General features: G+C 72.1%; 102 protein-coding genes, 7 tRNA genes and 2 pseudogenes (1 of these 111 only partly in view). 87 read left to right on the forward strand and 24 right to left on the reverse strand.

All coding sequences use genetic code 11. The features are described from left to right. The 4 genes and pseudogenes from ACZ6EG_RS21095 to ACZ6EG_RS21110 all read right to left on the reverse strand — a co-directional run. Positions 1-332, reverse strand: a pseudogene (locus ACZ6EG_RS21095) (FMN-binding protein); the annotation flags it as partial. Between the two features lie 27 nt (positions 333-359). Beyond that, positions 360-1,742: a ferredoxin reductase family protein gene (locus tag ACZ6EG_RS21100; protein WP_469606516.1), complete on the reverse strand. Its 1,383-nt coding sequence runs from the start codon at positions 1,740-1,742 to the stop codon at positions 360-362. Between the two features lie 91 nt (positions 1,743-1,833). Continuing rightward, entirely contained in the window at positions 1,834-2,550 is a 717-nt protein-coding gene (locus tag ACZ6EG_RS21105) for a L,D-transpeptidase family protein (RefSeq protein ID WP_469606519.1), read from the reverse strand. A 3-nt stretch (positions 2,551-2,553) separates the two neighbouring features. Continuing rightward, on the reverse strand, positions 2,554-3,141 hold the full coding sequence (locus ACZ6EG_RS21110) for a pyridoxamine 5'-phosphate oxidase family protein (protein ID WP_469606522.1): 588 nt from the start codon (positions 3,139-3,141) through the stop codon (positions 2,554-2,556). A 119-nt stretch (positions 3,142-3,260) separates the two neighbouring features. Between ACZ6EG_RS21110 and argH the strand changes: the two genes are divergently transcribed. The 4 genes from argH to ACZ6EG_RS21130 all read left to right on the forward strand — a co-directional run bounded on the left by argH (position 3,261) and on the right by ACZ6EG_RS21130 (position 7,898). Further along, a complete protein-coding gene (argH, locus tag ACZ6EG_RS21115) occupies positions 3,261-4,688 on the forward strand; it encodes an argininosuccinate lyase (protein ID WP_391970280.1) in 1,428 nt (475 codons plus the stop codon). Between the two features lie 74 nt (positions 4,689-4,762). After that, the gene (locus ACZ6EG_RS21120) at positions 4,763-5,734 is read left to right on the forward strand and encodes an aldo/keto reductase (RefSeq protein ID WP_391970281.1); all 972 of its coding nucleotides are present in this window, start codon (positions 4,763-4,765) and stop codon (positions 5,732-5,734) included. Between the two features lie 83 nt (positions 5,735-5,817). Continuing rightward, the gene (locus ACZ6EG_RS21125) at positions 5,818-6,363 is read left to right on the forward strand and encodes a TetR/AcrR family transcriptional regulator (RefSeq protein WP_356605815.1); all 546 of its coding nucleotides are present in this window, start codon (positions 5,818-5,820) and stop codon (positions 6,361-6,363) included. A gap of 2 nt (positions 6,364-6,365) precedes the next feature. Beyond that, on the forward strand, positions 6,366-7,898 hold the full coding sequence (locus ACZ6EG_RS21130; RefSeq protein ID WP_469606527.1) for an MFS transporter: 1,533 nt from the start codon (positions 6,366-6,368) through the stop codon (positions 7,896-7,898). 396 nt (positions 7,899-8,294) lie between these two features. Here ACZ6EG_RS21130 and ACZ6EG_RS21135 read toward each other — a convergent pair whose 3' ends face one another. Next, complete coding sequence (locus ACZ6EG_RS21135) at positions 8,295-8,966, reverse strand: lysophospholipid acyltransferase family protein (protein WP_356605811.1); 672 nt, start codon at positions 8,964-8,966, stop codon at positions 8,295-8,297. 582 nt (positions 8,967-9,548) lie between these two features. Between ACZ6EG_RS21135 and ACZ6EG_RS21140 the strand changes: the two genes are divergently transcribed. The 3 genes from ACZ6EG_RS21140 (at position 9,549) to ACZ6EG_RS21150 (ending at position 11,842) form a co-directional block, all read left to right on the forward strand. Further along, positions 9,549-10,727: a glycerophosphodiester phosphodiesterase gene (locus ACZ6EG_RS21140; RefSeq protein ID WP_391970283.1), complete on the forward strand. Its 1,179-nt coding sequence runs from the start codon at positions 9,549-9,551 to the stop codon at positions 10,725-10,727. A 68-nt stretch (positions 10,728-10,795) separates the two neighbouring features. Beyond that, complete coding sequence (locus ACZ6EG_RS21145) at positions 10,796-11,290, forward strand: sigma-70 family RNA polymerase sigma factor (protein WP_391970284.1); 495 nt, start codon at positions 10,796-10,798, stop codon at positions 11,288-11,290. A 57-nt stretch (positions 11,291-11,347) separates the two neighbouring features. Continuing rightward, a complete protein-coding gene (locus ACZ6EG_RS21150) occupies positions 11,348-11,842 on the forward strand; it encodes a GNAT family N-acetyltransferase (protein WP_391970285.1) in 495 nt (164 codons plus the stop codon). 27 nt (positions 11,843-11,869) lie between these two features. Here the strand turns inward: ACZ6EG_RS21150 and ACZ6EG_RS21155 are convergent, their stop codons facing one another. After that, positions 11,870-12,283 carry a hypothetical protein gene (locus tag ACZ6EG_RS21155; RefSeq protein ID WP_391970286.1) on the reverse strand — a complete coding sequence of 138 codons (414 nt, stop codon included), beginning with the start codon at positions 12,281-12,283 and terminating at the stop codon, positions 11,870-11,872. 1 nt (position 12,284) lies between these two features. Further along, positions 12,285-12,644 (reverse strand): hypothetical protein, encoded by a 360-nt coding sequence (locus ACZ6EG_RS21160; RefSeq protein WP_053128149.1) that lies wholly within the window; start codon positions 12,642-12,644, stop codon positions 12,285-12,287. A gap of 113 nt (positions 12,645-12,757) precedes the next feature. Here ACZ6EG_RS21160 and ACZ6EG_RS21165 point away from each other — a divergent pair, with 113 nt between their 5' ends. The 9 genes from ACZ6EG_RS21165 to ACZ6EG_RS21205 all read left to right on the forward strand — a co-directional run bounded on the left by ACZ6EG_RS21165 (position 12,758) and on the right by ACZ6EG_RS21205 (position 25,258). Beyond that, on the forward strand, positions 12,758-13,408 hold the full coding sequence (locus ACZ6EG_RS21165; RefSeq protein ID WP_391970287.1) for an HAD family hydrolase: 651 nt from the start codon (positions 12,758-12,760) through the stop codon (positions 13,406-13,408). Between the two features lie 419 nt (positions 13,409-13,827). Beyond that, entirely contained in the window at positions 13,828-14,895 is a 1,068-nt protein-coding gene (locus ACZ6EG_RS21170; RefSeq protein ID WP_391970288.1) for a methionine ABC transporter ATP-binding protein, read from the forward strand. Further along, on the forward strand, positions 14,892-15,629 hold the full coding sequence (locus ACZ6EG_RS21175) for a methionine ABC transporter permease (protein ID WP_391970289.1): 738 nt from the start codon (positions 14,892-14,894) through the stop codon (positions 15,627-15,629). The genes ACZ6EG_RS21170 and ACZ6EG_RS21175 overlap by 4 nt, the downstream gene beginning before the upstream one ends. Positions 15,630-15,707: 78 nt before the next feature. After that, a complete protein-coding gene (locus tag ACZ6EG_RS21180; protein WP_391970290.1) occupies positions 15,708-16,535 on the forward strand; it encodes a MetQ/NlpA family ABC transporter substrate-binding protein in 828 nt (275 codons plus the stop codon). Positions 16,536-16,662: 127 nt separating this feature from the next. Next, positions 16,663-17,301 (forward strand): GNAT family N-acetyltransferase, encoded by a 639-nt coding sequence (locus tag ACZ6EG_RS21185; RefSeq protein ID WP_356605791.1) that lies wholly within the window; start codon positions 16,663-16,665, stop codon positions 17,299-17,301. A gap of 118 nt (positions 17,302-17,419) precedes the next feature. Further along, entirely contained in the window at positions 17,420-18,646 is a 1,227-nt protein-coding gene (gene cbiE / locus ACZ6EG_RS21190; protein WP_391970291.1) for a precorrin-6y C5,15-methyltransferase (decarboxylating) subunit CbiE, read from the forward strand. 385 nt (positions 18,647-19,031) lie between these two features. Further along, a complete protein-coding gene (gene cobT, locus ACZ6EG_RS21195) occupies positions 19,032-23,012 on the forward strand; it encodes a nicotinate-nucleotide--dimethylbenzimidazole phosphoribosyltransferase (protein WP_469606539.1) in 3,981 nt (1,326 codons plus the stop codon). A gap of 175 nt (positions 23,013-23,187) precedes the next feature. After that, positions 23,188-24,438 carry a uroporphyrinogen-III C-methyltransferase gene (gene cobA / locus ACZ6EG_RS21200; RefSeq protein ID WP_469606542.1) on the forward strand — a complete coding sequence of 417 codons (1,251 nt, stop codon included), beginning with the start codon at positions 23,188-23,190 and terminating at the stop codon, positions 24,436-24,438. A 1-nt stretch (position 24,439) separates the two neighbouring features. Then, positions 24,440-25,258: a TrmH family RNA methyltransferase gene (locus ACZ6EG_RS21205; RefSeq protein WP_469606545.1), complete on the forward strand. Its 819-nt coding sequence runs from the start codon at positions 24,440-24,442 to the stop codon at positions 25,256-25,258. Between the two features lie 81 nt (positions 25,259-25,339). Here ACZ6EG_RS21205 and ACZ6EG_RS21210 read toward each other — a convergent pair whose 3' ends face one another. Then, complete coding sequence (locus ACZ6EG_RS21210) at positions 25,340-26,779, reverse strand: serine/threonine-protein kinase (RefSeq protein ID WP_391970295.1); 1,440 nt, start codon at positions 26,777-26,779, stop codon at positions 25,340-25,342. 603 nt (positions 26,780-27,382) lie between these two features. Here ACZ6EG_RS21210 and ACZ6EG_RS21215 point away from each other — a divergent pair. The 3 genes from ACZ6EG_RS21215 (at position 27,383) to ACZ6EG_RS21225 (ending at position 29,306) form a co-directional block, all read left to right on the forward strand. Next, positions 27,383-27,565 carry a hypothetical protein gene (locus ACZ6EG_RS21215; protein WP_391970296.1) on the forward strand — a complete coding sequence of 61 codons (183 nt, stop codon included), beginning with the start codon at positions 27,383-27,385 and terminating at the stop codon, positions 27,563-27,565. A 311-nt stretch (positions 27,566-27,876) separates the two neighbouring features. Further along, complete coding sequence (locus tag ACZ6EG_RS21220) at positions 27,877-28,917, forward strand: phosphotransferase family protein (RefSeq protein ID WP_469606549.1); 1,041 nt, start codon at positions 27,877-27,879, stop codon at positions 28,915-28,917. A 101-nt stretch (positions 28,918-29,018) separates the two neighbouring features. Beyond that, the gene (locus tag ACZ6EG_RS21225; RefSeq protein WP_391970298.1) at positions 29,019-29,306 is read left to right on the forward strand and encodes a TFIIB-type zinc ribbon-containing protein; all 288 of its coding nucleotides are present in this window, start codon (positions 29,019-29,021) and stop codon (positions 29,304-29,306) included. Positions 29,307-29,370: 64 nt separating this feature from the next. Here ACZ6EG_RS21225 and ACZ6EG_RS21230 read toward each other — a convergent pair. The 5 genes from ACZ6EG_RS21230 to ACZ6EG_RS21250 all read right to left on the reverse strand — a co-directional run bounded on the left by ACZ6EG_RS21230 (position 29,371) and on the right by ACZ6EG_RS21250 (position 29,835). Next, positions 29,371-29,442, reverse strand: a tRNA-Val gene (locus ACZ6EG_RS21230). A gap of 13 nt (positions 29,443-29,455) precedes the next feature. Beyond that, positions 29,456-29,527: transfer RNA gene (locus ACZ6EG_RS21235), tRNA-Val, on the reverse strand. A gap of 50 nt (positions 29,528-29,577) precedes the next feature. Beyond that, positions 29,578-29,649, reverse strand: a tRNA-Val gene (locus ACZ6EG_RS21240). A 1-nt stretch (position 29,650) separates the two neighbouring features. Further along, positions 29,651-29,724 (reverse strand) — tRNA-Cys (locus ACZ6EG_RS21245). Positions 29,725-29,762: 38 nt separating this feature from the next. Beyond that, positions 29,763-29,835: transfer RNA gene (locus ACZ6EG_RS21250), tRNA-Gly, on the reverse strand. 177 nt (positions 29,836-30,012) lie between these two features. On the opposite strand from ACZ6EG_RS21250, the gene ACZ6EG_RS21255 reads away from it, so the two are divergent. From ACZ6EG_RS21255 to ACZ6EG_RS21265, 3 genes are read left to right on the forward strand one after another with little or no spacing between them, the layout of a single operon-like run. Then, complete coding sequence (locus ACZ6EG_RS21255; RefSeq protein ID WP_469606552.1) at positions 30,013-31,065, forward strand: chorismate-binding protein; 1,053 nt, start codon at positions 30,013-30,015, stop codon at positions 31,063-31,065. Beyond that, positions 31,062-31,883, forward strand: coding sequence for an aminotransferase class IV (locus ACZ6EG_RS21260; protein WP_391970300.1), 822 nt, complete (start codon positions 31,062-31,064; stop codon positions 31,881-31,883). Before ACZ6EG_RS21255 ends, ACZ6EG_RS21260 begins: the two co-directional genes overlap by 4 nt. A gap of 51 nt (positions 31,884-31,934) precedes the next feature. Further along, the gene (locus tag ACZ6EG_RS21265; RefSeq protein WP_391970301.1) at positions 31,935-32,759 is read left to right on the forward strand and encodes a GNAT family N-acetyltransferase; all 825 of its coding nucleotides are present in this window, start codon (positions 31,935-31,937) and stop codon (positions 32,757-32,759) included. A 37-nt stretch (positions 32,760-32,796) separates the two neighbouring features. On the opposite strand, the gene ACZ6EG_RS21270 is transcribed toward ACZ6EG_RS21265, so the two are convergent. Next, complete coding sequence (locus ACZ6EG_RS21270) at positions 32,797-33,318, reverse strand: DsbA family protein (protein WP_469606557.1); 522 nt, start codon at positions 33,316-33,318, stop codon at positions 32,797-32,799. A gap of 189 nt (positions 33,319-33,507) precedes the next feature. On the opposite strand from ACZ6EG_RS21270, the gene ACZ6EG_RS21275 reads away from it, so the two are divergent. Both ACZ6EG_RS21275 and ACZ6EG_RS21280 read left to right on the forward strand, forming a co-directional pair. After that, entirely contained in the window at positions 33,508-33,960 is a 453-nt protein-coding gene (locus ACZ6EG_RS21275) for a hypothetical protein (protein WP_469606560.1), read from the forward strand. Positions 33,961-34,123: 163 nt separating this feature from the next. Further along, positions 34,124-34,303, forward strand: a complete 180-nt coding sequence (locus tag ACZ6EG_RS21280; protein ID WP_356605766.1) for a hypothetical protein — start codon at positions 34,124-34,126, stop codon at positions 34,301-34,303. A 93-nt stretch (positions 34,304-34,396) separates the two neighbouring features. On the opposite strand, the gene ACZ6EG_RS21285 is transcribed toward ACZ6EG_RS21280, so the two are convergent. Both ACZ6EG_RS21285 and ACZ6EG_RS21290 read right to left on the reverse strand, forming a co-directional pair. Beyond that, entirely contained in the window at positions 34,397-34,957 is a 561-nt protein-coding gene (locus ACZ6EG_RS21285) for a CGNR zinc finger domain-containing protein (protein ID WP_391970303.1), read from the reverse strand. Between the two features lie 432 nt (positions 34,958-35,389). Further along, complete coding sequence (locus tag ACZ6EG_RS21290; RefSeq protein WP_004002642.1) at positions 35,390-35,803, reverse strand: SsgA family sporulation/cell division regulator; 414 nt, start codon at positions 35,801-35,803, stop codon at positions 35,390-35,392. 191 nt (positions 35,804-35,994) lie between these two features. Between ACZ6EG_RS21290 and ACZ6EG_RS21295 the strand changes: the two genes are divergently transcribed. From ACZ6EG_RS21295 to ACZ6EG_RS21335, 9 genes are all read left to right on the forward strand, one after another. Then, positions 35,995-36,450, forward strand: a complete 456-nt coding sequence (locus tag ACZ6EG_RS21295) for a TIGR02611 family protein (RefSeq protein ID WP_384703030.1) — start codon at positions 35,995-35,997, stop codon at positions 36,448-36,450. A gap of 79 nt (positions 36,451-36,529) precedes the next feature. Further along, positions 36,530-36,601 (forward strand) — tRNA-Val (locus tag ACZ6EG_RS21300). A 354-nt stretch (positions 36,602-36,955) separates the two neighbouring features. Next, positions 36,956-38,245 carry an ABC transporter substrate-binding protein gene (locus ACZ6EG_RS21305; RefSeq protein WP_469606565.1) on the forward strand — a complete coding sequence of 430 codons (1,290 nt, stop codon included), beginning with the start codon at positions 36,956-36,958 and terminating at the stop codon, positions 38,243-38,245. Further along, positions 38,245-39,246: a carbohydrate ABC transporter permease gene (locus tag ACZ6EG_RS21310; RefSeq protein ID WP_469606568.1), complete on the forward strand. Its 1,002-nt coding sequence runs from the start codon at positions 38,245-38,247 to the stop codon at positions 39,244-39,246. Before ACZ6EG_RS21305 ends, ACZ6EG_RS21310 begins: the two co-directional genes overlap by 1 nt. Beyond that, positions 39,243-40,133 carry a carbohydrate ABC transporter permease gene (locus tag ACZ6EG_RS21315; protein WP_469606571.1) on the forward strand — a complete coding sequence of 297 codons (891 nt, stop codon included), beginning with the start codon at positions 39,243-39,245 and terminating at the stop codon, positions 40,131-40,133. Before ACZ6EG_RS21310 ends, ACZ6EG_RS21315 begins: the two co-directional genes overlap by 4 nt. A 12-nt stretch (positions 40,134-40,145) precedes the next feature. Next, complete coding sequence (locus ACZ6EG_RS21320) at positions 40,146-40,745, forward strand: hypothetical protein (protein WP_391970307.1); 600 nt, start codon at positions 40,146-40,148, stop codon at positions 40,743-40,745. A 113-nt stretch (positions 40,746-40,858) separates the two neighbouring features. Continuing rightward, complete coding sequence (locus ACZ6EG_RS21325; RefSeq protein WP_469606577.1) at positions 40,859-43,594, forward strand: exo-rhamnogalacturonan lyase family protein; 2,736 nt, start codon at positions 40,859-40,861, stop codon at positions 43,592-43,594. 40 nt (positions 43,595-43,634) lie between these two features. Further along, positions 43,635-44,081: an SRPBCC family protein gene (locus tag ACZ6EG_RS21330; protein WP_391970309.1), complete on the forward strand. Its 447-nt coding sequence runs from the start codon at positions 43,635-43,637 to the stop codon at positions 44,079-44,081. A gap of 39 nt (positions 44,082-44,120) precedes the next feature. Beyond that, positions 44,121-44,192: transfer RNA gene (locus tag ACZ6EG_RS21335), tRNA-Val, on the forward strand. Positions 44,193-44,250: 58 nt separating this feature from the next. Here the strand turns inward: ACZ6EG_RS21335 and ACZ6EG_RS21340 are convergent. After that, positions 44,251-44,976, reverse strand: coding sequence for a 3'-5' exonuclease (locus ACZ6EG_RS21340; protein WP_391970310.1), 726 nt, complete (start codon positions 44,974-44,976; stop codon positions 44,251-44,253). Positions 44,977-45,148: 172 nt separating this feature from the next. On the opposite strand from ACZ6EG_RS21340, the gene ACZ6EG_RS21345 reads away from it, so the two are divergent. The 4 genes from ACZ6EG_RS21345 (at position 45,149) to ACZ6EG_RS21360 (ending at position 49,701) form a co-directional block, all read left to right on the forward strand. Further along, positions 45,149-45,715: a DUF4365 domain-containing protein gene (locus ACZ6EG_RS21345; protein ID WP_391970311.1), complete on the forward strand. Its 567-nt coding sequence runs from the start codon at positions 45,149-45,151 to the stop codon at positions 45,713-45,715. Beyond that, positions 45,712-46,962 carry a hypothetical protein gene (locus ACZ6EG_RS21350; protein ID WP_469606581.1) on the forward strand — a complete coding sequence of 417 codons (1,251 nt, stop codon included), beginning with the start codon at positions 45,712-45,714 and terminating at the stop codon, positions 46,960-46,962. Before ACZ6EG_RS21345 ends, ACZ6EG_RS21350 begins: the two co-directional genes overlap by 4 nt. A gap of 117 nt (positions 46,963-47,079) precedes the next feature. Then, on the forward strand, positions 47,080-49,056 hold the full coding sequence (gene thrS / locus ACZ6EG_RS21355; protein ID WP_391970313.1) for a threonine--tRNA ligase: 1,977 nt from the start codon (positions 47,080-47,082) through the stop codon (positions 49,054-49,056). A 93-nt stretch (positions 49,057-49,149) separates the two neighbouring features. Beyond that, positions 49,150-49,701, forward strand: coding sequence for an HIT family protein (locus tag ACZ6EG_RS21360; RefSeq protein ID WP_391970314.1), 552 nt, complete (start codon positions 49,150-49,152; stop codon positions 49,699-49,701). Between the two features lie 24 nt (positions 49,702-49,725). Here the strand turns inward: ACZ6EG_RS21360 and ACZ6EG_RS21365 are convergent, their stop codons facing one another. Together ACZ6EG_RS21365 and ACZ6EG_RS21370 are read right to left on the reverse strand one after the other, a co-directional pair. Next, a complete protein-coding gene (locus ACZ6EG_RS21365; RefSeq protein ID WP_356605740.1) occupies positions 49,726-51,387 on the reverse strand; it encodes a hypothetical protein in 1,662 nt (553 codons plus the stop codon). 218 nt (positions 51,388-51,605) lie between these two features. Beyond that, positions 51,606-53,804, reverse strand: coding sequence for an elongation factor G-like protein EF-G2 (locus tag ACZ6EG_RS21370; RefSeq protein WP_469606586.1), 2,199 nt, complete (start codon positions 53,802-53,804; stop codon positions 51,606-51,608). A gap of 204 nt (positions 53,805-54,008) precedes the next feature. Between ACZ6EG_RS21370 and pgsA the strand changes: the two are divergent. From pgsA to relA, 15 genes and pseudogenes are all read left to right on the forward strand, one after another. Then, positions 54,009-54,732, forward strand: a pseudogene (gene pgsA / locus ACZ6EG_RS21375) (phosphatidylinositol phosphate synthase). Continuing rightward, entirely contained in the window at positions 54,729-55,661 is a 933-nt protein-coding gene (locus ACZ6EG_RS21380) for a phosphatidylinositol mannoside acyltransferase (RefSeq protein WP_391970316.1), read from the forward strand. Before pgsA ends, ACZ6EG_RS21380 begins: the two are co-directional and overlap by 4 nt. Then, positions 55,658-56,821: a glycosyltransferase family 4 protein gene (locus ACZ6EG_RS21385; RefSeq protein WP_391970317.1), complete on the forward strand. Its 1,164-nt coding sequence runs from the start codon at positions 55,658-55,660 to the stop codon at positions 56,819-56,821. Before ACZ6EG_RS21380 ends, ACZ6EG_RS21385 begins: the two co-directional genes overlap by 4 nt. Before the next feature lie 262 nt (positions 56,822-57,083). Continuing rightward, a complete protein-coding gene (locus ACZ6EG_RS21390) occupies positions 57,084-57,626 on the forward strand; it encodes a hypothetical protein (RefSeq protein WP_391970318.1) in 543 nt (180 codons plus the stop codon). Positions 57,627-57,748: 122 nt separating this feature from the next. Next, entirely contained in the window at positions 57,749-58,660 is a 912-nt protein-coding gene (gene pdxS, locus ACZ6EG_RS21395) for a pyridoxal 5'-phosphate synthase lyase subunit PdxS (protein ID WP_469606591.1), read from the forward strand. A gap of 13 nt (positions 58,661-58,673) precedes the next feature. Next, the gene (pdxT, locus tag ACZ6EG_RS21400) at positions 58,674-59,282 is read left to right on the forward strand and encodes a pyridoxal 5'-phosphate synthase glutaminase subunit PdxT (protein WP_469606594.1); all 609 of its coding nucleotides are present in this window, start codon (positions 58,674-58,676) and stop codon (positions 59,280-59,282) included. A gap of 48 nt (positions 59,283-59,330) precedes the next feature. Then, positions 59,331-60,083, forward strand: coding sequence for a YebC/PmpR family DNA-binding transcriptional regulator (locus ACZ6EG_RS21405; RefSeq protein WP_383645957.1), 753 nt, complete (start codon positions 59,331-59,333; stop codon positions 60,081-60,083). A gap of 113 nt (positions 60,084-60,196) precedes the next feature. After that, on the forward strand, positions 60,197-60,853 hold the full coding sequence (gene ruvC / locus ACZ6EG_RS21410; RefSeq protein ID WP_469606598.1) for a crossover junction endodeoxyribonuclease RuvC: 657 nt from the start codon (positions 60,197-60,199) through the stop codon (positions 60,851-60,853). Next, complete coding sequence (gene ruvA / locus ACZ6EG_RS21415; protein WP_469606601.1) at positions 60,850-61,455, forward strand: Holliday junction branch migration protein RuvA; 606 nt, start codon at positions 60,850-60,852, stop codon at positions 61,453-61,455. The genes ruvC and ruvA overlap by 4 nt, the downstream gene beginning before the upstream one ends. A gap of 73 nt (positions 61,456-61,528) precedes the next feature. Beyond that, positions 61,529-62,602 (forward strand): Holliday junction branch migration DNA helicase RuvB, encoded by a 1,074-nt coding sequence (gene ruvB, locus ACZ6EG_RS21420; RefSeq protein WP_391970322.1) that lies wholly within the window; start codon positions 61,529-61,531, stop codon positions 62,600-62,602. Between the two features lie 175 nt (positions 62,603-62,777). Next, complete coding sequence (yajC, locus tag ACZ6EG_RS21425; protein ID WP_391970323.1) at positions 62,778-63,278, forward strand: preprotein translocase subunit YajC; 501 nt, start codon at positions 62,778-62,780, stop codon at positions 63,276-63,278. A 130-nt stretch (positions 63,279-63,408) separates the two neighbouring features. Then, positions 63,409-65,205 carry a protein translocase subunit SecD gene (secD, locus tag ACZ6EG_RS21430; protein WP_469606606.1) on the forward strand — a complete coding sequence of 599 codons (1,797 nt, stop codon included), beginning with the start codon at positions 63,409-63,411 and terminating at the stop codon, positions 65,203-65,205. 1 nt (position 65,206) lies between these two features. Further along, positions 65,207-66,340, forward strand: coding sequence for a protein translocase subunit SecF (gene secF / locus ACZ6EG_RS21435; RefSeq protein ID WP_391970325.1), 1,134 nt, complete (start codon positions 65,207-65,209; stop codon positions 66,338-66,340). Continuing rightward, positions 66,337-66,885 carry an adenine phosphoribosyltransferase gene (locus tag ACZ6EG_RS21440; protein ID WP_391970326.1) on the forward strand — a complete coding sequence of 183 codons (549 nt, stop codon included), beginning with the start codon at positions 66,337-66,339 and terminating at the stop codon, positions 66,883-66,885. The genes secF and ACZ6EG_RS21440 overlap by 4 nt, the downstream gene beginning before the upstream one ends. Positions 66,886-67,058: 173 nt before the next feature. Next, complete coding sequence (gene relA / locus ACZ6EG_RS21445; RefSeq protein ID WP_391970327.1) at positions 67,059-69,602, forward strand: GTP pyrophosphokinase; 2,544 nt, start codon at positions 67,059-67,061, stop codon at positions 69,600-69,602. 67 nt (positions 69,603-69,669) lie between these two features. On the opposite strand, the gene ACZ6EG_RS21450 is transcribed toward relA, so the two are convergent. Then, a complete protein-coding gene (locus tag ACZ6EG_RS21450) occupies positions 69,670-70,899 on the reverse strand; it encodes a DUF349 domain-containing protein (RefSeq protein WP_383650835.1) in 1,230 nt (409 codons plus the stop codon). Positions 70,900-71,034: 135 nt separating this feature from the next. Continuing rightward, a complete protein-coding gene (locus ACZ6EG_RS21455) occupies positions 71,035-71,859 on the reverse strand; it encodes a peptidylprolyl isomerase (protein WP_469606611.1) in 825 nt (274 codons plus the stop codon). A gap of 183 nt (positions 71,860-72,042) precedes the next feature. On the opposite strand from ACZ6EG_RS21455, the gene ACZ6EG_RS21460 reads away from it, so the two are divergent. The 5 genes from ACZ6EG_RS21460 to rpsD all read left to right on the forward strand — a co-directional run bounded on the left by ACZ6EG_RS21460 (position 72,043) and on the right by rpsD (position 77,218). After that, complete coding sequence (locus tag ACZ6EG_RS21460) at positions 72,043-72,759, forward strand: MBL fold metallo-hydrolase (RefSeq protein WP_356605707.1); 717 nt, start codon at positions 72,043-72,045, stop codon at positions 72,757-72,759. Between the two features lie 11 nt (positions 72,760-72,770). After that, complete coding sequence (hisS, locus tag ACZ6EG_RS21465; protein ID WP_469606615.1) at positions 72,771-74,033, forward strand: histidine--tRNA ligase; 1,263 nt, start codon at positions 72,771-72,773, stop codon at positions 74,031-74,033. A 198-nt stretch (positions 74,034-74,231) separates the two neighbouring features. Then, the gene (locus ACZ6EG_RS21470; RefSeq protein ID WP_391970330.1) at positions 74,232-74,894 is read left to right on the forward strand and encodes a vitamin K epoxide reductase family protein; all 663 of its coding nucleotides are present in this window, start codon (positions 74,232-74,234) and stop codon (positions 74,892-74,894) included. Between the two features lie 58 nt (positions 74,895-74,952). Beyond that, entirely contained in the window at positions 74,953-76,308 is a 1,356-nt protein-coding gene (locus ACZ6EG_RS21475) for a replication-associated recombination protein A (RefSeq protein WP_391970331.1), read from the forward strand. Between the two features lie 295 nt (positions 76,309-76,603). Further along, a complete protein-coding gene (rpsD, locus tag ACZ6EG_RS21480) occupies positions 76,604-77,218 on the forward strand; it encodes a 30S ribosomal protein S4 (RefSeq protein WP_133888111.1) in 615 nt (204 codons plus the stop codon). 29 nt (positions 77,219-77,247) lie between these two features. Here rpsD and ACZ6EG_RS21485 read toward each other — a convergent pair whose 3' ends face one another. Next, positions 77,248-79,428 (reverse strand): ATP-binding protein, encoded by a 2,181-nt coding sequence (locus ACZ6EG_RS21485; protein ID WP_469606621.1) that lies wholly within the window; start codon positions 79,426-79,428, stop codon positions 77,248-77,250. Between the two features lie 173 nt (positions 79,429-79,601). Here ACZ6EG_RS21485 and ACZ6EG_RS21490 point away from each other — a divergent pair, with 173 nt between their 5' ends. The 13 genes from ACZ6EG_RS21490 (at position 79,602) to nusB (ending at position 92,689) form a co-directional block, all read left to right on the forward strand. After that, a complete protein-coding gene (locus ACZ6EG_RS21490; protein WP_356605697.1) occupies positions 79,602-80,042 on the forward strand; it encodes a DUF948 domain-containing protein in 441 nt (146 codons plus the stop codon). Positions 80,043-80,049: 7 nt separating this feature from the next. Continuing rightward, entirely contained in the window at positions 80,050-80,421 is a 372-nt protein-coding gene (locus ACZ6EG_RS21495) for a hypothetical protein (RefSeq protein ID WP_366768997.1), read from the forward strand. Further along, positions 80,421-83,093, forward strand: coding sequence for an alanine--tRNA ligase (gene alaS, locus ACZ6EG_RS21500; RefSeq protein WP_391970333.1), 2,673 nt, complete (start codon positions 80,421-80,423; stop codon positions 83,091-83,093). The genes ACZ6EG_RS21495 and alaS overlap by 1 nt, the downstream gene beginning before the upstream one ends. Further along, positions 83,090-83,584 (forward strand): Holliday junction resolvase RuvX, encoded by a 495-nt coding sequence (ruvX, locus tag ACZ6EG_RS21505; RefSeq protein WP_356605691.1) that lies wholly within the window; start codon positions 83,090-83,092, stop codon positions 83,582-83,584. The genes alaS and ruvX overlap by 4 nt, the downstream gene beginning before the upstream one ends. Before the next feature lie 130 nt (positions 83,585-83,714). Next, positions 83,715-85,442, forward strand: coding sequence for an endolytic transglycosylase MltG (gene mltG, locus ACZ6EG_RS21510; protein WP_391970334.1), 1,728 nt, complete (start codon positions 83,715-83,717; stop codon positions 85,440-85,442). Next, positions 85,423-86,262: a shikimate dehydrogenase gene (locus ACZ6EG_RS21515; protein ID WP_391970335.1), complete on the forward strand. Its 840-nt coding sequence runs from the start codon at positions 85,423-85,425 to the stop codon at positions 86,260-86,262. The genes mltG and ACZ6EG_RS21515 overlap by 20 nt, the downstream gene beginning before the upstream one ends. A gap of 205 nt (positions 86,263-86,467) precedes the next feature. Continuing rightward, positions 86,468-87,652, forward strand: a complete 1,185-nt coding sequence (gene aroC / locus ACZ6EG_RS21520; RefSeq protein WP_356605685.1) for a chorismate synthase — start codon at positions 86,468-86,470, stop codon at positions 87,650-87,652. Next, positions 87,649-88,164, forward strand: a complete 516-nt coding sequence (locus ACZ6EG_RS21525) for a shikimate kinase (RefSeq protein WP_356605683.1) — start codon at positions 87,649-87,651, stop codon at positions 88,162-88,164. The genes aroC and ACZ6EG_RS21525 overlap by 4 nt, the downstream gene beginning before the upstream one ends. Then, complete coding sequence (gene aroB / locus ACZ6EG_RS21530) at positions 88,161-89,252, forward strand: 3-dehydroquinate synthase (protein WP_391970336.1); 1,092 nt, start codon at positions 88,161-88,163, stop codon at positions 89,250-89,252. The genes ACZ6EG_RS21525 and aroB overlap by 4 nt, the downstream gene beginning before the upstream one ends. 195 nt (positions 89,253-89,447) lie before the next feature. Continuing rightward, positions 89,448-90,338: a Pro-rich N-terminal domain-containing protein gene (locus ACZ6EG_RS21535; protein WP_469606630.1), complete on the forward strand. Its 891-nt coding sequence runs from the start codon at positions 89,448-89,450 to the stop codon at positions 90,336-90,338. Positions 90,339-90,507: 169 nt separating this feature from the next. After that, complete coding sequence (locus tag ACZ6EG_RS21540) at positions 90,508-91,614, forward strand: aminopeptidase P family protein (protein WP_356605677.1); 1,107 nt, start codon at positions 90,508-90,510, stop codon at positions 91,612-91,614. A gap of 68 nt (positions 91,615-91,682) precedes the next feature. Beyond that, positions 91,683-92,249, forward strand: coding sequence for an elongation factor P (gene efp, locus ACZ6EG_RS21545; protein ID WP_095933031.1), 567 nt, complete (start codon positions 91,683-91,685; stop codon positions 92,247-92,249). A gap of 2 nt (positions 92,250-92,251) precedes the next feature. After that, positions 92,252-92,689 (forward strand): transcription antitermination factor NusB, encoded by a 438-nt coding sequence (gene nusB / locus ACZ6EG_RS21550; protein WP_356605674.1) that lies wholly within the window; start codon positions 92,252-92,254, stop codon positions 92,687-92,689. A gap of 178 nt (positions 92,690-92,867) precedes the next feature. Here the strand turns inward: nusB and bldD are convergent, their stop codons facing one another. Continuing rightward, positions 92,868-93,371, reverse strand: coding sequence for a transcriptional regulator BldD (bldD, locus tag ACZ6EG_RS21555; RefSeq protein WP_007447547.1), 504 nt, complete (start codon positions 93,369-93,371; stop codon positions 92,868-92,870). A gap of 296 nt (positions 93,372-93,667) precedes the next feature. Between bldD and pyrR the strand changes: the two genes are divergently transcribed. The 14 genes from pyrR to ACZ6EG_RS21625 all read left to right on the forward strand — a co-directional run bounded on the left by pyrR (position 93,668) and on the right by ACZ6EG_RS21625 (position 110,472). Then, entirely contained in the window at positions 93,668-94,285 is a 618-nt protein-coding gene (pyrR, locus tag ACZ6EG_RS21560; RefSeq protein WP_391970338.1) for a bifunctional pyr operon transcriptional regulator/uracil phosphoribosyltransferase PyrR, read from the forward strand. Positions 94,286-94,402: 117 nt separating this feature from the next. Then, positions 94,403-95,383 carry an aspartate carbamoyltransferase catalytic subunit gene (locus tag ACZ6EG_RS21565; protein ID WP_391970339.1) on the forward strand — a complete coding sequence of 327 codons (981 nt, stop codon included), beginning with the start codon at positions 94,403-94,405 and terminating at the stop codon, positions 95,381-95,383. Positions 95,384-95,387: 4 nt separating this feature from the next. Further along, the gene (locus ACZ6EG_RS21570; RefSeq protein WP_391970340.1) at positions 95,388-96,674 is read left to right on the forward strand and encodes a dihydroorotase; all 1,287 of its coding nucleotides are present in this window, start codon (positions 95,388-95,390) and stop codon (positions 96,672-96,674) included. Beyond that, the gene (locus ACZ6EG_RS21575) at positions 96,671-97,237 is read left to right on the forward strand and encodes a PH-like domain-containing protein (RefSeq protein ID WP_356605666.1); all 567 of its coding nucleotides are present in this window, start codon (positions 96,671-96,673) and stop codon (positions 97,235-97,237) included. Before ACZ6EG_RS21570 ends, ACZ6EG_RS21575 begins: the two co-directional genes overlap by 4 nt. Beyond that, positions 97,234-98,391, forward strand: a complete 1,158-nt coding sequence (gene carA, locus ACZ6EG_RS21580; protein ID WP_469606641.1) for a glutamine-hydrolyzing carbamoyl-phosphate synthase small subunit — start codon at positions 97,234-97,236, stop codon at positions 98,389-98,391. Before ACZ6EG_RS21575 ends, carA begins: the two co-directional genes overlap by 4 nt. Next, positions 98,384-101,692, forward strand: a complete 3,309-nt coding sequence (gene carB / locus ACZ6EG_RS21585; RefSeq protein WP_391970342.1) for a carbamoyl-phosphate synthase large subunit — start codon at positions 98,384-98,386, stop codon at positions 101,690-101,692. The genes carA and carB overlap by 8 nt, the downstream gene beginning before the upstream one ends. Before the next feature lie 80 nt (positions 101,693-101,772). Continuing rightward, the gene (locus ACZ6EG_RS21590; RefSeq protein ID WP_391970343.1) at positions 101,773-102,879 is read left to right on the forward strand and encodes a quinone-dependent dihydroorotate dehydrogenase; all 1,107 of its coding nucleotides are present in this window, start codon (positions 101,773-101,775) and stop codon (positions 102,877-102,879) included. After that, entirely contained in the window at positions 102,876-103,730 is an 855-nt protein-coding gene (gene pyrF, locus ACZ6EG_RS21595) for an orotidine-5'-phosphate decarboxylase (RefSeq protein WP_356605658.1), read from the forward strand. Before ACZ6EG_RS21590 ends, pyrF begins: the two co-directional genes overlap by 4 nt. Before the next feature lie 223 nt (positions 103,731-103,953). Further along, on the forward strand, positions 103,954-104,277 hold the full coding sequence (locus ACZ6EG_RS21600; protein ID WP_003977346.1) for an integration host factor: 324 nt from the start codon (positions 103,954-103,956) through the stop codon (positions 104,275-104,277). A 37-nt stretch (positions 104,278-104,314) separates the two neighbouring features. Further along, positions 104,315-104,908 (forward strand): guanylate kinase, encoded by a 594-nt coding sequence (gene gmk / locus ACZ6EG_RS21605; protein WP_383649477.1) that lies wholly within the window; start codon positions 104,315-104,317, stop codon positions 104,906-104,908. Between the two features lie 76 nt (positions 104,909-104,984). Continuing rightward, positions 104,985-105,257, forward strand: a complete 273-nt coding sequence (gene rpoZ / locus ACZ6EG_RS21610) for a DNA-directed RNA polymerase subunit omega (RefSeq protein ID WP_003977348.1) — start codon at positions 104,985-104,987, stop codon at positions 105,255-105,257. A gap of 127 nt (positions 105,258-105,384) precedes the next feature. Then, positions 105,385-106,587 carry a bifunctional phosphopantothenoylcysteine decarboxylase/phosphopantothenate--cysteine ligase CoaBC gene (gene coaBC, locus ACZ6EG_RS21615; RefSeq protein WP_391970344.1) on the forward strand — a complete coding sequence of 401 codons (1,203 nt, stop codon included), beginning with the start codon at positions 105,385-105,387 and terminating at the stop codon, positions 106,585-106,587. 240 nt (positions 106,588-106,827) lie between these two features. Beyond that, complete coding sequence (gene metK, locus ACZ6EG_RS21620) at positions 106,828-108,036, forward strand: methionine adenosyltransferase (protein ID WP_384701521.1); 1,209 nt, start codon at positions 106,828-106,830, stop codon at positions 108,034-108,036. Positions 108,037-108,321: 285 nt separating this feature from the next. Continuing rightward, positions 108,322-110,472 (forward strand): primosomal protein N', encoded by a 2,151-nt coding sequence (locus ACZ6EG_RS21625; RefSeq protein WP_469606648.1) that lies wholly within the window; start codon positions 108,322-108,324, stop codon positions 110,470-110,472. Between the two features lie 257 nt (positions 110,473-110,729). Here the strand turns inward: ACZ6EG_RS21625 and ACZ6EG_RS21630 are convergent, their stop codons facing one another. After that, the gene (locus ACZ6EG_RS21630; protein WP_391970346.1) at positions 110,730-111,281 is read right to left on the reverse strand and encodes a hypothetical protein; all 552 of its coding nucleotides are present in this window, start codon (positions 111,279-111,281) and stop codon (positions 110,730-110,732) included. 332 nt (positions 111,282-111,613) lie between these two features. On the opposite strand from ACZ6EG_RS21630, the gene fmt reads away from it, so the two are divergent. The 3 genes from fmt to rpe all read left to right on the forward strand — a co-directional run. Further along, positions 111,614-112,546, forward strand: a complete 933-nt coding sequence (gene fmt / locus ACZ6EG_RS21635; RefSeq protein WP_391970347.1) for a methionyl-tRNA formyltransferase — start codon at positions 111,614-111,616, stop codon at positions 112,544-112,546. A 79-nt stretch (positions 112,547-112,625) separates the two neighbouring features. Next, entirely contained in the window at positions 112,626-114,047 is a 1,422-nt protein-coding gene (locus ACZ6EG_RS21640) for an RsmB/NOP family class I SAM-dependent RNA methyltransferase (protein WP_391970348.1), read from the forward strand. A 91-nt stretch (positions 114,048-114,138) separates the two neighbouring features. Further along, positions 114,139-114,355, forward strand: partial view of a ribulose-phosphate 3-epimerase gene (gene rpe / locus ACZ6EG_RS21645; RefSeq protein WP_356605642.1) — the beginning only. Its footprint extends 470 nt past the window's final position; 217 of the gene's 687 nt are visible here — the first part of the coding sequence; its start codon is at positions 114,139-114,141; its stop codon lies beyond the right edge, outside the window.

Below are 114,355 nucleotides of genomic sequence, written 5' to 3' on the forward strand. Positions count from 1 at the left end.
TGGTTGAGCTGGGGTACGGCGTCGGCGGTGACCTGGTCGCTGCGACCGCCTCTGGGTGCCTGGAGGGCCTCCGCCGCGGTGACGCGCCCGCCGCTGACCGTGACCCGGACCTGCACGGGCCCGTACTCGGTACGGACCGCGTCACCCGTGACCGTGCCGGACCCGGCGCCCCGGCCGCCCTGCGGGGACTGCGCGGCCGCCGGCGGGGCACCGCCCGCCGCCGAGGCGGCGCCCGGGTCGGACGCCGGTTTCAGCGACAGCAGCAGCACGATCCCGGACACCGTCGCGGCGCCGGCGAGCACGGCGCGCCGGACGGGGTGGCTCTTCCTCATCTGTCCTGGACTCCTGACGTCCGTCGCTCACATCTCGAACGACTCGTGGTGGATACGGCGGGCGGGGACACCCGCGCCGCGCAGTGCCTCGTACACCGACTGGGCGAAGCCGGGCGGCCCGCACAGGAAGACGTCGTGGCGTTCGACGTCCGGGATCTTGCGGCTGAGGGTCTCCGCGGAGATGTCCGGACGCTCCCCGTCCGGGCTGTTGACCGCGTACATCAGCCGGGCCCCGCGCTCGTCGGCGATTCCGGCCAGCTCGTCCCACAGCGCCAGGTCCTGGGTGCTGTTGGCCCGGTACAGCAGGGTGATGTCCCCGGACGCGCCGGGCAGCGTCTCGAACAGCGCCCGCATCGGCGTGATCCCCACCCCGCCCGCCACCAGCAGCACCTTGCCGCGGCTGCGGCGCTGGGCGGTCAGGGCGCCGTACGGGCCCTCCGCCCACACCCGGGTCCCGGGCTCCAGTTCCCGCAGCCGGGCGCTGTGGTCGCCGATCGCCTTCACCGTGATCCGCAGCATGTCCGGGCGCGGCGCCGCCGACAGCGAGTACGGGTGCGAGCTGAACCGCATCCCCGGCGCCCGGAACCGCCAGCGGAAGAACTGCCCGGCCTCCGCGCCCATCCGGTGCAGGCGGCGCCCGCCGATCAGCACCGACACGATGCCGGGCGTCTCCTCGATGACCGCCTCGACCCGCATCCGGTGCCGCAGGTTGAGCCGCAGCGGGGTCAGGAAGCGGTACCAGAGCACGAGCGCGGTCACCGACCCGTACAGCGCGTACCAGACGGTCTTCGCGACCGGCTCGACGGCGAAGTCGTTGCCGGTGGTCAGCTGGTGCCAGAAGACCAGGAACACGGCCACGTAGGTGAGCAGATGCATGTGGTACCAGGCCTCGTACGGGATGCGGCGGCGCACGGAGCCCACGGACGACAGTCCGACGAGCACCAGCAGGCCGGTGCCGATGGCGGCCTTGCCCAGGTCCGGGAGCTGGGTCACGGAGTCCACCGTCTGCTGGACGATGCCGCCGAGGCCCCTGCCGGACTGGACGGCGTACCCCCACATGATCAGGAAGACGTGGGCGAGGACCAGGCAGAGCGTGTAGCGGCCGGTCATGGCGTGCCAGCGGGCGACCCGGTCGGACCCCACCCGCCGCTCCAGGGCCGGTACGCGGGCCATCTGGAGCACCACCAGTGCCATCAGGTACCCGGCGAGCAGTCCGGTGATCCGGCCGGCGTTCATGATCCGGCCGGCGTCGTCGGAGATGGCGGGCGTGTTGCGCCACCACAGCCACAACACGCCCGCCGCGCCCGCCCACACGGCGAGCAGCAGGGGGACGGCGGGGGAGCGGCGCGGACGGATGCGCCGCATCGTCTGACGGCGTGCGGCACGGCCGCCGGCGAGCGTGGTGGTCACGGTGGGTTCCTCCGGGGGACGTGGCCCTTGGCCCACTGATACGCGCCGCGCCGGCCGAGCGTTCACGCCGTCGCGGTACTCCTGCCGCCGTTCAGTAGCGCGTGATCGCCGTCGCCCCGCCCGAGGTCCCGATCGCGATGTGCGGCGCGGCCGCCGGGTCGGCCCACCGCAGGATCCGCCGCATCGCCTCCGCGGGCACCGACACGCAGCCGGCGGTCGCCCCCTCCCCGTTCACGTGCAGGAAGATGCCCGCACCGCGTCCGCGTACCGGGCGCTCGTAGTTGAAGCCGATGACCAGGGCGTGCGCGTACTGCGCCCGGTAGGTGATCAGGTGCTCGGCCTCGGTGGCGCGGCAGTCGGCGGGGCGCGGCTGGGTCCAGCGGTTGTAGGCGCGCGCGTCGTTGTCCTGGCACCACCAGGACTCCGCGCGCACCGCCCGGTACCGGTACGCCGTCCCGCGCGGCGCCGCCCGGATGCCGAAGGCGTACGGCAGGTCGTACAGCCCGGTCGGGGTGGTGTTCGTGCCCTGTGCGCGCGTCGCCCCGTCGGTCAGCCCGTTGGCCCCGAAGCGGGCGGGAGCGGACCCGGCCCTCACCCATCGGCCGCCCCCGGCGCCCCTGCGGTCCCACCAGGTGACCCGGCCCGTGGTCGAGCCGGGGCCCGGCGCGACCGCGGTGATCAGCTGGGTGCCGCCGCCGGTGTCCGCCATCCGGGCCGGGAGCGGCCGGGACCCGGCCCCGCCGGCGGGCGCGGCACCGAGGACGAGGAGCGAGGCGGACAGGAGGGCGGTGACGACACCGGGGCGCATGGCTCAGACGGTAGACGGGGGCAGCGGCAACGGCAGCCCGGGAAGGCCGTCCAGGCTGGTCGCCACGTGCTCCTTCTTGGTGAAGTACTCGCTGAGTGAGGCGTCGTCCTCCCGGGCGAACCGCTTGCCGTGCAGGTCGCGGTCCGACTCGTAGGCCATGAAGGGGACGGCGTACCCGCAGGTGTCGCGGACGAGTTCGGCGGTCACGACGATGACGGCGCGCAGCCCGTGCGCGGAGGTGTCGATGTCCGGGAAGTGGCCGAGGAGCTCCGGGAAGCGGGGGTCGTCGCGGAACACCGGCTCGCCGCGGCCGTGCACCCGGACGATGTTCGGCGGGCCCTGGAAGGCGCACCACATCAGGGTGATCCGCCCGTTCTCGCGCAGGTGGGCGATGGTCTCGGCGTTGGAACCGGCGAAGTCGAGGTAGGCCACGGTGAGTTCGTCGAGCACCGCGAAACTGCCGGTGAGGCCCTTGGGGGAGAGATTGACCGTGCCGTCGCCCGACAGGGGGGCGGTGGCGGTGAAGAAGACGGGCTGCGCCTCGATGAAGGAGCGGAGCCTGCCGTCTATGCGTGCGTAAGTCTTTCCCATGTCTAACGATTATCCGGACGAGGGCCCGTCCCGTCCCGCCCGCCGGTGAGATTGACGAAACATGCAGACCTCTGCATACTCATGCATGGCAAGCGTTCGTACGGTGAGGAGCGACACAGGTGAGCAGCAACAGCGGTGACGTACGGCTCTGGGGCGGGCGTTTCGCCGACGGTCCCGCCGAGGCCCTGGCCAAGCTGTCCGCGTCCGTCCACTTCGACTGGCGGCTCGCGCCCTACGACATCGCCGGCTCGCGTGCCCACGCGCGCGTGCTGCACAAGGCGGGCCTGCTCACCGAGGACGAGCTGAGCCGGATGATCGAGGGACTGGACCGGCTGGAGGCGGACGTCGCCGACGGTTCCTTCGTCGGCACCATCGCCGACGAGGACGTGCACACCGCCCTGGAGCGCGGCCTGCTGGAGCGCCTCGGCCCCGACCTCGGGGGCAAGCTCCGCGCCGGCCGCTCGCGCAACGACCAGGTGGCGACCCTCTTCCGCATGTACCTGCGCGACCACGCCCGGACCGTGGGCGGTCTGATCGCCGACCTCCAGGACGCGCTGGTCGGCCTCGCCGAGGCCCATCCGGACGTGGCGATGCCCGGCCGCACCCACCTCCAGCACGCCCAGCCGGTGCTCTTCGCCCACCACGTCCTCGCCCATGTCCAGGCCCTCGGCCGGGACGCGGAGCGGTTGCGGCAGTGGGACGAGCGCACGGCCGTCTCGCCGTACGGCTCCGGGGCGCTCGCGGGCAGCAGCCTCGGCCTGGACCCGGAGGCGGTCGCCGAGGACCTCGGCTTCGAGCGCGGCAGCGCCGGCAACTCCATCGACGGCACGGCCTCCCGCGACTTCGTCGCGGAGTTCGCCTTCATCACCGCGATGATCGGTGTCAACGTCTCCCGGATCGCCGAGGAGATCATCATCTGGAACACGAAGGAGTTCTCCTTCGTGACCCTGCACGACGCCTTCTCCACCGGTTCGTCGATCATGCCGCAGAAGAAGAACCCGGACATCGCCGAGCTGGCCCGGGGCAAGTCGGGCCGCCTCATCGGCAACCTGACCGGCCTGATGGCCACCCTCAAGGCCCTCCCGCTCGCCTACAACCGCGACCTCCAGGAGGACAAGGAGCCGGTCTTCGACTCCATCGACCAGCTGGAGATCCTGCTCCCCGCCTTCACCGGCATGATGGCCACCCTCACCGTGCACCGCGAGCGGATGGAGGAGCTGGCCCCGGCGGGCTTCTCGCTCGCCACGGACATCGCCGAGTGGCTGGTCCGCCAGGGCGTGCCCTTCCGGGTCGCGCACGAGGTGGCCGGCGAGTGCGTGAAGGCCGCCGAGGCCGAGGGCAAGGAGCTGGACGAGCTGACCGACGAGCAGTTCGCGAAGATCTCCGCCCACCTCACCCCCGAGGTGCGCACCGTCCTCGACGTCCCCGGCGCCCTCGCCTCCCGCAACGGCCGCGGCGGAACCGCGCCCGGCGCGGTCGCCGTCCAGCTCGCCGAGGTGAAGGCGGACGTGGCGGCGCAGCACGAGTGGGCGAACGCGAAGCGGTAGTCGCCCGTGTGACCGGAGGGCATCGCGGTTACGTTGGTCATCAGCTGCCGGCAGTCGACCGAACGGAGCCCGCGATGCCCTTCGCCCGCCTCGCCACCGCGACGACCCCCACCTTCCACATCGGGCTGGGCCTCGCCGCCGTCGGCCGCCCCGGCTACATCACCCTCGGACGCGACCGGGACCTGCCGCCCGACCGCAGCGTCGAGGCGATGCGCGAGCGGACCCACGACCTCCTCGACGCGGCCTACGCGCAGGGCGTGCGGTACTTCGACGCGGCCCGCTCCTACGGGCGCTCGGAGGAGTTCCTGGCCGGCTGGCTGCGCGACCGCCCCGACATCGACGACGTGGTCGTCGGCAGCAAGTGGGGCTACACGTACACCGCCGACTGGTCGGCCGAGGCCGAGCGGCACGAGGTCAAGGACCACGGCGTCGCGACGTACGAGCGCCAGTGGGGCGAGACCGACGCCCTGCTCGGCGACCGGCTCGACCTCTACCAGATCCACTCGCTGACCCCCGACAGCCCGGCGCTGACCGACAAGGACCTGCACGCGAAGCTGGCCGAGGCCGCCGCGCGCGGGGTCACCGTGGGCTTCTCCACCAGCGGTCCCGCCCAGGCCGACGCCATCAGGGCCGCGCTCGCCGTGACCGTCGACGGCGAGCCCCTCTTTCGTACCGTGCAGTCGACGTACAACGTGCTGGAGACCTCCGCCGGGCCCGCGCTGGCCGAGGCCCACGAGGCGGGGCTGACCGTGATCGTCAAGGAGGGCATGGCCAACGGCCGCCTCGCGGAGCCCCACGCGCCCGACGCGCTGAAGGCCGTGGCGGAGGAGACCACCCTGGGCTGCGACGCGGTCGCCCTCGCGCTGGTCCTCCGGCAGCCCTGGGCCGGCGTCGTCCTCTCCGGAGCCGCGACCGTCAACCAGCTCGGCTCCAACCTGCACGCCGCCGTGGTCGACCTGGACGACGACCAGGTGGCACGCCTCGGCGCGCTGGTCGAGGCGCCGGAGGCGTACTGGGAGCGGCGCGGACGGCTTCCCTGGCACTGATCCGCGTCGGCGCGTACCCCGAGAGGTGAGTCACGCATGCCCAGTATGAGACAGAGGTGTCTCACTTGGGTTATCGTTGTCTCATGGCCGTTGATCGAGAACAGGTACTGCGCAGCGCCGCGGCCCTGCTGACCCGCAAGTCCACCGCGACCATGGACGAGGTCGCCAGGGCCGCCGGTCTCAGCCGGGCCACGCTGCACCGGCACTTCGCGGGCCGCGACGCCCTCGTCCGCGCGCTGGAGTCGCTCGGCATCGCCGAGTGCGAGGCCGCCCTGGACGCCGCCCGCCTGGACGAGGGTCCGGCGGCCGACGCGGTGCGCCGGCTGGTGCGCGAGATCGAACCGGCCGCCGGCCTGCTGGGCTTCCTCTACACCGAGAACCAGCTGTTCGAGGGCGAGGAGCAGAACGAGGGCTGGGCCCACATCGACGCCCGGATGGCCGCGGTCTTCCGCCGCGGCCAGGAGGACGGCGAGTTCCGCATCGACCTGTCCCCGGCCTGGCTCACCGAGGCCCTCTACGGGCTGCTCGGGGCCGGCGCCTGGGCCGTGGCCGAGGGCCGCGTGGCCCGCAACGACTTCACCCACATGATCGTCGAGCTGCTGCTCGGCGGCGCACTTCGGAGAGAGTGAACATGACCCGCACCCTGCAGTCGGCGCAGACCACCGAGGCGGTGAAGCGCCCCGGCCGCTGGCTCGCGCTGGCCGTCCTCGTCCTGGCCGTACTGCTGGTGGCCGTCGACGCGACCGTCCTCGGTCTCGCGACCCCCTACATCAGCGAGGACCTGGCGCCCTCCAGCACGCAGTTGCTCTGGATAGGTGACGTCTACTCCTTCGTCATCGCCGGCCTGCTCGTCTCCATGGGAAGCCTCGGCGACCGCATCGGACGCAAGCGCATCCTGCTCATCGGCGCCACGGCCTTCGGCGCGGTATCGGTGCTCAACGCCTACGCGTCCACGCCCGAGCTGATGATCGTCGCCCGGGCCCTGCTCGGTGTCGCGGGCGCCACCCTGATGCCCGCCACCCTCGCGCTGATCCGCAACCTCTTCCACGACCCGCGCGAACGCAGCCTCGCCGTCGGCATCTGGGGCGCGGCGGCCTCGGCCGGCGCCGCGGTCGGTCCGGTCGTCGGCGGGTTCCTGCTGGAGCACTTCTGGTGGGGCTCGGTCTTCCTGATCAACCTGCCCGTGATGGCCGTCCTGGTCGTCGTCGGCATCAAGCTGCTGCCCGAGTCCCGCAACCCGAACCCGGGCCCCTGGGACATGGTCAGCGTCGTCCTCTCCCTGGTCGGCATGGTCGGTGTCGTCTACGCCGTGAAGGAGGCCGCCGCGCACGGCTTCGCCGGGGCCACGCTCGCCGCGGGCCTGCTGGGCGCCGCCGCCCTCTACGGCTTCGTCCGCCGCCAGCTGACCATGCCGGTCCCGCTGCTCGACATGCGGCTGTTCCGCAGCCGCGGCTTCAGCGGCGCGGTGCTGGCCGACCTGCTGACCATCCTCGGGCTCTCCGGCGTGGTGTTCTTCCTCTCCCAGTACCTGCAACTGGTCCAGGGCAGGCGGCCGTTCGAGGCGGGGCTGGCCGAACTGCCGGCCGCCGTCGGCGCGGTGGTGGCGGGCCTGCTCGCCGGGCGGGCGGCGCGGCGCTTCTCGGTCCGTGCCGTGGTCTCCGGCGGCCTCGCCGCCGTCGGCCTCGCGCTCGCCGCGCTGACGTTCGTCGGCCAGCACACCGGCTACCCCCTGCTGGGTGCGGCCCTGCTCGTCGTCGGCGTCGGCGCCGGATTCTCGTTCACCGTCACCGCCGACGTGATCCTGTCCAGCGTGCCCAAGGAACAGGCGGGCTCCGCCTCGGCGGTCTCGGAGACGGCGTACGAACTCGGCGCCGCCCTCGGCATCGCGGTGCTCGGCTCGATCGTGACCGGCGTCTACCGCGACTTCTCCGGCCCGGCCGGTACGCCGGAGGCGGCCCACGAGTCGCTGGGCGGCGCGGTGGAGATCGCGTCCGGCCTCCCCGCCCCCTCGGCGGACGTCCTGCTGAACGCCGCCCGCCAGGCCTTCGTCGACGGCCTGACCCTCGCGACGGGCGTGGGCGCGGCCGTCCTCCTGGCCGCCGCGGCGGCCTCCTGGTTCCTGCTGCGGGGCCAGCGCCTGGAGGACGGGGTGGAACACCCCTGACCGACGGCGGGTGAGCAGAGGCGGCGGCCCGGCGGCCGCACGGCGGCAACGGACGACCGCGGGGGAGGGCCCGTCCTGTCCCGCGGCCGTCCGTCGCCCGTACCGCGGGGCCGTCCGGCCGCACCGGGGGGGGAGAGAGCGGCGGCGGGTCCTTCGGGGCGGGGCGCGGTGACCACGGCGCTCGCGCCCGCACCGGCCCGGCGGTGCCCGCGCGGCGGGGGCCGGCGTCGACGTCCCTCCGCCGCCTCACCGGGCCGGGCGCCGCCGGGGGCCGTCCGGGCGCCGTCCGGGCGCCCTGGCGGACCAGGCGTCGCCCCGGTCCGCCCCCGAAGCCGTCGCACACGGAAACGGCGGGCCGCCCACCGAGCGACCCGCCGTTCTCCGCGCCGCGCGTCCCTACGCCGCCTTGGCCTTGCTCGCGTACATGTCCACGTACTCCTGGCCGGACAGCTGCATGACCTCGGTCATCACGGAGTCGGTGACGGCCCGCAGGACGTAGCGGTCGCGGTCCATCCCCTCGTAACGGGAGAACTCCATCGCCTCGCCGAAGCGGACCGTGACCCTGCCCGGCCGGGGCAGGCCCGCGCCGCCCGGCTGGAGCTTGTCGGTGCCGATCATGGCGAACGGCACCACGGGGGCGCCGGTCATCAGCGTGAGGCGCGCGATGCCGGTGCGGCCCCGGTAGAGGCGGCCGTCGGGGGAGCGGGTGCCCTCGGGGTAGATGCCGAAGACCCGCCCCTCGTCCAGCACCCGGCGCCCGGTCATGAGCGCCGCGACACCGCCCCGGCCGCCGTCGCGGTCCACCGGGATCATGCCGACGCCGGTGAAGAACCAGGCCATCAACCGGCCCTTGAAGCCCTTGCCGGTGACGTACTCGTCCTTGCCGATGAAGAAGACCTGTCGGTCGCAGACGAGCGGGAGGATCATCGAGTCGATGAAGGTGAGGTGGTTGCCGGCCAGGATCACCGGACCGTCGCCCGGGATGTTCTCCACGCCCTCCACCCGTGGGCGGAACATCAGGCGCATGATCGGTCCGAGCACTGCCTTGATGAGCGCGAAGCGGGACAACGGGTCCTCCGGTGTCGGGGATGCGGTATGTGTCTGTGCAGGTGAGGACATTACTCGCGGCCGAGGGGGTCGCGCACGTCGGGTCATGCGGGTCTTACACGGTGTTGACGTGCGTTCACCTGCGGTGCGACGGCGTCGGGCGGGCGCGACGCGGCCACGGGAGTGTGAGGCAGGTCGCGTCCGCGGGTGCGGAATCCCGCGCCGGTCCTCGTCTCTCCCACCGCGCTCCGTGTCGTCATGCCGCCGTCACCGTCACCGTCCCGGTCCGCCGGGGGTCCAGGCACGGCCCGGATCGAAACACACGCGACGCGCGGACTGCGCGAGGCGCGCCGCCGGAGCCGGGTCGCCGACCCCTTCTCCGGCCGCGGCTCGTCCGGTGGCGCCCTGACGACCGCGGCCACCGACCGCGTACCCCGCCCCGCCGCCCCGAAGCCGACGAGGCGTCAGACATCTCGTCACGCCGGCACCTCCACGCCCACACGACATCCCCACGCACCCGCGTGTTCCGGCCACGGTCTCCCGTTGGTCATGTACGCGCCCCTACGATCGGCCCGCACTGACGGTCGACGGCAGGAGGGCCCCATGGGAACGCAGGAGTCGGACGAACGGACGGGCGGCACCGGACGCAGGGCGCTCCTCGGAGCGGCGGTGCTCGGGGCGGGCGGAGCCGTACTCGGCCTGTCCGGCACGGCGAGAGCCGCCGACCCCCGGCACGGCGGAGGTCACGGCGGCGTGAAGAGCCTGCCGGTTCCCACCGTCATCGGTCACCGCGGCGCCAGCGGATACCGGCCGGAGCACACCTTCGGCGCCTACGACCTCGCCCTCGACATGGGCGCCGACATCGTCGAGGCCGGAGACCTGGTCCCCACCAAGGACGGTCACCTCGTCTGCCGGCACGAGCCGGAGATCGGCGGCACCACGGACGTCGCCGACCACCCCGAGTTCGCCGACCGCAAGCGCACCAAGCTGCTCGACGGCGTCTCCACCACCGGCTGGTTCACCGAGGACTTCACGCTCGCCGAACTCAAGACGCTGCGCGCGACCGAACGCATCCCCGCCAACCGTCCGCACAACACCCTCTACGACGGCCGTTGGGAGATCCCCACCTTCGAGGAGGTGCTGCGCTGGCAGAACGAGCAGACCCGCAGGCGCGGCAGGCAGGTGTGGATCTACCCCGAGCTGAAGCACCCCACCTACTTCCGAGAGCTGGGCCTCGGCACCGAGGAGCGCCTCGCACGGCTGCTGCGCAAGTACGGCAAGGACGGGAGGAACTCGCCCGTCATCATCCAGTCCTTCGAGCCCACCAGCATCCAGCGGATGAACAGGCTCGTCGGCAACCCCCTCGCCGTCCTGCTGTCCGGGGCGAACAGCCGGCCCTGGGACTTCGTGAAGACCGGCGACCCGCGTACGACGGCCGACCTCGTCACGCCGAAGGGCCTGAAGGAGATCGCCGGCTACGCGCAGGGCATCGGCCCGACCCTCGACCTGATCATCCCGAAGGACTCCGCAGGCCGGCTGACCGAGCCGACCACGCTCGTCCGCGACGCGCACCGGGCGGGCCTGATCCTGCACCCGTACACGATGCGCAACGAGAACCCCTTCCTCCCCGCGGACTTCCGCAAGGGCGGCGACCCCGACGCCTACGGCGACGTCTTCGCCGCTTTCCGGACCTACTTCGCGACCGGCATCGACGGTGTCTTCACCGACCACCCGGACACGGGCGTCCTGGCCCGCGAGGACTTCGTCAACGGGCACGCGTGAACCCCCGGTTGGGGTGAGCTTCGGCCGCCCGGGCAACCCGCCGCCCGGGCGGCCGCGTCGACCTGCATATGACATCCGACCTGGTCGCCGCCCTGCGTCCGCTGCTCACCGCCGAGGCCTCGGCCGAGGCACAGGCGTCCGGGGCCGAAGCCGGCGACCTCGAACAGGCGGTCTGGCTGCGCCTCCTGGAACGCCTTGAGGCCGACGGACCGCCCCCCGACCCCCACCGCTGGCTGCGCAGTGCCGTCCGCAGCGAGGCCCGCCGCACCCGCCGCACCCGCCGCGACGAGCGCCCCTACGCGACCGAACCCGCCGTCGCCGCCGAGCAGGAGCCCGAACAGCTCGCGCTCAGCGCGGCACGCCACCGAGCCCTGCGCGAGGCGGTGCGCCGGCTGCCCGGCCGCTGCCCCCGGCTGCTGGAGGCCCTGTTGTCGCCCAGGGACCTCACCTACCGGGAGATCGCGGGAGAGTTGGGTATCTCACAGGGCAGCCTCGGTCCGGAACGTTCCAGATGTCTTGGATGTCTGCGACGGCTGCTGGCACCGGAGGTTGCGGCCCGCTGAGGACGGGGATAGGAGTGGGGGACCACAACTGATCAGGTGAGCGGGAGGCATGCGCACATGGGCATGAGCGTGACCATCTCGGCGGCGACCGAGCAGGATGCCGAGCAGATCTTCCGGCTGCAGTACCTCTGCTTCCAGGGCGAGGCGGCGCTGCACGGCAACTACCGCATCGACCCGCTCGTCCAGACCCTCGACTCCGTGCGCGAGGAGGTCGGCGCCGACTGCGTCTTCGTCGCGCGGCTCGGTGACGAGGTCGTCGGATCGGTGCGCGGCAGGGTGGCCGAGGACGGGGCCGCGTCCATCGGGACGTTGTGCGTCCACCCCCGGCTGCAGGGGCACGGCATCGGTGCCCGGCTGCTGCGCGCGGCCGAGTCGGCACTCGCCGGGGAGCGGGGCGCCAAGCGCTTCCGCCTGCACACCGGGCGCAGCGAGAGCAACCTGCGGCTGTACCGGCGGGTCGGCTACGAGACGGTCGGGACCGCGCAGGGCGCGGACGGCGTTCCCATGATCATCCTGGAGAAGCCGGCCGGCGCGTACGTGACGACGGCCTGAGGCACCGGCCACCGCCGGGCCCGGTCGCTAGGCGCGGGCCCGGCGCAGCCAGAACAGTGCCGACAGGGGCAGGAGCACCGGGATGAACAGGTACCCCATCCCGAAGTCCGACCACACCGTCGCGTCGGGGAAGGCGGACGGCTCCACCAGCGTCCAGGTGCCGACCGCGAGCACACCCACCAGCTCCGCGGCGCAGCACACCAGCGCCACCCGGCGGGCCGTCTCGCCGCCGCGCACCAGGGTGTAGGTGATGAAGCCGTAGACGACACCCGCGATCGCCGACAGTGTGTAGGGGAGCGGGGCCCGGTCGAACTCGGTCGCGATCTGGTACGCGGACCGCGACACGGCGCCGACCACCATCACCCCGTACAGCCACACCAGCAGGATGCCGGGCCCGCCGATCAGCCGCTTCCCGTCCCGCTGTCGCTCCGTCGCCGCCATGTCAGCCTCCCCAGATGTCGTACAGCCGCACCTGGAGAACGGCGAGGACGACCCCGCCCGCGGCCACCGTCACCGAGCCCCAGCGGGTGCGCTCGGCCAGCGACATGAATCCCGCCGCCGGCACGCACGCGAAGGCGCCCAGCAGATACGCCACGAAGATCGTCGTGCCCTGTTCCGGCTCCTCGCCCCGCGCCAGGAGCACGATCCCGACCACCAGCTGGATCAGCGCCAGCAGGGTGACCACGGCCATGCCGATGAAGTGCCAGTCCTTCGTCGGCTGGTCACGGTAGGCGGCCCAGCCGCACCAGGCGGCGAGCAGCAGCGCGGCGACGCCGGTCACCAGCGTCAGGACGTCAAGCATGGCAGCGACCCTATTACGCCCGAAAAGCCTCGCCGCGCCCGGCCCCGTCCCGGCGCCGGGACGGGGCCGGGCGCGGGGACGGCACCACCCGGCCTCCCCGTAGGGTCGAGGGCATGCACCTCCACGCACAGGCCCTCCTGTTCGACAACGACGGCACCCTCGTCTCCACCCTCGACTCCGTGCGCCGCTGCTGGACGCGGTGGGCCGGTGAGTACGGGATCACGGCGGAGCAGTTCGGGCGGGTCGAGTTGCACGGGCGGCCGGCCGCGGAGATAGCCGCCGACCTGCTCCCCGCCGACGTGGTGCCGCAGGCCGTGGCGCGGATCGAGCAGCTGGAGGTCGAGGACGTGCCGGACGGCGGCGTGCACCTGCTGCCCGGTACGCGGGACTTCCTCGCCGCGCTGCCGGCCGACCGCTGGGCCGTCGTCACCTCGGCCACCCGGCGGCTCGCCGAGGCCCGGCTCGGTGCCGTCGGCATCCTCCCCAAGACGCTGGTCGCCGCCGACGACATCACCCGCGGCAAGCCCGACCCCGAGCCCTATCTGCTCGGCGCCCGCGCCCTCGGCGTGGACCCCGCCGCCTGCGTCGTCTTCGAGGACGCCCCCGCCGGACTGCAGGCCGGCCGCGCCGCCGGCATGACGACCGTGGCGTTGGCCACAACCCACCGCGCCGACGAACTCGACGCCGACCTCGTGGTCCCCGACCTGTCTGCCTTGTCGGTACTGGTCACCGACGGAGGAATCGACATCTCCGTACGGAACTGAACCGCTCCCGGCGCGTCCGCTCACCGTCCACCGCTGTCCAGCATCCGGACAGCGGCGTCCGGTCGGGACCGCACGTCTGCTTTACTGATCGCATGAGCACGACGAGCGACCGCACCCCTGCGACCGAGGCGACGATGACGCCCGGTGCTCGTTGTACGTGTCGAATGTGCGCCTTCTAGAGGGCCCCTGCACCACCTGAGCCTCGCGCCCCGAAGCGAGCGCCCGCTCACGGCCGCCACCGCGTCCCCCGCACCCGGCTGAGCCACGCCCCGCGCACACGTTTCTCCCCGGCTCCACCACCGCGCATCGCCACCGCGAGAACCGTGCCGCGTTCCGATGGACCCCCTGAACTCCGAAGAAACACGCCCCGTGCCGGCACCCACCACCGCGCCGCGCACTCGACAGTGACGGAAACCCACGTGATCACCACATCGGGCCTCACGAAGGTCTACCGCTCCCGCGGCCGCGAGGTCACCGCCCTGGACGGCGTCGACCTGCACGTCCGCGAGGGAGAGGTGTACGGCGTCATCGGCCAGTCCGGCGCCGGCAAGTCCTCGCTCATCCGCTGCGTCAACCTCCTGGAGCGCCCCACCGCCGGCACGGTCACCGTCGCGGGCCAGGACCTCACCGCGCTCGCCGGCCGCGGCCCGCGCGCCGGCCGGGAACTGCGGGAGGCCCGCAGCCGGATCGGCATGGTCTTCCAGCATTTCAATCTGCTCTCCACCCGGACCGTGCAGGACAACGTCGAACTGCCCCTGGAGATCCTCGGCAAATCAGGGCAGGAACGTTCCCGCAAGGCGCTGGAGCTGCTCGACCTCGTCGGTCTCGCCGACAAGGCCAAGGCCTACCCGGCCCAGCTCTCCGGCGGCCAGAAGCAGCGCGTCGGCATCGCCCGCGCCCTGGCCGGCGACCCCAAGGTCCTGCTCTCCGACGAGGCGACCAGCGCCCTCGACCCGGAGACCACCCGCTCCATCCTCCAGCTGCTGCGCGACCTCAACCAGCAGCTCGGTCTGACCGTCCTGCTCATCACCCACGAGATGGACGTCGTCAAGCGCGTCTGCGACTCGGCCGCCCTCATGGACCGGGGCCGGATCGTGGAGTCCGGCACCGTCGGCGACCTGCTCGCCACCCCGGGCTCCGAACTGGCCGCCGCGCTCTTCCCGGTCGGCGGCGAGGCGTCCGCGGACGACCGCACCGTCCTGGACGTCACCTTCCACGGCGAGGCCGCCACCCAGCCCGTCATCTCCCAGCTCTCCCGCACCTACAACATCGACATCTCGATCCTCGGCGCCGCCATCGACACCGTCGGCGGCCTCCAGGTCGGCCGGATGCGCATCGAACTGCCCGGCCGCTACGAGGACAACGTCGTACCCGTCGGCTTCCTGCGCGAACAGGGACTCCAGATCGACGTGGTGAACGCCGACACCCCGAACGGCGACACGGTGAACGAGGACCAGCCGCTGCTGGTGAAGGAAGGTGCCAAGTGACCTGGTCCGAGATGCAGCCCCTGCTGGAGCAGGCCTGTCAGGAGACCCTGGTCATGGTCGGCTGGTCGACCCTGATCGCCGTCGTCGGCGGACTCCCGCTGGGCATCCTGCTGGTGCTGACCGACAAGGGCGGCCTGCTGCAGAACACCGTGGTGAACAAGGTCATCGGCCAGATCGTGAACATCGGCCGCTCGCTGCCGTTCATCATCCTCATGGTCGCCCTGATGAACTTCACCCGCTGGATCACCGGCACGACGATCGGCAGCGAGGCCGCGATCGTGCCGCTCGCCATCGGCGGCATCCCCTTCTTCGCGCGGCTGGTCGAGACGGCCGTCCGCGAGGTCGACGGCGGTCTCGTCGAGGCCGTCCAGGCCATGGGCGGCAACACCTGGACCGTCGTCCGCAAGGTCCTGGTCCCCGAGGCGCTCCCGTCGCTGATCGCGAGCACCACCACCACGATCATCGCCCTCATCGGCTACTCCGCCATGGCCGGCACCGTCGGCGGCGGCGGCCTCGGCGACCTCGCCGTCCGCTACGGCTACCAGCGCTTCGAGACCGGCCTGATGTGGATCACCGTCGCGCTGCTCGCCGTCGTCATCTCGCTCATCCAGTTCGCCGGCGACGCCGCGGCCCGCGCCCTGCACCGCCGCGGCGGACGCGGGGGCGCCGGGCCCCGGCTCCGGCTGCTCCGGGCCAAGGAGCCCGCGGCGGCCGACGTGAGCAAGGCGGCGTGACCCGCCCGCCCCGCCGCACCCCCCAGACCCCCCGTTCCACCCGTGACGGGTCGCACCACCTCAGGAAAGGCACTTTTCGTGCGTAACACTGCCAAGATCACCACCGCTGTCCTCGCCGCCGGAGCCCTCACCCTCGGCCTCTCCGCCTGCGGCTCGGACAAGGACTCCGCCTCCGACACCTCCGGCCCGCTGGTCGTCGCCGCGACGCCCGTACCGCACGCCGAGATCCTCACCTACGTCAAGGACAACCTGGCGGAGAAGGAGGGCCTCGACCTGGAGGTCAAGGAGTTCACCGACTACGTCACGCCGAACACGGCGACGGAGGACGGCTCGGTGGGCGCCAACTACTTCCAGACCGAGCCCTACCTCGAGGACTTCAACAAGAAGAACGGCACCCACCTGAAGTCCCTCGCCTCGGTGCACCTGGAGCCGCTCGGCCTCTACTCCGAGAAGGCCGACAAGGTCGACGACCTGAAGAACGGCGCGACGATCGCCCTTCCCAACGACACCGTCACCGAGGCCCGCGCCCTGCAGCTGCTCGCCTCGGAGGGCCTGGTCACCCTCAAGGACGGCGCGGGCAACTCGGCCACTCCCGCCGACATCACCAAGAACCCGAAGAACCTCAAGTTCAAGGAGCTGGAGGCGGCCCAGACCCCGCGCTCCCTGGGTGACGTCGACGCGGCGGTCATCAACGGCAACTACGCCCTCGAGGCCGACCTCAAGCCCGCGAAGGACGCCCTCGTCCTGGAGTCCGCTGAGGACAACCCGAACGTCAACCTCCTCGTCGTCAAGGAGGGCCAGGAGGACGACCCGCGCGTGAAGAAGCTCGCGAAGCTCCTCACCTCGCCGGAGGTCAAGAAGTTCATCGAGGACCACTACGCCGGGTCCGTGCTCCCGACCTTCTGATCCTCCCGCCGCACACCACGGGGTCCGCTCCACCGGAGCGGACCCCGTGGTGCGGTTGCGTGCTCACATGCTGCATGCTGGGCAGTTCGAGTAGGCCCCGACGGTTCCACAGGTTACGGAGCGGCGCATGACGAGCACCTTCCCCAACATCTCCATCAGCACGGAGCGGTTGGTGCTGCGCCCCCTCGACGAGGACGACGTCCCCGCCCTCGCCGCCATGATGAACGACGAGCAGGTCGCCGCCTGGACCCACGTGCCCCAGCCCTACACCGAGCGCACCGCCCGCACCTGGATCGCCGAGCACGTCCCCGCGGAACGCGCGGCGGGCCGGGGACTCGACCTCGCCGTCACCGAGTTCCTCACCCAGCGCCTGGTGGGCACCGTCCGGTTGACCAACACCGACTGGCACGTACGGTCGACCGAACTGTCGTACATCGTCGCCCCCTGGGCCCGGGGGGAGGGCTACGCCTCGGAGGCGGCGCTTGCCACCACCCAATGGCTCTTCGGTGACCAGAAGTTCGAACGCGTCGAGCTGCGTACCGCCGCCGACAACACCGCCTCCCAGCAGGTCGCCCAGAAGATCGGCTGCATCAGCGAGGGCGTGCTGCGCAACGCCTGCATAGCCCGCGTCCGTACCGACGGGGACGTCTGGACGGACGTACGCACCGATTTCATCGTGTGGAGCCTGCTGCCGGAGGACATCGAGGGCACCGCCGGGCAACTGGCGGACGAGAACGGTTTCACCGGGTTCACGGACTGGAACTGATCCACAGGGCTCCGACAGCCCGGCACGACCCCGTCCCGAGGCCGCACCAGGTACCCTCACGGGGCGCGCCCGCGAACGGCTCCGCGACACGACCTGCGAAACCTGGAGACTGACGACGATGGCCGACCGGGTCACGGTGATCGGCTGGGACGGTTCGCCACTGACCGCCGCGGCACGCTCCGCACTGGGAGCCGCCACACTGGTGGCCGGTGCCTCCCACCACCTGGCACTTCCCGAGGTGCCGCCCGCCGCCGAACGCATCCGCCTCGGCAGCGCCGCCCTCGCCGCCCGCCGCATCGCCGCCCACCGCGGCACGGCGGTCGTCCTCGCCGACGGCGACCCGGGCTTCTTCGGCGTCGTACGCACCCTGCGCGCTCCCGAGTTCGGCCTCGAGGTCGAAGTCGTCCCCGCGGTCTCCTCCGTGGCCACCGCCTTCGCGCGCGCCGGCATGCCCTGGGACGACGCCCATGTGGTCGTCGCCCACCCCCGAACCCTGCGACGCGCGGTGAACGTATGCCGAGCGCACACCAAGGTCGCCGTTCTCACCTCCCCGGGCGCCGGGCCGGCCGAACTCGGCCTGCTGATGGAGGGCATCCACCGCACCTTCGTCATCTGCGAGGAACTCGGCACCACGCGCGAACAGGTCACCGTCGTCACCTCCGAGAAGGCCGCCGACCACACCTGGCGCGACCCGAACGTCGTCATCGTCGTCGGCGGGGCGCTCGGGCCGGGCGCCGCGGCCGACGGCACCGGGTGGATCGCCGGACGCGACCCCGCCGCCGGGCCGCGCGGCTGGTCGCTGCCCGCCGAGGCGTACGGCGGTGAACCGGGAGAGGGCGAGAGCGACCTGCTCCGCACCGCCCAACTCGCCCGGCTCGGACCCCGCCTCGGCGACCTGGTGTGGGACATCGGCTGCGGCGGCGGCGCCTTCGCCACGGATGCCGCCCGCGGGGGCGCCGCCGTCATCGCCGTGGACCGCGACCCGGACGCCTGCGCCCGGACCGAGGCCGCGGCACGGCACTTCGGCGTCCAGCTCCAGACCGTGCACGGCACCGCCCCGCACGTCCTGGAGGACCTCCCCGAGCCGGACGTCGTCCGCGTCGGTGGCGGGGGAGCGGCCGTGGTCTCCGCCGTCGCCGACCGGCGACCACAGCGCATCGTGGCGCACGCCGCGACCCGTGACGCGGCCGAACTCGTGGGCAGGGACCTGAAGGAGCACGGCTACCGGGTCGAGTGCGCCCTGCTGCAGTCCGTCGGGCTCGACACGCAGTCCTGGACGGAGACGGAGCGGAGCGTGGTGTTCCTGCTCAGCGGGGAGATCCAGCGGCGCGAAGCGCCCCGTTGAGCGGTGCCGGGCGGGACCGCCCGGACCGCGCCCCGTGATCGGGTTGTCATACCTCGCGGGGTAGGCTGGCGGATTGTTGTACCGCACTGGGACACCCGGCACTTCGTCGGTCAAAGTCACTGAAAACCCGTCTGTTCCGGGCGGGCTGTGGTACGGCAGAACCGAAGGACGCGCAACGTGGCGCAGTCCACAGCGGGCCGTCGCGGATCAAGCTGTCGTGACGGGGGAACGACCGCGACAATGCCACTCAGTGGCTTTGTCGTCTTTTCCGGCGGGTCGTTCGTGCCGCTGGGCACGCACGCTCGTTCTCCACTGTGGGGCGGTCGGTGCGCCGTCCCGGGCGAGCTGGTCGTAGAAGCACTAACCGATGGGCGAGGGGTTACGCATGACCGACACCGGCCAGATCCCGGGCGAGGGGCTGCCGGAGAACGCAGGCATGGTGGACCAGCCGGGCGTCCCCGCGCCCGGCGCGTACACCTACCTCTCCGAGACCACCGCCGAGGACGAGGACCTCTTGCTGCTGCCGGGAGCGCAGAGCGCCTGGGGCAACGAGGTCGCGCCGCCCGCGCCGGAGCCGGTCGTCGAGGCCGTGCACCAGCCGGGACCGCACGAGATGTCCGGCCGCGACAGCGGCTCGGTCGACCTCAGCGGTGTCCGTCTGCCCGATCCGGCACAGGAGTCCGCGTCCGCCCCGGCCCCGCCGCGCAGGCCCCTGCACCTCGGTCCGCCCATCCCCGACACCTCGGCGAGCCCGGTCCGTTCCCTCGCCGACCGCGGCCCCGCCGACGTCCCGGTGCGGCACGCCGGGCCGCCGACCGCCGGCCCCGAGTACCTCGACGTGCCGCAGGCCGTCGCGATGTCCCCGCAAGGTGCGGCGCCCTGGGCCGCGCAGACGGCCCCGCAGACGCCGGGGACTCCGGCGGACGCCGGGGCGATGCATGCGGAAACGGTTGTTCCGGTACCGGAGCAGGTGCGTGAGCCGGTGGGTGCCGCGCAGGCGCTCGTGACCCGCGTGGCGACGGAGGCCGTGGCGGCGACGGGCGGGGCTCCGGGGGAGCCGGGCACGACGGACGAGTCCGCCGAATCCGCCGAGCTTGCTGCGCCGACCGGGGAGACCGGGCCGGACGGGGAGATCGTCGCCGACGTCCGGGCCGACGCCGTGCCCGTGCCCGTGCCCGTGCCCGTGCCCGGCGACGGTGGCGACGCGGTGGCGGGTGACGAGGTGCCGGACGGCCCGTCGGCCCCGGCCCCCGGTGCCGGTGCTCCGGAGGCGGTCGCCGACGCGGTGGCCGGTGAGGGGCCCGTTCCGACGGGAGCTTCGGTGCCCGCGGCCGACCCGGCCGTCACCGCACCCTCGGGTCCGGAGGCCGAGGCGGTACAGGTCGAGGCGGTACAGGTGGTCGAGCCGGACGCGGCGCCCGTGCCCGATGCCGACGACACCGCCCAGCCCGTTCCGCCGGCTCAGCCCGCCGAGCCCCTCGCGACGGTCCAGGCCGTCGAGCCGACCGTGGCGCATGAGCCGCAGGAAGCCTTCCTCGCCGAGGCCCCCGAGGTGCCCGAGGCCCCCAAGGCCCCCAAGGCCCCCGAGGCGCCGGGCGTCCAGGCATCCGACGTGTCCGACGCGTCCGACGCCCATGAGGACGCCCAGGCGCCCGAGGCGGCCGGTCCCGAGTTCGCGGTGGCCGAACCGTCCCCCGAGGCCCAGCAGCTGCCGGAGGCGCCGACCTCCGCCGAGCAGCCGGACCCCGTACAGGAGCCGTCCGCGCAGCCCGAACCGCCTTCGCTGCCCGAGCAGACCGCACAGCCCGAGCCGTCCCGGCCGGACGTCCAGCCCACGGCGACGCACCCGGAACCGGACGCGCAGGCCGTGCCGCCCGCTGTCGCCCCGCAGTCGGACGTCCTCCCCGGCGCCGTGGCCGCGCCGGCCACCGAGGCCGTCACCGAGGCCGCGCCGGAGACGGGGACCGCGCCGGACGTCCTGGCCGCCGCCCCGGCTGCCGAACCCGTTGCCCCCGCCGCCGAGCCCGCCGCCCCGGTCGCGCCGGTCCTCCAGCCCGACCCGGTCGACCCGCAGCCGGCTCAGGGCCCCCGGTCCCTGCCGGAAGCCGACCCGACGTGGGAATCGGACGCGCCCCGCCCCCTGCCCGAAGCCGCGGAGACGGACGGCGCATCGCCGGTGGCCGCGGTACCGGAGCCTCACCCTGAGCAGCCCGCGGACGCGCCCGGCGGCTACGCGGAGCAGCCCGCAGACATGCCCGGCGAACACGCGGTGCAGCCCGGACACCCGGTGCAGCCCGAAGGCGCGTATCCCGACCGGTCGCTGACCGGGTTCGTGCCCGTCGCCGGCGGCCAGGTGCCCACGACCCCGCAGCTCGCGCCGACGCCGCCCGAGGGCCTCGTCCTCCCGGCGGAGCCCCGGGCGACCGCCTCGGCGACCCCGGTCCCCGCTCCGCGCGAGGCCGACCCCGACGTCGCCCAGAACGCCGACGACCTCGACACCCGCGCCGCCGACCAGGAAGACGACGCGGCCCGCACGGAACCGGCCGCGCAGCCGCGCCCGGACGTCCCCGCAGACCAGGAAGACCCGCACCACGTGAGCACGGCCGCAACGGCGGAAGCACGACAGTCCACCGGCCCGGCGGCCCCCGCCTACGCCGACGCCGAACGTGAGGCCGTCCTGAAGGTCATGCGGGAACGCCGCGACATCCGCAACGGCTTCCGTGGCGACCCCATCCCGCACGAGGTGCTGCTGCGCGTCCTGGAGGCCGCCCACACCGCGCCCTCCGTCGGCCACTCGCAGCCCTGGGACTTCGTCGTCATCCGCTCCGCCGACACCCGGCGTGCCATGCACGAACTGGCGACGCGTCAGCGCGAGGCCTACGCCAAGTCCCTCCCCAAGGGCCGGGCCAAGCAGTTCAAGGAACTGAAGATCGAGGCCATCCTCGACACCCCGGTCAACATCGTCGTCACCGCCGACCCGACGCGCGGCGGCCGCCACACCCTGGGCCGGCACACCCAGCCGCAGATGGCCCCGTACTCCTCCGCCCTCGCGGTCGAGAACCTCTGGCTCGCCGCCCGCGCCGAGGGCCTCGGCGTCGGCTGGGTCAGCTTCTTCGACGAGCGCGAGATGGTCCGCGCCCTCGGCCTGCCCGAACACCTGGACGTCGTCGCCTACCTGTGCGTGGGCTACGTCGACGAGTTCCCGGACGAGCCCGAGCTGATGCAGGCCGGCTGGTCCAAGCGCCGCCCGCTCTCCTGGGTGGTCCACGAGGAGACGTACGGCCGTCGGGCCCTGCCCGGCGAGGCGCCGCACGACCTGCTCGCCGAGACCGTCGCGCAGATCCGCCCGCTGGACGCCAAGGCGCTCGGCGAGGCCTGGGAACGGCAGAAGCGGATGACCAAGCCGGCCGGCGCGCTCGGCATGCTGGAGATCATCTCCGCCCAGCTCTGCGGCCTGTCCCGGCAGTGCCCGCCGCCGATCCCGGAGCCCGCGGCCGTCGCGGTCTTCGCCGGCGACCACGGGGTGCACGCCCAGGGCGTCACCCCCTGGCCGCAGGAGGTCACCGCCCAGATGGTGGCCAACTTCCTCGGTGGGGGAGCGGTCTGCAACGCCTTCGCCACCCAGGTCGGCGCCGAGGTGTGCGTCGTGGACGTCGGTGTCGCCACCGACCTGCCCGCCACCCCCGGTCTGCTGCCCCGCAAGGTCCGCGCGGGCACCTCCGACATGACGACCGGCCCCGCGATGACCCGCGAGGAGGCCAAGCAGGCCATCGAGGTCGGCATCGAGACCGCCCGCGACCTGGTGGCGGCCGGCAACAAGGCCCTGCTCACCGGTGAGATGGGCATCGCGAACACCACCGCGTCCGCCGCGCTGATCTCCGTCTTCACCGGCGCGGACCCGGCCGAGGTCACCGGTCGCGGCACCGGCATCAACGACGAGACGCTGGCCCGCAAGACCGAGGTCGTCCGCCGCGCGCTGGAACTCCACCAGCCGGACCCGGCCGACCCCATCGGCGTGCTCGCCGCGGTCGGCGGCTTCGAGCACGCCGCCATGGTCGGTCTGCTGCTCGGCGGCGCCTCCCTGCGCACCCCCGTGCTGCTGGACGGCGTCAGCGCCGGCGCCGCCGCCCTGGTGGCCCGCGCCATCGCCCCCGAGGTCCTCGCGGCCTGCATCGCGGGCCACCGCAGCGCCGAGCCCGGCCATGTCGCCGCCCTCAACAAGCTGGGCCTGCGCCCCCTGGTCGACCTCGACCTCCGCCTCGGCGAGGGCACCGGCGCGCTGCTGGCCCTGCCGATGGTGCAGAGCACCGCACGGGCGATGCACGAGGTGGCGACGTTCGACTCGGCGGGCGTCACCGAGAAGTAGCCGCGACGGGACAGGGGCGGCGCGACCGGAGATCCGCCGCCGCCCCGGCCCGCCGTACGCTGGACCGACCTCGTGCCGTCCCCGCACGTCTCCTAGAATCCGCACGTATCCCCACGTCAGGGCCGCTCCACCGCCGTAGCGCCCACCGCACCGCCAGGACGAGGAGCCCACCCTCATGGCCGAACACCCCGCCTACCCCGTAGGCCTCCGCCTCACCGGCCGTCGCGTGGTCGTCCTCGGCGGCGGTCAGGTCGCCCAGCGTCGCCTGCCCGCCCTCATCGCGGCGGGCGCGGACATCCGCCTCGTGTCCCCCGCGGCGACCCCCTCGGTCGAGGCGATGGCGGACGCGGGAGAGATCGCGTGGGAGCGGCGCCCGTACACGGAGGGCGACCTCGCGGACGCCTGGTACGCCCTGATCGCCACCAGCGACACCGCGGCCAACGCGGCCGCCTCCGCGGAGGCCGAGAGGCACCGCGTCTGGTGCGTGCGCTCCGACGACGCCGACGAGGCCACGGCGTGGACACCGGCGACCGGCCACAGCGAGGGCGTCACCGTCGCCGTGCTCACCACGGACGCGCGCGGCCGCGACCCCCGCCACACCGCCGCCATCCGGGACGCGGTCGTGGAGGGCCTGCGCGACGGCACCCTCGTCGCCCCGCACCACCGCACCCGCACCGCCGGTGTCTCCCTCGTCGGCGGCGGCCCGGGCGACCCCGACCTGATCACCGTCCGCGGCCGCCGCCTGCTCGCCGAGGCCGACGTGGTCATCGCCGACCGGCTCGGCCCGCGCGACCTGCTCGCCGAGCTGCCGCCGCACGTCGAGGTCATCGACGCCGCGAAGATCCCCTACGGCCGTTTCATGGCCCAGGAGGCCATCAACAACGCGCTCATCGAGCACGCCAAGCAGGGCAAGGCCGTCGTACGGCTGAAGGGCGGCGACCCGTACGTCTTCGGACGGGGGATGGAGGAAGCGCAGGCGCTGGCCGAAGCGGGTATCCCGTGCACCGTCGTCCCCGGCATCTCCAGCTCCGTCTCGGTCCCCGGAGCGGCCGGCATCCCGGTCACCCACCGGGGCGTCGCCCACGAGTTCACCGTGGTCAGCGGCCATGTCGCCCCCGACGACGAGCGCTCCCTGGTGGACTGGCCGTCCCTCGCCAAGCTGACCGGCACCCTCGTGATCCTCATGGGCGTCGACAAGATCGGCCGGATCGCCGAGACCCTCGTCGCGCACGGCAAGTCCCCCCGCACCCCGGTCGCCCTCGTCCAGGAGGGCACCACCGCCGCCCAGCGCCGGGTCGACGCCACCCTCGCGACGGTCGCCGACACGGTCGTCGCGCAGGAGGTCAAGCCACCCGCCGTCATCGTCGTCGGCGAGGTCGTCGGCGTCGGCCCGCACGCCGGCATCGGCCCCCACGGGGCGGTGTGACATGGGCGAACTCCTCACGATCGACGACCCCGACGACCCGCGCCTGCGCGACTACACCCACCTGACCGACGTCGAACTGCGCCGCCGCCGCGAGCCCGCCGAGGGCCTCTTCATCGCCGAGGGCGAGAAGGTCATCCGACGGGCCGGCGAAGCGGGCTACGCGATGCGGTCGATGCTGCTCTCCGCCAAGTGGGTCGACACGATGCGCGACATCATCGACGAGGCCCCCGCCCCGGTGTACGTCGTCGACCCGGCCCTCGCCGAGCAGGTCACCGGCTACCACGTGCACCGCGGCGCCCTCGCCTCGATGCGGCGCAAGCCGCTGCCGACGGCGTCCGACCTCCTGACGGCCACCCGCCGCGTCGTCGTCATGGAGTCGGTCAACGACCACACCAACATCGGCGCGATCTTCCGTTCCGCCGCCGCCCTCGGACTGGACGCGGTCCTGCTCTCACCGGACTGCGCCGACCCGCTGTACCGGCGCAGCGTGAAGGTCTCCATGGGCGCCGTCTTCTCGGTTCCGTACGCCCGCCTGGACACCTGGCCGGCCGGACTGGAGGCGGTCCGCGAGGCGGGCTTCGCGCTCCTCGCCCTCACTCCCGACGCACGGGCCAAGGCCCTCGACGAGGTCGCCCCGCACCGGATGGACCGGGTGGCGCTCATGCTGGGCGCCGAGGGCGACGGACTCTCCCGGCGGGCCCTGGCGGCGTCCGACGAGTGGGTCCGCATCCCCATGTCCCACGGTGTCGACTCCCTGAACGTGGGTGCGGCGGCAGCGGTCGCCTTCTACGCGGTGACGGCCGGCCGACCCCCGGAGTAGGCCGCGGTCCGGCCGTCGCAGTGCGGGAGCCCGCCCTGTGATCCGGCCCTCCACAGCCCGCCGTACGGTCCGGTCCGGCCCCTACCGCCCGACCGCGTGCCACCCGGGCGTGTCGCCGCGTCCGTCGACCCGCTCCTGCTGCGCCCGCACACCGCCCCGATCGTCGCCCAGCCCCCTGGACGGTCCCTGGCAGCCCTGCGCGGCGGCGATACCCAGCGCGACCAGCAGGGTCACGACCACGAACACGAACAGACGCTGCCGCAGCAGCCGCGGATTGGCGGGCCGCCGCCAGCGGGTCCCGGTCGGCCTCGGCGCCGTACGGCCGGGGCCGCCGCGCGACGTGGGCCGGCCTCCGCTGTCGTGGCGGGAGGTGCTGCGGCCGGTGTTGCTGCGGGAGGCGGGTGTGGGCCGCCCCCCGGAGCGGGCGCCCGAACCGTTGCCCCCGCGAGGGGCGCTGCCGCCCCGCGCGCCGGACCCGCCCCGCGACGGCGTGCCACCGCGGGAGGGATCGGCGCCGCGCGCGGGCGCCGGCCCACGGGATCCCGACGTGCTCCGTGGAGCGGGCGTGCCGGGCGCGCCCGGCCGGCTCTGCGGACGCCGCTGAGCACGCTCCGGATAGGTGTCGGCGAGCCGTCCCGTGGGCAGGTCGGCCTCCGCGCTGCGCGGCGCGGGGGGCCGTACGTCGGCCAGGCCCTGGGCCTCCCGGGCGGCGATCTCCTTGAGCCGCAAGGACAGTTGCAGCGTGCTCGGGCGTTCCTCGGGGTCCTTGGCCAGACACGCCCGCACCAGCGGAGCGAGGGCGTCCGGGACGCCGTGCAGCTGCGCCTCCTCGTGCACCACGCGGTACAGCATCACCTCGGAACTCCCGTGCCCGAACGGTGAGTCGCCCATCGAGGCGTAGGCCAGCGTGGCGCCGAGCGAGAACACGTCCGTGGCCGGAGTGACGGCCGCCCCGCGCACCTGCTCGGGCGCGAGGAACCCGGGGGAGCCGACGGCGGTGCCGACGTGCGTGAGCGTCGAGGCGCCCGTCGCCCAGGCGATGCCGAAGTCGATGATCCGCGGCCCCTTCGGGGAGAGCAGGATGTTGGACGGCTTCAGGTCCCGGTGCACCACCCCGGCCTCGTGCACGGCGACCAGCCCCTCGGACAGGGCGGCGCCGACGGCGGCGACGTCCGCCGCGCCGAGCGGCCCCCCGTCGACGACCTTGTCGTGCAGGGAGGGGCCGGGCACGTACTGCGTGGCGAACCAGGGGCGGTCCGCGTCCAGGTCGGCGGCGACCAGCCGTGCGGTGCAGCCACCGCGGATGCGCCGGGCCGCCGACACCTCCCGGGCGAACCGCGAGCGGAACTCCTGGTCCTCGGCCAGGTCCGGCCGGATGACCTTCAGCGCGACCCGCTGCCCCTTCTTGTCGGAGCCCAGGTAGACCACGCCCATCCCACCCGCGCCGAGCCGTCTGTGAAGCCTGAACGAGCCGACGACGCGCGGGTCCTCGCGCCTCAGGCGCATCATCGCCATGTTCATCCCCGCTGCCCGGTCCCTGTGACGAGCCCCAGCTTACGTTTCCACGGCCGCCCGCGCGCAGAGGCCGCGCCCTCCGCGGGCAACGGATTGTCAGTGCGGGGTGGGAGAGTTGAGGGACGGTCAGGGAACACGTGAACGAGCCGGTCCCGGCCCGCCGGTGATCCCAACCGGCGCGCGCGGAGGGGGGTTTGGACGGGGGGAGCGTGCGGGCGCGGAGGGGGAGGGGGGTGTCCGGGGGCAGACCGGTGGCCACGGCGCGGCGGTGGGCGAGGACGTGCGCCGAGCGGGGTCAGGGGCCCGCCGGAGCGCGGCGGAAGTGAGCGATGTCACGGGGCCGGGCGCTGCGGATGCCGGGTCCGGGGCACGTCACGAGGACGCCCCCTCCGGGAAGACCCCGAGGCGGGGCACCCGGTCTCCACCCAGGGGAGTACGCCCCGGGGGGCGGCTCATCCTCCGGGAGGCCCGGCAATCGGTACGAGGGCATGACGACCGGTGGGCGCGGGACACCTAGATTTGAGGTCAAGCGGCGGGTGCAGCACTCGTCCCCCGAGGTCGGACGCCCGCCGCTGTGAAGACAACAACCGAACGGTCAGGAGAGGGACCATGGCCCAGACGGCACCGCGGACGCTGGTCCGCACGCGGCGGGACCGCCGTCAGGCGCGGCGTCACCCGGTGGTGGCGACGCTCATGGCCCTGCCCCTGGCGGCTCTGCTCCTTCTCGTCTTCGACGGGTGGGAGACAGTGGCCACACAAGCGTCGTCCGTGGGTGTGATGCTGGGGCGCTGAGAGGCGACCCCCAGGCCCGGAAGAGCGGTCCGGGCGGGGACATCCATCCATGAAACCCCGTGGGGACGGGGGTGCGGCGGACGGCAAAATGCCGGCGCAGCTGGGGAGCTGCGCCGGCATTGCTCTTCCCCGGCACGACCACGGAGCCACGGCACCGGCACCGACCGCAGCTCTCGTCCTCCCCCCGGAGCATTCGGCGAACGGCACCGGTGCGCCCCGGCCCCCGGGCGGACGCCGAGGACGTGCCTCCCTGCCACCGGCGGCAAGAGCCTCCGAGCAGACGGCGCCGAGCCCCTGCGTACCCTCACCCCGTGACCACGGACGCCCTCCTCCCCTCCCTGACCGCCCGGGCCAGGGAAGCGGCCCACGCCCGCACCCCCGCCTGCCCCTGCGGCACCGCGGACCGCCCCGAGACCGCGCCCGCGTCCCGCACGGAGGCCAAGCCCGCGCCCCCCACCGAGACCACGCTCGCACACCGCCCCGACGCCACCGTCGTGCGGCACGCCGGCACCGTCGCCAAGGCGCACGCGGCGGACACCGACCCCGTCGAGCTGGCCCGCCGCGTCACCGTCGCCGCCCGACTCCCCGGCATCCTCCTGCCCCCGCTCCGTCCCACCGCTGCGGACCCCCACGCCGCAGACGCTCAGCCGGGTGGCGGCCCGACGCCCGTCACCCTGCACGAGCGGCTCGTCACCTACTGGCCGTACGGCACCCCGGTCGACCCGCAGGACCCGGACGCGGCGCCGTGGGAGGCCGCGGCCACCCTCCTCGCCCGCCTCCACCGCTCCCCGGCCCCCGCCACCCTGCCGCCGATGCGCGGTCCGGCCAAGGCGGCCCAGGCGGTCGCCCGGCTCCGGGCCACCGCCCCCGACCACCCCGCCACCGCCTCCGTACTGGACGCCTGGGCCGGCCTCCCCGCCTGGGCCCGCGGGGAGGCCGCCATGCCGGACACGACCACCCTGTGCCACGGCGACCTGCACCTCGGTCAGCTCGTACGCCACCCCGCCCCCGACGGACCCTGGCTGCTCATCGACGTGGACGACCTCGGTACCGGCGTCCCGGCATGGGACCTGGCCCGCCCGGCGGCCTGGTACGCCTGCGGACTGCTGCCGCCGGACGACTGGCACCGCTTCCTGACCGCCTACCGCACGGCCGGCGGCCCGGCCGTCCCGTCCCTCGCGGACCCCTGGACCGCGCTGGACGTACCGGCCCGTGCCCTCACCGTCCAGACCGCTGCCCGTGCCCTCACCAAGGCGGCAGCGGCGGGCCGGACCCCGGACGAGGTGGAGCAGGCGCTGGTCGACGCCTGCGCGCGGATGCCCTCGGACCGCCCCCGAGCCCCCCGCGGCTGAGGCGAATTCGCACGACGTAGGGTGCAACCGACCCGCGGCCGGGCAGAGTCTGTCCTGGCGACACGCGAATCAGGACCGACCGGCGAGGAGTTGAGCCGACCATGCAGTGCCCCAAGTGCCACGCACCCATGCACACCTACAACCGCAACGGCGTTCAGATCGAGCAGTGCAGCGGCTGCCGAGGCATCTTCCTCGACTACGGCGAGTTGGAGTCGCTGACCCGCCTGGAGACGCAGTGGTCCCAGCCCGCTCCGCCGCCCCCGCCCGCGGCCCCGCAGGCCTACCCGGCCGCCCCGGCTCCCGCCTGGGGCGCCCCGCACGTCGGGCACCACGGCCACCAGGGTCACCACCGCCAGAAGAGCTTCGGCCGCATGCTCTTCTCCAGCTGACAACCCGGCCAAGGACACGACGAAGCCCCCGGCCGTACGAGACGGCCGGGGGCTTCGGCGGGTGTGGACGATACTGGGATTGAACCAGTGACCTCTTCCGTGTCAGGGAAGCGCTCTCCCGCTGAGCTAATCGTCCTGGGAGTGCTGCGTGCGCGATACTGGGATTGAACCAGTGACCTCTTCCGTGTCAGGGAAGCGCTCTCCCGCTGAGCTAATCGCGCGGGGGACCCGAGAAGCCCAAGATCCGGGGATCGAGGACTCGAAGATCCAGTGGACGATACTGGGATTGAACCAGTGACCTCTTCCGTGTCAGGGAAGCGCTCTCCCGCTGAGCTAATCGTCCTTGGAGGTGGAGACGGGATTTGAACCCGTGTAGACGGCTTTGCAGGCCGTTGCCTCGCCTCTCGGCCACTCCACCAGGAGTGTAGGGGACCCGGGAGGCCCCCTGTTCCTGCGAGCGGACGACGAGGTTCGAACTCGCGACCTCAACCTTGGCAAGGTTGCGCTCTACCAACTGAGCTACGTCCGCCTGTCGGTTCGGTGCGCTTGCGCGTCCCGGCGACGTGATGAACTCTAGCGGATTCCGGAGCCAGCACAAAAACGCGTTTGTGCAGCGTGCTGCGGTGCGTACGCTCGCGCACCTGGTCAGGGCACCTGGAGCGACACGTTCGGGTCACCTCGGGGACACCGGCCTAGACTCGGTCATGTGCTCGACCTGCTTCCCCTCGCCCGCTTCGGCGACCGCCTCGCCACCGGTCTCCTCGACGTCACGAGCGATCCCGCCGCCCTGGAGTCCGAGGGCTTCTGGGCCGTCTGCGCGGACTTCGAGGGCCGTCTGACCTGCGCCCGCTTCGCGGACATACGGACGGAGGCGGTGTCGGCGCCGGTGCCGGGCGGGTGGCGGGGGCCGGCCGTCGGAGACTGGACGTCCTCCCTCGACCGCGCCGCGTACACGGCGGCCGTGCGGCGCATCCGCGCCCACATAGCCGCCGGCGAGGTCTACCAGGCCAATCTCTGCCGGGTGCTCTCGGCGCCCGTCGCCCCCGACGCCGACGTGGACGCCCTCACCGCCCTGCTGGCCCGCGGCAACCCGGCGCCGTACGCCGGGACGATCCGGCTGCCCGGGCACGGCGTGGAGATCGCCACCGCGTCCCCCGAGCTGTTCCTGCGCCGCGACGGCCGGGTCGTCGAGTCCGGGCCGATCAAGGGGACCGGACGGACCGAGGCCGACCTGCTGGAGAAGGACTACGCCGAGAACGTGATGATCGTGGACCTGGTCCGCAACGACATCGGGCGGGTCTGCGCCACGGGCAGTGTGACGGTGCCCGACCTGTGCGCCGTGGAGAAGCACCCGGGACTCGTGCACCTGGTGTCGACGGTGCGCGGTGAGCTGCGCGCGGGGGCGGGCTGGCCGGATCTGCTCGACGCGGCCTTCCCGCCCGGGTCCGTCACCGGCGCGCCCAAGTCGAGCGCCCTGCGGATCATCGACGCGCTGGAGAGCGCGCCCCGGGGCCCGTACTGCGGGGGCATCGGCTGGGTCGACGCCGACCGGGGTACCGGGGAGCTGGCCGTCGGCATCCGCACCTTCTGGATCGACCGGTCCGCGAGGTTGCTGCGCTTCGGCACCGGCGCCGGCATCACCTGGGGGTCCGACCCCGAGGGGGAGTGGCGGGAGACGGAGCTGAAGGCGTCCCGGCTGCTCGCGGTAGCGTCGGGGGCGTACGAGGTGACCGGAAGCGGAGAGGCGGTACAGACGTGAAGATCTGGCTCGACGGAGGGCTGCGGGACACCGGTTCCGCCCGCGTCTCCGTCTTCGACCACGGGCTGACCGTGGGCGACGGCATCTTCGAGACGGTGAAGGTGGTGGACGGCGGGCCGTTCGCGCTGACCCGGCACCTCGACCGGCTGACCCGTTCGGCACGCGGTCTGGGGCTGCCCGATCCCGACCTCGACGAGGTCCGCCGCGCCTGCGCGGCCGTCATCGAGGCCAACCCGATGCCCCTGGGCCGGCTGCGCGTCACCTACACCGGCGGCCACGGCCCGCTCGGCTCCGACCGCGGCGAACACGGTCCGACCCTCGTCGTCGCCCTCGGCGAGACCGGTCGCCGACCCGACTCCACGGCCGTCGTCACGGTGCCCTGGACCCGCAACGAGCGCGGCGCGCTCACCGGCCTGAAGACCACCTCCTACGCCGAGAACGTCGTCGCCCTCGCCCGCGCCCGCGAACGGGGGGCGTCGGAAGCACTGTTCGGCAACACGGTCGGGCAGCTCTGCGAGGGCACCGGGTCCAACGTCTTCGTGGTCCTCGACGGCGAGATCCACACCCCGCCCGTCGCCTCGGGCTGCCTCGCCGGCATCACCCGCGCCCTGGCCGTCGAGTGGACCGGCGCCCGTGAGACCGACCTCCCGCTGGACGTCCTGGAGCGCGCCGACGAGGTCTTCCTGACCTCCACCCTGCGGGACGTCCAGGCCGTGCACCGCGTGGACGACCGCGAACTCCCGGGCGCCCCGGGACCGGTGACCGCGAAGGCGATGCGGATCTTCGAGGAGCGGTCCGGGGACGACCTGGATCCCTGACCGCGGAAATTCGGCTGCCCTTCGGGTCCCCCGGCGGGTAGAACACCCGTGATGACCACCACCCTGCGGCCGACCGAGCCGCTACAGCGCGCCGCCGACGGGACACGTTCACGCCGCTACCAGGTCTGCGTGAACAGCCGTCCCGTCGGCGCGATACACCTCGGCACCTCGCCCTCGCTCGGCGACTCGGTCGCCGTCATCGACGAGCTGCGCATCGACGAACCGGACCGCCGGCGCGGCCGGGGCACGGTCGCCGCGCTCGCGGCCGAGGAGGTCGCGCGGGGCTGGGGCTGCCGGCAGATCGAGGCGCACGTCGCCGGCGACGCCGAGGCGGGACTGGGCCTCGCGCGGGCACTCGGCTACGTCCCGCGCAGCCGCGGCATGACCAAGCCGCTCGGCGACACCCCGCCCGCCCTGCCCGCGGGCAGCGCCGCACGGCCCATGACCCGGGACGAGTTCGCCGCCTGGCAGGCCTACGAGTCGCGGGAGTACGCCCGTACCTGGATCGAGCGGGGGCTCCCCGAGGCCGAGGCGCACGCGAAGGCGCGCCGCGATCACGAGCTGCTCCTGCCGCACGGGCTGGACACCGAGAACATGCTGTTCAGCGTGTTGGAGCAGGAGGGCGTGCGGGTCGGGGTCCTGTGGCTGGCACTGCAGGAGGACCGGGCCTACGTCTTCGACGTCGAGGCCGACGCGGCCCATCGGGGCCGGGGGCACGGCCGTACGCTGATGCTGCTGGCCGAGGCGCAGGCGATCACCGCCGGCCGGCCGCTGATCGGCCTCAACGTCTTCGCCGGGAACACCCCGGCCGAACGGCTGTACGAGTCGCTCGGCTACGCGACCACGCGGTACGGCTTCTACAAGCCGCTGCTCTAGGGGCGGCCCGGGCCGGGGCGCCGGGGCGCCGCCCGGATCAGCCCTGTTCGGCCAGCAGCCGGTCCGCGATCTCCTCGACGCGCTCGCGCAGCCCCTCCTGGCTCCTGCCGCCGTTGAGGCGCTCGCCGCCGATCACGTACGTGGGGGTGCCGGTCACGCCGATCGCCTTGCCCTCGGCCTGATCGGCGTCGACGATCAGGATGTGCCGGCCGTCGATCAGGGCCGTGTCGAACTCCTCGGCGTCCAGCCCCAGCTCCCGGGCCACCTCGACCAGGAAGGGCTCACCCTTGCGGTCCAGCTCCGCGACCCGGTCCAGCACGGCCTCCGCGTACGGCCACCCCTGCCCCTGGGCCACGGCCTCCTCGGCGGCCTGCGCGGCGGCGAAGGAGTGCTTGTGCTTCTCCAGGGGGAAGTGCCGCAGCCGCAGTTCCAGGCGGTCGCCGTAGCGGGCGCGCAGGGCGCGGAGGTCCTCCAGCGCGGTGCGGCAGTCAGGGCACTGGAGCTCGCACCAGACATCGAGGACGGGCGCGGCGGGACGGTCGGGGGAGAGGTCGCTCATGCCCCCATTCTCCCAGCCCACGGGACGGCACCCGGCCACCGTGGGACACCGCTCACCGGCACCTGGGGAGGAGCCGACCCCCGAGATCTCCCTGATCTCCGGCCGGAGCATGGCCCGACGGTGTCCGGACGGTGCAGGATGGAAGGGACGAACTACTCGTGCCCGACCGAGCCCAGCCTGGAGGACCGGATGATTGCCGAGACCGTCTGCTCCGCGGTGTCCGCGGCGGGCCTGGGCATCGCGGCGGTCACCGCGTACCGCAGGCGCTTCCTCACCGCGACCCGCATCGCCGCCTACGCGCTGGTCCCGGTCGGCCTGGTGATGACCGGTGTCGTCGAGTGGCTGGCCGACACGGCCTTCAGCCCGGTGGCCTGGGCGGGCTTCGGAGTGCTGGGCGTCTCCTGGGTGCTCTTCCTGACCACGCGCGCCGTGGAGCGCCGCCGTGGTGGCACGCGCAAGGAACGCAAGGAGGCCCGGGCCGCGGCACGGCGCGAGGCGGTCGCCCCGGCGGCCTCGGAACCGTCCCTCGGACCCGGTACCCGCCAGGCCAGTCGGCCCGCCCCTTCCCGGCCGGCGACCGCGCCCCGGGGCGACGAGGACTTCAGCGACATCGAAGCCATCCTGAAGAAGCACGGCATCTGACACCCGTCCGCCGACACTGAAACGACACAGCGGTCCGAGGCCGTCAAGGCGTGCTCCGGAATGATCACGTTCCGACCCCGACCTTGCTGATTCAACGAACTCCCGGTCCTTGCTGGCGTGTTGATCGCGTGGGCCCCGTGCACTGCGTCATCATCGCGGCGAGATGCCGGACACCACTCAGCTGGATCCCCAGCTGGACACGAGACAGAGCGAAACCGCGCCCACGCAGAGTGAACCGCGCGGCTGCCTCTTCGCCCTTTCCCAGCCACCGCTCATGATCTTCCTTGCGGTGATCGGGTGTCTGCTGCTCATGGCCGCGTTGCACGATCTGCTGTTGCTGTGAGCCGTACCCGCGTTCCCCGGCGCCACCCGCCGGGGACCGCGTCGCCGTCCGCACACCACCCGGTGCCGACGCCGGGGTGGGCCCGGGGCGACGTCAGCCGGCGGCCTCCTTGCGCCGTGCCCGGTACGCGGCCACGTGCAGCCGGTTTCCGCAAGTACGGCTGTCGCAGTACCGCCGGGAGCGGTTCCGCGAGAGGTCGACGAAGGCGCGCCGGCAGTCCGGGGCCTCGCACCGCCGCAGCCGCTCCTGCTCCCCCGCGACCACGAAGAAGGCCAGCGCCATTCCGCAGTCGGCGGCCAGGTGGTCGGCGACGGAGGCGCCGGGGGCGAAGTAGTGGATGTGCCAGTCGTACCCGTCGTGGTCGGTGAGCCGGGGCGTGGTCCCCGCGGCGGCGACCAGATCGTTGATCAGCCCCGCCGCGGTACGGGCCTCGGGGGCCGCGAAGACCGCCGCGAACCGGCCGCGGACCTTGCGCACCGCCGACAGGTCGAGTTCGGAGAGCACGCCGACGTCGCTGATTTCGTGCGATCCCACAAATTCCTGGAGGGCCGCGACATCCGGCAGCCCGTCCGGCGCCGTATCGTCCTCCGGCACGGTGTTCACCAGATCCACCACGGTGTCGAGGGCGCACCGGGTGTCGTGGGTGATCAGCACATTTCGCTCCCTGGCCTGGGGTCGGGCGGGCGCCCGCCGATGCTGGCCGATGGTAGTGGCTTCCGCGGCGGGCGAACCGGCTCCGATTCCGGTCCCTGGCACCGGCGGCCGCTCGCCCGTCGCCCACGGCCTCGCGCACCGGCGGCGCCGGTCCACCCATCGCCCGTACAACGGGAGCCGTCCGGTCTTCGTTCCCGTGCGGAGCCGCGAGAGCGCCCTGTGAGGCGTCAGGGGAGTGAGGGTCGTGTGAGGGGCGTAGGGCACGTCAGTACCCGCCCCAGGGCGTCCCCCGGCGCTGTACGGAGCCGGAACATGGCGACGCCGCCTCCGCGAAGATCCGCGGTGACGACGCCGGGTGTGCCGTATGCGGTTGTCCGGGCCCGTGCCGTCACCCCGAGTCGACGGCGACGGGCGGCTTCACGGGGCCTCGCCCTAGCTTTCCGCCAGGATGTGCGAGAGCTCCTGGTCGAGATCGAAGTGCCGGTGTTCCGTGCCGGGCGGCACGGCGGCGTCTGTGCGCTTCAGGAAGGACTCCAGGGCCCGCGCCGGGGCCTCCAGCAGTGCCTCGCCCTCAGGGGAGCTCAGAGCGATGCACACGACGCCCTGGCCATGACTGCGCGACGGCCAGACACGGACGTCGCCGGTGCCGGTGGGACGGTGGAGACCTTCGGCGAGGAGGTCGCGGGCGAACACCCACTCGACGGTCTCCTCGGCTCCGGTGTGGAAGGTGGCGTGCACGGCGTAGGGGTCGGCCGTGTCGTACCGCAGGCCTGCGGGGACAGGCAGGGAGGACTCGCTCGACACAACGAGGCGCAGGTGCAGCTCGCAGCTGACCGTGGTGTTCATAAGCGCCAGGGCCTTTCGCTCAGTGTGCGCTCGGGGATTCGCACGTCGGCGAAATCGACATGCCACCTACGGTGCCGTTGTAAACCCCTCTGAGCGTTTTGCGGGTGTTTACGTAACTCTTCCGGCCGAGCGGTCGTTCGGGTCCTGCGCCCATTCCGGTGACAGGTTTCGCTCCGGTAGTGTTTGGCTGTATGAACACGGGGAGTAACAAGCCCGGCGAGGCAGCCGTGGCGGAGGACCGTACGGGGACGGACGACGAGGCCGCGGCCGCGCGGGCCCTCGGGTCGCGGGCGCCGGACTTCATCAAGGCGCGCCGCGCCCTGCACCTGAGCTGGCAGGTCGGCGTCTTCATCGTCGGTCTCGCGGTCGTGGTGGCCGGCATCATCATGCTGCCGCTGCCCGGGCCGGGCTGGGTCGTGATCTTCGGGGGCATGGCGATCTGGGCGACCGAGTTCGTCTGGGCCCAGCTCGTCCTGCGCTGGACCAAGCGCAAGGTCACGGAGGCGGCGCAGCGCGCCCTCGACCCCCGGGTGCGGCGCCGGAACATCATCCTGACCTCGGTCGGTCTGCTGATCGTCGCCGTGCTGGCCGGGATCTACCTGTACAAGTTCGGTCTGCAGATGCCCTGGAAGATCAAGGACCAGTGATCCGCGGCGGGGGTGCGGCCACCCGGCCCCCGCTGGTCACGGGCACTGCCTGACATGGGGTAATGTTCTTCCTGCGTCCGGGCGATTAGCTCAGTGGGAGAGCGCTTCGTTCACACCGAAGAGGTCACTGGTTCGAACCCAGTATCGCCCACCGGATCAGCAGGCGGCCCGGCTCACGATCGTGAGCCGGGCCGCTTCGTCGTGTGCCGGGCGGCCGCGCGGCCCGTCCGCTCCGTCCGGCTGCTTCACTCAACCGTGACCTTCCGTGCCGCCGGTTCCGCTGGACCGGGCGGCGTTCGGCCCCTCGGCCACGCCGCGCCCACCTGCGCAATCGGCCGGCCCGTCCGCGGGTGGGCCGACGGTGGGCCTCCCTCCCGGTCGGCGCCCCGCGCACATCCGTACCGTCCGACTCATTGACGGGCCCCCGGGACCTTCGTACCTTGTGCCAGCAAGCGCTTACTTGAAACGATTCACGCAGCGGACGCCGCGTCGCGGGGAGGCTCATATGCAGCAGGGCAGCAAGATGGAGAGGCGGACGATCCTCAAGGCGGCGGGCGCCTCGCTGGCCGTCGCGGGACTGGGGGCGACGGCCACCGCGTGCGGCGGCGACAGTGGTTCGGGAGGGGGGACGGTGACGATCCGTTACTCCTGGTGGGGTGCGGAGGACCGGGCGCAGCGCATCAACAAGACCATCGCCCTCTTCGAGAAGAAATACCCGAAGATCAAGGTCAAGACCGACTTTCAGCCGTACACGGACTTCTGGAAAAAGTTCAACACCCAGGCCTCCGGCGGAAATCCACCGGACGTCTTCCAGAATGCCATCGGGTTCCTGCGCAAATACGACGCGAAGAACGTCCTGCTCGATCTGAGCGCGCAGGTCGAGGCGGGCAACCTCTCCATGGACGGTTTCCGCGAGGGCCTGGAGAAGTTCGGTGAGATCGACGGCAGACTCCTCGGTGTGCCCGTCGGTTCGAACTCGATGGCCCTCGTCATCGACAAGCCCGTCTACACCCGCGCCGGGATCACGCCCGAACAGGGCTGGACCTGGGACGACTTCCACGAGGCGATGACCAGGGTCCGGGACCGGACGGGGCGTGCGGGCGACAGCGGCATGTACGGCGTCATGTACCTCTACGACCTGTACCTGCGGCAGAACGGCAAGGCCTTCTTCACCGAGGACGGCCTCGGCTTCTCCGAGGCGGATCTGACCGCGTGGTGGAGCAAGGCGGAGAAGGACGTGCGGTCCGGTCTCTTCGCCGACCCGAAGAAGGTCGCCCAGATCAAGCCCAAGTCGGCGCTCTCCGCCGAACTCGCCGGCAGCGAGTACACCTGGGACAACTTCACCGTCCGCTACACCTCCGAGGGCAAGAGCGAGTACGGTCTCGCACCGATCCCCACCACGGACGGCAAGAGGACCGGCCAGTACCTCGGTTCGCTGATGCTGAGCGCCTACAAGCGCACCGAGCATCCCAAGGAAGTCGCGCAGTTCATCGAATTCATGGTCCACGATCCCGAGGTCGCCAAGATCATGGGTTACGACCGCGGCGTGCCGACGACGCAGGCCCAGTACGACGCCTACCGCCCGGCCGACCCGGTCAACAAGGCGATCGCCGCCTACGAGCAGTCCCTCGTCGACGCGGGCGTCCTGGAGGACATCACCCCGCACCCGAACGGCGCCGACATCTGCGAGGCCGCGTTCCTGCGCATCGCCGAGGAGATGGCGCTCGGCGAGCGGTCCGTCGGGGACGCCGTGAAGCAGTTCTTCACCGAGTCGAAGACGGCTCTCGTCGGCTGATGGGAAGCGCCGTGACACACGCCCCCGCGCGGGAGGGCCTGGCCGAGGCCTCCGAGCCGCGGCACGGCCCGGTGAAGCCCCCGCGCCCCGCCGAGCTGAAGCGGCGGCGCCGCCGGGAGAACCTGGCCGGCTACCTCTTCATGTCCCCCTGGATCGCCGGGTTCCTGCTGCTGACCGCGGGACCGATGGTCGCCTCGCTCTATTTCGCCTTCACCGACTACAACCTGTTCGACGCCCCGAAGTGGATCGGCCTGGACAACTTCTCCGAGATGTTCGGCGACCCGCGCTGGCGTCACTCGGTCCAGGTCACCCTCTGGTACGTCGTCGTCGGCACGCCGATCAAGCTGGTCGCCGCGCTGGGCGTGGCGCTGCTGCTGGCGCAGAAGCGGCGCGGACAGGCCTTCTACCGGGCCGCCTTCTACGCGCCGTCGCTGATCGGCGCGAGCGTGTCCGTCGCCGTCGTGTGGAAGGCGATCTTCTCGGACGACGCGGCCGTGGACCGTACGCAGCAGTTCTTCGGGATCGACGCCGGCGGGTGGACCGGCGACCCGGATCTGATCATCTACAGTCTGGTGGCCCTCACCGTCTGGCAGTTCGGCGCCCCGATGGTCATCTTCCTGGCCGGCCTGAAGCAGGTCCCGCGCGAGCTGTACGAGGCGGCCGACGTCGACGGGGCGAGCCGACTGCGGCAGTTCTGGAACATCACGCTGCCGATGATCTCTCCGGTGCTCTTCTTCAACGTCCTGCTGGAGACCATCCACTCCTTCCAGATCTTCAGCTCCGCCTACATCGTCGGCGGCGGGGCCGGGGGCAACGCCTGCGGTCCGGCCGACGGATCCATGGTCTACACCTGCTACCTGTACGTCCAGGGCTTCGAGAACAGCCGCATGGGCCTGGCCTCCGCCATGGCGTGGATGCTGCTGGTCGCGGTCGCCCTGGTCACCGCGGTGCTGTTCTGGTCCCAGAAGCGCTGGGTGCACTACGAGGAGGGCGGCCGATGAGCGCGCAGGCCACCGACGTCACACCGGCCCCGTCCACGAGGGGCGCCCTGCGGCGCAGGCTGCCGGGCTCGCTCGCCTGGCACGTCGGGTCCCTGGCGATCCTGGCGGTGATCCTCTACCCGGTGGTCTGGGTCGTCGGCGGCTCCTTCAAGGAGAGCGGGGACATCGTCGGCAGCCTGGACCTCTTCCCGGCCGACCCGATCGTCTCCAACTACACGAGCCTGGCCGACGGCATCGCCGACATCTCGATCTCCACCTTCTTCCTCAACTCGCTCTTCCTCGCGGTGGGGTCGGTCATCGGGATCGTGGTGTCCTGCTCGCTGACGGCGTACGCCTTCGCCAAGATCAGGTTCGCGGGCCGCAACCTGCTCTTCACCCTGATGATCGGCACGCTGCTGCTGCCGTACCACGTGCTGCTGATCCCGCAGTACGTGCTGTTCCGCAACATGGACATGATCAACACGTACACCCCGTTGCTGCTGGGGAAGTACCTGGCCACCGAGGCGTTCTTCGTCTTCCTCATGGTGCAGTTCATGCGCAACCTGCCTCGCGAGCTGGACGAGGCGGCGCGGCTCGACGGCTGCGGGCACCTGCGCATCTACTGGTCGATCGTGCTTCCCCTGTGCCGCCCGGCCCTGATCACCAGCGCCATCTTCACCTTCATCAACGCGTGGAACGACTTCATGGGCCCGCTGATCTACCTCAACGAGCCGAGCAAGTACACCGTGTCCCTCGGCCTGAAGATGTTCGTCGACCAGGAAGGGCTGGCGAACTACGGCGGCATGATCGCCATGTCGCTCGTCGCCCTGCTGCCCGTCCTCGCCTTCTTCCTGGCCTTCCAGCGCTATCTGATCGACGGCATGGCGACGTCCGGTCTGAAGGGCTGAGGTGAACCGATCATGACCGAGGCGCGTGCGCGGGCCCGCACCGAGCGGGGAGAGTCACGGTTCGCCCAGGGGTTCGCCCTGTTCGCCGAGTGCCTGCTCACCGGCGTGTGGATCGCGGTGGCCTCGCTGCCGCTGGTCAGCTACCCCGCGGCGTTCGCGGCCGGGTCCCGGCACCTCGGGCGCCTGCTCGCCCACGAGCGCGGCGGCTGGCGGGAGTTCGCCGCCGACTTCCGAGCGGCACTGCGACGCGGGTGGATCGTCGGGGTCGCCGGGTGGGCCGCCCTGGCGGTGGTCTGGGTGGACGTGCGGGCCGTGCGCGAGGGTGTTCCGCTCGGCCCCCTGGTGGGCTCCGTCGGGGTGCTCGCCCTGATCGGCGCGGCCGTGGCGGGGCTGCGCGCGGCGGCCACCTGGCAACCCGGCGCCTCCTGGCGGTCGCTGCTCGCGCGGGCCGGCCGGCGCACCGTGCTCGACCCCGCCGGCTCCTTCCTGATCGTCGGCGGGCTGGTCGTGGTGGTCTGCTCCGCCTGGTTCAGCGCCCCGCTGGCGGTCGCCGTCCTCGGCGCCGTCGCCGCGGCGGCCGTCGCCGTGGAGGAGCGCCACCGCCTGCGCTGACGGCGTCACCCGTCCCCGGTTCGGCGCTCCGGCGCCGCACCGCCTCGTCTGTCATGCCCTTGACATTCAGTCCTCTTCACGTCCGGCACCCGCACGCAACGGAAGGAAAGGCCATGTCCCCCATCCCCCGCAGGTCCCTCCTCAAGGCGGCCGCAGTCGCCGGCGCCGCCACCCGGCTCAGCTGGGCTCTGGACGCGGGCAGGGCCCAGGCCGCCCCCGCCGCGGAGACCGGCGAGGCCGCCCCCGTCACCCTGACCTGGCTGGAGGACGGCGGCCTGGGCGCCGCCCCCGGCTCCACCGTCGGCGTCCCCTGGCCCCGGGGCACGTACCGGGAGGACCAGACGTTCGCCGTCACGGACGCGGACGGCAAGGCCGTACCCGCGCAGTCCTGGCCGCTCGCGTACTGGCCGGACGGCTCCCTCAAGTGGACCGCACACGCCGTCGGCTCGGGCGACGGCGCGCTCACCCTGACCGCCGGCACCCCCGCGGCGCCCGCCGAGAAGGTCACCGTCTCCCGACGCGGCGGAACGATCGACATATCGACCGGCGTCATCACCGCGAGGATCGGCACCTCGGGATCGACCCTGATCAAGTCGGTCACCAGGGGCTCCACCGAGATCGCCCGCAACGGCCGTCTCGTGCTGCTGCGCCAGCCGGAGATCGAGGACGGCGACCAGGGCACCGTGACGCACGAGCGCTTCGACGGCGCGATCGACGAGGTGAAGGTCGAGCAGGAGGGCCCCGTCCGCGCCGTCGTCCGCATCGACGGCACGCACCGCAAGGGGCGCCGGGCCAGGCTGCCCTTCTCCCTGCGCCTCTACTTCTACGCCGGCGCCGACTCCTTCCGCATGGTGCACACCGTCACGTTCGACGGGAAGCAGGAGCCCGGGAAGGCGAGCGGCGACTTCGTCCGCGGCCTCGGCGTCCGCTTCACCGTGCCGATGCGCGACGCGTCCTACGACCGGCACATCCGCATCGGCGGCGAAGGCACCGGCCTGCTGCGCGAGGCAGTCAAGGGCATCACCGGCCTGCGCCGCGACCCCGGGGCGGCCGTCCAGGCGGCGCAGTACGCGGGGGAGAAGCTGCCCGACCCCGCCACCTGGGACCAGCGGGTCACCACCCGCCTGCAGTACATCCCGGAGTGGGGCGACTACACCCTTTCCCAGCTCTCCGCCGACGGCTTCACCCTGCGCAAGCGCACCGGGAAGGGCCACGGGTGGATCGGCGCCGGTGGCGGGCGGCGCGCCTCGGGCTTCGGCTACGTCGGCGGAACGAGCGGTGGACTCTCCTTCGGCCTGCGCGACTTCTGGGAGAAGTACCCCGCCCAGCTGGACATCCGCGACGCCCGGACCGACGCGGCCGAGGTCACCCTCTGGCTCTGGTCACCCGAGGCCCAGCCCATGGATCTGCGCTTCTACCACGACGGCCTGGGCCAGGACACCTTCCCCGAGCAGATCGAGGGCCTCAACATCACCTACGAGGACTACGAGCCCGGGTTCGGCACCCCCTACGGCATCGCCCGCACCTCTGAACTGCTGTTCTGGGCCAACGCCTCCACCCCGAGCGCGCAGCGGCTCGCGCAGCAGGTCGAGGCCGTGCGCGTCCTGCCCCAGCTGGCCGCCCCACCGGCCCAGCTTATCAAGGCCAAGGTCTTCGGCCCCGGCCTCTACTCCGAGCCCGACCGGTCCACCCCCGCCAAGGCCAGGATCGAGGACCACCTCGACTTCCTCTTCACCTACTACAAGGACCAGGTGGAGCAGCGCCGTTGGTACGGCTTCTGGGACTACGGCGACATCATGCACACCTACGACACCGCCCGCCACCAGTGGCGCTACGACATCGGCGGCTACGCCTGGGACAACTCCGAGCTGTCGCCCGACCTCTGGCTCTGGTACGCCTACCTGCGCTCCGGCCGCGCCGACATCTTCCGCTTCGCCGAGGCCATGACTCGCCACACCGGCGAGGTCGACGTCTACCACCTGGGGGAGTGGGCCGGACTCGGCACCCGGCACGGCGTCCAGCACTACGCGGACAGCGCCAAGCAGCAGCGCATCGCCAACACCACCTACCGGCGCTTCTACTACTTCCTCACCGCCGACGAACGCGTGGGCGACCTCATGCGGGCCAACGTCGACTCCGACGAGACCTTCCTCGCCCTCGACCCGCTCCGCAAGATCCGCACCGAGCCCTACACCCCCGACCGGCACGCCCTGTCGATCGGCTTCGGCACCGACTGGAGCGGCCTGGTCTCGGCGTGGCTGACCGAGTGGGAACGCAGGGGACCCCAGTGGGAGAAGGCACGCGCGCGCGTGCTGTCCACGATGGAGACCATCGCCGCCCAGCCCAACGGCTTCGTCCAGGGCAGCGGCCTGTACGACCTCGACACGGGCAGGTTCGCCGTCGCCGACGCCCCGAAGGTCGAGGTGTCCCACCTGTCGGCCGTCTTCGGCCTCAACGAGCTGTGCGCCGAGCTGATCGACCTCGTCGACATGCCGGAGTTCCACGAGGCGTACTACGACTACTGCCGCTACTTCAACGCCACCAAGACCGAACAGGCGGCCCGGTACGGCCGCGACTTCGGCAGCCTCATCCTCTTCCAGGGCCACTCGCGCCTCGACGCCTACGCGGCCGTACGGACCGGGGACGAGGCGCTCGCCACGCGCGCGTGGCGGAAGTTCTACGACTCCGACGGCTACAAGGAGTCGGCGCCCTGGAGCACCGAGAAGCTGAGCGGCCCGGCCGCGCTGGTACCGGGCAGCGAGGCGCCCTGGGTGTCCACCAACGACACCGCGCTCTACGGACTCGCCGCCATCGAGAACCTGGCCCTTCTGGGCGACCGGATGCCGTAGCGCGCACGTGACGGACGCGGGGACGGGCACACTCCGGTACGTGGACTGGAACCATTACCGATTCCGCAGCCTGTGGACCCTGCCCGCGCCCGTCCCCGCCGTCTACCGGGAGCTGGAACGGATCGAGGACTACCCCCGCTGGTGGCCGCAGGTGCGCGAGGTCACCCGGCTCGACGACAGCAGCGGCCTCGTCCGCTTCCGTTCCCTCCTGCCCTACGACCTGACCGCGACCCTGCGCGAGGGACGGCGCGACCCGGAGGCCGGGGTGCTGGAGGTCGCGATGAGCGGGGACATGGAGGGCTGGGCGCGCTGGACGCTCGGCCCCCGGGGCTCCGGCACCCTCGCCCGCTACGACCAGGAGGTCGTCGTGCGCAAGCCGCTGCTGCGCCGCCTCGCCGTACCGGGACGGCCGCTGTTCCGGGCCAACCACCGGCTGATGATGCGGGCGGGGCACCGCGGGCTCGCGGCCCGCCTGGAAGCGGTTTGAAGAGAGCGTGCCGGGCCCTGTATGGTTCAGTGCGTTCCCGGGCGATTAGCTCAGTGGGAGAGCGCTTCGTTCACACCGAAGAGGTCACTGGTTCGAACCCAGTATCGCCCACCGGGAAAAGCCGGTCCGTCGCACGACGGGCCGGCTTCTTCGTGTGCGCGTCACCGGCTCACGCCGCCGCCGGCAGGTCCGGACGCAGCGGCCAGGCCGGGTCCACCGCCTCCTCGGTCCCGTTGAGCGCGAACCACGCCTGGAGCCCCCGCGCCTGCCCCGCGTGCCACACCGCCTGCAGCGTGTGCAGTTCGGCGACCGAGAGGCGCTCCAGACGCCCCGGGAAGCGGCGGCCCACCGCCCGCACGACCTCCAGCGCGGCCTGCGCGTCGGCCGCCGCGTCGTGCGCGCCCTCCAGCTCGACGCCGTAGTGCGCGCTCAGGTCGGTGAGGGTGCGGCGGCCCTTGCGGTAGCGGTCCATGTGCTTGTCGAGCACGCGTGGATCCAGGACGTGCAGTGACGTTTGCTCCAGCCAGCGGCCCAGGGACGAGGCGCGGTGCCGGCGCAACTCCCGGTCCACCAGCGTGAGGTCGAACGGCGCGTTCATCACCACGAGCGGGCGCCCCGCGCGGGCCTGCTCGGCCAGCGCCTCGGCTATCTCGTACATCACCGGCGCCGGCCAACGGCCGTGGCGCTGCAGGTGCTCCTCCGTCAGCCCGTGCACCGCCGTCGCCGACTCCGGCACCGGGACACCCGGATTCACCAGCCACCGGGTCACCCGGGGCCTGAGGCCCGGGGCGTCCTGGACGACGAGGGCGGCCGACACGATCCGGTCGGTCTCGACGTCCACACCCGTGGTCTCCGTGTCGAAGGCGGCCAGGGGCCCCTCGAACCAGCACGTCATAGGGCACTCAACTCCTCCTGCTGCAACGGCCGCTGACGCGCCGTCCTCTGTCCCGGTTCGGTGATACCCGGGCTGTTTGCGGCGTACGCCGGAAGGACACAACAGGAGTACGGGTCTTTGCAGTTCAGGGACCCGCAGTGGGGAACGCACCAGTTCTGGAAGGCTGTTGGTCATGGCCATAGCGCAGCCCGAACGGGGCGGGCTGCTGCCTGAGCGCATCGCGCCCACTCGCGGCTCCCTCGCCACCACCGCCTGCATGGAGACCCTGCAGGTCGGCTACCTTCACGCGGTCGCCGCGGCGGCGGGCTGCTCGCTCTCGCAGCCCTTCCCGGACAACGGCATCGACTGGCACGTCAGTCACAGCGCCCCCGGGCACACGGTCGACGACGAGGTCACCATCAAGGTGCAGCTCAAGGCGACGTACCAGATCCCGCCGAGCCCACCGGGCCGGTCCTTCTCCTTCACGCTCGACAACGACCACCTGGCGAAGCTCGCCCGCACCCCGGTCTCCGTGCACAAGATCCTGGTCGTGATGATCGTCCCCCGGTCCCGGGACCAGTGGCTGCGCGCCGGCCACGACCGGCTCGACCTCAGGCACTGCTGCTACTGGACCAACCTCGCCGGACATCCGGTCACCGGCCGGCGGCGCACCACCGTGCGGATACCGACCGCACGGGTCTTCGACGACCGGGCGCTGTGCGAGATCATGACGCGGGTCGGGACGGGAGGGAAACCATGACGCACCGCCCGACCGGTGAACCGCTGCGGTCCCTCCGACCGCACCCCGACCACGCCACGGGCGACAGCGGCCGGGACGACCACACGCCGGACCCCGCCGCCGTGGACCCGGCCGTGCTGACCGCCCTGCTCCACCGGCACGGCTGGCGGCGTCGCGGCGGCGCCCCCGGCCGCTACGGCCGCTGGACCCCGCCCGGACCGGGCGCCGGGGCCACCAGCCTGCTGGTGCCGGTCAGCCGCGCCTTCCCCGACAGCGACGACCTGCTCGGCGAGGCGCTGCTCGCCCTGACCCGCAGCGGCACCCCCGCCGCCCGCGAGATCCTCGTCTCCCTTTCCGTGCCCAGCGACGAGATCCGCTGGGGGCGCGACGTGCCGGCCGGACCCGGTGACGCCACCTCGTGGGCCGCGGAGGAGCAGCTGCGCTCCGCGGCCCGCCGGATGCTGCTCGCCGGAGCGCTCGCCACGCGCGCGCGGGCGGGCTACTACGGCGCCCGGCACCGGCGTGCCGCGGCCGAAGCGCTGGAGAACGTCCTGGTCGGCCCCGCCCCCGGCGGCCGCCGGCTCACCGCGTTTGTACCCGTCGCCACCGGCCGCCCCCTCGCCGTACGCCTCCACCACGCCCTGTACGCCACCCGCGAGGCCGTCGACTACCGGCGCGCCACCGGCGGCACGGAGGCCTTCGACGCCGCGGTGGCGGCGGGCGTCAGCCACGAACTGACCGAGGCGCTCGTCGCCCTGATCCGGGGCACGGAGGGCGCCCGCGTGGCCGTCGACTGGGCACCGGCCGCCGGGGTCCCCGAAGGCTGCGCCGCCTTCGCCGAGCCCGTGGAGTTCTCGCCCGGCGACCTGCCCGCCCTGCGGGAGGCCGCCGCCCGCTATCTGCGCGCGGAGCCCTCCGTGCCGGTGCGGATCACGGGCACCGTCGTCCGGATGCGCCGGCCCGGCCCGCGCGGCGCGGGCACCGTACGGCTGCGCGTGCTGGCCGGGGCGGACGTCCCGCACGTGCGGATCACGCTCGACGAGGAGGCCTACCGGATCGCCGGGCACGCCCACCTGGTCGGGCTGCCGGTGCGGGTGCTGGGCCGGCTGGAGAGCCGGGGCGGGTTCCGCCGGCTCACCGGCGCGTGCGAGATCGCCCCCGTGCCGGTCGACGACGCGGAACGGGACCGGCTCCTGAAGGCGGTGCAGGAGCACGTCGAGGTGGCGGCCTTCTTCGAGGAGACCTGCGGAGGGGACTGCGCGGACTGACCACCGGGTGCGGCGGCGGGAATGATTTCGCGATGCACGGGTCCGGGTCGGTACGATCGCCCTCACGCGTGCGCTCCGGTATGGCGCCGCGGCCCCACCTTCAGTCAGGAGAGACCGGTGTCAGACGTCCGTGTGATCATCCAACGCGATTCCGAGCGGGAAGAACGCGTGGTGACGACGGGCACCACGGCCGCCGAGCTCTTCGCGGGCCAGCGCTCGATCATCGCGGCGCGCGTGGCCGGCGAGCTCAAGGACCTCGCCCACGAGGTCCGGGACGGCGAGACCGTCGAGGGCGTCGAGATCTCCTCCGAGGACGGCCTCGACATCCTGCGCCACTCCACCGCGCACGTCATGGCGCAGGCCGTGCAGGAGCTGTTCCCCGAGGCCAAGCTGGGCATCGGCCCGCCGGTCAAGGACGGCTTCTACTACGACTTCGACGTCGAGAAGCCCTTCCACCCCGATGACCTCAAGGCCATCGAGAAGAAGATGCAGGAGATCCAGAAGCGCGGCCAGCGCTTCTCGCGCCGCGTCGTGACCGACGACGAGGCCCGCGAGGAGCTCGCCGACGAGCCGTACAAGCTGGAGCTGATCGGCATCAAGGGCTCCGCGTCGCACGACGACGGCGCAGACGTCGAGGTCGGCGCCGGCGAGCTGACGATCTACGACAACCTGGACGCCAAGACCGGCGACCTGTGCTGGAAGGACCTCTGCCGAGGCCCCCACCTGCCGACCACCCGGAACATCCCGGCGTTCAAGCTCATGCGCAACGCCGCCGCCTACTGGCGCGGCAGCGAGAAGAACCCGATGCTCCAGCGCATCTACGGCACCGCCTGGCCGACCAAGGACGAGCTGAAGGCGCACCTGGAGTTCCTCGCCGAGGCCGAGAAGCGCGACCACCGCAGGCTCGGCAGCGAACTGGACCTCTTCTCGATCCCCGAGCAGATCGGCTCGGGCCTGGCGGTCTTCCACCCCAAGGGCGGCATCGTCCGCCGGGTCATGGAGGACTACTCGCGCCGCCGCCACGAGGAGGAGGGCTACGAGTTCGTCTACACCCCGCACGCGACGAAGGGGAAGCTCTTCGAGACCTCGGGCCACCTGGACTGGTACGCCGACGGCATGTACCCGCCCATGCAGCTCGACGAGGGCGTGGACTACTACCTGAAGCCCATGAACTGCCCGATGCACAACCTGATCTTCGACGCGCGCGGGCGTTCCTACCGTGAACTGCCGCTGCGCCTCTTCGAGTTCGGGACCGTGTACCGGTACGAGAAGTCGGGCGTCGTGCACGGCCTCACCCGGGCCCGCGGCTTCACCCAGGACGACGCGCACATCTACTGCACCCGCGAGCAGATGTCGGAGGAGCTCGACAAGACGCTCACCTTCGTCCTGAACCTGCTGCGGGACTACGGCCTGACCGACTTCTACCTGGAGCTCTCCACCAAGGACCCGGAGAAGTTCGTCGGCTCCGACGAGGCCTGGGAAGAGGCCACCGAGACGCTGCGCCAGGTCGCCGAGAAGCAGGGCCTGCCCCTGGTCCCGGACCCGGGCGGCGCCGCCTTCTACGGCCCGAAGATCTCGGTGCAGGCCAAGGACGCCATCGGGCGCACCTGGCAGATGTCGACCATCCAGCTCGACTTCAACCTGCCGGAGCGCTTCGACCTGGAGTACACGGCCGCCGACGGCACCAAGACCCGGCCGGTGATGATCCACCGCGCGCTGTTCGGCTCCATCGAGCGCTTCTTCGCGGTGCTCCTGGAGCACTACGCGGGTGCCTTCCCGGCCTGGCTCGCGCCCGTCCAGGCGGTCGGCATCCCGATCGGCGACGCGCACGTCGAGCACCTGGAGAAGTTCGCCGCGGCGGCCCGCAGGCAGGGACTGCGCGTCGAGGTCGACTCCTCGTCCGACCGGATGCAGAAGAAGATCCGCAACGCCCAGAAGCAGAAGGTCCCCTTCATGGTCATCGCGGGCGACGAGGACATGGCGAACGACGCCGTCTCCTTCCGCTACCGCGACGGTTCCCAGGAGAACGGCATCCCCGTCGAGGAGGCCCTCGCGAAGATCGCGAAGGTCGTCGAGGAGCGGGCGCAGGTCTGATCGCGGGTCCGCCGCGATCACAGGGCGCACAGGCCCCCGGGGGATCCCGGGGGCCTTTCCCTGTCGTCGTACGCGACGCCATATGCTGCACGCATGACGAGTGAGCCGGAGCAGCAGATCGGAGTGGGGACGCAGGACGCGTTCCAGCGCCTGTGGACGCCCCACCGGATGGCCTACATCCAGGGCGAGAACAAGCCGAGCGGCCCGGGCGCCGACGACGGCTGTCCCTTCTGCTCGATCCCGGCCAAGTCCGACGAGGACGGGCTGATCATCCGGCGTGGCGAGCACGTGTACGCGGTGCTCAACCTGTACCCGTACAACGGCGGCCACCTGATGACCGTGCCGTACCGCCACGTCGCCGACTACACCGAGCTGACCGCGGTGGAGACCGCGGAACTCGCCGAGTTGACCAAGCAGGCGATGACGGCCCTGCGCACCGCCTCCGGCGCCCACGGCTTCAACATCGGCATGAACCAGGGCTCGGTGGCCGGCGCGGGCATCGCCGCCCACCTCCACCAGCACGTCGTGCCCCGCTGGGGCGGGGACACGAACTTCATGCCGGTCGTCGGCCACACCAAGGTGCTGCCGCAGCTGCTGGGGGACACCCGCAAGATGCTTGCGGAGGCGTGGCCCTCCGGGGAGTAGCGGCGCGTGGGCCCCGGAGGGGGCCTACGCGTTGTACAGATCCGCCTTTCCCGGCGCCGGGTCCTGCACGGCCGTGCTGAGGAACGCCGACCGGTTCCCGAACTTCTCCGTGTCCACCCCGTTCTCCTGCAGCACCTTGATCGCCGCCGAGTGCACCACCCGCAGCACCGGCGCGGCCGCCCGCAGCGCGTCGTCGGCCATGAAGCGGTGCCGCCACGGCTGGTCCGCCCACGCGTGCCGCAGCCCGAAGGGCTCGGGGAGTCCGATCGAACCGCCGAGCCAGTTCAGCAGCGGCGGATACCAGGTGAGCGGCGCGCGCACCGCGAGGCGTACCACCTCGTTCGCGGTGACCAGCGGGAGCATCACCTTGCGGGTCTCCCACGGCTTGAACGACTTGGCGACCTCCTTGGAGGGCGCCTCCGGCTTGGTGGTGAACAGCGGGTTCACCGGGCCCAGCGCGTGCCCCGTCACCTCGATGCGCAGCGTCTCGTGCAGCACGGTCACGGTGATCAGCATGGTGATGACCAGCTGGCCGTCCCACAGGGTCCACTGCACGCCCAGGTAGTGCCGGTCACCGGCCCCGAACTGCTGCTTGTTGCAGATGTCCTGTATCGCGTGCGACTTGACCTGGTACGCCTCGACGTCCGTGCCCTCCGGACGCGACACCGCCTTGGCGTTCTCGCCGATCGGCGTCACCACCCAGTGCCGTATGGACGGCTTGGGGAAGCCGCCGGTGTTCAGCGGACCGCGCTCCAGCATGCGCAGTTGGTCGTGGACGGCCCGGACGACGTCCCAGCTGCGGAAGGGGTGGATCTCCCGGGTCGGGTCGGCCGGCACCAGGTTCTCGGCGAGCTGCCAGCTGCCCCAGCGCGTGCCCATGCCGAGTATGCCCTTGGGACCGGCGTAGAAGACCGAGTTGGACTGCTGCTCGGCGCCGAGCTTGGCCAGGGACTGCCGCAGCTGCTCGGCCGCCGTCTCGCCCGGATTGCTGGGCACCGCCTCCGGGACCTTGGCGCCGACACCGCTGCCCGACAGCAGGCCGTCCCAGCGCTCCCGCAGGTCCCGCGCCGTGCCCTCGCAGATCCGCTTGGCCCAGAACCAGCCGACGACCGGCAGGACGACCGCCGCGCGCGCGTACCAGGCCCAGAAGCCCGAGAAGGGCATCTTGACGAGGAACAGCACGGCCAGGGCGGCGATGGCGACGAGCACCGCGGTGCCCAGCGCCCCGGCCTGCTTGTTCTCCGCCTTGGCGACCGTGGTGCGGATCTGGAAGCCCAGCAGCCACACCAGCATGCCGGGCAGGAACAGCACGCCGCACAGCACGATCACCGTGGCCAGCCGCGCGTCGCGGGCCTTGCGGATGCCGTTGGCCGCCAGGCAGTGCTCGACGACCACCTGGGGCTCGGCCCCGAAGGACTGGATGAGCGGCTTGCGTCCGCCGCCCAGCATCCGGTCGGCCACCGCGCGGGAGAACGCCTCCCCGAGGTTGGGCCGGAAGATCGTGGCCCAGGACCGGCCCGCGTTGACGGCCGTCTGGTGCCACTCGTTGTCGGCCTTCTTGATCTCCTCCATCGGGTTGTCCCGGTAGGCGGCCGAGGCCAGCGCGAAGGTGGCCGTCTGCCCCCCGCCGTCCGTACGCGGCACCTGCGGCCCGAAGAAGTCCGCGTAACCGCCGTCAACGGTCATTCCCGCCCCCGATCGCCACCACTGTCGTTCTGCGGCCTTCCCGACTTCCCTGCCCCGCACACCTGTTGATCAGGTCATCAGCGTATCCGCCGGCACCGACATGCGTCACGGGACGCCAAAAGGCGCCTCCGGACGCGCGGATCGGCCCCGCACGCGCGCCGTCGCACGCCGGGTCGCCGCCACCGGCGCGGGGGAGTCCCGCGCCGGACACGGCAGCGCTACGACACGGCCCGCGGCTCCTCCCGCACACGGTCCGCGATCTGCTGCGGCATCGGTTCGTGCCGCGCGTACCGACGGTCGAAACGGGCGGTGCCGTGCGACAGGGAGCGCAGGTCCACGGCGTACCGGCCGATCTCCAGCTCGGGCACCTCGGCCCGGATCACGGTCCGTCCCCCGCTGGTCTGCTCGGTGCCGAGCACCTTGCCGCGCCGCCCGGACAGGTCGCTCATGACGGCGCCGACGTAGGCGTCACCGACCAGGACGTTCACCTCGGCGACCGGCTCCAGCAGATGGATCCTCGCGTCGGCCGCCGCCTCCCGCAGCGCCAGCGCGCCCGCCGTCTGGAACGCGGCGTCGGAGGAGTCCACCGAGTGCGCCTTGCCGTCGAGGAGCGTCACCCGCACGTCGATCAGCGGATGGCCCGCGGCGACACCCTTGGCGGCCTGCGCGCGCACGCCCTTCTCGACGGACGGGATGAACTGCCGGGGCACCGCGCCGCCGACCACCTTGTCCACGAACTCGATGCCCGAACCGTTCGGCAGCGGCTCCACCTCGAGCTCGCAGATGGCGTACTGCCCGTGCCCGCCGGACTGCTTGACGTGCCGGCCGCGCCCCGCCGCCCTGCTCCCGAACGTCTCCCGCAGCGACACCCGGTGCGGTACCACGTCGACCTGGACGCCGTACCGGCCGCGCAGCCGTTCGAGCGCCACGTCGGCGTGGGCCTCGCCCAGGCACCACAGGACCACCTGGTGCGTGTCCTGGTTCTGCTCCAGCCGCATCGTCGGGTCCTCGGCGACCAGCCGCGCAAGGCCCTGGGAGAGCTTGTCCTCGTCGGGTTTGCTGTGCGCCTCGATGGCGAGCGGCAGCAGCGGGTCGGGCATCTCCCAGGGGGCCATCAGCAGCGGGTCGTCCTTGGCCGAGAGCGTGTCCCCGGTCTCCGCGCGGCCCAGCTTGGCCACACACGCCAGGTCGCCCGCGATCACGTGCGAAACGGGCCGCTGCTGCTTGCCGAAGGGCGTCGACAGGGCGCCGATCCGCTCGTCGACGTCGTGGTCCTCGTGGCCGCGGTCGGCCAGCCCGTGCCCGGAGACGTGCACCGTCTGGTCGGCGCGCAGGGTGCCCGAGAAGACGCGGACCAGCGAGATCCGGCCGACGTACGGATCGGAGGACGTCTTGACGACCTCCGCGACCAGCGACTCCTCGGGGTCGCACCTCCGCAGTTCGCGCGGCGCGCCGTCGGGCGTGGTGACCTTGGGCGCCGCGCGCTCCAGGGGGGTCGGGAAGCCGCGCGTGACCAGCTCCAGCAGCTCGACCGTACCGAGTCCCTGGCGGGCGCCCTCGGCCGCGGGGGCGGCGGCCAGGACGGGGAAGAACACCCCGCGGGCCACGGCCCGCTCCAGATCCTCGATGAGCGTCGTGACGTCGACCTGCTCGCCGCCGAGATAGCGCTCCATGAGGGTCTCGTCCTCGCTCTCCGAGATGATCCCCTCGATCAGCATGGACCGGGCCTCGTCGATCAACGGCAACTGGTCCCCGTCCGGCTCCGACTCCTTGCGCTCGCCGGACGCGTAGTCGAACAGCTTCCGCGACAGCAGCCCGATGAGCCCGGTCACCGGTGCGTGCCCGTCGGGCGCCCGCGGCCCGTGCAGGGGCAGGTACAGCGGCAGTACGGCGTCGGGGTCGTCCCCGCCGAAGGCCTCCGCGCAGATCCGCGTCATCTCCTCGAAGTCCGCGCGGGCGGCCTCCAGGTGCGTGATCACGATGGCGCGCGGCATGCCGACGGCGGCGCACTCCTCCCACACCATGCGGGTCGAGCCGTCCACGCCGTCGGCGGCCGAGACGACGAAGAGGGCCGCGTCCGCCGCGCGCAGACCGGCCCTCAGCTCACCGACGAAGTCGGCGTACCCGGGAGTGTCCAGGAGGTTGACCTTGATGCCGTCCCATTCCACCGGCACCAGCGACAGCTGTACGGACCGGTGCTGCCGGTGCTCCATCTCGTCGTAGTCCGAGACGCAGCCGCCGTCCTCCACGCGGCCCGCCCGGTTCAGTGCTCCCGCCGTCAGCGCGAGAGCCTCCACCAGGGTCGTCTTGCCCGATCCGGAGTGGCCGACCAGCACCACGTTCCGTACGGACGTGGGATGGTCGGCCGCCGTCGCCCTTCCGGCGGCTCCGGGGTGGGTGTGCGCCTTGTCGCCCATGTCCTTGCCTCCCGTGCACGGTGAGGTCGCTGTGGGCGCGGACACGCCAGGCCGCGTGCCGGCGGCTCCGGTGACGCCCGCGGTCCTTCGAGCTTTCCACTCCCGTCACGCGCCGTCCATACGAAGGACCCGATCCCCCCGCCCACCGGCCGCCCACCGGGGGAGAGGGTGCCCGGCCGTCACCCATGCGCGCGCGTGGCTACGATGGGCCAGCCGGTGGCCAGCAAGGGCCGCGGCCACACCGACCGTCGGGAAGGCCATGCTGAACAAGTACGCGCGTGCATTTTTTACGCGTGTCCTCACACCGTTCGCCGCGTTTCTCATCCGCCGGGGCGTCAGCCCGGACACGGTCACGCTGATCGGCACCGCCGGTGTGGTCGCGGGAGCGCTGGTCTTCTACCCCATGGGTGAGTTCTTCTGGGGCACGGTCGTGATCACGCTCTTCGTCTTCTCCGACCTCGTCGACGGCAACATGGCCCGCCAGCTCGGCCGCTCCAGCCGCTGGGGCGCCTTCCTGGACTCGACGCTGGACCGGGTCGCCGACGGCGCGATCTTCGGCGGTTTCGCCCTCTGGTACGCGGGCGGCGGTGACGACAACGTGCTGTGCGCCGTGTCGATCTTCTGCCTGGCCAGCGGCCAGGTCGTGTCGTACACCAAGGCGCGCGGCGAGTCGATCGGTCTGCCGGTCGCCGTCAACGGACTCGTCGAGCGCGCCGAGCGGCTCGTCGTCTCCCTGGTCGCCGCGGGCTTCGCGGGACTGCACAAGTTCGGCGTGCCGGGGATCCAGTACCTGCTCCCCGTCGCCCTGTGGATCGTCGCCGTCGGCAGTCTCGTCACGCTCGTCCAGCGCGTCGTCACCGTCCGCCGGGAGGCCGCCGAGGCGGATGCCGCCGCACAGGAGGACCAGGGCACCGAGGCGGCGAAGTGAGCGCTCGGGACCGGCTGGCCGACGGCCTGTACGGCGCCGGCTGGAGCACGGTGAAGAAGCTGCCCGAGCCGGTCGCCGCACGGCTCGGCCGCACGATCGCGGACATCGCCTGGAAGCAGCGCGGCGCGGGCGTCCGGCGGCTGGAGAGCAACTACGCGCGCGTGGTGCCGGGCGCGGGCCCCGAACGGCTCGCCGCGCTCTCGCGCGCGGGCATGCGCTCGTACCTGCGCTACTGGATGGAGTCCTTCCGGCTCCCGGCCTGGAGCCGCGAGCGCGTCGAGGCGGGTTTCGCCCCCGAGGGACTGCACCACCTCACCGACGGCATGGACGCGGGCAAGGGCGTGGTCCTCGCCCTCCCGCACCTGGCCAACTGGGACCTCGCCGGTGCCTGGGCCACCACCAAGCTGGGCATCCCCTTCACCACGGTCGCCGAGCGCCTCAAGCCGGAGTCCCTCTACGACCGTTTCGTCGCCTACCGCGAGGGCCTCGGCATGGAGGTCCTGCCGCACAGCGGCGGCACGGCGTTCGGCACGCTCGCCCGGCGGCTGCGCGACGGCCGTCTGGTCTGCCTGGTCGCCGACCGCGACCTGTCCGCCTCGGGCGTGGAGGTCGACTTCTTCGGCGAGACGGCCCGCATGCCGGCCGGGCCCGCCCTGCTCGCGCTGCACACCGGCGCCCGGCTGCTGCCGGTGACGCTCTGGTACGACGACTCGCCCGTCATGCGGGGCCGCATCCATCCGCCGGTCGACGTGCCCGAGTCAGGGACCCGCGCGGAAAAGACGTCCGTCATGACACAGGCGCTGGCCGACGCCTTCGCCACGGGGATCGCCGACCACCCGGAGGACTGGCACATGCTCCAGCGCTTGTGGCTGAAGGACCTCGACCCCGCCAAGGCACCCGCGGCGGCCGAGGGGCAGGGCGCCCCGTGAGGATCGGCATCGTCTGCCCGTACTCCTGGGACGTACCGGGTGGCGTCCAGTTCCACATCCGGGACCTCGCCGAGTACTTCGTCCGCCTCGGCCACGAGGTCTCCGTCCTCGCCCCCGCCGACGACGACACCCCGCTGCCCCCGTACGTCGTCTCCGCCGGCCGCGCGGTGCCGGTGCCGTACAACGGCTCGGTGGCCCGGCTGAACTTCGGCTTCCTGTCGGCGGCCCGGGTGCGGCGCTGGCTGCACGACGGCGCCTTCGACGTCATCCACATCCACGAGCCGACCTCGCCCTCCCTGGGGCTGCTCGCCTGCTGGGCGGCGCAGGGCCCGATCGTGGCCACCTTCCACACCTCCAACCCGCGCTCCCGCGCGATGATCGCCGCGTACTCGATCCTCCAGGCAGCCCTGGAGAAGATCAGCGCCCGGATCGCGGTGAGCGAGTACGCCCGCCGCACCCTCGTCGAGCACCTGGGCGGGGACGCCGTCGTGATCCCCAACGGCGTCGACGTCGACTTCTTCGCCCGCGCCGAGCCCAAACCCGAGTGGCAGGGCGACACGATCGGCTTCATAGGGCGCATCGACGAGCCCCGCAAGGGCCTGCCGGTGCTGATGCGGGCGCTGCCGAGGATCCTCGCCGCCCGGCCGCAGACCCGGCTGGTGGTCGCGGGCCGCGGCGACGAGGAGGAGGCCGTGGAGAGCCTGCCGAAGGAGCTGCGCTCCCGCGTGGAGTTCCTCGGCATGGTCAGCGACGAGGACAAGGCCCGCTTCCTGCGCAGCGTCGACCTGTACGTGGCGCCCAACACCGGCGGCGAGAGCTTCGGAATCATCCTGGTCGAGGCCATGTCGGCAGGCGCGCCCGTGCTCGCCTCCGACCTGGACGCCTTCGCACAGGTCCTCGACCAGGGAGCGGCCGGCGAGCTGTTCCCCAACGAGAACGCCGACGCGCTCGCCGACGCGGCGGTGCGGCTGCTGGCCGACCCGCAGCGCCGGGCTGAGCTGCGGGAGCGGGGCAGCGCGCACGTACGGCGCTTCGACTGGTCGACCGTCGGCGCCGACATCCTGTCCGTCTACGAGACGGTCACCGCGGGCGCGGCGGCGGTGGCCACGGACGACCGGGCGACGGGGCTCAGGGCGCGCTTCGGACTGGCGAGGGACTGAGGGCCGGGCGGGCCGTCCCGACCGGGCCGTGACGGCCCGCCCGCGGGCGGGCGACGCGGTGACGGTCGACCTGGCGACCAGGCGAGTCGAGGCAGCGGCGCCTCTCCGGCGTGGAGGGTCTCGGGCGTGACGGCCCGCCGGCGTCCCAGGGGCGACGCGACGGGCCGCGCGGCCGGCGGACCACGCGCGGGATCGCCCCGGCGTGGCCCGCCCCGAGGGCACCGCGCCGCCCGCGCGCAGCATCCCCGTAGGCTTGCGGCCCGTGACCGCAACCCTGATCTGGATCCTGGTCGTCCTCGTCGCGATCGGCCTGTACCTGAGCTGGACCGCAGGGCGGCTGGACCGGCTGCACGCCAGGATCGACGCCGCCCGCGCCGCACTCGACGCGCAGCTGCTGCGCAGGGCGTCCGTGGCCCAGGAACTGGCCACCTCCGGCGTCCTCGACCCGGCCGCCTCCATCGTGCTGTACGAGGCCGCGCACGCCGCACGGCAGGCCGAGGAGGAGCAGCGGGAGGTGGCCGAGAGCGAGCTGAGCCAGGCCCTGCGGGCGGTCTTCGCCGAGCCGCAGCAGGTGGACGCGCTGCGGGAGGCCCCCGGTGGCGAGGAGGCCGCCCACGAACTGGCCGAGGCCGTGCGGCGCGTCCCGATGGCCCGGCGGTTCCACAACGACACGGTGGGCGCCGCCCGCAGGCTCCGCGAGCACCGCAAGGTGCGCTGGTTCCGCCTGGCCGGGCACGCGCCCTTCCCCCTGGCCTTCGAGATGGACGACGAGTCACCGGCTGCCCTGGTGGAGCGGGCCGCCTGACGGCAGCCGCCGGCCCCGCGCCGAAAACGATCCACCGCCTCCTCATTGGCCCTTGCTGTGGCCTGGTCGCGTCGCGTTTCCTCAGAGCTGCACAAGTCCCCTTCCCCGCAGCGAGGTACCCCGTGTCCAGCACGCTCTCCGAGAACCAGGCCCCCGAGACCGGCACCGCCCGCGTGAAGCGCGGCATGGCCGAGCAGCTCAAGGGCGGCGTGATCATGGACGTCGTCACGCCGGAGCAGGCGAAGATCGCGGAGGACGCGGGCGCCGTCGCCGTCATGGCCCTGGAACGGGTCCCGGCCGACATCCGCAAGGACGGCGGTGTGGCCCGCATGTCCGACCCGGACATGATCGAGGGCATCATCGGCGCGGTCTCCATCCCCGTGATGGCCAAGTCCCGCATCGGCCACTTCGTCGAGGCCCAGGTCCTGCAGTCCCTCGGCGTGGACTACATCGACGAGTCCGAGGTCCTCACCCCGGCCGACGAGGTCAACCACAGCGACAAGTTCGCCTTCACCACCCCCTTCGTCTGCGGCGCCACCAACCTCGGCGAGGCCCTGCGCCGCATCGCCGAGGGCGCCGCGATGATCCGCTCCAAGGGCGAGGCCGGCACCGGCAACGTCGTCGAGGCGGTCCGCCACCTGCGCCAGATCAAGAACGAGATCGCCCGCCTGCGCGGCTACGACAACAACGAGCTGTACGCCGCCGCCAAGGAACTGCGCGCCCCCTACGAGCTGGTCCGGGAGGTCGCCGAGCTGGGCAAGCTCCCGGTCGTCCTCTTCTCCGCCGGTGGCGTCGCCACCCCGGCCGACGCCGCGCTGATGCGCCAGCTCGGCGCCGAGGGCGTCTTCGTCGGCTCCGGCATCTTCAAGTCCGGCGCCCCGGCCAAGCGCGCCGCCGCCATCGTGAAGGCGACCACCTTCTACGACGACCCGAAGATCATCGCGGACGCGTCCCGCAACCTCGGCGAGGCCATGGTCGGCATCAACTGCGACACCCTCCCCGAGACCGAGCGCTACGCCAACCGCGGCTGGTAAGGCACCCGATCCGATGAGTGACACCCCCGTCATCGGCGTCCTGGCCCTCCAGGGCGACGTACGGGAGCACCTCGTGGCCCTGGCCGCGGCCGACGCCGTGGCCAGGCCGGTGAGGCGCCCCGAAGAACTCGCCGAGGTGGACGGCCTGGTCCTGCCCGGCGGCGAGTCCACCACCATCTCCAAGCTGGCCGTCCTCTTCGGAGTGATGGACCCCCTACGCGCGCGCGTGCGTGACGGCCTGCCCGTCTACGGCACCTGCGCCGGCATGATCCTGCTGGCCGACAAGATCCTCGACCCGCGCTCCGGGCAGGAGACGGTCGGCGGCATCGACATGATCGTGCGCCGCAACGCCTTCGGACGGCAGAACGAGTCCTTCGAGGCGGCCGTCGTCATCGAGGGCGTGGCGGGGGACCCCGTGGAGGGCGTCTTCATCCGCGCTCCCTGGGTGGAGTCCGTGGGCGCCTCCGTCGAGGTGCTCGCCGAGCACGACGGCCACATCGTCGCGGTCCGCCAGGGCAACGCGCTCGCCACGTCGTTCCACCCGGAACTGACCGGCGACCACCGCGTGCACCGGCTCTTCGCCGACATGGTGCGCGCGAACCGCGCGGCTCGGTCCTTGTAGGATTCCTGCGTTCGTTGCTGAGATGGGTTACGCGAAGGAGACAGGCAGATGTCCGGCCACTCTAAATGGGCTACGACGAAGCACAAGAAGGCCGTGATCGACGCCAAGCGCGGCAAGCTCTTCGCGAAGCTGATCAAGAACATCGAGGTCGCGGCGCGCATGGGCGGCGTCGACATCGAGGGCAACCCGACGCTCTACGACGCCATCCAGAAGGCGAAGAAGCAGTCGGTCCCGAACAAGAACATCGACTCCGCGGTCAAGCGGGGCGGCGGTCTCGAGGCCGGCGGTGCCGACTACGAGACGATCATGTACGAGGGCTACGGCCCCAACGGCGTCGCGGTGCTCATCGAGTGCCTCACCGACAACCGCAACCGCGCCGCCTCCGACGTCCGCGTCGCCATGACCCGCAACGGCGGCTCCATGGCCGACCCCGGCTCGGTGTCGTACCTGTTCAACCGCAAGGGCGTCGTCATCGTCCCCAAGGGGGAGCTGAGCGAGGACGACGTCCTCGGCGCCGTCCTGGACGCGGGCGCCGAGGAGGTCAACGACCTCGGCGAGACCTTCGAGGTCCTGAGCGAGGCCACCGACCTGGTCGCGGTGCGCACCGCCCTCCAGGACGCCGGCATCGACTACGAGTCCGCCGACGCCAACTTCGTCCCGACCATGCAGGTCGAGCTGGACGAGGAGGGCGCCCGGAAGATCTTCCGCCTCATCGACGCCCTGGAGGACAGCGACGACGTGCAGAACGTCTTCGCCAACTTCGACGTGAGCGACGAGGTCATGGAGAAGGTCGACGCGTAGCGCCGCGGCGCACATGACGGCCGCGGTGGGCCGGGGGACACGTCCCCCGGCCCACCGCCGTTGTCGGTGGCACCCGATAGCCTGCACAAACAGGCGATCGAACGGGAGGGCACGTGCGCGTACTGGGGGTGGACCCGGGGCTGACCCGCTGCGGGGTCGGTGTCGTGGAGGGCGTCGCGGGCAGACCGCTCACCATGATCGGTGTCGGCGTCGTCCGCACCCCCGCCGACGCCGACCTCGGCCACCGCCTCGTCGCCGTCGAGCAGGGCATCGAGCGGTGGCTGGACGAGCACCGGCCGGAGTACGTCGCGGTGGAGCGCGTCTTCAGCCAGCACAACGTCCGTACGGTGATGGGCACGGCCCAGGCCAGCGCCGTCGCCATCCTGTGCGCCTCCCGCCGCGGCATCCCCGTCGCCCTGCACACCCCGAGCGAGGTCAAGGCCGCCGTCACCGGCAGCGGCCGAGCCGACAAGGCGCAGGTCGGCGCCATGGTCACCCGCCTGCTGCGGCTCGCCGCGCCCCCGAAGCCGGCCGACGCCGCCGACGCCCTCGCGCTCGCCATCTGCCACATCTGGCGCGCTCCCGCCCAGAACCGGCTCCAGCAGGCCGTGGCCCGCGCCGCCCAGCCCGTCCCGCGGACGCCACCGGCCCGACAGGCGGCGACCGCCCGGCAGTCCCTGTCGCCGCAGCAGGCCCCGAACCGCCAGCAGTCCCCGGCCGCCCAGCAGCCCCCGGCCGCCCCGCACGCACCGAAAGGCCACCCGGCATGATCGCCTTCGTCAGCGGCACCGTAGCCGCCCTCGCTCCCGATGCCGCGGTGGTCGAGGTCGGTGGCGTCGGCATGGCCGTGCAGTGCACGCCGAACACGCTCTCCACCCTCCGCCTCGGCAAGCCCGCCAAGCTCGCCACCTCGCTCGTCGTCCGCGAGGACTCGCTCACCCTGTACGGCTTCGCCGACGACGACGAGCGCCAGGTCTTCGAGCTGCTCCAGACCGCCAGCGGCGTCGGACCCCGGCTCGCCCAGGCGATGCTCGCCGTGCACACCCCCGACGCCCTGCGCAGAGCCGTCTCCACCGGCGACGAGAAGGCGCTCACCGCCGTCCCCGGCATCGGCAAGAAGGGCGCGCAGAAGCTGCTCCTGGAACTGAAGGACCGCCTCGGCGAACCCGTCGGCGCCCCCGCCGTCGGCGCTCCGGTCAGCACCGGCTGGCGCGACCAGCTGCACGCGGCCCTGATCGGCCTCGGGTACGCGACCCGTGAGGCCGACGAGGCCGTCGCCGCCGTGACCCCCCAGGCGGAGGCCGCCGGCGGCACGCCCCAGGTGGGGCAGCTGCTGAAGGCGGCCCTCCAGACCCTGAACCGCGCCCGCTGAACCACCGCCGCGCCCGCTGCCCCACCACCGCGCCCGCTGCCCCACCACCCCGACCCCCGAGGCACACACCGCTATGAACTGGGACGACACGACCGACACCGACGCCACCGCCGAGCGGCTCGTCGGTGCGTCCGCCGACGGGGAGGACCAGGCGGTGGAGGCCGCCCTGCGCCCCAAGGACCTGGGCGAGTTCATCGGCCAGGAGAAGGTCCGCGAGCAGCTCGACCTCGTCCTGCGCGCCGCCCGCGCGCGCGGGGCGACCGCCGACCACGTCCTGCTCTCCGGCGCGCCCGGCCTCGGCAAGACCACCCTCTCGATGATCATCGCGGCCGAGATGGAGGCCCCGATCCGGATCACCTCCGGGCCCGCCATCCAGCACGCCGGGGACCTCGCGGCGATCCTCTCCTCCCTCCAGGAGGGCGAGGTGCTCTTCCTCGACGAGATCCACCGCATGTCGCGGCCCGCCGAGGAGATGCTCTACATGGCGATGGAGGACTTCCGCGTCGACGTCATCGTCGGCAAGGGCCCGGGCGCCACCGCCATCCCCCTGGAGCTGCCGCCGTTCACCCTGGTCGGCGCCACCACGCGCGCGGGGCTGCTGCCACCCCCGCTGCGCGACCGCTTCGGCTTCACCGCGCACATGGAATTCTACGGACCCACCGAGCTGGAGCGGGTCATCCACCGCTCGGCGGGCCTGCTCGACGTCGGGATCGACACGGCCGGCGCCGCCGAGATCGCCGGTCGCTCCCGCGGCACGCCCCGCATCGCCAACCGCCTGCTGCGCCGCGTCCGCGACTACGCCCAGGTCAAGGCCGACGGCCTGATCACCCAGGAGATCGCCGCGGCCGCCCTCGCGGTCTACGAGGTCGACGCCCGCGGTCTGGACCGGCTGGACCGGGGGGTGCTGGAGGCCCTGCTCAAGCTGTTCGGCGGCGGCCCCGTCGGCCTGTCCACGCTCGCTGTCGCGGTGGGGGAGGAGCGTGAGACCGTGGAAGAGGTCGCCGAACCGTTCCTCGTACGCGAGGGCCTGCTGGCCCGCACCCCGCGCGGACGGATCGCGACCCCGGCGGCATGGGCGCACCTCGGCCTCACCCCACCGCGGTCCCAGAACTCCGGAAACGGACAACAGGACCTGTTCGGGGCGTGACGCCACCGTCACGAAGAGGACATTCGCCGGGGCAGGAACCCCGGTGCCATGCTGAGCGTTGTTCCATGCGCGCGGACTCGCTTAGACTCCGCCGATGCCGCCCTTGTCGGCGGCGCACACACCCCCAACCATCAGGCCGCTCACCATCGCGGTCGTGTGAAGGAAGTACCGACCCGTGAGTCTCGTGACCCTCCTCCCGTTCATCGTGCTCATCGGGGCCATGTTCCTGATGACCCGGTCGGCGAAGAAGAAGCAGCAGCAGGCCGTCGACATGCGGAACCAGATGCAGCCCGGTTCCGGCGTCCGCACCATCGGGGGCATGTACGCCACGGTCAAGGAGGTCAACGAGGACACGGTCCTCCTCGACGCCGGCCCGGGTGTCGAGCTGCTCTTCGCCAAGAACAGCATCGGTGCCGTCCTCACCGACGACGAGTACAACCGCATCGTCCACGGCGTCGAGCACGACCTGAAGTCCGACGCCGACATCGTCCCGGACGATGCCTCCTCCCTCACCGGGCCCGACGCCCCCGCCGACGCCGCCGCCGTCTCCGACGACAAGCCCGTCGACCTCGGCAAGAAGGACGCGGCCGACGAGCCGACGGCCGACGCCGCGTCCGCCGAGGCGAAGACGGACGAGCAGGCGAAGAAGTCCGACGGCGGCTCCGAGGCGAAGTAGCCGTGCTCCGGGGCGAGCGGGACGTTCCCGCCGCCCCGTGTGACGCGCGGCTCGCACGGATCCGGACACCATGTGATGGCCGCCGGCGACGCCTACCCGGCGCGAGCGGCCCGAGAGGGAGTACGCAAAGGTGGTAGCACCCAAAAAGGGAACGAATGCGAGCGCTCAGAGTAAGCCCGGGCGCTCGCTGGCCCTGATGCTGATCGCCATCGTGGCGCTCACCGGCGGCATGTTCGCCTCCGGACACACGACTCCGCGTCTCGGCATCGACCTGGCCGGCGGCACCAGCATCACGCTGCGCGCGGTGCCGGAGGCGGGCCAGGAGTCCGCGATCAACAAGACCAACATGGACACCGCGGTCGAGATCATGGAGCGCCGCGTCAACGGTCTGGGTGTCTCCGAGGCCGAGGTGCAGACCCAGGGCGACCGGAACATCATCGTCAACATCCCCAAGGGGACGAACTCGAAGGAAGCCCGGGAGCAGGTCGGCACCACCGCCAAGCTCTACTTCCGCCCGGTGGTCGCCACCGAGCTGTCCGGGGCGGGCGCCACCGGCAGCCCCTCCCCGAGCCCGACCGGCAACGCCACCGACAAGGCGACCGACAAGGCCACGGACGGCACCGCCGACAAGGACAAGGCCACCGACGGTGACAAGGCGAGCGACGCGCCCTCCGGCTCCGCCTCGGCGAGCTCCAGCCCGCAGGGCCGTGCCGCCAGCGACGCCCTGAAGGCCGACCCCAGCTCGTCCGGCGGGGCCACCGACGGCGCCTCCCCCTCCGCGAGCGCCAGCGCCTCCGGCGACGACGCGACCGCCAAGCTCCAGGCCGCGTACGCCGCGCTGGACTGCACCGACGCATCCGCCCGGGCGAAGGCGGGCGCCGGCGCCAAGCAGGGCGAGTCCATGGTCGCCTGCGGCCAGAACGCGCAGGGCCAGTGGCAGAAGTACATCCTCGGCCCGGCCGCGGTCGACGGCACCGACGTCGACAGCTCCGAGGCGGTCTTCAACACGCAGACCGCCGCCGGCTGGACCGTGACGATGAAGTTCACGGACGGCGGCGCCAAGAAGTTCGCCGACATCACCGGCAAGCTGGCGCAGAACCAGTCCCCGCAGAACCAGTTCGCCATCGTCCTGGACAACGAGGTCGTCTCCGACCCCTACGTCAGCCAGGCACTCACCGGCGGCAGCGCGGAGATCTCCGGCAACTTCGACCAGGAGGAGGCCCAGGGCCTCGCCAACATGCTGTCCTACGGCGCGCTGCCGCTGACCTTCAAGGAGGACAGCGTCACCACCGTCACCGCCGCACTCGGCGGTGAGCAGCTCAAGGCCGGTCTGATCGCGGGTGCGATCGGCCTCGCCCTGGTCGTCCTCTACCTGCTGGTCTACTACCGCGGCCTGTCGTTCATCGCCGTCGCCTCACTGCTGATCTCCGCGGCCCTCACGTACGTGATCATGTCGCTGCTCGGCCCGGCCATCGGCTTCGCGCTGAACCTGCCGGCCGTCTGCGGTGCCATCGTCGCCATCGGCATCACGGCGGACTCGTTCATCGTGTACTTCGAACGCGTCCGCGACGAGATCCGCGAGGGACGCACCCTGCGTCCCGCCGTCGAGCGGGCCTGGCCACGCGCCCGGCGCACCATCCTGGTCTCCGACTTCGTGTCCTTCCTCGCCGCCGCGGTGCTCTTCATCGTCACCGTCGGCAAGGTGCAGGGCTTCGCCTTCACCCTGGGGCTGACCACGCTGCTCGACGTCGTGGTGGTGTTCCTCTTCACCAAGCCGCTGCTGACGCTGATGGCCCGGCGCAAGTTCTTCGCGAGCGGCCACAAGTGGTCCGGCCTCGACCCGAAGAGCCTGGGTGCCAAGCCGCCGCTGCGCCGCACCCGTCGTACCGCCCGCCCCGCCGGCCCTGTCGACCCGAAGGAGGCGTGAGATGGGAAAGCTCGGCACCCTCGGCGCTCGACTGCACCATGGTGAAATCGGCTACGACTTCGTCAAGAACCGCAAGCTCTGGTACGGCATCTCGATCCTCATCACCATCACGGCCATCGTCGGCCTGGCGGTGCGCGGTCTGCACATGGGCATCGAGTTCCAGGGCGGCGCGGTCTTCACCACCCCGAAGAACATGAGCGCCTCGGTCTCGCAGACCGAGACGTGGGCGGAAGAGGCCTCCGGCCACGACGCGATCGTCCAGAAGCTCGGCGACGGCAGCCTCCGCATCCAGATCGCGGGCACCGACACCGAGGCGTCGGACCGGATCAAGGAAGAGCTCTCCAAGGACCTGGACGTCCCGGCGGAGCGGATCAACGCGGACCTGGTCGGCCCCAGCTGGGGTGACCAGATCGCGAACAAGGCATGGCAGGGCCTCGGGATCTTCATGGTCCTGGTGGTGATCTATCTGGCCATCGCCTTCGAGTGGCGGATGGCACTCGCCGCCTTCGTCGCGCTGATCCACGACATCACCATCACGGTCGGCATCTACGCCCTGGTGGGCTTCGAGGTCACACCGGGCACGGTGATCGGTCTGCTCACGATCCTCGGATATTCGCTGTACGACACGGTCGTGGTCTTCGACAGTCTCAAGGAACAGACGAGAGACATCACCAAACAGACCCGCTGGACCTACGGTGAGATCGCCAACCGCTCGATCAACAGCACCCTGGTGCGGTCCATCAACACCACGGTGGTCGCGCTGCTGCCGGTGGGCGGCCTGCTGTTCATCGGCGGCGGTGTGCTCGGCGCCGGCATGCTCAACGACATCTCGCTGTCGCTGTTCGTGGGTCTCGCCGCGGGTGCCTACTCGTCGATCTTCATCGCCACGCCGCTCGTCGCCGACCTCAAGGAGGCCGAGCCGCAGATGAAGGCGCTCAAGAAGCGCGTCCTCGCCAAGCGCGCCCAGGCCGCGGCCGCGGGCGTGCCGGCCGAGAACGCCGTGGACGAGGAGCGCTACGCCGACGACGAGACCGACGAGGACCCCGAGGACGCGGCCCCCGCGGTCGTCGGCCCCCGCAACCAGCCCGCCTCCCGCAACAGGGGACGCGGCCGGCCCTCGGGGAAGCGCCGATGACCGGGACCACCGACATCACGGAGCTGCTGCTCAGCCGCATCCGTGACGTGGCCGACTACCCGGAGCCGGGCGTGATGTTCAAGGACATCACCCCGCTCCTGGCCGACCCCGCGGCCTTCGCCGCCCTGACCGACGCGCTCGCCGAGGTCGCCGGGCGCACCGGCGCCACCAAGGTCGTCGGCCTGGAGGCCCGCGGCTTCATCCTGGGCGCTCCGGTGGCCCTGCGGGCCGGGCTCGGCTTCATCCCCGTACGCAAGGCGGGCAAGCTCCCGGGAGCCACCCTCAGCCAGGCGTACGACCTGGAGTACGGCTCGGCCGAGATCGAGGTGCACGCCGAGGACCTGAGCGCCGACGACCGGGTCCTGGTCATCGACGACGTCCTCGCCACCGGCGGCACCGCCGAGGCCTCGCTGGAGCTGATCCGCCGGGCGGGCGCGCGGGTCGCGGGACTCGCCGTCCTGATGGAGCTGGGCTTCCTCGGCGGACGGGCCCGGCTGGAGCCGACCCTGGCCGGGGCGCCGCTGGAGGCGCTGCTCACGGTCTGACCGCTCGCACCGCTCGTCCGAGGCGGGCCCCGGAGGAATCCGGGGCCCGCCTCGGACGTTGGCGGTCTTGACGGCCCTCACAGTGGCCTGAAGGCGATCCTGGCGTGCAGGATCGCTACCATGGGGACTCCGGAGCCTGACCGGGGGACCCGGATCGCGCACGAGGAGTCCTCTTGCCAGACGAGGCCCAGCCACTGACCGCCGCCAAGCCCGAGTCCGCCTCGGCGCCCGCGGCGAAGCCCGTACCGAGCGCGCCGCAGGCGAAGAACGACACGCACGGGCCGATCCAGCACGCCCCGGCGGCGCCCGTGGACAAGCCGGCCGACCAGCAGCCGCGTCCCAAGCCGATCCCGCCCGACCGCGGCCGGAACGCGCCCGTGGTCCGCACGCCCGCCGGCCAGCCCGCCCGCTCCGGCTCCTCCAACCGCGTCCGAGCCCGCCTCGCCCGTCTCGGCGTGCAGCGCGCCAACCCGTACAACCCGGTCCTGGAGCCCCTGCTGCGGATAGTGCGCGGCAACGATCCCAAGATCGAGACGGCGACCCTGCGCCAGATCGAGCGCGCCTACCAGGTCGCCGAGCGCTGGCACCGCGGCCAGAAGCGCAAGAGCGGCGACCCGTACATCACGCACCCGCTCGCCGTCACCACCATCCTCGCCGAGCTGGGCATGGACCCGGCCACGCTCATGGCGGGGCTGCTGCACGACACCGTCGAGGACACCGAGTACGGCCTGGAGGACCTGCGCCGCGACTTCGGTGACGTGGTCACCCTCCTCGTCGACGGCGTCACCAAGCTCGACAAGGTCAAGTTCGGCGAGGCGGCGCAGGCCGAGACCGTGCGCAAGATGGTCGTCGCGATGGCGAAGGACCCGCGCGTCCTCGTCATCAAGCTCGCCGACCGCCTGCACAACATGCGCACCATGCGCTACCTCAAGCGCGAGAAGCAGGAGAAGAAGGCGCGCGAGACCCTGGAGATCTACGCGCCGCTCGCCCACCGGCTGGGCATGAACACCATCAAGTGGGAGCTGGAGGACCTCGCCTTCGCGATCCTCTACCCCAAGATGTACGACGAGATCGTCCGCCTGGTCGCCGAGCGCGCCCCCAAGCGCGACGAGTACCTCGCCATCGTCACCGACGAGGTGCAGCAGGACCTGCGCGCGGCCCGGATCAAGGCGACCGTCACCGGACGCCCCAAGCACTACTACAGCGTCTACCAGAAGATGATCGTCCGCGGCCGTGACTTCGCGGAGATCTACGACCTGGTCGGCATCCGCGTCCTGGTGGACACGGTCCGCGACTGCTACGCGGCGCTGGGCACGGTCCACGCCCGCTGGAACCCGGTTCCGGGGCGGTTCAAGGACTACATCGCGATGCCCAAGTTCAACATGTACCAGTCGCTGCACACGACGGTCATCGGGCCCAACGGCAAGCCGGTCGAGCTCCAGATCCGCACCTTCGACATGCACCGCCGCGCCGAGTACGGCATCGCCGCGCACTGGAAGTACAAGCAGGAGGCCGTCGCCGGCGCCTCCAAGGTCCGCTCCGACGCGCCCAAGTCGTCCGGCAAGGGCAAGGACGACCACCTCAACGACATGGCGTGGCTGCGCCAGCTGCTGGACTGGCAGAAGGAGACCGAGGACCCCGGCGAGTTCCTGGAGTCCCTGCGCTTCGACCTCTCGCGCAACGAGGTCTTCGTCTTCACCCCCAAGGGCGACGTCATAGCGCTCCCGGCGAGCGCCACCCCCGTGGACTTCGCGTACGCCGTCCACACCGAGGTCGGCCACCGCACCATAGGGGCACGCGTCAACGGCCGCCTCGTCCCGCTGGAGTCCACCCTGGACAACGGGGACCTGGTGGAGGTCTTCACGTCCAAGGCGGCCGGCGCGGGTCCGTCCCGCGACTGGCTCGGCTTCGTGAAGTCGCCGCGCGCCCGCAACAAGATCCGTGCCTGGTTCTCCAAGGAGCGCCGCGACGAGGCGATCGAGCAGGGCAAGGACGCCATCGTCCGCGCCATGCGCAAGCAGAACCTGCCGATCCAGCGCATCCTGACCGGCGACTCCCTGGTCACCCTCGCCCACGAGATGCGCTACTCGGACATCTCCGCGCTGTACGCGGCGATCGGCGAGGGCCACGTCTCCGCGCAGAACATCGTGCAGAAGCTCGTCCACGCGCTCGGCGGCGAGGAGGCGGCCACCGAGGAGATCGACGAGTCGGTGCCGCCGGCTCACGGTCGCGGCCGCAAACGCCGCACGAGCGCCGACCCGGGTGTCGTGGTCAAGGGCGTCGACGACGTGTGGATCAAGCTCGCCCGGTGCTGCACGCCCGTGCCCGGCGACCCCATCATCGGCTTCGTCACCCGCGGCAGCGGTGTCTCCGTCCACCGCAGCGACTGCGTGAACGTGGACTCGCTCTCCCGGGAGCCCGAGCGCATCCTCGACGTCGAGTGGGCCCCCAGCCAGTCCTCCGTCTTCCTGGTCGCCATCCAGGTCGAGGCCCTGGACCGCTCCCGGCTCCTCTCGGACGTCACCCGGGTGCTGTCCGACCAGCACGTCAACATCCTCTCCGCGGCCGTCCAGACCTCCCGCGACCGCGTCGCCACCTCCCGCTTCACCTTCGAGATGGGCGACCCCAAGCACCTGGGGCACGTCCTGAAGGCCGTACGCGGCGTGGAGGGCGTCTACGACGTCTACCGCGTGACATCGGCGCGCAGGCCCTCGTAGAGCGGCCGCGCACGACGAAAGGGGCTCCGGTACGCGACGCGTACCGGAGCCCCTTTCGTCGTGCGGGTCAGCCGCCGAACTCGTGCAGCCCCTTCAGCGCCTGGTCCAGCAGCGCCTGCCGGCCCTCCAGCTCACGCTGGAGCTTGTCGGCCCTGGCGTTGTTGCCCTGGGCGCGTGCCTGCTCGATCTGGGAGCGCAGCTTGTCCACGGCCGACTGGAGCTGACCGGTCAGACCCTCGGCACGCGCGCGTGCCTCCGGGTTCGTCCGGCGCCACTCGCTCTCCTCGGCCTCCTGGAGCGCCCGCTCGACCGCGTGCATCCGGCCCTCGACCTTCGGCCGGGCGTCGCGCGGTACGTGGCCGATGGCCTCCCAGCGCTCGTTGACCGACCTGAACGCGGCGCGGGCCGCCTTCAGGTCGGTCACCGGCAGGAGCTTCTCGGCCTCCTCGGCCAGCTCCTCCTTGAGCTTGAGGTTCTCCGTCTGCTCGGCGTCGCGCTCCGCGAAGACCGAGCTGCGGGCGGCGAAGAAGACGTCCTGGGCGCCGCGGAAGCGGTTCCACAGGTCGTCCTCGTGCTCGCGCTGGGCGCGACCCGCGGCCTTCCACTCGGACATCAGGTCGCGGTAGCGCGCGGCCGTCGGCCCCCACTCCGTCGAGTTCGACAGCGCCTCGGCCTCGGCGACCAGCCGTTCCTTGGTCTGCCGGGCGTCCTCGCGCTGCGCGTCCAACTGCGCGAAGTGCTGCTTGCGGCGCTTGGAGAACGCCGACCGGGCGTGCGAGAAGCGGTGCCACAGCTCGTCGTCGGACTTGCGGTCCAGCCGCGGCAGCCCCTTCCAGGTGTCGACCAGCGAGCGCAGCCGCTCACCGGCCGCCCGCCACTGGTCGGACCCGGCCAGCTCCTCGGCCTCGGCGACCAGTGCCTCCTTGGCGCCGCGCGCCTCGTCGGACTGCTTCGCCCGCTGGACCTTCCGCTCCTCGCGGCGCTTGTCGACCAGCTCCACGAGTTTGTCCAGCCGGGTCCGCAGGGCGTCCAGGTCACCGACCGCGTGGTGCGCGTCGACCTGCTCCCGCAGGTGGTCGATGGCCGTCTGGGCGTCCTTCGCCGACAGGTCGGTGGTCTTCACGCGCTTCTCGAGGAGGCCGATCTCGACAACCAGGCCTTCGTACTTGCGCTCGAAATAGGCCAGCGCCTCCTCGGGGGAGCCTGCCTGCCAGGAACCGACGACCTGCTCGCCGTCGGCCGTACGCACGTACACGGTCCCCGTCTCGTCGACGCGGCCCCACGGGTCGCTGCTCACAGCGCCTCCTCCACATGATGCCTGCGGAGGGCTTCGCTACCCCCGGGCATCGTCCACAGTTTCGTCACGGCCAACATAGGCGACCGGCGGGTGGCCTGTCCGCATCCCGCGCGACCGAACTTCCGCAGATGAGAGTCAGGATTTGGCGACGGTCGCCTTGTCGATCACGACCGTCGCGTTGGGCGCTCCGTCGCCCGCTCCCGTGCTCTCACCGGCGGCGGCGATCTTCTTCAGCACCTTCATGCCCTCGTCCGAGATGGTGCCGAACGGTGTGTAGCTGGGGGGCAGCGGGCTGTCCTGGTACACGAGGAAGAACTGGCTGCCGCCGGAGCCCGGCTGGCCGGTGTTCGCCATCGCCACCGTGCCCGCCGGGTACGTGTTCTTCTTGAGGCTCTTGTCCTTCAGATTCTCGTCCGGGATGGTGTAGCCGGGGCCGCCGTTGCCCTGTCCCGTCGGGTCGCCGCACTGGAGCACGAAGATCCCGTTGGTGGTGAGCCGGTGGCACGGCGTGTGGTCGAAGAAGCCCTTGCCGGCCAGGAAGCTGAACGAGTTGACGGTGTGCGGGGCCGCCGACGTCTTCAGGGCGATGTCTATGTCGCCGCAGGTCGTGGCCAGTTTCATCGTGTACTTCGCCGACTTGTCGATGGTCATCGCAGGTTCCTTCTTCCAGGTCTGCGTCTTGACCTTGCCCTCGGCCGGCTTCTCGCACGGGTCCGGCGCCTTGCTGCTCGCCGAGGCGCTCGGGGTGACCTCCGCGTTCGCGTTCGACTTCGTGTCGTCGTCGCCCAGGACCACCCCGGTCGTGTACAGCGCGACACTGCCGATCAGAATCACGCCGAGAACCGACGCGATAGCGGCGTTGCGCATGCGCGCCTTGCGTCGAGCGGAGGTACGTCGCTGCTGCTGCCGCAAGAACTTCTCCCGGGCGAGCTGACGCCGCCGCTGCTCCTGGGTGACCACCGGGTTCTCTCCTCATGCGTCTTCGAGTGCCGACCGGTACGCGTGCGTGCGATGAGCCGACCGTGGGCGTGTAGCCCCGTACCGTATATGGGTTCGCTGAGGAAACGGCACCGCCGGTAGGCTCTGACCATGGGCGCGGCCCGTTCGCAAGCCCACCCGTACCGACACAAACGAAGGACGATCGTGCTCATTGCCGGGTTCCCCGCCGGGGCCTGGGGGACGAACTGCTATCTCGTCGCCCCCGCCGCCGGTGAGGAGTGCGTGATCATCGACCCGGGCCACCAGGCCGCACAGGGGGTCGAGGAAGCACTCGCCAAGCATCGGCTCAAGCCCGTCGCCGTCGTCCTCACCCACGGCCACATCGACCACGTCGCCTCGGTCGTCCCGGTCTGCGGCGCGCACGACGTGCCGGCCTGGATCCACCCCGAGGACCGCTTCATGATGAGCGACCCCGAAAAGGGGATCGGCCGGTCCATCGGCATGCCGCTCATGGGTGAGCTGACCGTCGGAGAGCCGGACGACGTCAAGGAGCTGACCGACGGCACCAGGCTGGAGCTGGCCGGCATGGAGCTGACGGTCGCGCACGCCCCCGGCCATACCAAGGGGTCGGTGACCTTCGGCCTGCCCGAGGCGGCGGACATCCCGCCGATCATGTTCTCGGGCGACCTGCTGTTCGCCGGCTCCATCGGACGCACCGACTTCCCCGGTGGCTCCATGGACGACATGCTCGAGTCCCTGGCACGCGTGTGCCTGCCCCTCGACGACTCGACCGTGGTGCTCTCCGGACACGGCCCCCAGACGACCATCGGCCAGGAGCGCGCCACCAACCCGTACTTGCGGGAAGTGGCCGCCGGCCGCCAAGGGAACAGAGCCCCCGGGGCTCCCCGACGAGGAATGTGACGAGACCCTCCGTGAGCACCTTCAAGGCCCCCAAGGGCACGTACGACCTGCTGCCGCCGGACTCCGCCAGGTTCCTGGCGGTCCGCGAGGCGATCGCGGCCCCGCTGCGCAACTCCGGCTACGGCTACATCGAGACGCCCGGTTTCGAGAACGTCGAACTCTTCGCGCGCGGTGTGGGTGAGTCCACCGACATCGTCACCAAGGAGATGTACGTCTTCGAGACCAAGGGCGGCGACCGGCTGGCGCTGCGCCCGGAGACGACGGCCCCCGTGCTGCGCGCGGTCCTGGAGGCCAACCTGCACAAGGCGGGCAACCTGCCGGTGAAGGTCTGGTACTCGGGCTCGCAGTACCGCTACGAGCGCCCCCAAAAGGGCCGTTACCGCCACTTCTCCCAGGTCGGCGCCGAAGCCATCGGGGCCGAGGACCCGGCCCTCGACGCCGAACTGATCATCCTGGCCGACCAGTCGTACCGGGCGCTGGGCCTGCAGAACTTCCGCATCCTGCTCAACTCCCTGGGCGACAGGGAGTGCCGTCCGGTCTACCGCGCAGCGCTCCAGGGCTTCCTGCGCGGCCTCGACCTGGACGAGGAGACGCTGCGCCGCGCCGACATCAACCCGCTGCGCGTCCTGGACGACAAGCGTCCCGAGGTGCAGAAGCAGCTCACCGACGCCCCGCTGCTGCGCGACTACCTGTGCGACGCCTGCAAGGCGTACCACGAGGAGGTGCGCGAGCTGATCACGGCGGCCGGCGTGGTCTTCGAGGACGACCCCAAGCTGGTGCGCGGCCTGGACTACTACACGCGCACGACCTTCGAGTTCGTCCACGACGGACTGGGCTCCCAGTCCGCGGTGGGCGGCGGCGGCCGTTACGACGGACTGTCCGAGATGATCGGCGGCCCGGCCCTCCCGTCCGTGGGCTGGGCCCTGGGCGTCGACCGCACCGTCCTCGCTCTGGAGGCCGAGGGCATCGAGCTGGACATCCCGTCGGTCACCTCCGTCTACGCCGTCCCGCTCGGCGAGGAGGCCCGCCGGGTCCTCTTCTCGAAGGTCACCGAACTGCGCAAGAACGGCGTGGCCGCCGACTTCTCCTACGGCGGCAAGGGCCTCAAGGCCGCGATGAAGGCGGCCCACCGCTCGGGCGCCCGCTACGCCCTGGTCCTCGGCGAGCGCGACCTCGCCGAGGGCGTCGTCCAGCTCAAGGACATGGAGTCCGGCGAGCAGACCGCGATCGGTGTCAACGAGATCGTCGCGGAGCTGGAGTCCCGGCTCGGCTGAGGGCCCGCGGCCCTGCCGCCCCCGGGGGCACGCGCATTCGTCCGCGTGTGCCCCCGGGGAACGGGAATCGGCCGGAACGCAACTCTCCGGGGGGATCGCCGGTGCGTTCTTATGTTCATCGAACGGTGGCCATACAGGGTCGTACGGCACAATGGCCCTGCCCGAAGCAGGTCCGACTCAAGTGACGGAATCGGCGTGATGAGCAAGACGACAGTGAAGGACGTCTCCACCGTGGCGGAGCCCGCGCCGGAACCCACCGCCGGAGCCTCGCGGGCCGAGGGCGGCAGCCGCGCCCTGGCCCTGCTGCTGGTGATCACCGGCGCGGCCGGAGTGCTCGCCGCCTGGGTCATCACGCTGGACAAGTTCAAACTGCTCGAGGCGAAGGTCGCGGGAACCACCTTCACGCCCGGGTGCAGCCTCAATCCCGTCGTCTCCTGCGGCAGCGTCATGGAGAGCGACCAGGCCGCCGTCTTCGGGTTCCCCAACCCCGTGCTCGGCCTGGTGACCTACGGCATCGTCGTCTGTGTCGGCATGAGCCTGCTGGCCGGGGCGCGCTTCCCGCGCTGGTACTGGCTTACCTTCAACGCGGGCACCCTCTTCGGCGTCGGATTCTGCACCTGGCTGCAGTTCCAGTCCCTGTACCGGATCAACGCGCTGTGCCTGTGGTGCTGCCTGGCCTGGGTCGCCACGATCATCATGTTCTGGTACGTGACGTCCTTCAACGTCCGCAAGGGCTTCCTGCCGGCGCCGACCTGGCTCAAGGGCTTCTTCGGCGAGTTCACCTGGGTCCTGCCGGTGCTGCACATCGGCATCATCGGCATGATGATCCTGACCCGCTGGTGGGACTTCTGGACCAGCTGACGGGCCGGCCGTCGGCGGCGCCCGTCGCGTTGTCAGTGCGGTGAATTAGGGTTCAGGCGTGGAGCCCGACCTGTTCACCGCCGCAGCCGAAGAACGCCAGGAGAAGGACCCGACCGGCAGTCCCCTCGCCGTGCGGATGCGCCCGCGCACCCTCGACGAGGTCGTCGGCCAGCAGCACCTGCTCAAGCCCGGTTCGCCCCTGCGCCGCCTGGTCGGCGAGGGCGCGTCCGGTCCCGCCGGGCCGTCCTCGGTCATCCTGTGGGGCCCGCCGGGCACCGGCAAGACCACCCTGGCGTACGTCGTCTCCAAGGCCACCAACAAGCGCTTCGTGGAGCTGTCGGCGATCACCGCGGGCGTCAAGGAGGTCCGCGCGGTCATCGACGGCGCCCGCCGCGCGGTCGGCGGGTACGGCAAGGAGACCGTCCTCTTCCTCGACGAGATCCACCGCTTCAGCAAGGCCCAGCAGGACTCCCTGCTCCCGGCCGTCGAGAACCGCTGGGTCACCCTGATCGCCGCCACCACGGAGAACCCGTACTTCTCGGTGATCTCCCCCCTGCTCTCCCGCTCCCTCCTCCTCACCCTCGAACCCCTCACCGACGACGACGTCCGCGGCCTGCTCCGCCGGGCCCTGACCGACGAGCGCGGCCTCAAGGACACCGTGGGCCTGCCCGAGGACACCGAGGAGCACCTGCTGCGCATCGCCGGCGGCGACGCCCGCCGCGCCCTGACCGCGCTGGAGGCCGCCGCCGGGGCCGCGCTGGACAAGGGCGAGACGGAGATCGCCCTCACCACGCTGGAGGAGACGGTCGACCGGGCCGCGGTGAAGTACGACCGCGACGGCGACCAGCACTACGACGTGGCCAGCGCCCTGATCAAGTCCATCCGCGGCTCCGACGTGGACGCCGCCCTGCACTACCTGGCCCGCATGATCGAGGCCGGCGAGGACCCCCGGTTCATCGCCCGCCGCCTGATGATCTCCGCCAGCGAGGACATCGGCCTCGCCGATCCGAACGCGCTGCCGATCGCCGTCGCCGCCGCCCAGGCCGTCGCGATGATCGGCTTCCCGGAGGCCGCGCTCACCCTGAGCCACGCGACCATCGCCCTGGCGCTCGCTCCCAAGTCCAACGCGGCGACCACCGCCATCGGCGCCGCCCTGGAGGACGTACGCAAGGGGTTCGCCGGTCCCGTGCCCTCGCACCTGCGGGACAGCCACTACAAGGGAGCGGGCAAGCTCGGTCACGGACAGGGCTACGTGTACCCGCACGACCTCCCGGAGGGCATCGCCGCCCAGCAGTACGCCCCGGACGAGCTGAAGGACCGCACCTACTACGAGCCCACCCGGCACGGCGCGGAGGCCCGGTACGCGGACGCCGTCGAGTGGACCCGCGGGCACCTCGGTCGCAAGCGGAGCTGAGCAACCTGTAGACTCGCCCGGAGTGCCGAGTCCCGTGCAGTCAGAACGGGACAACCGGCCGGAACCCCCAGCGGGTTCCAGGAGCGTCGCGCACCGTCGATAGGTGTCGCGGGCAGCCCACCACCACCCGGAGTTCCGGGAGCGGTCGGTGGGCCACTCGCGTGCTGCACGTATGTGCCCAGACCAGGGGAGCGGCTGCCCGACAGGTCCCATGCGGACCCGGCGGGTTTCCCCGGCTGCGGATTGCGACCTCCCTCAACCCTGACAAGCCGGAAATCCAGGAAAGAGACACACAGTGGCGAACCAGTCCCGCCCCAAGGTCAAGAAGTCGCGTGCGCTCGGCATCGCGCTGACCCCGAAGGCCGTCAAGTACTTCGAGGCCCGCCCCTACCCGCCGGGTGAGCACGGCCGCGGCCGCAAGCAGAACTCGGACTACAAGGTCCGTCTGCTCGAGAAGCAGCGTCTGCGCGCGCAGTACGACCTCAGTGAGCGCCAGCTCGTCCGCGCCTACGAGCGTGCCTCCAAGACCAACATGAAGACCGGCGAGGCCCTGGTCATCGAGCTCGAGCGCCGCCTCGACGCGCTGGTCCTGCGTTCGGGCATCGCCCGCACGATCTACCAGGCCCGCCAGATGGTCGTCCACGGCCACATCCAGGTCAACGGCCAGAAGGTCGACAAGCCGTCCTTCCGTGTCCGCCCGGACGACGTCGTGCAGGTGCGCGAGCGCTCCAAGGAGAAGACGCTCTTCACCATCGCCCGTGAGGGTGGCTTCGCCCCCGACGGCGAGATCCCGCGCTACCTCCAGGTGAACCTCAAGGCCCTGGCGTTCCGCCTGGACCGCGAGCCGAACCGCAAGGAGATCCCGGTGATCTGCGACGAGCAGCTCGTCGTCGAGTACTACGCCCGCTGATCCCAGCCCCGGCGCAGTACCAGCGGTACTCAGCCCGTCGTCTCCTCGCCCTTCCGGGTGGGTGAGGCGGCGGGCTTCGCCGTCCGCGTGCCCGCCTTGGCGCGCCGCCCCGAGCCGCGCGGCACCGGCAGCGGCGTCCCGGGCCGCCGCAGCGCCCGCGACACCGCCTCCCGGTGGCCGAGCCGCGCCCCGTGGCGTACGCACTCCTCGTACCGCTCGTCGCCCAGCTGTTCCCGCGCCGCCGCCTCGCACAGCTCGTGGGGCGCGTTGTAGTGCGCCGAGCCGAACAGCGGCAGCCCCACCGACGGCCACATCCGCCCGGCCGCGCCCTGCAGCACCGCGGCCTCCGCCGGATCGCCCTGCGCCACCGTGACCAGGGCCAGCAGTTCCACCGCGAGCACCGAGCCCAGCTGATCGCGGAAGCGGTGGGCGCCGCTCAGACAGTCGGTGAGCAGCTCGCGGGCGCGTTCCGGCCGGCTCTCGCTCCAGGCGGCGTAGGCCAGTACGTACAGGGCGTAGCCCCGGGCCCAGCGCTCCCCGTGGTCCTCGCACACCTGGCGCACGTCCTCGCACAGACGCACGGCGTCCGCAAGATCGCCCTGGAAGGCCCGCGTCATGGCCAGCTCCACCTGGCCCATCAGTACGTTGCTGTTCAGCTCCCCGATCTCCCGGTAGCGGTCGAGCGCGGAGCGCAGCAGCGTTTCCGCACGCTGCATGTCGTCCGTGACCAGAGCCAGGCAGCCGGTGCGGTGCTCCGCGTAGGCCACCGCCGTCGGGTTCGCCGACCGCTCGGCCTCCTCCCGGCACTCCTGCAGCGCCGCCAGCGCGGGCACCGTGTCGCCCTGCAGGATCGCCACGTAGCCGAGCACCCACAGCGCCTTCAGCCGGGACTGCTCGCCCGCCGTGCCCTCCGCGTCCAGCCGCACCGCCTGCTCCAGCCAGCGCCGCCCCTCCGACAGCCGTCCGCAGCCCACCCAGTGGAACCAGAGGGCGCCCGCCAGGTACTGGCCCAGGTGCGCCTCGTCCGGCTCGGTCAGACAGTGCTCCAACGCGTTGCGCAGGTTGGGCAGCTCCGCGTCCACCCGCACGGCGACCTCCCGCTGGCGCGGCGAGAACCACTCCAGCTCGCACCAGGTCGCCAGGCCCACGTACCAGTCCCGGTGCCGCCTGCGCAGCCGCGCCGCGTCACCCGTCGCCTCCAGCCAGTCGGCGCCGTACGCCCGCACCGTGTCGAGCATCCGGTAGCGCACCCCGGCCGGAGTCTCCTCACGGGACAGCACGGACTGGGCGAGCAGTGCGGAGAGCACGTCCAGGACGTCGTCGGCGGCCAGGCCCTCCCCGCTGCACACGTACTCGGCCGCCTCCAGGTCGAACGGCCCGGCGAACACCGACAGCCGCGCCCACAGCAGCCGCTCCTGCGGCGTGCACAGCTCGTGGCTCCAGCCGATCGCCGTGCGCAGCGTCCGGTGCCGGGGGAGAGCGGTACGGTGGCCGCCGGTCAACAGGCGGAACCGGTCGTCCAGCCGGCGCAGCACCTGGCCGGGCGACAACGCGCCCAGCCGCCCGGCCGCCAGCTCGATGGCCAGCGGAATCCCGTCCAGGCGCCGGCAGAGCTCGCGTACCTCCTCCTCGCCCTCCGACGGCCCGGCGTCGTGCCCGCCCGGCAGGTGCCGCTGCCCGGCCCGCACCGTCAGCAGCTCCACCGCCTCCTGCGGACGCAACGGCGCCAGCGGTATCAGCCGCTCCCCGGCCACCCCCAGCGGTCTGCGGCCCACCGCCAGCACGCGGAGCGCCGGCGCGCGGCCCAGCAGTTCCGCCGTCAGCGCGGCGCAGGCGTCCACCAGGTGCTCGACGCCGTCCAGGACCAACAGCAGCTCCCGCTCGGCGAGGTGGGCGATCAGCGTCTCGCGCGGCAGCCGCGTCGTGTGGTCGGTCAGCCCCAGCGCCTCCACCACGGCGTAGTCGACGAACTCCTCGTCGCGCACCGGCGCCAGCTCCACCCGCCACACCCCGTCCCGGGGCGCGCACCGCGAGGCCGCCCTCGCCGCCAGGCGCGACTTCCCGACCCCGCCGGTCCCGGTCACGGTCACCAGTCGACCGGAGTCCAGCGCACCGGCCAGTTCGGCGAGTTCCGCCGCTCTCCCCACGAAGGCGTCGAGTTCCAGCGGCAGGTTGCCGTGCGGGACGCCGTCGCGTCGATGGTCTCGCATGGAACACAGAGCGTACTGAACCGTATTCACTCCGTACAATCGGTTCACGCGACTCCGCCGTACGCCCCCGGACGCGGGCGGTAATCCGGTACGGAGCTTCGCGCCCGGCGCGATAGGCTCGGTGCACGACTTTTCCCGATGTTCAGGCACAACTTCCAGGGAGCGGGTGCACAGTGTCCGGTGGCGAGGTGGCCGGAATCCTGGTGGCCGTCTTCTGGGCGATCCTGGTCTCCTTCCTCGCCGTGGCACTGGCGAGACTGGCCCAGACGCTCAGGGCGACCACCAAGCTGGTGGCGGACGTCACCGACCAGGCCGTCCCCCTGCTGGCCGACGCCTCGTCGGCGGTGCGCTCCGCGCAGACCCAGATCGACCGGGTCGACGCGATCGCCACGGACGTCCAGGAGGTCACGTCGAACGCCTCCGCGCTCTCCACCACCGTGGCCTCCACCTTCGGCGGGCCGCTGGTCAAGGTCGCCGCGTTCGGCTACGGCGTTCGCCGGGCACTCGGCGGTCGCAAGGAGGGCCCCGCGGGCCCGGCCAAGGAGCCGCGGCGCACCGTGATCGTCGGCCGTACGATCCCGGCCGCGCGGCGGACGAAGCGGAAGAAGGACTGATCCAGCGATGTTCCGCCGTACCTTCTGGTTCGGCTCCGGTGTCGCCGCCGGAGTCTGGGCCACCACCAAGGTCAACCGGAAGCTCAAGCAGCTGACCCCCGAGAGCCTCGCCGCGACCGCGGCGAACAAGGCACTCGACGCGGGCACCCGGCTGAGGGACCGCGCGGTGGGCTTCGCACTCGACGTCCGGGAGAACATGGCCCAGCGGGAGGCCGAACTGGACGACGCGCTCGGGCTGAACGCCCCCGTCGACGGTGAACTCCCCGCGTCCCGGCGCCGCGCCGCCATCGAGAACCGCACCATCGAGAACCGCAACAACCCCAAGTCCGTCGTCGACGTCAGGACGACGGACTCGTACAACCGGAATGAGGACCACTGATGGAGTCGGCCGAGATTCGTCGCCGCTGGTTGAGCTTCTTCGAGGAGCGCGGTCACACCGTCGTCCCTTCGGCGTCGCTCATCGCGGACGACCCGACTCTGCTCCTGGTCCCGGCCGGCATGGTGCCCTTCAAGCCCTACTTCCTCGGTGAGGTCAAGCCGCCCTTCGACCGCGCCACCAGCGTGCAGAAGTGCGTGCGCACCCCCGACATCGAAGAGGTCGGCAAGACCACGCGCCACGGCACGTTCTTCCAGATGTGCGGCAACTTCTCCTTCGGCGACTACTTCAAGGAAGGCGCCATCAAGTACGCCTGGGAGCTGCTCACCAGCGCCCAGGACAAGGGCGGTTACGGCCTCGACCCCGAGCGTCTGTGGATCACCGTCTACCAGGACGACGACGAGGCCGAGCGCATCTGGCACGACGTCGTCGGTGTCCCGTCCGAGCGCATCCAGCGCCTCGGCAAGAAGGACAACTACTGGTCCATGGGCGTCCCCGGCCCCTGCGGTCCCTGCTCCGAGATCAACTACGACCGCGGCCCCGACTTCGGCGTCGAGGGCGGCCCCGCCGTCAACGACGAGCGGTACGTGGAGATCTGGAACCTCGTCTTCATGCAGTACGAGCGGGGCGAGGGCATCGGCAAGGAGGACTTCGAGATCCTCGGGGACCTGCCGAGCCAGAACATCGACACGGGCCTCGGCCTGGAGCGGCTCGCCATGATTCTGCAGGGCGTGCAGAACATGTACGAGATCGACACCTCGATGGCCGTCATCAGGAAGGCCACCGACCTCACCGGCGTGGCCTACGGCGACACCCACGCCTCGGACGTCTCCCTGCGCGTGGTCACCGACCACATGCGCACCTCCGTGATGCTCATCGGCGACGGCGTCACCCCCGGCAACGAGGGCCGCGGCTACGTGCTGCGCCGCATCATGCGCCGCGCCATCCGCAACATGCGCCTGCTCGGCGCCACCGGTCCGGTCGTCAAGGACCTGATCGACGTCGTGATCGAGATGATGGGGCAGCAGTACCCCGAGCTGATCACCGACCGCGAGCGGATCGAGAAGGTCGCCCTCGCCGAGGAGAACGCCTTCCTGAAGACGCTGAAGGCCGGCACCAACATCCTCGACACCGCGGTCAGCGACACCAAGGCCGCCGGTGGCAGCGTCCTCGCCGGGGACAAGGCCTTCCTGCTCCACGACACCTGGGGCTTCCCGATCGACCTCACCCTGGAGATGGCCGCCGAACAGGGCCTCTCCGTGGACGAGGACGGGTTCCGCCGTCTGATGAAGGAGCAGCGCGAGCGCGCCAAGGCCGACGCCCAGGCCAAGAAGACCGGCCACGCCGGTGTCGGTGCCTACCGAGAGATCGCCGACCAGGCCGGTGCCACCGACTTCATCGGCTACACCGACACCGAGAGCGAGTCGACGATCGTCGGCATCCTCGTCGACGGTGCCTCCTCCCCGGCGGCCACCGAGGGCGACGAGGTGGAGATCGTCCTCGACCGCACCCCGTTCTACGCCGAGGGCGGCGGCCAGATCGGCGACACCGGCCGGATCAAGGTCGACACCGGTGCCGTCATCGAGGTCCGCGACTGCCAGAAGCCGGTTCCGGGCGTCTACGTCCACAAGGGCGTCGTCCAGGTCGGCGAGATCACCGTCGGCGCCAAGGCCCACGCCTCCATCGACGGCCGCCGCCGCACGGCCATCGCCCGTGCCCACTCGGCCACCCACCTCACCCACCAGGCCCTGCGCGACGCGCTCGGCCCGACGGCCGCCCAGGCCGGTTCCGAGAACCAGCCCGGCCGCTTCCGCTTCGACTTCGGTTCGCCCTCCGCCGTGCCCACGGCCGTGATGACCGACGTCGAGCAGAAGATCAACGAGGTGCTCGCCCGCGACCTCGACGTCCAGGCCGAGGTCATGGGCATCGACGAGGCCAAGAAGCAGGGCGCCATCGCCGAGTTCGGCGAGAAGTACGGCGAGCGCGTGCGCGTCGTGACCATCGGCGACTTCTCCAAGGAGCTGTGCGGCGGCACCCACGTGCACAACACCGCCCAGCTCGGCCTGGTGAAGCTGCTCGGCGAGTCCTCCATCGGCTCCGGCGTGCGCCGCATCGAGGCCCTGGTCGGCGTGGACGCCTACAACTTCCTCGCCCGTGAGCACACCGTCGTCGCGCAGCTCCAGGAGCTGATCAAGGGGCGCCCGGAGGAGCTGCCTGAGAAGGTCTCCGCCATGCTCGGCAAGCTGAAGGACGCCGAGAAGGAGATCGAGAAGTTCCGCGCGGAGAAGGTCCTCCAGGCCGCCGCCGGTCTCGCCGAGTCCGCCAAGGACGTCCGCGGGATCGCTCTGGTCACCGGCCAGGTGCCGGACGGCACCACCGCCGACGACCTGCGCAAGCTGGTCCTCGACGTGCGCGGCCGCATCCAGGGCGGCCGGGCCGCGGTCGTGGCCCTGTTCACGACGGTCAACGGCAAGCCGCTGACGGTCATCGCCACCAACGAGGCCGCCCGTGAGCGCGGTCTCAAGGCCGGCGACCTGGTCCGCACCGCCGCCAAGACGCTCGGCGGCGGCGGTGGCGGCAAGCCGGACGTCGCCCAGGGCGGCGGCCAGAACCCGGCCGCCATCGGTGACGCCGTCGACGCCGTCGAGCGCCTCGTGGCGGACACCGCCAAGTGAGCGCCGACCAGCAGGACGCCCCGGCGCTGCGCCGGGGCCGCCGCCTCGCCGTCGACGTGGGCGACGCCCGGATCGGGGTCGCCTCGTGCGACCCCGACGGGATCCTCGCCACCCCGGTGGAGACCGTCCCCGGCCGCGACGTCCCGGCGGCGCACCGCCGCCTCAGGCAACTGGTCGAGGAGTACGAGGCGATCGAGGTCGTCGTCGGGCTCCCTCGCTCCCTCAAGGGGGGCGAGGGCCCGGCCGCGGTCAAGGTCAGAGGCTTCGCGCAGGAGCTGGCCCGCGGCATCGCACCCGTCCCGGTGCGCCTCGTCGACGAGCGGATGACGACGGTGACGGCCGGTCAGGGACTGCGTGCCTCGGGGGTGAAGTCCAAGAAGGGCCGGTCCGTCATCGACCAGGCCGCCGCTGTGATCATCCTCCAGCAGGCACTGGAATCCGAACGGGTGTCAGGCAGAGCGCCCGGCGAGGGCGTCGAAGTGGTCATCTGATCGCGATACGGTAACGTTCCGCGCGATGCGGAGGCATTCGAACAGCCACCGCACAGCAAGAGGCGGAACGGAAGCCGGCCCTCCCTGTCAGGCCGCGCACGCCCCGTCGCCTCGCGGCTCTAGGGGATCGATGACTGAGTATGGCCGGGGCCCAGGCTCCGAACCGTGGCATCCGGAGGACCCGTTGTACGGGGACGGCGGATGGGGCGGACAGCAGGCCCACACGGGTCAGCAGTCCCCCTACGGCGGCCAGCCACAGCAGTATCCGGAGCAGCAGCAGTCGCAGCAGCAGTACGGCGACTGGGGTGACGGCGGTCAGTCCGCCTATGGTCAGCAGCCGCAGTACGACCCGTACGGGCAGCAGCATCCCGAGCCGCAGTACGACCAGTACGGCCGGCCGCAGTACGAACAGCAGTACGCGTCCCAGCAGCAGCATGAGCCGCAGCACCAGCAGCAGGGCTACGGCGAGGGCGGCTGGGACACCGGCGCGCATCCCCCCGCGCAGTACCCCGCCGACCCGTCGGACCCCTACGGTCCGCAGCCGGCCGCCTTCGGCGCGGAACAGCCCGACTTCTACGGCACCCCGGAGGCGTACCCGCCCCCCGAGCCGCCCGGCCGTCGGCGCACCGATCCCGAGCCGCGGCAGGACGACTGGGACCCGGGCCCCGACCAGGGCGAGCACGCCTTCTTCGCGGGCGGGGCCGCGGACGGGGAGGACGACGACGCGGGCGGTCGCGGGCGCGGTGACCGCCGGGGCGGACGGGGAGGCAAGCCCAAGAAGGGACGCAACGGAGTCGCGTGCCTCGTGGTCTGCCTGGTGCTCGGCGGCGGCGTGGCGGGAGTCGGATATTTCGGTTACCAGTTCTACCAGGATCGTTTCGGCGCGGCTCCGGACTACGCGGGTGAGGGCAACGGCGAGCAGGTGACCGTCACCATCCCCAAGGGAGCCGGCGGCTCGACGATCGGCCAGGAACTCAAGCGCGCGGGCGTGGTGAAGAGCGTCGACGCCTTCATCGCCGCCCAGCAGAGCAACCCCCGCGGCAAGAGCATCCAGGACGGCGCCTACACGCTGCAGAAGGAGATGTCGGCCGAGAGCGCGGTCGAACTCCTGCTCAGCCCCAAGAGCCGCAGCAACCTGATCATCGCCGAGGGCAAGCGCAACGTCGACGTCTACAAGATGATCGACAAGCAGCTCGGAGTGGCCCAGGGCACCACGGCCAAGGTGGCCAAGACGGAGTGGAAGAGCCTCGGTCTGCCCGACTGGGCGCTCAACCACGAGAACGTCAAGGACCCGCTCGAAGGCTTCCTCTTCCCGTCGAGCTACTCGGCGGCCAAGGGCCAGAAGCCGGCGGAGGTGCTGAAGCAGATGGTGGCGCGGGCCGACGAGCAGTACGAGCGGATCGGCCTGGCGGAGAAGGCCGAGGGCCTCGGACTCGACGGACCGTGGCAGCTGCTCACGGTCGCGAGCCTGGTGCAGGCGGAGGGCAAGACGCACGACGACTTCCGGATGATGTCCGAAGTCGTCTACAACCGGCTCAAGCCCACCAACACCGAGACCAACCAGAAGCTCCAGTTCGACTCGTCCTTCAACTACCTGATGGGTCAGAGCAAGATCCACATCAGCGAGTCCGAGATCAACAGCAACATGGACCCGTACAACACCTACACCAACCGGGGCCTGCCGCCCGGCCCCATCGGCAACCCCGGCGAAGAGGCCCTGCAAGCGGCGCTGAACCCCACGAAGGACGGCTGGATCTACTTCGTGGCCACCGACGGCGTGAGCAAGACCGAGTTCGCCAAGACCCACGACGAGTTCCTGAAGCTGAAGGAAAAGTTCGATGCCAGCTCGGGCAACTGAGCCCCGTCGGGCAGCCGTGCTCGGCTCCCCGATCGCCCACTCCCTCTCCCCGGTACTGCACCGCGCCGCCTACGCGGAGCTGGGCCTCGAGGGCTGGACGTACGACCGCTTCGAGGTCGACGAGGCGGCGCTGCCGGGCTTCTTCGAGGGGCTCGGCCCCGAATGGGCGGGGCTGTCGCTCACCATGCCGCTCAAGCGGGCGGTGATCCCGCTGCTCGACGGGATCAGTGACACGGCGGCCTCCGTGGACGCGGTGAACACCGTGGTCCTCACCCGGGACGGCCGCAGGACCGGCGACAACACCGACATCCCCGGCATGGTCGCCGCCCTGCGCGAGCATGGCATAGAGAAGACCGAGACCGCCGCCATCCTCGGCGCCGGCGCCACCGCCTCCTCCGCCCTGGCCGCGCTCGCCCGGATCTGCACCGGCGAGATCGCCGTCTACGTGCGGAGCGAGGCCCGCGCCGCCGAGATGCGGGGCTGGGCCGAGCGGCTGGACGTCGGCGTGCGCATCGCCGACTGGGCGGACGCCGAGGAGGCGCTGCGCGCCCCGCTGGTCGTCTCCACCACCCCGGCCGGTACCACCGACGCGCTCGCCGCCGCCGTACCCGAGATGCCCGCGACCCTCTTCGACGTGCTCTACGACCCGTGGCCGACCGCGCTCGCCGCCCGCTGGTCGGCACACGGCGGTGCCGTCGTCAGCGGCCTCGACCTGCTGCTCCACCAGGCGGTGCTCCAGGTGGAGCAGATGACCGGCAGCCCGTCGGTACCGCTCGCGGCGATGCGGTCCGCCGGGGAGCGCGCGCTCGCCGGCGGCTGACCGCGGAGCACCCCCGCGCCCGCCGGAGGCGGTCCCCGGCACCCCCCGCGCCATGTCCGGCCAGCGGACCGATTCCGGCCCGTACCTCCGGACGTGGGAGGATCGTCGGTGGCGGGCCGGGGCCGCGCACCCGGTCGGGCCGTTGCCGCACGCGGAGCAGACGCGTGCGCAGGGCATACCGGGGCGCGAGCACTGAGGAGCATCGTTGAGCAGGTTGCGCTGGCTGACCGCGGGGGAGTCCCACGGTCCCGCACTCGTCGCGACGCTGGAGGGACTGCCCGCCGGCGTGCCGATCACCACGGACATGGTGGCGGACCATCTGGCGAGGCGGCGGCTCGGCTATGGACGCGGTGCGCGGATGAAGTTCGAGCGGGACGAGGTCACCTTCCTCGGCGGCGTCCGGCACGGCCTCACCCTCGGTTCCCCGGTCGCGGTCATGGTGGGCAACACCGAATGGCCGAAGTGGGAGCAGGTCATGGCCGCCGACCCGGTGGACCCGGAGGTGCTGGCCGGCCTCGCCCGCAACGCCCCGCTGACCCGCCCCCGCCCCGGCCACGCCGATCTCGCGGGCATGCAGAAGTACGGCTTCGACGAGGCCCGGCCGATCCTGGAACGCGCCTCCGCGCGGGAGACGGCCGCCCGGGTGGCCCTCGGCGCCGTGGCACGGTCGTACCTGAAGGAGACGGCGGGCATCGAGATCGTCAGCCACGTCGTGGAACTGGCGGCGGCCAAGGCCCCGTACGGCGTGTACCCGACCCCGGCCGACGTGGAGAAGCTGGACGCCGACCCGGTGCGCTGCCTCGACGCGGACGCCTCGAAGGCGATGGTCGCGGAGATCGACCAGGCCCACAAGGACGGTGACACCCTCGGTGGCGTGGTCGAGGTCCTGGCGTACGACGTCCCGGTCGGGCTCGGCTCGCACGTGCACTGGGACCGCCGGCTGGACGCCCGGCTGGCCGCCGCCCTCATGGGCATCCAGGCCATCAAGGGCGTCGAGGTCGGCGACGGCTTCGGCCTGGCCCGGGTGCCGGGCTCGAAGGCGCACGACGAGATCCTGACCGGCCCCGACGGCATCAAGCGCGCCACCGGCCGCTCCGGTGGCACCGAGGGCGGTCTGACCACCGGCGAGCTGCTGCGCGTCAAGGCGGCGATGAAGCCGATCGCGACGGTGCCGCGCGCCCTGCAGACCGTGGACGTCGCCACCGGCGAGGCCGCGCAGGCCCACCACCAGCGCTCCGACGTGTGCGCGGTGCCCGCCGCCGGCATCGTCGCCGAGGCGATGGTCGCCCTGGTCCTGGCGGACGCGGTGGCCGAGAAGTTCGGCGGCGACAGCGTGCCGGAGACGCGCCGCAACGTGCGCTCCTACCTCGACAACCTGGCCATCCGATGAGCACACCGCTGATCGTGCTGGTCGGACCGATGGGCGTCGGCAAGTCCACGGTCGGGCAGCTGCTGGCCGAGCGCCTCGGCACCGGCTACCGGGACACGGACGAGGACATCGTCTCCGCGCAGGGGCGGACCATCGCCGAGATCTTCGTGGACGAGGGCGAGGACGCCTTCCGCTCCCTGGAGAAGGAGGCCGTACGGACCGCGCTCGCCGAACACGACGGGGTCCTCGCCCTCGGCGGCGGCGCCGTCCTGGACGCGGACACCCGGGCCCTGCTCGCCGGGCGACGGGTCGTCTACCTCTCCATGGACGTCGAGGAGGCGGTCAGGCGCACGGGCCTGAACGCCGCCCGCCCCCTGCTCGCGGTCAACCCGCGCAAGCAGTGGCGCGAGCTGATGGAGGCCCGCCGTCACCTGTACGAGGAGCTCGCCACGGTCGTCGTGGCCACGGACGGCCGTACACCCGAAGAAGTCACCCGAGCCGCCCTGGACGCACTGGAGTTGAAGGAAGCATGAGCGAGGCAGTCACCCGGATCCAGGTCGGCGGCACCGAGGGCTCCGACCCCTACGAGGTCCTGGTGGGACGGCAGCTCCTGGGCGAGCTCGGCGGCCTGATCGGTACCAAGGCCAAGCGGGTCGCGGTGATCCACCCCGAGGCGCTCGCCGAGACCGGCGACGCGCTGCGCGCCGACCTCGCCGAGCAGGGCTACGAGGCCGTCGCCATCCAGGTGCCCAACGCCGAGGAAGCGAAGACCGCCGAGGTCGCCGCCTACTGCTGGAAGGCGCTCGGCCAGTCCGGTTTCACCCGCACCGACGTCGTCGTCGGTGTCGGCGGCGGCGCCAGCACCGACCTGGCGGGCTTCGTGGCCGCGACCTGGCTGCGCGGTGTCCGCTGGATCGCCGTACCGACCACCGTGCTGGCCATGGTGGACGCGGCCGTCGGCGGCAAGACCGGCATCAACACCGCCGAGGGCAAGAACCTCGTCGGCTCCTTCCACCCGCCCGCCGGTGTCCTGTGCGACCTGGCCGCGCTGGACTCCCTCCCGGTCAACGACTACGTCTCCGGCCTCGCCGAGGTCATCAAGGCCGGCTTCATCGCCGACCCGGCGATCCTCGACCTGATCGAGTCCGACCCGCAGGCCGCCCGCACCCCGGCCGGACCGCACACGGCCGAGCTGATCGTGCGCTCGATCAGGGTGAAGGCGGAGGTGGTCTCCTCCGACCTCAAGGAGGCCGGCCGCCGCGAGATCCTCAACTACGGACATACGCTCGGCCACGCCATCGAGAAGAACGAGCGCTACAAGTGGCGCCACGGTGCCGCGGTCTCCGTCGGCATGCACTTCGCCGCGGAACTGGGCCGCCTCGCGGGACGGCTGGACGACGCCACCGCCGACCGCCACCGCACCATCCTGGAAGCGGTCGGGCTGCCGCTGCACTACCGCTACGACCAGTGGCCCAAGCTCGTCGAGAACATGAAGATCGACAAGAAGTCCCGCGGAGACCTGCTGCGCTTCATCGTCCTGGACGGCCTGGGCAGGCCCACCGTGCTGGAAGGACCCGACCCGGCCGTCCTCCTCGCCGCCTACGGCGAGGTGGGCGAGTAGTACCCCGGCGCACCTTCCGTCCGATTCGCCTTGCGCGACGGGCACTTCGTACCGCCCCCGGCCGTTCACCAAACGACGGCCGGGGGCGGTACCGTTCGGTCGGTCGTCCTCCCACGCCCTCTAGGCTGTGGGGGAGAGCGGGGGACCCCTCCTGCTGTCAGCGCCCATCGCCTGTACGAGACGGAGTGGCACCGGATGCAGCACGCAGTGGGTTCTCCGCTGCCGCCGCCCCATCAGCCGGGGCACGGACCGGCCGTCGGCTGGTCCCCGGCCGCGCACCACCCGGGCCCGCAGCAGGGCCCCGCCCCCGTGCCGCCGCCCGCGGCGCCGGGCTACCCGATGCAGGCCCCGCCCCCCGTGGCGCCCCACCAGGCCCCGCCCCCGGTGACGCCCCACCAGGCCGCGGCCCCGGGACCGCACCGGGCGGCGCCCGTCCCGCCCCCGCCGGACACCACCGGTCACGTACCGCTGCCGCCCGGCGGGCCCGTCGCCGTGCCCCCGGCCACGGCCGCCGCCCCCGACCCGACGACGAGCACCCTCGCGGTGCTCCTCATCGGCCCCGCGGGCGCCGGCAAGACCAGCGTCGCCAAGTACTGGGCCGACCACCGCCGGGTCCCCACCGCGCACATCAGCCTCGACGACGTCCGCGAGTGGGTCCGCTCCGGCTTCGCCGACCCCCAGACCGGGTGGAACGAGAACTCCGAGGCCCAGTACCGCCTCGCCCGCCGCACCTGCGGCTTCTCCGCGCGCAACTTCCTCGCCAACGGCATCTCCTGCATCCTCGACGACGCCGTCTTCCCGGACCGCCCGGTCGTCGGGCTCGGCGGCTGGAAGCGGCACGTGGGCCCCGGCCTGCTCCCGGTCGTCCTCCTGCCGGGCCTGGACGTCGTCCTGGAGCGCAACGCCGAACGCAGCGGCAACCGCCGCCTCACCGACGAGGAGGTGGCCCGCATCCACGGCCGGATGGCCGGCTGGTACGGATCGGGCCTGCCGATCATCGACAACTCGCAGCTCGGCGTACCGGAAACGGCCCGGGTCCTGGACGAGGTCCTCGCCCGTTCCATAGCGAGCCCCCCGAACTGGTAGAGAGCGGGACCCGGGGCGCCCGAAGGGGCGCGGGGGACTGCGCGACCAGCCCTCACCGGCGGCCTGACGGCGCACGACCTCCAGCGGCTCCCGCGGACCGACCACCCGCGCTTCCCCACTCGGCCTCTCCCGAGCGGCGCCTCCCGGGCGGAGCTCTTACGCTCGGCTCATGTCAGAGGTGTACGCGGCCCGCCGGACGCGCCTACGAGAACGCTGCAACGCGGGCGGCAGCGCGGCGGCGCTCGTCTCCCGGCCCGCCAACGTGCGCTATCTCGCGGGCGCCGCCCCGCACGGCGCCGTGCTGCTGCTGGGCAAGACCGAGGACCTGCTGGTCTGCTCCGGCCCGCTCGACGACCGGCCCACCGAGGGCCGGCCCGACGACTCCCTCCCGGTGCGCGCGCTGCCCGGCCCCGGTGGCGACCCGGCCGTCTCGGCCGCCGGCCTCGCCGCGGCGCAGGGCGCGGAGTCCCTCGCCACCGAGGACCACCACCTCACCGTCGTCCGGCACCGCGCCATGGGCTCGGTCGCACCCCGGCTGCGCCTGACCGACCTCGGTCAGGCGGTCGAGCAGCTCAGGGTCGTCAAGGACGAGGAGGAGATCTCCTGTCTGCGCATCGGCGCCGAGATCGCCGACCAGGCCCTCGGTGAACTGCTGGAGTCCATCCTGGTCGGCCGCACCGAGCGGCACCTCGCCCTGGAACTGGAGCGCCGGCTCGTCGACCACGGGGCCGACGGCCCCGCGTTCCCCACCTCCGTCGGCACCGGCCCGAACTCCGGGCGCCGCGGCCACCGGCCCACCGACCGGCGGGTGGAGGAGGGCGACTTCCTCTCCGTCTGCCTGGGCGCGACCTATCGCGGGTACCGCTGCGAGATCGGCCGTACGTTCGTCATCGGCACCTCGCCGGCCGACTGGCAGATCGAGCTGTACGACCTGGTCTTCTCCGCCCAGCGGGCCGGCCGGGAGGCCCTCGCACCGGGCGCCGCCTGCCGTGACGTGGACCGCGCGGCCCGCCAGGCACTGGACTCGGCCGGGTACGCGGAGAACCTTCCGAACCTCACCGGTCACGGCGTCGGACTCGAAATCGACGAGGACCCGCAGTTGGCCCCCGCGGCCATGGGTAAACTGGACGCTTGTGTGCCGGTCACCGTCGAACCGGGGGTCCACCTCCCGGGCCGGGGCGGGGTCCGGATCGATGACACGCTCGTCGTGCGCCCCGAGGCGGACGGCGGACCCGAGCTACTCACCATCACGACCAAGGAACTGCTCGCGCTCTAGCCTTCACGCTGTGCGCAGGCCGGCACCGGGGTCGTCCACGTCAGTCCAGTCCAGGAGATTCCGCAACCGTGGCTTCCACGAACGACCTCAAGAACGGCATGGTGCTCAAGCTCGAAGGCGGCCAGCTCTGGTCCGTCGTCGAGTTCCAGCACGTCAAGCCCGGCAAGGGCCCGGCCTTCGTGCGCACCAAGCTCAAGAACGTGCTTTCCGGCAAGGTCGTCGACAAGACCTTCAACGCCGGCGTCAAGGTCGAGACGGCCACTGTCGACAAGCGTGACATGCAGTTCTCCTACATGGACGGCGAGTACTTCGTCTTCATGGACATGGAGACCTACGACCAGCTGCACGTCGACCGCAAGGCCGTCGGCGACGCCGCCAACTTCCTGATCGAGGGCTTCACCGCCACCGTCGCGCAGCACGAGGGCGAGGTGCTCTTCGTCGAGCTGCCGGCCGCCGTCGAGCTGGTCATCCAGGAGACCGAGCCGGGCGTGCAGGGCGACCGCTCCACCGGCGGCACCAAGCCCGCCACCCTGGAGACCGGTCACCAGATCAACGTCCCGCTCTTCATCACCACCGGTGAGAAGATCAAGGTCGACACCCGCACGAGCGACTACCTCGGCCGGGTGAACAGCTAACCGTGGCTGCCCGCAACACGGCCCGCAAGCGCGCCTTCCAGATCCTCTTCGAGGGCGACCAGCGCGGCGCCGACGTCCTGACGGTGCTCGCCGACTGGGTCCGGCACTCCCGGTCCGACACCCGGCAGCCGCCGGTGAGCGAGTACACGATGGAGCTGGTCGAGGGCTACGCCGAGCGCGCCAAGCGCATCGACGAGCTCATCGCCCAGTACTCGGTCGGCTGGACGCTGGACCGCATGCCGGTCGTCGACCGCAACATCCTGCGTCTGGGTGCGTACGAGCTGATCTGGATGGACGCGACCCCGGACGCCGTCGTCCTGGACGAGATGGTGCAGCTGGCGAAGGAGTTCTCCACGGACGAGTCGCCCGCGTTCGTCAACGGCCTGCTCGGCCGGCTGAAGGACCTCAAGCCCTCGCTGCGTCGCGACGACGAGAGCTGAGCGGCGCCCCGGGGGAGACACCCACCCTGCCGGAGGGCCCACGGCCACGTGCTGTGGGCCCTGCGGCGTTCTCCGGCCGCCGCACGCCGCACGGGGCTCATGACAAAGCCGCCGGGGTGGCCGGGACCCTTGGTCCCGGCCACCCCGGCGGCACGTTTCTGCTGAGCCGGCCGCGGCCTCAGAGCTCCTCGTGCGACGCCACCGCGCGGCGCGCGTCCGCGTCCAGGACGCCCCAGCTGATCAGCTGCTCGGTGAGGACCGAGGGGGACTGGTCGTAGATGACGGCGAGCGTGCGCAGATCGTCCTGGCGGATCGAGAGCACCTTGCCGTTGTAGTCACCGCGCTGCGACTGGATCGTGGCCGCGTACCGCTGCAGCGGGCCCGCCTTCTCGGCGGGCACCGTGGCCAGCCGCTCCAGGTCCAGGACCAGCTTCGGCGGCGGCTCTGCGGCGCCGCCGGGGGTGGTGCCCGGCAGCAGCTCCTGCACGGGGACGCCGTAGAAATCCGCCAGCTCGGCGAGGCGCTGCACGGTCACGGCTCGGTCACCGCGCTCGTACGAACCGACCACGACGGCCTTCCAGCGGCCCTGTGACTTCTCCTCGACACCGTGGAGGGAAAGGCCCTGCTGGGTGCGGATGGCCCGGAGCTTGGCCCCGAGCTGTTTGGCGTATTCGCTGGACATATGGCTCCCCGGACAAGGTGTCGACGCGGACTGCTGTTGCGTGCCGCGCGGCTGGTAACTCACTGTGAGGTTACGCAGCGTTACTCTCCTGCGTCAAGCCGAATGGTCCGCACCGACGCTTCCGTGATATCCGCTCTCCATTGCTCCAAGCGGGTGACGTGAGGGCGGCAGAAGGGTGACGGGGGAGTGTCCGGGGGGTCACCGGGGCCGCTCTGTGAGCCTGATACCGTGGGTGACGCACATCCCGACGTCCTTTAAGGTCCGTCCCGTGAGGCGGAGAAGGAGGTCCGTTTCGTATGGACAAGCACAGCAGGCACGACGAGCGTGACGAGCCGGGCACGCGGGCCGACACCCAGGCGGACGCCAGGCCCGTTCTCGAAGGACCCGACATCGCACGGGTCCTGACCCGCATCGCCCACGAGATCGTCGAACGCGCCAAGGGCGCCGACGACGTGGTGCTCCTCGGCATCCCGACCCGTGGCGTCTTCCTCGCCCGGCGGCTCGCCGACAAGCTGGAGCAGATCACCGAGCGGAAGATGCCGGTCGGCTCGCTCGACATCACCATGTACCGCGACGACCTGCGCATGCACCCGCCGCGCGCCCTGGCCCGCACCGAGATCCCCGGTGACGGCATCGACGGCCGCCTGGTCGTCCTCGTCGACGACGTGCTCTTCTCCGGCCGCACCATCCGCGCCGCGCTCGACGCGCTGAACGACATCGGCCGCCCGCGCGCGGTGCAGCTCGCCGTCCTCGTCGACCGCGGCCACCGTGAACTGCCCATCCGCGCCGACTACGTCGGCAAGAACCTCCCGACGTCGCTGCGGGAGACGGTCAAGGTCCAGCTCGCCGAGGAGGACGGTCGCGACACCGTGCTGCTCGGCGCCAAGCCGGCCGCCCCGGGCGCCCACCCGTAGCACCCCCGCGTACGCGCGCGTTCTCGTGCCGTACGCCCGCTCGGTGTGCCCACGCGCACGCCCGGCCGCCCGAATTATCCCGCTCTTCCGCAAGAATCGCCCTACGGAGCCTGACAGATGCAGCGTCATCTCATCTCGGCCGCCGACCTCACCCGCGACGACGCCGTCCTGATCCTCGACACCGCCGAGGAGATGGCCCGGGTCGCGGACCGGCCGATCAAGAAACTGCCGACCCTGCGCGGCCGTACCGTCGTCAACCTCTTCTTCGAGGACTCGACCCGGACCCGGATCTCCTTCGAGGCGGCCGAGAAGCGCCTGTCCGCCGACGTCATCAACTTCACCGCCAAGGGATCGAGCGTCTCCAAGGGCGAGTCGCTCAAGGACACCGCGCAGACCCTGGAGGCGATGGGCGTCGACGCCGTCGTCATCCGGCACGGCGCCTCGGGCGCCCCCTACCGCCTGGCCACCTCGGGCTGGATCGACGCCCACGTCATCAACGCCGGTGACGGCACCCACCAGCACCCCACGCAGGCCCTGCTGGACGCCTTCACCATGCGCCGCCGGCTGGTCGGCCGCGACGCCGGCCTCGGCAAGGACCTCGACGGCCGCCGCGTCACCCTGGTCGGCGACATCCTGCACAGCCGCGTCGCCCGCTCCAACGTCGACCTGCTGCACACCCTCGGCGCCGAGGTCACCCTCGTCGCACCGCCCACCCTGCTGCCCGTCGGCGTCGAGACCTGGCCCTGCGAGGTCTCCTACGACCTCGACTCCACGCTGACCAAGTCCGACGCGGTGATGCTGCTGCGCGTGCAGCGCGAACGCATGAACGCCGCGTTCTTCCCCACCGAGCGCGAGTACTCCCGCCGCTACGGCCTCGACGGCGAGCGCATGGCGAAGATGCCCGACCACGCCATCGTCATGCACCCCGGCCCGATGGTGCGGGGCATGGAGATCACCGCCGAGGTCGCCGACTCCGACCGCTGCACCGTCGTCGAGCAGGTCACCAACGGCGTCTCCGTCCGGATGGCCGTCCTGTACCTGCTGCTCGGCGGCGCCGAGCCCGCCGTCACCCACGCCCGCACCACCGAGGAGAAGTAAGACGATGAGCAAGACCCTGATCCGCGGTGCGAAGGTGCTCGGCGGCGAGCCGCAGGACGTGCTGATCGACGGCGGCACCGTCGCCGAGGTCGGCACCGGCCTGTCCGCCGAGGGCGCCGAGGTCGTCGAGGCGGCCGGCAAGGTGCTGCTGCCGGGCCTGGTCGACCTCCACACCCACCTGCGCGAGCCCGGCCGCGAGGACTCCGAGACGGTCCTGACCGGCACCCGCGCGGCGGCGAGCGGCGGCTACACCAACGTCTTCGCCATGGCCAACACCTTCCCGGTCGCCGACACGGCCGGCGTCGTCGAGCAGGTCTGGCGGCTCGGCCAGGAGTCCGGCTACTGCGACGTGCAGCCCATCGGCGCCGTCACCGTCGGCCTGGAGGGCAGCAAGCTCGCCGAGCTGGGCGCGATGCACGAGTCCGCGGCCGGCGTCACCGTCTTCTCCGACGACGGCAAGTGCGTCCACGACGCGGTGATCATGCGCCGTGCCCTGGAGTACGTGAAGGCCTTCGGCGGCGTCGTCGCCCAGCACGCCCAGGAGCCCCGGCTCACCGAGGGCGCCCAGATGAACGAGGGCGTCGTCTCCGCAGAGCTGGGCCTCGGCGGCTGGCCGGCGGTCGCCGAGGAGTCGATCATCGCGCGGGACGTGCTGCTCGCCGAGCACGTCGGCTCCCGCGTCCACATCTGCCACCTCTCGACGGCCGGCAGCGTCGAGATCGTCCGCTGGGCCAAGTCCCGCGGCATCGACGTCACCGCCGAGGTCACCCCGCACCACCTGCTCCTCACCGACGAACTCGTCCGGTCGTACGACCCGGTCTACAAGGTCAACCCGCCGCTGCGCACCGAGCGGGACGTGCTCGCCCTGCGTGAGGCGCTCGCCGACGGCACCATCGACATCGTCGCCACCGACCACGCCCCGCACCCGCACGAGGACAAGGACTGCGAGTGGGCCGCCGCCGCCATGGGCATGGTGGGCCTGGAGACCGCGCTGTCGGTGGTCCAGGAGACCATGGTGGACACGGGCCTGCTGGACTGGGCCGGCGTCGCCGACCGGATGTCCTTCAAGCCCGCGCAGATCGGACAGGCCACCGGGCACGGCCGTCCCGTCTCGGCTGGTGAGCCCGCCAACCTCACCCTCGTCGACACGGCATACCGTGGCCAGGTGGACCCCGCGGGCTTCGCCTCGCGCAGCCGCAACACCCCCTACCAGGGGCGTGAGCTGCCGGGCCGTGTGACGCACACGTGGCTGCGGGGCAAGGCCACGCTCGTCGACGGGAAGCTCACGTGACACCTGTAATCCTGCTGGCCGCCGAGAAGGAATCGGCGGAAGTGACCGACTGGGCCGCCCGTATCGGCTGGGTCGTCGGCCTCGGCCTGTTCGTCGCGCTCGTCTACTGGCTGATGCGCGAGGGCTGGAAGTGGCGCAGCACCCTCCAGGGTGACCTTCCGGAGCTTCCCGACGCGCCGGACGCCCCCGGCCCGGCGAGACTGGGCATGAGCGGCCGCTACCACGGCTCCACCACCGCCGGTCAGTGGCTGGACCGCATCGTGGCGCACGGCCTGGGCACCCGCAGCCGGGTCGAGCTCACCCTGACGGACGCGGGACTGGACGTGGTGCGGCCCGGCGCGACCGACTTCTTCGTCCCCGTCACCGCGCTGCGCGAGGCCCGGCTCGACAAGGGCATCGCCGGCAAGGTGCTCACCGAGGGCGGCCTGCTGGTCGTCACCTGGGAGCACGGCGACAAGCTGATCGACTCCGGTTTCCGCTCCGACCACGCGGCCGAGCACAACGAGTGGGTCGAAACACTGAACGACATGATCAACAAGACGGAAACGGAAGGCGCACGATGACGACCTCCACCAGGGGAGTGTCCAGGACTCCCGCCGTACTCGTCCTGGAGGACGGCCGGATCTTCCGCGGCCGCGCCTACGGGGCCGTGGGGGCCACGTTCGGCGAAGCCGTGTTCTCCACCGGCATGACCGGCTACCAGGAGACCCTCACCGACCCGTCGTACCACCGCCAGGTCGTCGTGATGACCGCCCCGCACGTGGGCAACACCGGTGTCAACGACGAGGACATGGAGTCCAAGAAGATCTGGGTCTCCGGCTACGTCGTGCGCGACCCCGCGCGCGTGCCCTCCAGCTGGCGCTCCACGCGCACCCTGGACGAGGAACTGGCCACCCAGGGCGTCGTCGGCATCTCCGGCATCGACACCCGCGCCCTCACCCGCCACCTGCGCGAGCGCGGCGCCATGCGCGTCGGCATCTTCAGCGGCGAGGCGATCCAGGACGACGCCGCGCTGCTGGCCCGCGTCCAGGAAGCCCCCGAGATGACCGGCGCCGACCTCTCCGCCGAGGTCGCCACCACCGAGGCGTACGTCGTCCCGGCGATCGGCGAGAAGAAGTTCACCGTCGCCGCGATCGACCTCGGCATCAAGGGCATGACCCCGCACCGCATGGCCGAGCGCGGCATCGAGGTGCACGTCCTGCCCGCCACGGCCACCGTCGAGGACGTCTACGCCGTCAACCCCGACGGCGTGTTCTTCTCCAACGGCCCCGGCGACCCCGCCACCGCCGACCACCCGGTCTCCGTGATGCAGGGCGTCCTGGAGCGCGGCACCCCGCTCTTCGGCATCTGCTTCGGCAACCAGATCCTGGGCCGCGCCCTCGGCTTCGGCACCTTCAAGCTGAAGTACGGCCACCGCGGCATCAACCAGCCGGTGCAGGACCGCACGACCGGCAAGGTCGAGGTCACCGCGCACAACCACGGCTTCGCCGTCGACGCCCCGCTCGACAAGGTCTCCGACACCCCCTACGGGCGCGCCGAGGTCTCCCACGTCTGCCTCAACGACAACGTGGTGGAAGGCCTCCAGCTCCTCGACCGGCCGGCCTTCAGCGTCCAGTACCACCCCGAGGCGGCGGCCGGCCCGCACGACGCCGCCTACCTGTTCGACCGCTTCACGTCTTTGATGAGCACCGCTTCGATGGAGGGCCAGCGTGCCTAAGCGCTCCGATATCCAGTCCGTCCTGGTCATCGGCTCCGGCCCGATCGTCATCGGCCAGGCCGCCGAGTTCGACTACTCCGGCACCCAGGCCTGCCGCGTGCTCAAGGCCGAGGGCCTGCGCGTCATCCTGGTGAACTCCAACCCGGCGACGATCATGACCGACCCGGAGATCGCCGACGCCACCTACGTCGAGCCGATCACCCCCGAGTTCGTCGAGAAGATCATCGCCAAGGAGCGCCCCGACGCGCTGCTGCCCACCCTGGGCGGCCAGACGGCGCTCAACACCGCCATCTCGCTGCACGGCAACGGCGTCCTGGAGAAGTACGGCGTCGAGCTGATCGGCGCCAACGTCGAGGCCATCAACAAGGGTGAGGACCGCGACCTGTTCAAGGAGGTCGTCGAGGAGGTCCGCAAGAAGATCGGGCACGGCGAGTCGGCCCGCTCCTACATCTGCCACTCCATGGACGACGTCCTCAAGGGCGTCGAGGAGCTCGGCGGCTACCCGGTCGTCGTCCGCCCCTCCTTCACCATGGGCGGCGCCGGCTCCGGCTTCGCCCACGACGAGGAGGAGCTGCGCCGCATCGCCGGACAGGGCCTCACCCTCTCGCCGACCACCGAGGTGCTCCTGGAGGAGTCCATCCTCGGCTGGAAGGAGTACGAGCTGGAGCTGATGCGCGACAAGAACGACAACGTCGTGGTCGTCTGCTCCATCGAGAACTTCGACCCCATGGGCGTCCACACCGGCGACTCGATCACCGTCGCCCCCGCGATGACGCTGACCGACCGCGAGTACCAGGTGCTGCGCGACGTCGGCATCGCGATCATCCGCGAGGTCGGCGTCGACACGGGCGGCTGCAACATCCAGTTCGCGGTCGACCCGGCGGACGGCCGCGTCATCGTCATCGAGATGAACCCGCGCGTGTCGCGTTCCTCGGCGCTCGCCTCCAAGGCGACCGGCTTCCCGATCGCGAAGATCGCGGCCAAGCTCGCCGTGGGCTACACGCTGGACGAGATCCCCAACGACATCACGCAGGAGACCCCGGCCTCCTTCGAGCCCACGCTCGACTACGTGGTGGTCAAGGCTCCGCGCTTCGCCTTCGAGAAGTTCCCCTCGGCGGACTCCACGCTGACGACCACCATGAAGTCGGTCGGCGAGGCCATGGCCATCGGCCGCAACTTCACCGAGGCCTTCCAGAAGGCGCTGCGCTCCCTGGAGAAGAAGGGCAGCCAGTTCACCTTCGTCGGCGAGCCCGGCGACAAGACCGCGCTCCTCGAAGAGGCCGTCCGGCCCACCGACGGCCGGATCAACGCCGTCATGCAGGCCATCCGCGCCGGCGCCACGCCCGAGGAGGTCTTCGCGTACACGAAGATCGACCCCTGGTTCGTCGACCAGCTCTTCCTGATCAAGGAGATCGCCGACGAGCTGGCCGAGGCCCCCGAGCTGACCCCCGACCTGCTCGCCGAGGCCAAGCGACACGGCTTCTCCGACCAGCAGATCGGCGAGATCCGCGGCCTGCGCGAGGACGTCGTCCGCGAGGTCCGGCACGCGCTCGGCATCCGCCCGGTCTACAAGACGGTCGACACCTGCGCCGCCGAGTTCGCCGCGCGGACGCCGTACTTCTACTCCTCCTACGACGAGGAGACCGAGGTCGCGCGCCGCGAGAAGCCGGCCGTGATCATCCTGGGCTCCGGTCCGAACCGCATCGGCCAGGGCATCGAGTTCGACTACTCCTGTGTCCACGCCTCCTTCGCGCTCAGCGACGCCGGGTACGAGACCGTGATGGTCAACTGCAACCCGGAGACCGTCTCCACCGACTACGACACCTCCGACCGGCTGTACTTCGAGCCGCTCACCCTGGAGGACGTCCTGGAGATCGTCCACGCGGAGCAGCAGGCCGGCCCCCTCGCTGGCGTGATCGTCCAGCTCGGCGGCCAGACCCCGCTGGGCCTGTCCCAGGCGCTCAAGGACAACGGCGTGCCGGTCGTCGGCACCTCGCCCGAGGCCATCCACGCCGCCGAGGACCGCGGAGCCTTCGGCCGGGTCCTGAAGGAGGCGGGCCTGCCCGCCCCCAAGCACGGCACCGCCACCACCTTCACCGAGGCCAAGGCCATCGCCGACGAGATCGGCTACCCGGTCCTCGTGCGGCCCTCCTACGTCCTCGGCGGACGCGGCATGGAGATCGTCTACGACGAGACCCGCCTGGAGTCGTACATCGCCGAGTCGACCGAGATCAGCCCGTCCCGCCCGGTCCTGGTCGACCGGTTCCTGGACGACGCCATCGAGATCGACGTCGACGCCCTGTACGACGGCGAGGAGCTGTACCTCGGCGGCGTCATGGAGCACATCGAGGAGGCCGGCATCCACTCCGGCGACTCGGCGTGCGCCCTGCCCCCGATCACGCTGGGCGGCTTCGACATCAAGCGGCTGCGCGCCTCCACCGAGGGCATCGCCAAGGGCGTCGGCGTGCGCGGCCTGATCAACATCCAGTTCGCGCTGGCCGGGGACATCCTCTACGTCCTGGAGGCCAACCCGCGCGCCTCGCGCACCGTCCCCTTCACCTCGAAGGCGACCGCGGTGCCGCTGGCCAAGGCCGCCGCCCGCATCTCGCTCGGCGCCACCATCGCCGAACTGCGCGCCGAGGGCCTGCTCCCGGCCACCGGTGACGGCGGCGAGCTGCCGCTGGACGCGCCGATCTCCGTCAAGGAGGCCGTGATGCCGTGGTCCCGCTTCCGGGACATCCACGGCCGCGGCGTCGACACCGTCCTCGGCCCGGAGATGCGGTCCACCGGCGAGGTCATGGGCATCGACTCCGTCTTCGGCACGGCGTACGCCAAGTCGCAGGCGGGCGCCTACGGCCCGCTGCCGACCAAGGGACGCGCCTTCATCTCGGTCGCCAACCGCGACAAGCGCTCGATGATCTTCCCCGCGCGCGAGCTCGTCGCCCACGGCTTCGAGCTGATGGCCACCTCCGGCACCGCCGAGGTCCTGCGCCGCAACGGCATCAACGCCACCGTCGTGCGCAAGCAGTCCGAGGGCACCGGTCCGAACGGCGAGAAGACCATCGTCCAGCTGATCCACGACGGCCAGGTCGACCTCATCGTCAACACCCCGTACGGCACCGGCGGCCGCCTCGACGGCTACGACATCCGCACGGCGGCCGTGGCCCGCTCCGTGCCGTGCCTGACGACGGTCCAGGCGCTCGCCGCGGCGGTCCAGGGCATCGACGCCCTCAACCACGGCGACGTGGGAGTGCGCTCCCTCCAGGAACACGCCGCGTTCCTGACCGCGGCCCGCGACTAGCAGCCCCGAGGGGGACACCGGAAACGGTGTCCCCCTCTTCATGAGGACGGTTCCTCATGAGGACACCGAGAGCCTGAGAGATGTACGAACTCTTCTTCCGCCTGGTCTTCAAACGGATGGACCCGGAGACCGCCCACCACCTGGCCTTCCGCTGGATCCGCCTCGCCGTCCGCGTCCCCGTCCTGCGCACCTTCGTCGCGGCCGTGCTCGCCCCCCGGTACAAGGAACTGCGCACCGAGGCCTTCGGCCTGCGGATGCACGGCCCCTTCGGGCTGGCCGCCGGCTTCGACAAGAACGCGGTCGCCATCGACGGGATGGCGATGCTCGGCTTCGACCACGTCGAGATCGGCACCGTCACGGGGGAGCCGCAGCCCGGCAACCCCAAGAAGCGGCTGTTCCGCCTGGTCGGCGACCGGGCCCTGATCAACCGCATGGGCTTCAACAACGACGGCTCGCTCGCCGTGGCCGCCCGCCTGGCCTCCCGGACGCCCGTCTTCCGGACGGTCGTCGGCGTCAACATCGGCAAGACCAAGGTCGTGCCCGAGGAGGAGGCGGCCGGCGACTACGTGAAGTCGGCCGAACGACTGGCGCCCTACGCCGACTACCTGGTCGTCAACGTGTCGTCGCCGAACACGCCGGGCCTGCGCAACCTCCAGGCGGTCGACCATCTGCGTCCGCTGCTGAGCGCCGTCCGCGAGGCCGCCGACCGCGCGGTCACCGCACGGCGCGTCCCCCTCCTGGTCAAGATCGCGCCGGACCTCGCCGACGAGGACGTCGACGCGGTCGCCGACCTGGCCGTGGAGCTGGGCCTCGACGGCATCATCGCCACCAACACCACCATCGCGCGCGAGGGGCTGGGCCTCACCTCCTCGCCCGTCCTCGTCCGGGAGACCGGCGGTCTGTCCGGCGCCCCCCTCAAGGAGCGGTCCCTGGAGGTGTTGCGCCGCCTCTACGCGCGCGTGGGCGACCGGATCACCCTGGTGGGCGTCGGCGGCGTCGAGAGCGCCGAGGACGCCTGGCAGCGCATCCTGGCGGGCGCCACGCTGGTCCAGGGCTACAGCGCCTTCATCTACGAAGGGCCCTTCTGGGGCCGCGCCGTCCACAAGGGCCTCGCCGCGCGCCTGCGGCAGAGCCCGTACGCCACCCTCGCCGACGCGGTCGGCGCCGACGTGAGGAAGTCCCGATGAGCGGCACGGCGGTACCCGAACCCTTCGGCGCCCGGCTGCGCCGCGCGATGGACGAGCGCGGCCCGCTGTGCGTCGGCATCGACCCGCACGCCTCCCTGCTCGCCGAGTGGGGTCTCGGCGACGACGTGGCGGGCCTGGAGCGCTTCAGCCGCACCGTGGTGGAGGCGGTGGCCGACCGGGTGGCCGTCCTCAAGCCGCAGAGCGCCTTCTTCGAGCGCTTCGGCTCGCGCGGCGTCGCCGTCCTGGAGAAGGCGGTCGAGGAGGCCCGGGCGGCCGGCGCCCTGGTCGTCATGGACGCCAAGCGCGGCGACATCGGCTCGACCATGGCCGCGTACGCCGAGTCGTTCCTGCACAGGGACGCCCCGCTGTTCTCCGACGCGCTGACCGTCTCGCCGTACCTCGGGTACGGCTCCCTGAAGCCGGCCGTCGACATGGCGCGCGAGAACGGCGCGGGCCTGTTCGTCCTGGCGCTGACCTCGAACCCGGAGGGCGGCGAGGTCCAGCACGCGGTGCGTGCGGACGGGCGGGGCGTCGGGGCGACGATGCTGGCGCACCTGGCCGCCGAGAACGCGGGCGAGGAGCCGCTCGGCTCCTTCGGCGCCGTGGTCGGCGCCACCCTCGGCGACCTGTCGTCGTACGACCTGGACATCAACGGCCCCCTCCTGGCACCGGGCATCGGCGCCCAGGGAGCCACCCCCGCGGACCTGCCGCGGGTCTTCGGCGCCGCGTCGCGCAACGTCGTACCCAACGTCAGCCGGGGTGTTCTCCGTCACGGCCCCGATGTGGACGCCTTGCGGACGGCCGCGGACCGCTTCGCGGAGGAGATCCGTGGCGCGGTCACGACCGCCTGAGCCTGGATACATCCTCAAATCAGAGGCAGTATGTCAGGAATGTCCGTCCTGACGGAGGCTGACCAGGACTTTTCCGCTGTTCTCGCTGACTCTGAAGGACTTGGACGCTAGTCTCCGGGAAGAGTCAACGGGCGAGCGTGTTGCTCGTGGCTCCCCAGGTGTGGGGCGACTAGGTTCCTCACCGGTCCGTATCCGACAGTTCGACATCCGAGGTGACGTAGGCGTGGCTCTTCCGCCCCTTACCCCTGAACAGCGCGCAGCCGCGCTCGAAAAGGCCGCCGCGGCTCGCCGGGAGCGGGCCGAGGTCAAGAATCGACTCAAGCACTCCGGCGCCTCCCTCCACGAGGTCATCAAGCAGGGCCAGGAGAACGACGTCATCGGCAAGATGAAGGTCTCCGCCCTCCTCGAGTCCCTGCCGGGCGTGGGCAAGGTCCGTGCCAAGCAGATCATGGAGCGACTGGGCATCTCCGAGAGCCGCCGTGTGCGCGGGCTCGGTTCCAACCAGATCGCCTCCCTGGAGCGCGAGTTCGGCAGCACCGGCAGCTGAGTCCGGACCACTCCGGGATTGCTGGAATAATCGCTGCATGGCTGCAACACCCCGGGGGACGTCCCCCGTACCCCCGGACGCACGTCCGCGGCTGACCGTGCTCTCCGGCCCCTCGGGGGTCGGCAAGAGCACGGTCGTCGCCCATATGCGCAAGGAACACCCCGAGGTATGGCTGTCGGTCTCGGCGACGACCCGCCGGCCCCGCCCCGGCGAGCAGCACGGCGTCCACTACTTCTTCGTCACCGACGAGGAGATGGACAAGCTGATCGCCAACGGTGAGCTGCTGGAGTGGGCCGAGTTCGCCGGCAACCGCTACGGCACACCGCGTACGGCCGTCCTGGAGCGCCTGGAGGCCGGTGAGCCGGTGCTCCTGGAGATCGACCTCCAGGGCGCGCGGCAGGTCCGCGAGTCCATGCCGGAGGCCCAGCTGGTCTTCCTGGCCCCGCCCTCCTGGGAGGAGCTGGTGCGCAGGCTCACCGGCCGGGGGACCGAGCCGCCGGAGGTGATCGAGCGCCGGCTCGCCGCGGCCAAGGTGGAGCTGGCGGCCGAGTCGGAGTTCGACGAGACCCTGGTCAACACCTCCGTCGAGGACGTGGCCCGCGAGCTGCTAGCCTTGACGAACGTCGTGTGATCGTTACTGGTCAGTCTGTACTGGTCACCCTGTGATCATCCCGACTTCATCTTTCCCATCCATCGGAAGGTAGAGCGTGTCCTCTTCCATCTCCGCGCCCGAGGGCATCATCAACCCGCCGATCGACGAGCTCCTCGAGGCCACGGACTCGAAGTACAGCCTCGTGATCTACGCGGCCAAGCGGGCCCGCCAGATCAACGCGTACTACTCGCAGCTCGGCGAGGGCCTCCTCGAGTACGTCGGTCCGCTGGTGGACACCCATGTCCACGAGAAGCCGCTCTCGATCGCGCTGCGCGAGATCAACGCGGGGCTGCTGACCTCCGAGGCCATCGAAGGCCCGGCGCAGTAACACCGGCGGTACTGTTTTCAGCCTCGCGCTGACTTTTCCACAGGCCCGGCAGTCCGACTGTCGGGCCTGTGGTGTGTGATGGGTCGTACGCGTGGTCCGAGCGCGTTATCCGAGCCGGGGAGAGACGGTGGACAAGCCCAAGGTCGTTCTGGGGGTCAGCGGCGGTATCGCCGCCTACAAGGCCTGCGAGCTGCTGCGCAGGTTCACCGAGTCGGGACACGAGGTCCGGGTCGTCCCCACCGCCTCCGCGCTGCACTTCGTCGGCGCCGCCACCTGGTCCGCCCTCTCGGGCAACCCCGTGTCGACCGAGGTGTGGGACGACGTCCACCAGGTCCCGCACGTGCGCATCGGCCAGCACGCCGACCTGGTCGTCGTCGCCCCGGCCACCGCGGACATGCTCGCCAAGGCCGCCCACGGACTCGCCGACGACCTCCTCACCAACACGCTGCTCACCGCCCGCTGCCCGGTCGTCTTCGCCCCCGCCATGCACACCGAGATGTGGGAGCACCCGGCCACCCAGGAGAACGTGGCGACGCTGCGCCGCCGCGGGGCCGTCGTCGTCGAACCCGCCGTCGGCCGCCTCACCGGCGTCGACACCGGCAAGGGGCGGCTGCCCGACCCGGGCGAGATCTTCGAGGTGTGCCGCCGGGTCCTCGCCCGCGGTGTGACCGGGCCCGACCTCGCCGGCCGCCACGTGGTCGTGAGCGCCGGCGGCACCCGCGAGCCCCTCGACCCGGTCCGCTTCCTCGGTAACCGCTCCTCGGGCAAGCAGGGCTACGCCCTGGCCCGTACCGCCGCCGCCCGGGGCGCCCGCGTCACGCTGGTCGCGGCCAACGCCTCGCTGCCGGACCCGGCCGGCGTGGACGTGGTCCCGGTGGGCACCGCCGTCGAGCTGCGCGAGGCGATGCTCGCCGCCGCCGCGGACGCCGACGCCGTGGTCATGGCGGCGGCGGTCGCGGACTTCCGCCCGGCGACGTACGCCACCGGCAAGATCAAGAAGAAGGACGACCAGGAACCCGCGCCGATCGCCCTGGTGCGCAACCCGGACGTCCTCGCGGAGATCGCCGCGGACCGGGCCCGACCGGGGCAGGTGGTCGTCGGCTTCGCCGCCGAGACCGACGACGTCCTCGCCAACGGACGGGCCAAGCTGAAGCGCAAGGGCTGCGACCTCCTCGTGGTGAACGAGGTGGGGGAGCGCAAGACCTTCGGCTCCGAGGAGAACGAGGCCGTGGTCCTCGGCGCCGACGGCACCGAGACCCCGGTGGCCCACGGTCCGAAGGAAGAGCTGGCCGAAACCGTGTGGGACCTCGTGGCCGAACGGCTCGGCTGAATGACTCATTCGTTCCGCGGTCCTCGCGAACCCCGCGCATTCGAGCGTGGCGCCCCTGGCCATCGGCGCTTCGTTCTGGGCAGAATGCCCGTGCCGCAGGTCACAGCCCTCCCGAGAGCTGAGACGGGTGGGTCTGCGGCCGAGTGCGACCGATAAACTGTTCTCGGACGTCGCCGGGTGCAGCTCCCCGTGCCGTCCACCAATGATCAGCCAGCAGCCGCTGCAACCCCAGGGAGCGTTGTGTCCCGTCGCCTTTTCACCTCGGAGTCCGTGACCGAAGGTCACCCCGACAAGATCGCTGACCAGATCAGCGACACCATTCTCGACGCGCTTCTGCGTGAGGACCCGACCTCCCGGGTCGCCGTCGAAACCCTGATCACCACCGGTCTGGTGCACGTGGCCGGTGAGGTCACCACCAAGGCCTACGCGGACATCGCCACGCTGGTCCGCGGCAAGATCCTGGAGATCGGCTACGACTCCTCGAAGAAGGGCTTCGACGGCGCTTCCTGCGGTGTCTCGGTCTCGATCGGCGCCCAGTCCCCGGACATCGCGCAGGGCGTCGACACGGCCTACGAGAACCGGGTCGAGGGCGACGAGGACGAGCTGGACCGGCAGGGCGCCGGCGACCAGGGCCTGATGTTCGGCTACGCGTCCGACGAGACGCCGACGCTGATGCCGCTGCCGGTCTTCCTGGCGCACCGGCTGTCCAAGCGCCTGTCCGAGGTCCGCAAGAACGGGACGATCCCGTACCTGCGTCCCGACGGCAAGACACAGGTCACCATCGAGTACGACGGCGACAAGGCCGTCCGACTTGACACAGTCGTCGTCTCGTCGCAGCACGCGAGCGACATCGACCTGGAATCGCTCCTCGCGCCCGACATCAAGGAATTCGTCGTCGAGCCGGAGCTGAAGGCGCTGCTGGACGACGGCATCAAGCTCGACACGGAGAACTACCGCCTCCTGGTCAACCCCACCGGTCGTTTCGAGATCGGCGGCCCGATGGGCGATGCCGGCCTGACCGGCCGCAAGATCATCATCGACACCTACGGCGGCATGGCCCGCCACGGCGGCGGCGCCTTCTCGGGCAAGGACCCGTCCAAGGTCGACCGCTCCGCCGCGTACGCGATGCGCTGGGTCGCCAAGAACGTGGTCGCCGCGGGCCTCGCCGCCCGCTGCGAGGTCCAGGTCGCCTACGCCATCGGCAAGGCCGAGCCGGTCGGCCTGTTCGTGGAGACCTTCGGCACCGCCAAGGTCGACGCGGAGAAGATCGAGAAGGCGATCGACGAGGTCTTCGACCTCCGCCCGGCCGCCATCATCCGCGACCTCGACCTGCTCCGCCCGATCTACGCCCAGACCGCCGCGTACGGCCACTTCGGCCGTGAGCTTCCCGACTTCACGTGGGAGCGCACGGACCGCGTGGACGCGCTGCGGCAGGCGGCCGGGCTGTAACGCGTCCGCCCGACGGCTACGCGGCGAGGCCCGGTGCCCCCACGGCGGGGGCACCGGGCCTCGGTGTGCCCGGGCTGCGGGCGCGGTAGGCGTCCGCGCCCGTGAGCGTCCGCGACTGCACAGCATCCAACCCCTCAGCCTCCCCAGGGCTCCGGTCCCGTCGTTCGCGGACCGGAGATGGCCGGTGGGGCGGAGTGGCCCATGGTGGGGGCGGGCCGCGGTCGGCGAACGGGCGGGAACCCGGGCCCGGCCTCGTTGTCAGTGGACTTTGGTAAGAATGCAGGCGTGAGCAGCGAGAACGAACCGGGGGGCGGTGGCGCGGAGGACGCGCCGCCCGAGCAGCTCGCGCTCATCCGGGAGAGCGTGCGCCAGGCGAAGGCGCCCCGCGCCAAACCGCGGACCTGGCGCGGAGCGGCGCTCGCCAAGGAGCTGCCCGTGGCCAGGGTCCTCGTCGACAAGGGCGTACTCCACCTCGACCGGTACTTCGACTACGCCGTCCCCGAGGAGCTGGACGCCGACGCCCAGCCCGGTGTGCGGGTGCGGGTGCGCTTCGGCGCCGGACGCCACCGGGTGCGGGACGGCCGGCGCGAGGGCGGCGGGCTCATCGACGGCTTCCTGGTCGAGCGGCTCGCCGAGTCCGACTACGCGGGGCCCCTCGCCGCCCTGGCCCAGGTCGTGTCGCCCGAGCGGGTGCTCGACGAGGAGCTGCTGGGACTCGCGCGGGCGGTCGCCGACCGGTACGCGGGCAGCCTCGCCGACGTGCTGCAACTCGCCGTGCCCCCGCGCAACGCGCGTGCCGAGAAGCGGACCTCACCGGACCCGCTGCCCCCGCCGCCGGTGCCCGCCCCGGGCCCCTGGGCGCGCTACGAGCAGGGAGCGGCCTTCGTCGCGGCCCTCGCCTCCGGCGGCGCGCCGCGCGCGGTGTGGAACGCCTTGCCCGGCCCGCAGTGGAGCGAGGAGCTGGCCCGGGCCGTCGCGGCGACGCTGGCCTCCGGGCGCGGCGCGCTCGTCGTCCTGCCGGACGGACGGGCCGTGGCCCGCGCCGACGCGGCACTGACCGCCCTGCTCGGCGAGGGACGGCACGCGGTGCTCACCGCCGACGCCGGGCCCGAGAAGCGGTACGCGCAGTGGCTGGCGGTGCGCCGGGGCTCGGTCCGGGCCGTCATCGGGACGCGCGCGGCCATGTTCGCGCCGGTGCGGGACCTGGGTCTTGTCGCCCTGTGGGACGACGGCGACGACAGCCACGGCGAGCCCCACGCCCCGCAGCCGCACGCGCGTGACGTACTGCTGCTGCGTGCCGCCCAGGACCGGTGCGCCTTCCTGCTGGGGGCCTGGAGCTGCACCGTGGAGGCAGCCCAGCTCGTGGAGACCGGCTGGGCCCGGCCGCTGGTCGCCGCGCGGGAGCAGGTGCGGTCCGTCGCCCCGCTGGTGCGGACCGTGGGCGACGGGGACCTGGCGCGCGACGAGGCGGCCCGGGCCGCGCGGCTGCCGACCCTCGCCTGGCAGGTCGTCCGGGACGGACTGCGGCAGGGACCGGTGCTCGTGCAGGTGCCCCGGCGGGGCTACGTGCCGAGGATGGCGTGCGCCGCCTGCCGTACGCCCGCGCGGTGCCGGCACTGCTCCGGGCCGCTGGAGGGCCAGGAGTCCGGCGCCGCGCTGCGCTGCGGGTGGTGCGGGCGCGAGGAGGGCGGCTGGCACTGTCCGGAGTGCGGGGCGTTCCGGCTGCGCGCACAGGTCGTGGGGGCGCGGCGCACGGCCGAGGAGCTGGGACGGGCGTTCCCGGCGGTCCCCGTGCGCACCTCCGGGCGCGAGCACGTGCTGGACACCGTGTCCGACGCTCCCGCCCTGGTCGTGAGTACACCGGGTGCCGAGCCCGTCGCGGAGGGCGGTTACGCGGCGGCCCTGCTGCTCGACGGCTGGGCGATGCTCGGACGGGCCGATCTGCGTGCCGGCGAGGACGCGCTGCGGCGCTGGCTGGCCGCCGCCGCGCTGGTGCGGTCGCAGGGCGCCGGGGGCACCGTCGTCGCGGTCGCCGAGCCGACCCTGCGGCCGGTGCAGGCCCTGGTGCGCTGGGACCCCGTCGGCCATGCGGTGCGGGAGCTGGCCGAGCGGGCCGAGCTGGGCTTCCCGCCGGTGTCCCGGATGGCGTCGGTGGCGGGCCCGCCGGACGCGGTGGCCGGTTTTCTGCGTGCCGTGGAGCTGCCGGCCGAGGCCGAGGTGCTGGGCCCGGTGCCGCTGCCGGTCACGTCCGCGGGGCGCCCCCGACGGGTGGGCGACCCGCCGCCGGGGGAGCACTGGGAGCGGGCGCTGGTCCGGGTGCCACCGGGACGCGGCGCGGTGCTGGCGGGTGCGCTGAAGACCGCTCAGGCGGCCCGGATGGCGCGGGGGAGCGAGACGGCGGTGTGGGTGCGGATCGATCCGCCCGACATCGGGTGAGACGCGCCCGGGTGGACGAGGGCCCGCCGTCGCGCGCGGCGGGCGGGCGGCGGAGTGCAGATGGCGGCTTACCGCCTGGGGGTGCGGGCGGAGGCTTACCGCCCGGGGAGTGGGGGTGGAGGCCTGCTGCCCGGGGAGTGCGGCAAAGGCCTGTCGTCCGGGGAGTGCGGACGAAGGTCCGCCGTCCGTGGAGGGCGGAAAGAGGCCCACCGCCCCCGGAGTGCGACGCAGGGCGGTGGGTCGGCGGGTGTTCGTGGTCAGCCGTTGCGCGGGCCGGGGAAGGTGGTCGGCCGGACGTCGTCGCGCAGGGCCGGACTGCCCGCGGTCGGCTGGGTCGGCATGGACCGGGCGGCCGGGACCGTGGGCACGGAGGGCAGGGCGGAGCCCACGTTGACCGTGCGGGCGCCCGCCGACTCCGGCGCGTGCTCGGGGGTCTCGGCGGCGGGCGCGGTCTGGGCCGCGGCGCGGCGGGAACCGTAGCGGCGGTGCACCGCCTGCTTGGTGACGCCGAGCGCGGAGCCCACCGCGTCCCACGAGAAGCCGAGCGAGCGGTCGAAGTCCACGGCGGCCGTGACCAGCGTCTCGACACTGTCCCGCAGCTCCTGGGCGAGACGGACGGTCGGCGCGGGGGCGCGTCCGTACACGACGAAGCCCGTGGAGGGGCCGGAGCGGCGCGGACGGTAGACGTTGCCCAGCTGGGCGGTGAGGGTGCGCAGTGCGTCCACCTGCCGGCGGACCCGCTCGATGTCCCGCACCAGCAAGTGCAGGCTGGCCCGAGCCTGGGCGTCGTGGGTTGCGTGGTCGGCCATGAACAAGCCTCTCGAACCGGCGTTGAAAGGGATCGGGCCGCGCGGGCGGTCCGGTGTGGTCAACTCTTCCTTGACCAACGCGTGGGCGCTCCGCTGGTCACGGGGTGGGGGCGTGGCGGCATATGCGTGCGCCTGGTCGGACGGGTCGTGCGCCTCGGCCTCCGGCTCGCCGCCGGTGTCCTCCTCGCCCGCCCGCCCCGCCGCTCCCCGGTCGGCCGGGAGGCCGGGCCCTGCCGCGGGGGTGCGCCGCCGTCGGCGGTGCCGGTCGTCCCCGGCCTCGTAGACTGGTGCGTCGCCCGCATCCGCCCCCGCCCGAGAGGCCCGTCCCACCCATGAAGCTCGTCTTCGCCGGTACCCCCGAGGTCGCCGTTCCCGCCCTGGACGCCCTGATCGCCTCAGGGCGCCACGAGGTGGCCGCCGTCGTCACGCGGCCCGACGCTCCGGCCGGACGCGGGCGCCGGCTGGTCGCCTCTCCCGTGGCCGAGCGGGCACAGGAGGCCGGGATCGAGGTGCTCAAGCCCGCGAAGCCGCGCGACCCCGACTTCCTGGAGCGGCTGCGCGAGATCGCGCCCGACTGCTGCCCGGTCGTCGCCTACGGAGCCCTGCTGCCCCGCGTCGCCCTCGACGTGCCCACCCGCGGCTGGGTCAACCTGCACTTCTCACTGCTGCCCGCCTGGCGCGGCGCCGCCCCCGTGCAGCACTCCCTGATGGCGGGCGACGAGATCACCGGCGCGTCGACCTTCCTGATCGAGGAGGGGCTCGACTCCGGCCCCGTCTACGGCACGGTCACCGAGACCGTCCGCCCCACCGACACCAGCGGCGACCTGCTGACCCGGCTCGCCTTCGCCGGCGCCGGGCTGCTCGCGGCCACCATGGACGGCATCGCGGACGGCACCCTGGAGGCGGTGCCGCAGCCGGCCGACGGCGTCACCCTGGCCCCGAAGATCACCGTCGAGGACGCCCGGATCGACTGGGCGGCCCCGGCGCTGCGCGTGGACCGGGTGGTGCGCGGCTGCACCCCGGCCCCCGGCGCCTGGACCACCTTCCGGGGCGAGCGTCTCAAGCTCGTGCAGGCCGTGCCCGTGGCCGACCGGACCGACCTGGCCCCCGGGCAGCTGGCCGCCGGCAAGAACAACGTGTACGTCGGCACCGGCTCGTACGCCGTCGAGCTGCTGTGGGTGCAGCCCCAGGGCAAGAAGCCGATGCGGGCCGCCGACTGGGCGCGCGGGGTGCGCATCGCCGAGGGCGAGTCGCTCGGCGGCTGACCTCGGCCTCCGCGCCACCGTCCACCGGCCCGACGTACGCTGGTGGACGCTATTCATCCCACACCCGGAGCACCTTTTCGTGAGCGAGCAGCCCCGCCGTCCCCGCAAGTCCGGCAAGCCCTACCGCAGGCCCCAGAAGGACCCCGTCCGCCTCCTCGCCTTCGAGGCGCTCAGGGCCGTGGACGAGCGGGACGCGTACGCCAACCTCGTCCTGCCGCCGCTGCTGCGCAAGGCGCGGGAGAAGGACGACGGGTTCGACGCCCGGGACGCGGCGCTCGCCACCGAGCTGGTCTACGGGACGCTGCGCCGCCAGGGGACCTACGACGCGATCATCGCCGCCTGCGTCGACCGGCCGCTGCGGGAGGTCGACCCGCCCGTGCTGGACGTGCTCAGCCTCGGCGCCCACCAGCTGCTCGGCACCCGCATCCCCAGCCACGCCGCCGTGTCGGCCTCCGTGGAGCTGGCGCGGGTCGTGCTCGGTGACGGGCGGGCCAAGTTCGTCAACGCCGTGCTGCGCAAGGTCGCGCGGGACGACCTCGACGGCTGGCTGGAGCGGGTCGCCCCGCCCTACGAGGAGGACCCCGAGGACCACCTCGCCGTCGTGCACGCGCATCCGCGCTGGGTCGTCTCCGCGCTGTGGGACTCGCTCGGCGGCGGCCGGGCGGGCATCGAGCAGCTGCTGGCCGCGGACAACGAGCGGCCCGAGGTGACGCTGGTCGCCCGGCCGGGACGCGCCACGACCGACGAACTGCTCGGCGAGGAGGCAGCGGTGCCCGGCCGCTGGTCGCCGTACGCCGTGCGACTGAGCGAGGGCGGCGAGCCCGGGGCCGTCGAGGCCGTGCGGGAGAACCGGGCCGGCGTCCAGGACGAGGGCAGCCAGCTCGTCGCGCTCGCCCTGGCGAACGCACCCTTGGACGGACCGGACCGCCGCTGGCTGGACGGGTGCGCCGGACCGGGCGGCAAGGCGGCGCTCCTCGGGGCGCTGGCCGCCCAGCGGGGCGCCTTCCTGCTCGCCTCGGAGAAGCAGCCGCACCGGGCCGGACTCGTGGCCAAGGCACTGGACGGCAACCCGGGTCCGTACCAGGTGATCACCGCGGACGGCACCCGTCCGGCGTGGCGGCCCGGCAGCTTCGACCGCGTCCTGGTCGACGTGCCGTGCACCGGGCTCGGCGCCCTGCGCCGCCGCCCCGAAGCGCGCTGGCGGCGCCGCCCCGAGGACCTGGACGGCTTCGCCCCGCTCCAGCGCGGGCTGCTGAGCAGCGCCCTGGAGGCGGTACGGGTGGGCGGCGTCGTCGGGTACGCGACCTGTTCACCCCACCTCGCCGAGACCCGGGCCGTGGTCGCCGACGCACTCAAGCGGCACCCGGACACCGAGCTGCTCGACGCCCGCCCGCTGCTCCCCGGCGTGCCGGACCTGGGCGACGGCCCCGACATCCAGCTCTGGCCGCACCTGCACGGCACCGACGCGATGTACCTGGCCCTGATCCGCCGGACCGCCTGAACGGTCCGGACGGGAGGCGGGACCCGCGCGGGTGGCCGCCTCGTCCGGGACCGATGCCCCCCACCCCCACGGGGCATGGCAGTCTTGGGGCATGGCCGCGCAGATCAACCCCAGCATCCTGTCCGCCGACTTCGCCCGCCTCGCGGACGAGGCCAAGGCGGTGGAGGGAGCCGACTGGCTCCACGTCGACGTCATGGACAACCATTTCGTCCCCAACCTCACGCTCGGCGTGCCGGTCGTGGAGTCGCTGGCCCGGGCGACGGACACCCCGCTGGACTGCCACCTGATGATCGAGGCCCCGGACCGGT

The sequence above is a fragment of the Streptomyces sp. NPDC041968 genome, assembly GCF_055589025.1.

What these genes read in the sequence shown, in the direction of transcription:
- ACZ6EG_RS21105 (WP_469606519.1), bottom strand. Translation starts at nt 2,550, where the DNA reads ATGCGCCCCGGTGTCGTCACCGCCCTCCTGTCCGCCTCGCTCCTCGTC.
- ACZ6EG_RS21110 (WP_469606522.1), bottom strand. Translation starts at nt 3,141, where the DNA reads ATGGGAAAGACTTACGCACGCATAGACGGCAGGCTCCGCTCCTTCATC.
- ACZ6EG_RS21120 (WP_391970281.1), top strand. Translation starts at nt 4,763, where the DNA reads ATGCCCTTCGCCCGCCTCGCCACCGCGACGACCCCCACCTTCCACATC.
- ACZ6EG_RS21125 (WP_356605815.1), top strand. Translation starts at nt 5,818, where the DNA reads ATGGCCGTTGATCGAGAACAGGTACTGCGCAGCGCCGCGGCCCTGCTG.
- ACZ6EG_RS21130 (WP_469606527.1), top strand. Translation starts at nt 6,366, where the DNA reads ATGACCCGCACCCTGCAGTCGGCGCAGACCACCGAGGCGGTGAAGCGC.
- ACZ6EG_RS21140 (WP_391970283.1), top strand. Translation starts at nt 9,549, where the DNA reads ATGGGAACGCAGGAGTCGGACGAACGGACGGGCGGCACCGGACGCAGG.
- ACZ6EG_RS21145 (WP_391970284.1), top strand. Translation starts at nt 10,796, where the DNA reads ATGACATCCGACCTGGTCGCCGCCCTGCGTCCGCTGCTCACCGCCGAG.
- ACZ6EG_RS21150 (WP_391970285.1), top strand. Translation starts at nt 11,348, where the DNA reads ATGGGCATGAGCGTGACCATCTCGGCGGCGACCGAGCAGGATGCCGAG.
- ACZ6EG_RS21155 (WP_391970286.1), bottom strand. Translation starts at nt 12,283, where the DNA reads ATGGCGGCGACGGAGCGACAGCGGGACGGGAAGCGGCTGATCGGCGGG.
- ACZ6EG_RS21160 (WP_053128149.1), bottom strand. Translation starts at nt 12,644, where the DNA reads ATGCTTGACGTCCTGACGCTGGTGACCGGCGTCGCCGCGCTGCTGCTC.
- ACZ6EG_RS21165 (WP_391970287.1), top strand. Translation starts at nt 12,758, where the DNA reads ATGCACCTCCACGCACAGGCCCTCCTGTTCGACAACGACGGCACCCTC.
- ACZ6EG_RS21185 (WP_356605791.1), top strand. Translation starts at nt 16,663, where the DNA reads ATGACGAGCACCTTCCCCAACATCTCCATCAGCACGGAGCGGTTGGTG.
- cbiE (WP_391970291.1), top strand. Translation starts at nt 17,420, where the DNA reads ATGGCCGACCGGGTCACGGTGATCGGCTGGGACGGTTCGCCACTGACC.
- cobT (WP_469606539.1), top strand. Translation starts at nt 19,032, where the DNA reads ATGACCGACACCGGCCAGATCCCGGGCGAGGGGCTGCCGGAGAACGCA.
- cobA (WP_469606542.1), top strand. Translation starts at nt 23,188, where the DNA reads ATGGCCGAACACCCCGCCTACCCCGTAGGCCTCCGCCTCACCGGCCGT.
- ACZ6EG_RS21205 (WP_469606545.1), top strand. Translation starts at nt 24,440, where the DNA reads ATGGGCGAACTCCTCACGATCGACGACCCCGACGACCCGCGCCTGCGC.
- ACZ6EG_RS21210 (WP_391970295.1), bottom strand. Translation starts at nt 26,779, where the DNA reads ATGAACATGGCGATGATGCGCCTGAGGCGCGAGGACCCGCGCGTCGTC.
- ACZ6EG_RS21215 (WP_391970296.1), top strand. Translation starts at nt 27,383, where the DNA reads ATGGCCCAGACGGCACCGCGGACGCTGGTCCGCACGCGGCGGGACCGC.
- ACZ6EG_RS21225 (WP_391970298.1), top strand. Translation starts at nt 29,019, where the DNA reads ATGCAGTGCCCCAAGTGCCACGCACCCATGCACACCTACAACCGCAAC.
- ACZ6EG_RS21265 (WP_391970301.1), top strand. Translation starts at nt 31,935, where the DNA reads ATGACCACCACCCTGCGGCCGACCGAGCCGCTACAGCGCGCCGCCGAC.
- ACZ6EG_RS21270 (WP_469606557.1), bottom strand. Translation starts at nt 33,318, where the DNA reads ATGAGCGACCTCTCCCCCGACCGTCCCGCCGCGCCCGTCCTCGATGTC.
- ACZ6EG_RS21275 (WP_469606560.1), top strand. Translation starts at nt 33,508, where the DNA reads ATGATTGCCGAGACCGTCTGCTCCGCGGTGTCCGCGGCGGGCCTGGGC.
- ACZ6EG_RS21280 (WP_356605766.1), top strand. Translation starts at nt 34,124, where the DNA reads ATGCCGGACACCACTCAGCTGGATCCCCAGCTGGACACGAGACAGAGC.
- ACZ6EG_RS21290 (WP_004002642.1), bottom strand. Translation starts at nt 35,803, where the DNA reads ATGAACACCACGGTCAGCTGCGAGCTGCACCTGCGCCTCGTTGTGTCG.
- ACZ6EG_RS21295 (WP_384703030.1), top strand. Translation starts at nt 35,995, where the DNA reads ATGAACACGGGGAGTAACAAGCCCGGCGAGGCAGCCGTGGCGGAGGAC.
- ACZ6EG_RS21305 (WP_469606565.1), top strand. Translation starts at nt 36,956, where the DNA reads ATGCAGCAGGGCAGCAAGATGGAGAGGCGGACGATCCTCAAGGCGGCG.
- ACZ6EG_RS21310 (WP_469606568.1), top strand. Translation starts at nt 38,245, where the DNA reads ATGGGAAGCGCCGTGACACACGCCCCCGCGCGGGAGGGCCTGGCCGAG.
- ACZ6EG_RS21315 (WP_469606571.1), top strand. Translation starts at nt 39,243, where the DNA reads ATGAGCGCGCAGGCCACCGACGTCACACCGGCCCCGTCCACGAGGGGC.
- ACZ6EG_RS21320 (WP_391970307.1), top strand. Translation starts at nt 40,146, where the DNA reads ATGACCGAGGCGCGTGCGCGGGCCCGCACCGAGCGGGGAGAGTCACGG.
- ACZ6EG_RS21325 (WP_469606577.1), top strand. Translation starts at nt 40,859, where the DNA reads ATGTCCCCCATCCCCCGCAGGTCCCTCCTCAAGGCGGCCGCAGTCGCC.
- ACZ6EG_RS21340 (WP_391970310.1), bottom strand. Translation starts at nt 44,976, where the DNA reads ATGACGTGCTGGTTCGAGGGGCCCCTGGCCGCCTTCGACACGGAGACC.
- ACZ6EG_RS21345 (WP_391970311.1), top strand. Translation starts at nt 45,149, where the DNA reads ATGGCCATAGCGCAGCCCGAACGGGGCGGGCTGCTGCCTGAGCGCATC.
- ACZ6EG_RS21350 (WP_469606581.1), top strand. Translation starts at nt 45,712, where the DNA reads ATGACGCACCGCCCGACCGGTGAACCGCTGCGGTCCCTCCGACCGCAC.
- ACZ6EG_RS21360 (WP_391970314.1), top strand. Translation starts at nt 49,150, where the DNA reads ATGACGAGTGAGCCGGAGCAGCAGATCGGAGTGGGGACGCAGGACGCG.
- ACZ6EG_RS21365 (WP_356605740.1), bottom strand. Translation starts at nt 51,387, where the DNA reads ATGACCGTTGACGGCGGTTACGCGGACTTCTTCGGGCCGCAGGTGCCG.
- ACZ6EG_RS21370 (WP_469606586.1), bottom strand. Translation starts at nt 53,804, where the DNA reads ATGGGCGACAAGGCGCACACCCACCCCGGAGCCGCCGGAAGGGCGACG.
- pdxT (WP_469606594.1), top strand. Translation starts at nt 58,674, where the DNA reads ATGAGTGACACCCCCGTCATCGGCGTCCTGGCCCTCCAGGGCGACGTA.
- ACZ6EG_RS21405 (WP_383645957.1), top strand. Translation starts at nt 59,331, where the DNA reads ATGTCCGGCCACTCTAAATGGGCTACGACGAAGCACAAGAAGGCCGTG.
- ruvA (WP_469606601.1), top strand. Translation starts at nt 60,850, where the DNA reads ATGATCGCCTTCGTCAGCGGCACCGTAGCCGCCCTCGCTCCCGATGCC.
- ruvB (WP_391970322.1), top strand. Translation starts at nt 61,529, where the DNA reads ATGAACTGGGACGACACGACCGACACCGACGCCACCGCCGAGCGGCTC.
- secF (WP_391970325.1), top strand. Translation starts at nt 65,207, where the DNA reads ATGGGAAAGCTCGGCACCCTCGGCGCTCGACTGCACCATGGTGAAATC.
- ACZ6EG_RS21440 (WP_391970326.1), top strand. Translation starts at nt 66,337, where the DNA reads ATGACCGGGACCACCGACATCACGGAGCTGCTGCTCAGCCGCATCCGT.
- ACZ6EG_RS21470 (WP_391970330.1), top strand. Translation starts at nt 74,232, where the DNA reads ATGAGCAAGACGACAGTGAAGGACGTCTCCACCGTGGCGGAGCCCGCG.
- ACZ6EG_RS21485 (WP_469606621.1), bottom strand. Translation starts at nt 79,428, where the DNA reads ATGCGAGACCATCGACGCGACGGCGTCCCGCACGGCAACCTGCCGCTG.
- ACZ6EG_RS21495 (WP_366768997.1), top strand. Translation starts at nt 80,050, where the DNA reads ATGTTCCGCCGTACCTTCTGGTTCGGCTCCGGTGTCGCCGCCGGAGTC.
- alaS (WP_391970333.1), top strand. Translation starts at nt 80,421, where the DNA reads ATGGAGTCGGCCGAGATTCGTCGCCGCTGGTTGAGCTTCTTCGAGGAG.
- mltG (WP_391970334.1), top strand. Translation starts at nt 83,715, where the DNA reads ATGACTGAGTATGGCCGGGGCCCAGGCTCCGAACCGTGGCATCCGGAG.
- ACZ6EG_RS21515 (WP_391970335.1), top strand. Translation starts at nt 85,423, where the DNA reads ATGCCAGCTCGGGCAACTGAGCCCCGTCGGGCAGCCGTGCTCGGCTCC.
- ACZ6EG_RS21525 (WP_356605683.1), top strand. Translation starts at nt 87,649, where the DNA reads ATGAGCACACCGCTGATCGTGCTGGTCGGACCGATGGGCGTCGGCAAG.
- aroB (WP_391970336.1), top strand. Translation starts at nt 88,161, where the DNA reads ATGAGCGAGGCAGTCACCCGGATCCAGGTCGGCGGCACCGAGGGCTCC.
- ACZ6EG_RS21535 (WP_469606630.1), top strand. Translation starts at nt 89,448, where the DNA reads ATGCAGCACGCAGTGGGTTCTCCGCTGCCGCCGCCCCATCAGCCGGGG.
- ACZ6EG_RS21540 (WP_356605677.1), top strand. Translation starts at nt 90,508, where the DNA reads ATGTCAGAGGTGTACGCGGCCCGCCGGACGCGCCTACGAGAACGCTGC.
- bldD (WP_007447547.1), bottom strand. Translation starts at nt 93,371, where the DNA reads ATGTCCAGCGAATACGCCAAACAGCTCGGGGCCAAGCTCCGGGCCATC.
- pyrR (WP_391970338.1), top strand. Translation starts at nt 93,668, where the DNA reads ATGGACAAGCACAGCAGGCACGACGAGCGTGACGAGCCGGGCACGCGG.
- ACZ6EG_RS21565 (WP_391970339.1), top strand. Translation starts at nt 94,403, where the DNA reads ATGCAGCGTCATCTCATCTCGGCCGCCGACCTCACCCGCGACGACGCC.
- ACZ6EG_RS21570 (WP_391970340.1), top strand. Translation starts at nt 95,388, where the DNA reads ATGAGCAAGACCCTGATCCGCGGTGCGAAGGTGCTCGGCGGCGAGCCG.
- carA (WP_469606641.1), top strand. Translation starts at nt 97,234, where the DNA reads ATGACGACCTCCACCAGGGGAGTGTCCAGGACTCCCGCCGTACTCGTC.
- ACZ6EG_RS21590 (WP_391970343.1), top strand. Translation starts at nt 101,773, where the DNA reads ATGTACGAACTCTTCTTCCGCCTGGTCTTCAAACGGATGGACCCGGAG.
- pyrF (WP_356605658.1), top strand. Translation starts at nt 102,876, where the DNA reads ATGAGCGGCACGGCGGTACCCGAACCCTTCGGCGCCCGGCTGCGCCGC.
- gmk (WP_383649477.1), top strand. Translation starts at nt 104,315, where the DNA reads ATGGCTGCAACACCCCGGGGGACGTCCCCCGTACCCCCGGACGCACGT.
- ACZ6EG_RS21630 (WP_391970346.1), bottom strand. Translation starts at nt 111,281, where the DNA reads ATGGCCGACCACGCAACCCACGACGCCCAGGCTCGGGCCAGCCTGCAC.
- fmt (WP_391970347.1), top strand. Translation starts at nt 111,614, where the DNA reads ATGAAGCTCGTCTTCGCCGGTACCCCCGAGGTCGCCGTTCCCGCCCTG.